117 protein-coding genes and 4 pseudogenes (1 of these 121 running past the window's edge) are annotated in these 110297 nt (G+C 62.4%); 48 read left to right on the top strand and 73 right to left on the bottom strand.

Features of this window, described 5'->3' with window-relative positions; translation table 11 throughout:
* Together AC0L3D_RS02895 and AC0L3D_RS02890 are read right to left on the bottom strand one after the other, a co-directional pair.
* Window positions 1-803: the 5' portion of an oxygenase MpaB family protein gene (locus tag AC0L3D_RS02895; RefSeq protein WP_473643025.1), read on the bottom strand. Its footprint begins 220 nt before the window's first position; 803 of the gene's 1023 nt are visible here — the first part of the coding sequence; its start codon is at window positions 801-803; the stop codon falls past the left edge of the window.
* Between the two features lie 147 nt (window positions 804-950).
* Window positions 951-1214 (bottom strand): DUF4242 domain-containing protein, encoded by a 264-nt coding sequence (locus AC0L3D_RS02890; RefSeq protein WP_128245646.1) that lies wholly within the window; start codon window positions 1212-1214, stop codon window positions 951-953.
* A 149-nt stretch (window positions 1215-1363) separates the two neighbouring features.
* Here AC0L3D_RS02890 and AC0L3D_RS02885 point away from each other — a divergent pair, with 149 nt between their 5' ends.
* Complete coding sequence (locus tag AC0L3D_RS02885) at window positions 1364-2242, top strand: LysR family transcriptional regulator (RefSeq protein WP_287049776.1); 879 nt, start codon at window positions 1364-1366, stop codon at window positions 2240-2242.
* Window positions 2243-2282: 40 nt separating this feature from the next.
* Here the strand turns inward: AC0L3D_RS02885 and AC0L3D_RS02880 are convergent.
* Window positions 2283-2378: pseudogene (locus AC0L3D_RS02880) on the bottom strand (LysR family transcriptional regulator); the annotation flags it as partial.
* Between the two features lie 217 nt (window positions 2379-2595).
* Here AC0L3D_RS02880 and AC0L3D_RS02875 point away from each other — a divergent pair.
* The 3 genes from AC0L3D_RS02875 to AC0L3D_RS02865 all read left to right on the top strand — a co-directional run bounded on the left by AC0L3D_RS02875 (window position 2596) and on the right by AC0L3D_RS02865 (window position 5740).
* The gene (locus tag AC0L3D_RS02875; RefSeq protein WP_473626421.1) at window positions 2596-3039 is read left to right on the top strand and encodes a nuclear transport factor 2 family protein; all 444 of its coding nucleotides are present in this window, start codon (window positions 2596-2598) and stop codon (window positions 3037-3039) included.
* A 424-nt stretch (window positions 3040-3463) separates the two neighbouring features.
* Window positions 3464-4273 (top strand): class I SAM-dependent methyltransferase, encoded by an 810-nt coding sequence (locus AC0L3D_RS02870; RefSeq protein ID WP_473643023.1) that lies wholly within the window; start codon window positions 3464-3466, stop codon window positions 4271-4273.
* 453 nt (window positions 4274-4726) lie between these two features.
* Entirely contained in the window at window positions 4727-5740 is a 1014-nt protein-coding gene (locus AC0L3D_RS02865; RefSeq protein ID WP_473643021.1) for a transglycosylase SLT domain-containing protein, read from the top strand.
* A gap of 127 nt (window positions 5741-5867) precedes the next feature.
* Here the strand turns inward: AC0L3D_RS02865 and AC0L3D_RS02860 are convergent, their stop codons facing one another.
* Entirely contained in the window at window positions 5868-6476 is a 609-nt protein-coding gene (locus tag AC0L3D_RS02860; protein ID WP_023799312.1) for a YqgE/AlgH family protein, read from the bottom strand.
* A gap of 168 nt (window positions 6477-6644) precedes the next feature.
* On the opposite strand from AC0L3D_RS02860, the gene AC0L3D_RS02855 reads away from it, so the two are divergent.
* From AC0L3D_RS02855 to AC0L3D_RS02845, 3 genes are all read left to right on the top strand, one after another.
* The gene (locus AC0L3D_RS02855) at window positions 6645-7451 is read left to right on the top strand and encodes a protein-disulfide reductase DsbD domain-containing protein (RefSeq protein WP_473626416.1); all 807 of its coding nucleotides are present in this window, start codon (window positions 6645-6647) and stop codon (window positions 7449-7451) included.
* A 120-nt stretch (window positions 7452-7571) separates the two neighbouring features.
* On the top strand, window positions 7572-8072 hold the full coding sequence (locus tag AC0L3D_RS02850; protein ID WP_027152367.1) for a peroxiredoxin: 501 nt from the start codon (window positions 7572-7574) through the stop codon (window positions 8070-8072).
* Window positions 8073-8188: 116 nt separating this feature from the next.
* Entirely contained in the window at window positions 8189-8668 is a 480-nt protein-coding gene (locus AC0L3D_RS02845) for a DUF2938 domain-containing protein (RefSeq protein WP_473626620.1), read from the top strand.
* 53 nt (window positions 8669-8721) lie between these two features.
* Here the strand turns inward: AC0L3D_RS02845 and rnhA are convergent, their stop codons facing one another.
* The 11 genes from rnhA to coxB all read right to left on the bottom strand — a co-directional run bounded on the left by rnhA (window position 8722) and on the right by coxB (window position 17830).
* On the bottom strand, window positions 8722-9255 hold the full coding sequence (rnhA, locus tag AC0L3D_RS02840) for a ribonuclease HI (protein ID WP_023799316.1): 534 nt from the start codon (window positions 9253-9255) through the stop codon (window positions 8722-8724).
* Window positions 9252-10214, bottom strand: a complete 963-nt coding sequence (locus tag AC0L3D_RS02835; protein ID WP_473626415.1) for a homoserine kinase — start codon at window positions 10212-10214, stop codon at window positions 9252-9254. Before AC0L3D_RS02835 ends, rnhA begins: the two co-directional genes overlap by 4 nt.
* 5 nt (window positions 10215-10219) lie before the next feature.
* The gene (gene ispH / locus AC0L3D_RS02830; RefSeq protein ID WP_027152363.1) at window positions 10220-11230 is read right to left on the bottom strand and encodes a 4-hydroxy-3-methylbut-2-enyl diphosphate reductase; all 1011 of its coding nucleotides are present in this window, start codon (window positions 11228-11230) and stop codon (window positions 10220-10222) included.
* 97 nt (window positions 11231-11327) lie between these two features.
* A complete protein-coding gene (locus tag AC0L3D_RS02825; RefSeq protein ID WP_473626414.1) occupies window positions 11328-12080 on the bottom strand; it encodes an SURF1 family protein in 753 nt (250 codons plus the stop codon).
* A complete protein-coding gene (locus AC0L3D_RS02820) occupies window positions 12077-12463 on the bottom strand; it encodes a DUF983 domain-containing protein (RefSeq protein ID WP_473626412.1) in 387 nt (128 codons plus the stop codon). The genes AC0L3D_RS02825 and AC0L3D_RS02820 overlap by 4 nt, the downstream gene beginning before the upstream one ends.
* 82 nt (window positions 12464-12545) lie before the next feature.
* Entirely contained in the window at window positions 12546-13427 is an 882-nt protein-coding gene (locus tag AC0L3D_RS02815; RefSeq protein ID WP_473626411.1) for a cytochrome c oxidase subunit 3, read from the bottom strand.
* A 1-nt stretch (window position 13428) separates the two neighbouring features.
* Complete coding sequence (locus tag AC0L3D_RS02810; protein WP_031254967.1) at window positions 13429-14070, bottom strand: cytochrome c oxidase assembly protein; 642 nt, start codon at window positions 14068-14070, stop codon at window positions 13429-13431.
* 8 nt (window positions 14071-14078) lie between these two features.
* Window positions 14079-14240: a hypothetical protein gene (locus AC0L3D_RS02805; RefSeq protein WP_077381685.1), complete on the bottom strand. Its 162-nt coding sequence runs from the start codon at window positions 14238-14240 to the stop codon at window positions 14079-14081.
* 2 nt (window positions 14241-14242) lie between these two features.
* Window positions 14243-15187 carry a heme o synthase gene (locus tag AC0L3D_RS02800; protein WP_473626409.1) on the bottom strand — a complete coding sequence of 315 codons (945 nt, stop codon included), beginning with the start codon at window positions 15185-15187 and terminating at the stop codon, window positions 14243-14245.
* 77 nt (window positions 15188-15264) lie between these two features.
* Entirely contained in the window at window positions 15265-16914 is a 1650-nt protein-coding gene (gene ctaD, locus AC0L3D_RS02795; protein ID WP_023799325.1) for a cytochrome c oxidase subunit I, read from the bottom strand.
* A 37-nt stretch (window positions 16915-16951) separates the two neighbouring features.
* Window positions 16952-17830 carry a cytochrome c oxidase subunit II gene (gene coxB, locus AC0L3D_RS02790; protein WP_236387989.1) on the bottom strand — a complete coding sequence of 293 codons (879 nt, stop codon included), beginning with the start codon at window positions 17828-17830 and terminating at the stop codon, window positions 16952-16954.
* 375 nt (window positions 17831-18205) lie between these two features.
* Here coxB and AC0L3D_RS02785 point away from each other — a divergent pair, with 375 nt between their 5' ends.
* The 3 genes and pseudogenes from AC0L3D_RS02785 (at window position 18206) to AC0L3D_RS02775 (ending at window position 20775) form a co-directional block, all read left to right on the top strand.
* Window positions 18206-18796: an invasion associated locus B family protein gene (locus AC0L3D_RS02785; RefSeq protein WP_473533882.1), complete on the top strand. Its 591-nt coding sequence runs from the start codon at window positions 18206-18208 to the stop codon at window positions 18794-18796.
* Window positions 18797-19038: 242 nt separating this feature from the next.
* The gene (gene tldD, locus AC0L3D_RS02780; RefSeq protein WP_473643019.1) at window positions 19039-20451 is read left to right on the top strand and encodes a metalloprotease TldD; all 1413 of its coding nucleotides are present in this window, start codon (window positions 19039-19041) and stop codon (window positions 20449-20451) included.
* A gap of 43 nt (window positions 20452-20494) precedes the next feature.
* Window positions 20495-20775: pseudogene (locus tag AC0L3D_RS02775) on the top strand (AbrB/MazE/SpoVT family DNA-binding domain-containing protein).
* 99 nt (window positions 20776-20874) lie between these two features.
* On the opposite strand, the gene AC0L3D_RS02770 reads toward AC0L3D_RS02775, so the two are convergent.
* From AC0L3D_RS02770 to AC0L3D_RS02755, 4 genes are all read right to left on the bottom strand, one after another.
* The gene (locus AC0L3D_RS02770; RefSeq protein ID WP_419696994.1) at window positions 20875-21408 is read right to left on the bottom strand and encodes an RES family NAD+ phosphorylase; all 534 of its coding nucleotides are present in this window, start codon (window positions 21406-21408) and stop codon (window positions 20875-20877) included.
* Window positions 21374-21745 carry an antitoxin Xre/MbcA/ParS toxin-binding domain-containing protein gene (locus tag AC0L3D_RS02765; protein WP_027152353.1) on the bottom strand — a complete coding sequence of 124 codons (372 nt, stop codon included), beginning with the start codon at window positions 21743-21745 and terminating at the stop codon, window positions 21374-21376. Before AC0L3D_RS02765 ends, AC0L3D_RS02770 begins: the two co-directional genes overlap by 35 nt.
* Window positions 21746-21830: 85 nt before the next feature.
* Window positions 21831-23072 carry a class I SAM-dependent RNA methyltransferase gene (locus AC0L3D_RS02760; protein ID WP_473643017.1) on the bottom strand — a complete coding sequence of 414 codons (1242 nt, stop codon included), beginning with the start codon at window positions 23070-23072 and terminating at the stop codon, window positions 21831-21833.
* A complete protein-coding gene (locus AC0L3D_RS02755; RefSeq protein WP_287049752.1) occupies window positions 23069-23863 on the bottom strand; it encodes a TlyA family RNA methyltransferase in 795 nt (264 codons plus the stop codon). Before AC0L3D_RS02755 ends, AC0L3D_RS02760 begins: the two co-directional genes overlap by 4 nt.
* A gap of 172 nt (window positions 23864-24035) precedes the next feature.
* On the opposite strand from AC0L3D_RS02755, the gene AC0L3D_RS02750 reads away from it, so the two are divergent.
* Window positions 24036-24437, top strand: coding sequence for a GFA family protein (locus AC0L3D_RS02750; protein WP_287245058.1), 402 nt, complete (start codon window positions 24036-24038; stop codon window positions 24435-24437).
* Between the two features lie 120 nt (window positions 24438-24557).
* On the opposite strand, the gene AC0L3D_RS02745 is transcribed toward AC0L3D_RS02750, so the two are convergent.
* Window positions 24558-25220, bottom strand: a complete 663-nt coding sequence (locus AC0L3D_RS02745) for an FMN-dependent NADH-azoreductase (RefSeq protein WP_473643014.1) — start codon at window positions 25218-25220, stop codon at window positions 24558-24560.
* 98 nt (window positions 25221-25318) lie between these two features.
* On the opposite strand from AC0L3D_RS02745, the gene AC0L3D_RS02740 reads away from it, so the two are divergent.
* Window positions 25319-26182, top strand: a complete 864-nt coding sequence (locus tag AC0L3D_RS02740) for a LysR family transcriptional regulator (RefSeq protein ID WP_473643012.1) — start codon at window positions 25319-25321, stop codon at window positions 26180-26182.
* Window positions 26183-26443: 261 nt separating this feature from the next.
* Here the strand turns inward: AC0L3D_RS02740 and AC0L3D_RS02735 are convergent, their stop codons facing one another.
* From AC0L3D_RS02735 to AC0L3D_RS02720, 4 genes are all read right to left on the bottom strand, one after another.
* Window positions 26444-26929, bottom strand: a complete 486-nt coding sequence (locus AC0L3D_RS02735) for a DUF302 domain-containing protein (RefSeq protein ID WP_287341561.1) — start codon at window positions 26927-26929, stop codon at window positions 26444-26446.
* Window positions 26930-27107: 178 nt separating this feature from the next.
* Complete coding sequence (locus tag AC0L3D_RS02730; protein ID WP_128172264.1) at window positions 27108-28310, bottom strand: MFS transporter; 1203 nt, start codon at window positions 28308-28310, stop codon at window positions 27108-27110.
* Between the two features lie 92 nt (window positions 28311-28402).
* On the bottom strand, window positions 28403-28903 hold the full coding sequence (locus AC0L3D_RS02725; protein WP_473643010.1) for a cupin domain-containing protein: 501 nt from the start codon (window positions 28901-28903) through the stop codon (window positions 28403-28405).
* Window positions 28904-29105: 202 nt separating this feature from the next.
* Window positions 29106-30020: a LysR family transcriptional regulator gene (locus AC0L3D_RS02720; RefSeq protein ID WP_128172043.1), complete on the bottom strand. Its 915-nt coding sequence runs from the start codon at window positions 30018-30020 to the stop codon at window positions 29106-29108.
* A 147-nt stretch (window positions 30021-30167) separates the two neighbouring features.
* On the opposite strand from AC0L3D_RS02720, the gene AC0L3D_RS02715 reads away from it, so the two are divergent.
* From AC0L3D_RS02715 to AC0L3D_RS02675, 9 genes are all read left to right on the top strand, one after another.
* Complete coding sequence (locus AC0L3D_RS02715; protein WP_473643008.1) at window positions 30168-30998, top strand: 3-hydroxybutyrate dehydrogenase; 831 nt, start codon at window positions 30168-30170, stop codon at window positions 30996-30998.
* Window positions 30999-31049: 51 nt separating this feature from the next.
* Window positions 31050-32135 (top strand): patatin-like phospholipase family protein, encoded by a 1086-nt coding sequence (locus AC0L3D_RS02710; RefSeq protein ID WP_473643006.1) that lies wholly within the window; start codon window positions 31050-31052, stop codon window positions 32133-32135.
* 217 nt (window positions 32136-32352) lie between these two features.
* On the top strand, window positions 32353-32622 hold the full coding sequence (locus AC0L3D_RS02705) for a BufA1 family periplasmic bufferin-type metallophore (RefSeq protein ID WP_091595987.1): 270 nt from the start codon (window positions 32353-32355) through the stop codon (window positions 32620-32622).
* 32 nt (window positions 32623-32654) lie between these two features.
* On the top strand, window positions 32655-33683 hold the full coding sequence (gene bufB / locus AC0L3D_RS02700) for an MNIO family bufferin maturase (protein WP_473643004.1): 1029 nt from the start codon (window positions 32655-32657) through the stop codon (window positions 33681-33683).
* Entirely contained in the window at window positions 33670-34446 is a 777-nt protein-coding gene (locus AC0L3D_RS02695) for an HvfC/BufC family peptide modification chaperone (protein ID WP_473643002.1), read from the top strand. The genes bufB and AC0L3D_RS02695 overlap by 14 nt, the downstream gene beginning before the upstream one ends.
* Before the next feature lie 36 nt (window positions 34447-34482).
* Entirely contained in the window at window positions 34483-34938 is a 456-nt protein-coding gene (locus AC0L3D_RS02690) for a DoxX family protein (protein ID WP_473643107.1), read from the top strand.
* A gap of 30 nt (window positions 34939-34968) precedes the next feature.
* Complete coding sequence (locus AC0L3D_RS02685) at window positions 34969-36270, top strand: NAD(P)/FAD-dependent oxidoreductase (RefSeq protein ID WP_473643105.1); 1302 nt, start codon at window positions 34969-34971, stop codon at window positions 36268-36270.
* The gene (locus tag AC0L3D_RS02680; RefSeq protein ID WP_473643000.1) at window positions 36218-38110 is read left to right on the top strand and encodes an adenylate/guanylate cyclase domain-containing protein; all 1893 of its coding nucleotides are present in this window, start codon (window positions 36218-36220) and stop codon (window positions 38108-38110) included. Before AC0L3D_RS02685 ends, AC0L3D_RS02680 begins: the two co-directional genes overlap by 53 nt.
* 28 nt (window positions 38111-38138) lie before the next feature.
* On the top strand, window positions 38139-38516 hold the full coding sequence (locus AC0L3D_RS02675) for a DUF3307 domain-containing protein (protein WP_473642998.1): 378 nt from the start codon (window positions 38139-38141) through the stop codon (window positions 38514-38516).
* A gap of 270 nt (window positions 38517-38786) precedes the next feature.
* Here the strand turns inward: AC0L3D_RS02675 and dxs are convergent, their stop codons facing one another.
* The 6 genes from dxs to AC0L3D_RS02645 all read right to left on the bottom strand — a co-directional run bounded on the left by dxs (window position 38787) and on the right by AC0L3D_RS02645 (window position 44305).
* Window positions 38787-40727 (bottom strand): 1-deoxy-D-xylulose-5-phosphate synthase, encoded by a 1941-nt coding sequence (dxs, locus tag AC0L3D_RS02670; protein ID WP_287341552.1) that lies wholly within the window; start codon window positions 40725-40727, stop codon window positions 38787-38789.
* A gap of 209 nt (window positions 40728-40936) precedes the next feature.
* Window positions 40937-41857, bottom strand: a complete 921-nt coding sequence (locus AC0L3D_RS02665; protein WP_023799338.1) for a pirin family protein — start codon at window positions 41855-41857, stop codon at window positions 40937-40939.
* A gap of 10 nt (window positions 41858-41867) precedes the next feature.
* A complete protein-coding gene (locus tag AC0L3D_RS02660; RefSeq protein ID WP_023799339.1) occupies window positions 41868-42134 on the bottom strand; it encodes a DUF2277 domain-containing protein in 267 nt (88 codons plus the stop codon).
* A 131-nt stretch (window positions 42135-42265) separates the two neighbouring features.
* Window positions 42266-42517: an exodeoxyribonuclease VII small subunit gene (locus tag AC0L3D_RS02655; RefSeq protein WP_023799340.1), complete on the bottom strand. Its 252-nt coding sequence runs from the start codon at window positions 42515-42517 to the stop codon at window positions 42266-42268.
* 3 nt (window positions 42518-42520) lie between these two features.
* Window positions 42521-43447 (bottom strand): histone deacetylase family protein, encoded by a 927-nt coding sequence (locus AC0L3D_RS02650; RefSeq protein WP_473643103.1) that lies wholly within the window; start codon window positions 43445-43447, stop codon window positions 42521-42523.
* A gap of 213 nt (window positions 43448-43660) precedes the next feature.
* Window positions 43661-44305, bottom strand: coding sequence for a TetR/AcrR family transcriptional regulator (locus tag AC0L3D_RS02645; protein ID WP_473642996.1), 645 nt, complete (start codon window positions 44303-44305; stop codon window positions 43661-43663).
* Between the two features lie 119 nt (window positions 44306-44424).
* Here AC0L3D_RS02645 and AC0L3D_RS02640 point away from each other — a divergent pair, with 119 nt between their 5' ends.
* The gene (locus AC0L3D_RS02640; RefSeq protein ID WP_287341548.1) at window positions 44425-45648 is read left to right on the top strand and encodes an MFS transporter; all 1224 of its coding nucleotides are present in this window, start codon (window positions 44425-44427) and stop codon (window positions 45646-45648) included.
* 60 nt (window positions 45649-45708) lie between these two features.
* Here AC0L3D_RS02640 and ribB read toward each other — a convergent pair whose 3' ends face one another.
* Both ribB and aroC read right to left on the bottom strand, forming a co-directional pair.
* Complete coding sequence (ribB, locus tag AC0L3D_RS02635; RefSeq protein WP_287061487.1) at window positions 45709-46809, bottom strand: 3,4-dihydroxy-2-butanone-4-phosphate synthase; 1101 nt, start codon at window positions 46807-46809, stop codon at window positions 45709-45711.
* 106 nt (window positions 46810-46915) lie between these two features.
* Complete coding sequence (gene aroC, locus AC0L3D_RS02630; RefSeq protein WP_128167680.1) at window positions 46916-48040, bottom strand: chorismate synthase; 1125 nt, start codon at window positions 48038-48040, stop codon at window positions 46916-46918.
* A 291-nt stretch (window positions 48041-48331) separates the two neighbouring features.
* On the opposite strand from aroC, the gene AC0L3D_RS02625 reads away from it, so the two are divergent.
* The 5 genes from AC0L3D_RS02625 (at window position 48332) to AC0L3D_RS02605 (ending at window position 53052) form a co-directional block, all read left to right on the top strand.
* Complete coding sequence (locus tag AC0L3D_RS02625) at window positions 48332-48595, top strand: DUF1344 domain-containing protein (protein WP_031254973.1); 264 nt, start codon at window positions 48332-48334, stop codon at window positions 48593-48595.
* A 506-nt stretch (window positions 48596-49101) separates the two neighbouring features.
* The gene (locus AC0L3D_RS02620) at window positions 49102-50706 is read left to right on the top strand and encodes a sensor histidine kinase (RefSeq protein ID WP_287341546.1); all 1605 of its coding nucleotides are present in this window, start codon (window positions 49102-49104) and stop codon (window positions 50704-50706) included.
* 127 nt (window positions 50707-50833) lie between these two features.
* Window positions 50834-51508: a response regulator transcription factor gene (locus AC0L3D_RS02615; protein WP_473642993.1), complete on the top strand. Its 675-nt coding sequence runs from the start codon at window positions 50834-50836 to the stop codon at window positions 51506-51508.
* 223 nt (window positions 51509-51731) lie between these two features.
* Window positions 51732-52292 carry an RNA polymerase sigma factor gene (locus AC0L3D_RS02610; protein WP_287258752.1) on the top strand — a complete coding sequence of 187 codons (561 nt, stop codon included), beginning with the start codon at window positions 51732-51734 and terminating at the stop codon, window positions 52290-52292.
* Complete coding sequence (locus tag AC0L3D_RS02605) at window positions 52270-53052, top strand: anti-sigma factor family protein (protein WP_473642991.1); 783 nt, start codon at window positions 52270-52272, stop codon at window positions 53050-53052. The genes AC0L3D_RS02610 and AC0L3D_RS02605 overlap by 23 nt, the downstream gene beginning before the upstream one ends.
* 39 nt (window positions 53053-53091) lie before the next feature.
* On the opposite strand, the gene AC0L3D_RS02600 is transcribed toward AC0L3D_RS02605, so the two are convergent.
* The 7 genes from AC0L3D_RS02600 to AC0L3D_RS02570 all read right to left on the bottom strand — a co-directional run bounded on the left by AC0L3D_RS02600 (window position 53092) and on the right by AC0L3D_RS02570 (window position 58321).
* Window positions 53092-53679 (bottom strand): histidine phosphatase family protein, encoded by a 588-nt coding sequence (locus tag AC0L3D_RS02600; RefSeq protein WP_128172028.1) that lies wholly within the window; start codon window positions 53677-53679, stop codon window positions 53092-53094.
* A gap of 52 nt (window positions 53680-53731) precedes the next feature.
* The gene (fabI, locus tag AC0L3D_RS02595; RefSeq protein WP_091596015.1) at window positions 53732-54550 is read right to left on the bottom strand and encodes an enoyl-ACP reductase FabI; all 819 of its coding nucleotides are present in this window, start codon (window positions 54548-54550) and stop codon (window positions 53732-53734) included.
* 221 nt (window positions 54551-54771) lie between these two features.
* Entirely contained in the window at window positions 54772-55263 is a 492-nt protein-coding gene (locus tag AC0L3D_RS02590) for a DUF1194 domain-containing protein (protein WP_473642989.1), read from the bottom strand.
* Window positions 55197-55505, bottom strand: a complete 309-nt coding sequence (locus AC0L3D_RS02585; RefSeq protein WP_473643101.1) for a DUF1194 domain-containing protein — start codon at window positions 55503-55505, stop codon at window positions 55197-55199. Before AC0L3D_RS02585 ends, AC0L3D_RS02590 begins: the two co-directional genes overlap by 67 nt.
* 215 nt (window positions 55506-55720) lie before the next feature.
* The gene (locus tag AC0L3D_RS02580; RefSeq protein ID WP_473642987.1) at window positions 55721-56176 is read right to left on the bottom strand and encodes a hypothetical protein; all 456 of its coding nucleotides are present in this window, start codon (window positions 56174-56176) and stop codon (window positions 55721-55723) included.
* Between the two features lie 648 nt (window positions 56177-56824).
* Window positions 56825-57745 (bottom strand): DnaJ C-terminal domain-containing protein, encoded by a 921-nt coding sequence (locus AC0L3D_RS02575; protein WP_027152335.1) that lies wholly within the window; start codon window positions 57743-57745, stop codon window positions 56825-56827.
* Between the two features lie 99 nt (window positions 57746-57844).
* Window positions 57845-58321 (bottom strand): RT0821/Lpp0805 family surface protein, encoded by a 477-nt coding sequence (locus AC0L3D_RS02570; protein ID WP_473642985.1) that lies wholly within the window; start codon window positions 58319-58321, stop codon window positions 57845-57847.
* Window positions 58322-58362: 41 nt separating this feature from the next.
* Here AC0L3D_RS02570 and pdxH point away from each other — a divergent pair, with 41 nt between their 5' ends.
* Together pdxH and AC0L3D_RS02560 are read left to right on the top strand one after the other, a co-directional pair.
* Window positions 58363-58980: a pyridoxamine 5'-phosphate oxidase gene (gene pdxH / locus AC0L3D_RS02565; RefSeq protein WP_419696235.1), complete on the top strand. Its 618-nt coding sequence runs from the start codon at window positions 58363-58365 to the stop codon at window positions 58978-58980.
* A 102-nt stretch (window positions 58981-59082) separates the two neighbouring features.
* Window positions 59083-59322: a CopG family ribbon-helix-helix protein gene (locus tag AC0L3D_RS02560; protein WP_128172024.1), complete on the top strand. Its 240-nt coding sequence runs from the start codon at window positions 59083-59085 to the stop codon at window positions 59320-59322.
* A 119-nt stretch (window positions 59323-59441) separates the two neighbouring features.
* On the opposite strand, the pseudogene AC0L3D_RS02555 reads toward AC0L3D_RS02560, so the two are convergent.
* From AC0L3D_RS02555 to AC0L3D_RS02540, 4 genes and pseudogenes are all read right to left on the bottom strand, one after another.
* A pseudogene (locus AC0L3D_RS02555) lies at window positions 59442-59652 on the bottom strand (type II toxin-antitoxin system RelE/ParE family toxin); the annotation flags it as partial.
* Complete coding sequence (locus tag AC0L3D_RS02550) at window positions 59649-59957, bottom strand: type II toxin-antitoxin system RelB/DinJ family antitoxin (RefSeq protein ID WP_128167692.1); 309 nt, start codon at window positions 59955-59957, stop codon at window positions 59649-59651. The pseudogene AC0L3D_RS02555 and the gene AC0L3D_RS02550, both read right to left, overlap by 4 nt.
* A gap of 69 nt (window positions 59958-60026) precedes the next feature.
* A complete protein-coding gene (locus AC0L3D_RS02545) occupies window positions 60027-60779 on the bottom strand; it encodes a crotonase/enoyl-CoA hydratase family protein (RefSeq protein WP_473642983.1) in 753 nt (250 codons plus the stop codon).
* A gap of 53 nt (window positions 60780-60832) precedes the next feature.
* On the bottom strand, window positions 60833-62602 hold the full coding sequence (locus tag AC0L3D_RS02540; protein WP_473642981.1) for an acyl-CoA dehydrogenase: 1770 nt from the start codon (window positions 62600-62602) through the stop codon (window positions 60833-60835).
* A 206-nt stretch (window positions 62603-62808) separates the two neighbouring features.
* Here AC0L3D_RS02540 and AC0L3D_RS02535 point away from each other — a divergent pair, with 206 nt between their 5' ends.
* Both AC0L3D_RS02535 and AC0L3D_RS02530 read left to right on the top strand, forming a co-directional pair.
* On the top strand, window positions 62809-63039 hold the full coding sequence (locus AC0L3D_RS02535) for a hypothetical protein (RefSeq protein ID WP_473642979.1): 231 nt from the start codon (window positions 62809-62811) through the stop codon (window positions 63037-63039).
* Between the two features lie 175 nt (window positions 63040-63214).
* Window positions 63215-64312 carry a glycoside hydrolase family 25 protein gene (locus tag AC0L3D_RS02530; RefSeq protein ID WP_473642977.1) on the top strand — a complete coding sequence of 366 codons (1098 nt, stop codon included), beginning with the start codon at window positions 63215-63217 and terminating at the stop codon, window positions 64310-64312.
* Window positions 64313-64336: 24 nt separating this feature from the next.
* On the opposite strand, the gene purD is transcribed toward AC0L3D_RS02530, so the two are convergent.
* Window positions 64337-65614: a phosphoribosylamine--glycine ligase gene (purD, locus tag AC0L3D_RS02525; RefSeq protein WP_473642975.1), complete on the bottom strand. Its 1278-nt coding sequence runs from the start codon at window positions 65612-65614 to the stop codon at window positions 64337-64339.
* A 162-nt stretch (window positions 65615-65776) separates the two neighbouring features.
* Here purD and ubiA point away from each other — a divergent pair, with 162 nt between their 5' ends.
* Window positions 65777-66760, top strand: a complete 984-nt coding sequence (gene ubiA, locus AC0L3D_RS02520; protein ID WP_473643099.1) for a 4-hydroxybenzoate octaprenyltransferase — start codon at window positions 65777-65779, stop codon at window positions 66758-66760.
* Window positions 66761-66806: 46 nt separating this feature from the next.
* On the opposite strand, the gene AC0L3D_RS02515 is transcribed toward ubiA, so the two are convergent.
* The 3 genes from AC0L3D_RS02515 to AC0L3D_RS02505 all read right to left on the bottom strand — a co-directional run bounded on the left by AC0L3D_RS02515 (window position 66807) and on the right by AC0L3D_RS02505 (window position 69973).
* Window positions 66807-67376, bottom strand: coding sequence for a DUF6101 family protein (locus AC0L3D_RS02515; protein WP_023799370.1), 570 nt, complete (start codon window positions 67374-67376; stop codon window positions 66807-66809).
* 184 nt (window positions 67377-67560) lie between these two features.
* Window positions 67561-68991 carry an FAD-binding oxidoreductase gene (locus AC0L3D_RS02510; protein ID WP_473642973.1) on the bottom strand — a complete coding sequence of 477 codons (1431 nt, stop codon included), beginning with the start codon at window positions 68989-68991 and terminating at the stop codon, window positions 67561-67563.
* A gap of 10 nt (window positions 68992-69001) precedes the next feature.
* Window positions 69002-69973, bottom strand: coding sequence for an L-threonylcarbamoyladenylate synthase (locus AC0L3D_RS02505; protein ID WP_473642971.1), 972 nt, complete (start codon window positions 69971-69973; stop codon window positions 69002-69004).
* A gap of 158 nt (window positions 69974-70131) precedes the next feature.
* On the opposite strand from AC0L3D_RS02505, the gene AC0L3D_RS02500 reads away from it, so the two are divergent.
* The gene (locus AC0L3D_RS02500; protein WP_473642969.1) at window positions 70132-70590 is read left to right on the top strand and encodes a hypothetical protein; all 459 of its coding nucleotides are present in this window, start codon (window positions 70132-70134) and stop codon (window positions 70588-70590) included.
* Window positions 70591-70631: 41 nt separating this feature from the next.
* Here the strand turns inward: AC0L3D_RS02500 and glyS are convergent, their stop codons facing one another.
* Both glyS and AC0L3D_RS02490 read right to left on the bottom strand, forming a co-directional pair.
* A complete protein-coding gene (gene glyS / locus AC0L3D_RS02495) occupies window positions 70632-73001 on the bottom strand; it encodes a glycine--tRNA ligase subunit beta (protein WP_473642967.1) in 2370 nt (789 codons plus the stop codon).
* 387 nt (window positions 73002-73388) lie between these two features.
* Window positions 73389-74432, bottom strand: coding sequence for a glycine--tRNA ligase subunit alpha (locus tag AC0L3D_RS02490; protein ID WP_473642965.1), 1044 nt, complete (start codon window positions 74430-74432; stop codon window positions 73389-73391).
* Window positions 74433-74724: 292 nt separating this feature from the next.
* On the opposite strand from AC0L3D_RS02490, the gene AC0L3D_RS02485 reads away from it, so the two are divergent.
* Window positions 74725-76575: a patatin-like phospholipase family protein gene (locus AC0L3D_RS02485; RefSeq protein WP_473642963.1), complete on the top strand. Its 1851-nt coding sequence runs from the start codon at window positions 74725-74727 to the stop codon at window positions 76573-76575.
* A 67-nt stretch (window positions 76576-76642) separates the two neighbouring features.
* Here the strand turns inward: AC0L3D_RS02485 and AC0L3D_RS02480 are convergent, their stop codons facing one another.
* Window positions 76643-78418 (bottom strand): tetratricopeptide repeat protein, encoded by a 1776-nt coding sequence (locus tag AC0L3D_RS02480; RefSeq protein ID WP_473643097.1) that lies wholly within the window; start codon window positions 78416-78418, stop codon window positions 76643-76645.
* A gap of 331 nt (window positions 78419-78749) precedes the next feature.
* Here AC0L3D_RS02480 and AC0L3D_RS02475 point away from each other — a divergent pair, with 331 nt between their 5' ends.
* Window positions 78750-79850 (top strand): helix-turn-helix transcriptional regulator, encoded by a 1101-nt coding sequence (locus tag AC0L3D_RS02475; protein ID WP_473642961.1) that lies wholly within the window; start codon window positions 78750-78752, stop codon window positions 79848-79850.
* Window positions 79851-80002: 152 nt separating this feature from the next.
* On the opposite strand, the gene AC0L3D_RS02470 is transcribed toward AC0L3D_RS02475, so the two are convergent.
* On the bottom strand, window positions 80003-81019 hold the full coding sequence (locus AC0L3D_RS02470; RefSeq protein ID WP_473642959.1) for a polyprenyl synthetase family protein: 1017 nt from the start codon (window positions 81017-81019) through the stop codon (window positions 80003-80005).
* A gap of 162 nt (window positions 81020-81181) precedes the next feature.
* Between AC0L3D_RS02470 and AC0L3D_RS02465 the strand changes: the two genes are divergently transcribed.
* From AC0L3D_RS02465 to moaB, 6 genes are all read left to right on the top strand, one after another.
* The gene (locus AC0L3D_RS02465; RefSeq protein ID WP_027152315.1) at window positions 81182-81406 is read left to right on the top strand and encodes a putative signal transducing protein; all 225 of its coding nucleotides are present in this window, start codon (window positions 81182-81184) and stop codon (window positions 81404-81406) included.
* Window positions 81406-82206, top strand: a complete 801-nt coding sequence (locus AC0L3D_RS02460; protein ID WP_027152314.1) for a tRNA1(Val) (adenine(37)-N6)-methyltransferase — start codon at window positions 81406-81408, stop codon at window positions 82204-82206. The genes AC0L3D_RS02465 and AC0L3D_RS02460 overlap by 1 nt, the downstream gene beginning before the upstream one ends.
* An 85-nt stretch (window positions 82207-82291) precedes the next feature.
* The gene (locus AC0L3D_RS02455) at window positions 82292-83158 is read left to right on the top strand and encodes a S49 family peptidase (protein WP_473614819.1); all 867 of its coding nucleotides are present in this window, start codon (window positions 82292-82294) and stop codon (window positions 83156-83158) included.
* An 80-nt stretch (window positions 83159-83238) separates the two neighbouring features.
* Complete coding sequence (locus AC0L3D_RS02450) at window positions 83239-83424, top strand: hypothetical protein (RefSeq protein ID WP_077381693.1); 186 nt, start codon at window positions 83239-83241, stop codon at window positions 83422-83424.
* 13 nt (window positions 83425-83437) lie between these two features.
* Entirely contained in the window at window positions 83438-84352 is a 915-nt protein-coding gene (locus tag AC0L3D_RS02445) for a 4-(cytidine 5'-diphospho)-2-C-methyl-D-erythritol kinase (RefSeq protein WP_473642957.1), read from the top strand.
* On the top strand, window positions 84339-84896 hold the full coding sequence (gene moaB / locus AC0L3D_RS02440) for a molybdenum cofactor biosynthesis protein B (protein WP_128172011.1): 558 nt from the start codon (window positions 84339-84341) through the stop codon (window positions 84894-84896). The genes AC0L3D_RS02445 and moaB overlap by 14 nt, the downstream gene beginning before the upstream one ends.
* A 46-nt stretch (window positions 84897-84942) precedes the next feature.
* On the opposite strand, the gene AC0L3D_RS02435 is transcribed toward moaB, so the two are convergent.
* From AC0L3D_RS02435 to AC0L3D_RS02415, 5 genes and pseudogenes are all read right to left on the bottom strand, one after another.
* On the bottom strand, window positions 84943-85908 hold the full coding sequence (locus AC0L3D_RS02435) for a phytanoyl-CoA dioxygenase family protein (protein WP_473642955.1): 966 nt from the start codon (window positions 85906-85908) through the stop codon (window positions 84943-84945).
* 258 nt (window positions 85909-86166) lie between these two features.
* Window positions 86167-86994, bottom strand: coding sequence for an MBL fold metallo-hydrolase (locus AC0L3D_RS02430; protein ID WP_473626386.1), 828 nt, complete (start codon window positions 86992-86994; stop codon window positions 86167-86169).
* Between the two features lie 191 nt (window positions 86995-87185).
* Complete coding sequence (locus AC0L3D_RS02425) at window positions 87186-88121, bottom strand: cyclase family protein (RefSeq protein WP_473626384.1); 936 nt, start codon at window positions 88119-88121, stop codon at window positions 87186-87188.
* A gap of 153 nt (window positions 88122-88274) precedes the next feature.
* Window positions 88275-88561, bottom strand: a pseudogene (locus AC0L3D_RS02420) (type II toxin-antitoxin system Phd/YefM family antitoxin).
* Window positions 88562-88762: 201 nt separating this feature from the next.
* Window positions 88763-89269 carry a glycosyltransferase gene (locus AC0L3D_RS02415; protein ID WP_128172258.1) on the bottom strand — a complete coding sequence of 169 codons (507 nt, stop codon included), beginning with the start codon at window positions 89267-89269 and terminating at the stop codon, window positions 88763-88765.
* A 151-nt stretch (window positions 89270-89420) separates the two neighbouring features.
* On the opposite strand from AC0L3D_RS02415, the gene AC0L3D_RS02410 reads away from it, so the two are divergent.
* The gene (locus AC0L3D_RS02410) at window positions 89421-90575 is read left to right on the top strand and encodes a PA0069 family radical SAM protein (protein ID WP_027152303.1); all 1155 of its coding nucleotides are present in this window, start codon (window positions 89421-89423) and stop codon (window positions 90573-90575) included.
* A 155-nt stretch (window positions 90576-90730) separates the two neighbouring features.
* Entirely contained in the window at window positions 90731-91426 is a 696-nt protein-coding gene (locus tag AC0L3D_RS02405; protein WP_128167708.1) for a ribonuclease HII, read from the top strand.
* A gap of 161 nt (window positions 91427-91587) precedes the next feature.
* Here AC0L3D_RS02405 and AC0L3D_RS02400 read toward each other — a convergent pair whose 3' ends face one another.
* From AC0L3D_RS02400 to AC0L3D_RS02345, 12 genes are all read right to left on the bottom strand, one after another.
* Window positions 91588-92079 (bottom strand): F0F1 ATP synthase subunit B, encoded by a 492-nt coding sequence (locus AC0L3D_RS02400; RefSeq protein WP_023799395.1) that lies wholly within the window; start codon window positions 92077-92079, stop codon window positions 91588-91590.
* 10 nt (window positions 92080-92089) lie between these two features.
* Window positions 92090-92689 carry a F0F1 ATP synthase subunit B gene (locus AC0L3D_RS02395; RefSeq protein ID WP_128245596.1) on the bottom strand — a complete coding sequence of 200 codons (600 nt, stop codon included), beginning with the start codon at window positions 92687-92689 and terminating at the stop codon, window positions 92090-92092.
* Window positions 92690-92766: 77 nt separating this feature from the next.
* Entirely contained in the window at window positions 92767-92991 is a 225-nt protein-coding gene (locus AC0L3D_RS02390; protein ID WP_023799397.1) for a F0F1 ATP synthase subunit C, read from the bottom strand.
* A gap of 81 nt (window positions 92992-93072) precedes the next feature.
* On the bottom strand, window positions 93073-93831 hold the full coding sequence (locus tag AC0L3D_RS02385; protein WP_077381387.1) for a F0F1 ATP synthase subunit A: 759 nt from the start codon (window positions 93829-93831) through the stop codon (window positions 93073-93075).
* A 70-nt stretch (window positions 93832-93901) separates the two neighbouring features.
* Window positions 93902-94300 carry an AtpZ/AtpI family protein gene (locus AC0L3D_RS02380; protein WP_023799399.1) on the bottom strand — a complete coding sequence of 133 codons (399 nt, stop codon included), beginning with the start codon at window positions 94298-94300 and terminating at the stop codon, window positions 93902-93904.
* 242 nt (window positions 94301-94542) lie between these two features.
* A complete protein-coding gene (locus AC0L3D_RS02375; RefSeq protein WP_287172039.1) occupies window positions 94543-95727 on the bottom strand; it encodes a cell wall hydrolase in 1185 nt (394 codons plus the stop codon).
* A 284-nt stretch (window positions 95728-96011) separates the two neighbouring features.
* Window positions 96012-96884, bottom strand: coding sequence for an SDR family NAD(P)-dependent oxidoreductase (locus tag AC0L3D_RS02370; RefSeq protein WP_373420414.1), 873 nt, complete (start codon window positions 96882-96884; stop codon window positions 96012-96014).
* A gap of 14 nt (window positions 96885-96898) precedes the next feature.
* A complete protein-coding gene (locus AC0L3D_RS02365) occupies window positions 96899-97678 on the bottom strand; it encodes a hypothetical protein (protein WP_023799402.1) in 780 nt (259 codons plus the stop codon).
* A 10-nt stretch (window positions 97679-97688) separates the two neighbouring features.
* Entirely contained in the window at window positions 97689-98276 is a 588-nt protein-coding gene (locus tag AC0L3D_RS02360; RefSeq protein WP_031254999.1) for a protein-S-isoprenylcysteine O-methyltransferase, read from the bottom strand.
* Between the two features lie 157 nt (window positions 98277-98433).
* Window positions 98434-99018 (bottom strand): hypothetical protein, encoded by a 585-nt coding sequence (locus AC0L3D_RS02355; RefSeq protein ID WP_031255001.1) that lies wholly within the window; start codon window positions 99016-99018, stop codon window positions 98434-98436.
* Between the two features lie 138 nt (window positions 99019-99156).
* The gene (locus AC0L3D_RS02350) at window positions 99157-99294 is read right to left on the bottom strand and encodes an ABC transporter (RefSeq protein ID WP_084646669.1); all 138 of its coding nucleotides are present in this window, start codon (window positions 99292-99294) and stop codon (window positions 99157-99159) included.
* Between the two features lie 199 nt (window positions 99295-99493).
* Window positions 99494-100090 (bottom strand): L,D-transpeptidase, encoded by a 597-nt coding sequence (locus AC0L3D_RS02345; RefSeq protein WP_023799405.1) that lies wholly within the window; start codon window positions 100088-100090, stop codon window positions 99494-99496.
* A 190-nt stretch (window positions 100091-100280) separates the two neighbouring features.
* Between AC0L3D_RS02345 and AC0L3D_RS02340 the strand changes: the two genes are divergently transcribed.
* A complete protein-coding gene (locus tag AC0L3D_RS02340; protein ID WP_023799406.1) occupies window positions 100281-101039 on the top strand; it encodes an SDR family NAD(P)-dependent oxidoreductase in 759 nt (252 codons plus the stop codon).
* A gap of 39 nt (window positions 101040-101078) precedes the next feature.
* On the opposite strand, the gene der is transcribed toward AC0L3D_RS02340, so the two are convergent.
* Both der and AC0L3D_RS02330 read right to left on the bottom strand, forming a co-directional pair.
* Entirely contained in the window at window positions 101079-102509 is a 1431-nt protein-coding gene (gene der / locus AC0L3D_RS02335) for a ribosome biogenesis GTPase Der (RefSeq protein ID WP_128167715.1), read from the bottom strand.
* Between the two features lie 3 nt (window positions 102510-102512).
* Complete coding sequence (locus tag AC0L3D_RS02330) at window positions 102513-103178, bottom strand: tetratricopeptide repeat protein (RefSeq protein ID WP_419696208.1); 666 nt, start codon at window positions 103176-103178, stop codon at window positions 102513-102515.
* 299 nt (window positions 103179-103477) lie between these two features.
* Between AC0L3D_RS02330 and AC0L3D_RS02325 the strand changes: the two genes are divergently transcribed.
* Window positions 103478-104470, top strand: coding sequence for a polysaccharide deacetylase family protein (locus AC0L3D_RS02325; RefSeq protein WP_473642953.1), 993 nt, complete (start codon window positions 103478-103480; stop codon window positions 104468-104470).
* Window positions 104471-104498: 28 nt separating this feature from the next.
* Here AC0L3D_RS02325 and sbmA read toward each other — a convergent pair whose 3' ends face one another.
* The 3 genes from sbmA to AC0L3D_RS02310 all read right to left on the bottom strand — a co-directional run bounded on the left by sbmA (window position 104499) and on the right by AC0L3D_RS02310 (window position 107631).
* Window positions 104499-105776: a peptide antibiotic transporter SbmA gene (gene sbmA, locus AC0L3D_RS02320; protein WP_027152287.1), complete on the bottom strand. Its 1278-nt coding sequence runs from the start codon at window positions 105774-105776 to the stop codon at window positions 104499-104501.
* Between the two features lie 122 nt (window positions 105777-105898).
* Window positions 105899-107059 carry a YbfB/YjiJ family MFS transporter gene (locus tag AC0L3D_RS02315; protein WP_473642951.1) on the bottom strand — a complete coding sequence of 387 codons (1161 nt, stop codon included), beginning with the start codon at window positions 107057-107059 and terminating at the stop codon, window positions 105899-105901.
* Between the two features lie 359 nt (window positions 107060-107418).
* Window positions 107419-107631: a hypothetical protein gene (locus AC0L3D_RS02310; protein ID WP_023799412.1), complete on the bottom strand. Its 213-nt coding sequence runs from the start codon at window positions 107629-107631 to the stop codon at window positions 107419-107421.
* A gap of 97 nt (window positions 107632-107728) precedes the next feature.
* Between AC0L3D_RS02310 and AC0L3D_RS02305 the strand changes: the two genes are divergently transcribed.
* From AC0L3D_RS02305 to AC0L3D_RS02295, 3 genes are all read left to right on the top strand, one after another.
* Window positions 107729-108643: a LysR substrate-binding domain-containing protein gene (locus AC0L3D_RS02305; protein ID WP_473642949.1), complete on the top strand. Its 915-nt coding sequence runs from the start codon at window positions 107729-107731 to the stop codon at window positions 108641-108643.
* Between the two features lie 83 nt (window positions 108644-108726).
* Window positions 108727-109983, top strand: a complete 1257-nt coding sequence (locus AC0L3D_RS02300; protein WP_473642947.1) for an aminopeptidase — start codon at window positions 108727-108729, stop codon at window positions 109981-109983.
* Between the two features lie 53 nt (window positions 109984-110036).
* The coding region (locus tag AC0L3D_RS02295) for a DUF488 family protein, N3 subclade (protein ID WP_473642945.1) at window positions 110037-110297 on the top strand (261 nt) is incomplete at its 3' end.

Raw genomic sequence — 110297 nt, 5'->3', positions numbered from 1 at the left:
CACGGATTCAACGTCCAGTGGTCGCCGAGTGCCAACCGCTTGCGGACCCAGCGGGGCAGGATCTCGACAGCCGCCTTCAGAAATGGCCGCTGAAGCGGTTGAGCCACCCCCGGCAAGACGGGAACGTCTTCCATGATCTGCAGGAATTCCAGGACGATCGGCGATGCGACGAGTCTTTGCCTCATCACGTCGAACAGCGCGTAAAGCTCGGCCTGCGACGTGGGCGCGTCAACCGCACCATAGAGAAGCGCGACGGGGCGAGCCTCGGCAAACATCGCATCCCGTTCGAAAAAACGCAGTCGATGCACATAGACGTGATAGGCCTCCATGAAGCCAAACCCGGCCGTCGCTTGCACCCAGTCCAGCAACTCCGGGTCGGTGGCGTGGTATGGCTCACCTTCGCTGGTTCGGCCTGAAACGCGCCCATGCCTCCTGACGACACCTTCAATCATGGCCTTGGCCTTGGTCCGGGGACCGTAGACCGTGACCAAGGCGGCGAGGCCGGTGCGCCGTAATCGTCGGAGCGCGTCGGAGCGGAATGTGCTGTGCTGCCAAATGGCGTCGCGAACCCGCGGCTCTGCCAATTCGAGCAGCACCGCCGTAACCCCGCCGATGAACAGCGCAACCGGGTTCTTGAAAATACGCCACGACACCGAGCTGGGCGGCAACAGCGCCGGCTCGCCCTGCGGGGTCGAGAAGTCCATCTGCGATCCGAGCCGCTGGCGCATGAACGACTGCGCAAGGGTGTCCACACGACGCTCAAGCAGGCGAGGCAGAGGAAGGGTGCCCGAATTGCCAAACATGCTCCGACTCTCCTGGCAACGCGTGTGGCTGGCGATGCAGCACGAACGACTTGGCCCTTCCGTCGTTCCAAAGATTCAAACTGGCGCGCTGCATAACTCCGCAAGAACACCGCCCGGACAGTCATCACGAGCCCGATCGCGCCGGCCCTATGGGGTGAGATCGAGCGCCGGCACGATTCTGTGATAGGGCAGCCCCGCCTCGTCGTTTAGACGCTTCACGTCGACATCGGAGGCAGCGTCAAACAGGCACATGCAGCGCCCGTCCTCCGGTGCGAAGGTCGAGCGCAGGTAGCTGATGTCGGTCCCGTTGGAGGCCATCTCGGCGGCTTTGCTGATCGCCGCCTTCTGCGCATCTCCCAGCGCTTCCATGCTGATGCCCTTGAGATCGCGTTCCACCATGTAGACAGTCATTTCCTTCTCCTCCTGTGAACAGTGACCCCAAGAGTTGAATGCAGCGGCGGGCGAAAGAGAACGACATTTTTTCTATCGATCGATAGCCGACAGTTATCGATGAAAGGATTACAATGTCGTTTCGTGGAACCGCCTCGGGAGGGCTCGCCATGGAGATGTTTCAGGTCCGCTACGTGCTTGCCGCCGCGAAGATGCTGAACTTCACCAAGGCCGCCACTGATTGCAACGTGTCTCAGCCGGCGCTCACCAAAGCGGTCAAGACGCTCGAGGATGAGCTTGGCGCGCCCTTGTTCCACCGCGAAGGAAGGCGCGTCCTCCTGAGTGAGTTCGGACGCTCCATTCTGCCGCATCTTCAGCAGATCATGCAGGAGGCCCACGCAACCAGAACGCTTGCCGACAATTTCAGGCTGCTCAACCAGGTGCCGATCCGCCTCGGCGTCATGTCGACCATCGGCCATGTGAAACTCGCCCGGTTCCTCGCAAAGTTCCAGCGCGACTATCATGGCGTCGAGCTTGAAGTGAGCGAGGCGAGCGTTCAGGAACTGAAAAACAGGCTTGAGCAAGGCGATCTCGATCTTGCCGTTCTCAATCCGCTGGAGGGATTGGGAGCGGCGTTCCGCGTCCATGATCTCTACAGTGAGCGTTACGTCGTCGTATTCGCGCCGGATCACCGGCTTGCGAGCCTCAATGCAATCAAGTTGGTCGATCTCTCTCAAGAACCGTATGTCGATCGTCTGTCCTGCGAAATGCGGGACCTGGTGATGGGTGCGTGCCGGGAAAGAAACGTCAGCCTTTATGCCCGTTTTCGTTCCGAACGCGAGGATTGGATCCAATCAATGGTGCTGGCGCGGATCGGCTTCGCCTTCATGCCTGAATATTCGGTGACATCGCCTGAACTTTTGCAGCGTCCGCTGATCGAACCCGCGGTGGCACGCACGGTGTCCCTGGCTAGCGTTCCGGGCCGGCCCTATAGCCCGGCGACGGCGGCAATGGTCCGAGCTGCCCAGACGTTCGATTGGCCAGGCTAGGTGATTATTGCTGAGGCGTGAGCTTTGCTGATTTGAGATGCGTCAGATTCAACTTCTCGGCCGCTCGGCCCACGTGGCACTCGTCGGGCACGATCTCAAACAGAACGAGGAGGTTGAGATCAATTCTGTTCAGCATGTCGATGAAATCGTATCACTGGATTCAGCATCATCGAAGTGCGATCTCCTGAGCAAGCGGAGCAGCGCAAGGCGCGCTTCGCATCGGAAACAGCTGCAGGAGCACCCGCATGCCAGTATCACGACGTTCCCTTCTCGCCGCAGCAAGCGCTGGCGTGGCATTGTCACAAACTGCAAGATTAACGAACGCCTCGGCACAGGCTCTTGCGGAGCCTGCCATGGACCAGACGGTTGCCGATCTCGTCGAGCGGTCTGCGGAAGCAAATTCGGCGCTGATGCGCGGGGAGATAACGAAGTACTACGAGGTGACCCCACATACCGGGGACTTCCTGCTGATGTCTCCATTCGGCGGAAAGCCCACGCGGGCTGCTGAACTGACTGCGGAGCGGATCGAGGCGATGGGCCGCTTTTTCAAGAACGGCACCTTCGAGCACGAACTTCTTCAAGCCTATGGTTCCGCCGACATGGTGGTCCTCGCGATCATTGAACGCCCGCATGTCGAGGTCGGCGGTCTGCCAGCCCAGGATTGGCCGCTGCGGGTTACCTTGGTCTATCGCCGCGAAGAGGCGGAATGGCGCTTGGTGCATCGGCACGCTGACCCCCTGGTCAAGGGCGTGAGCCTGGAGCAGGCGGCGGCCCTTGCACGCGGCGAAGCCGCGTGATGCGAAGAGTGTTGCCATCCCGACGGAGCGCTCTGGCTGCTGGTCCAAAGCCCGCTGAAGGTTTTCGCTTCTCGTCGATGCAAAACGTCATTCTATGGCGCCAAATGTGGCCCGACGCGCCTTGCGGGCACCTGCTGGTGCCGGTGAAGTAGATCTGCCACAGTCATGCGCCCTGCTCGCTACAGACGGTTGAAAACGGCTGAAAGCAACGCCTGAAGTCAGGGCCACGTTGCCGAGCCTGATCGCGCCTTGCGGATCCTCGAAACGCCAGGCGCGGACTCTCATTCTCCGGCCGCTTCACCTATGCGAGCCTGACTGCCCGAAAGCCGCATAGATTGTTCACGTGCGATGGGTAGTTGTCCTGTTGGATCTAGCGCGGGTGAAGGGTCACAATGGTCGGATGGAAATTTGAGGGAGGACGATCATGACCTTGCCCAGCTACGCAATGAACCAGGTAAGTTTCCCGGAGATGTACGAGCGGTGGCTCGTCGGCCCTCTCTTCCGTCCATGGGCCGAGATGGCTCTTGACGAGTTGGAATTGTCTTCGGGCGATCGCGTACTCGATATCGCTTGTGGAACGGGAATAGTGGCGCGCGTTGCAAGAGAGCGGCTCGGTGGAGCCGGATTTATCGTCGGTATCGACGTCAGCGCGGACATGCTTGCCGTGGCGCGGGCTGTAGAACTAGCCATCGACTGGCGCCAGGGCAATGCCGGCGAGTTGCCTCTGCGTAGTGGTGAGACGTTCGACGTGGTCGTCTGCCAGCAAGGACTGCAGTTCTTTCCTGACAAACCCGCGGCGGCGGCGCAGATGCGTCGCGCGCTGACGAAGGGCGGCAGGCTGGCGATCGCCACGTGGCGCCCGGACGACGAAATCCCGTTCTTTCGCGAACTGCGCCGCGTCGCGGAGCGCCATCTGGGCGCCATCGCCGATCAACGGTACAGCTTCGGGGAAGCGGCTCCACTTGAGGCGCTGCTGCGAGACGCCGGCTTCCACGAGGTCCGATCGAGGATTGTTTCGCGCACCATCCATTTCGGGGAAGGCGTGCCTTTCCTGCATTTGAATACGATGGCGCTGGTCGGGATGAGTTCCTTAGCCAAGGATTTGGGTGATCAGGAACGCAAGCGCGTCGTGGAGGCGATCGTGAGCGAGAGTGCGCCCGTGCTGCAACCATACACCATCGGGTCGGGACTGGCCTTCGAGCTCAGCACCAATCTGGCGACAGCCAAAGGCTAAATGATCTCTCACCAACGGAGATCTGGTTCGATCGAGTATTGTGACGAGAATGGCTGCTCATTCACAATCTGCCGTTCGAGAACCGAAAGGATTGCCCGGCTGCGGTCGAGGGCAGACCACCTCAGGGAAATTTCTGCTCGCCAATCGAGGGGCTTCACAAGCAACGCATCGGCTACGCAGCCCTCGATTAAACCAGCTTGTTTTACATTTCGAATTATTTTGCCGCACTGTGGCCATTGTGCCGCCATTATCCATGACTAGTTGAATGAAGCACTGACCGTTCTTCTTGTCTTTTTCGACGTTGACGGCTCAACGTTGGAAATAGACCTGCCCCAAAATATCTGGGCGGCTAGACAAGGAACGGAGGGGGACCTGGCGTCACTCCAAAGAAGATTTGAATTCTTTGCTTGCGGAGCCTTCGTCCTTTCGGGCGGACGGCCTTTCTCGAAAAGGATGGCGGGGCTTGGCCTGGCGGCGACCGTGGCAGCCATGCCATGGCCGGTCTATTCGGGAGTCCTGGTCAACGGCGTGACCGAAGCCGCGGTTGCCACTGCTGTTCCGTTCTCGGCTCTGAGTTTCCCCTCGGCCGCGCCCGAGTTCGACATCATCGATCCAGACACCATATCGACCTCTGGACGCGAGGGAGAACGCACGCTGGCCGAGGCATTGAAGGGCACCGTCTCCATCCTTTCCGAAGGCGCGGAACAGATCGTCATCGGCATGTCGATCCACGAGTTCGGCGAGTATAAGGTGTCGCAGCACATCGCCAGCGAAATCCTTCGTGCAGCCAAGGACACCCAATTTCCTGCCGATACGCTTTTTGCGATCGCCGAAAAGGAATCCTCCTTCGACATCAACAATCGCCCGTCTAAAGGGTCGGCGCTTGGTCTTATGCAATTCCTCGACCAGACATGGCTCGAGGCGGTGAAGAAGCACGGTGCAGAATTCGGCCTGGGCGACGAAGCGGAACTGATACGGACCCGCCCCGAGGGCAAACGCGAATACCATTTCGTCGAGGACAAGGCCGAAGAACAGCGCATCCTTGAATTCAGGCGCGATCCCTATCTGTCGGCGGCACTTGCGGCCAAGAACCTTCTTGCGGCCAAGCAACGCATCGAAGCTCGTCTTGAGAAGGCCATGGATGAAAGGGATCTCTACCTCCCCCATTTCCTTGGCACCAACGGGGCAGCAGCGCTCCTGTCGAATGCCGATGAGAAGCCCAATGCCACGGCCAGCACAATCTTCCCCAAGGCGGCACGCTTCAATATTGCGATCTTCAAGGCCGAGGGAAAACAGCTCACCGTCGGCCAGTTTCACCAGCGCCTGCGCTCCTTCCTGGAAGCCCGCATCGGCAAATACAGCGATGTCGAAACGCGCGTGAAACAGGCTGACCTGTCCTGGACGTCGGGTTTCGAGAATCTCGTCTACGATCTGGGCAAACGGCTGGCGATGGCAATGCGGCGGTAACCAGCCAGGTATCGGGTTTTCACTTCTAAAGCGCGTCGCGTTGATCGGCCTCACGCGACGCGCTTTAGGTTGTCGTTTTATGCATGTCGCTATCGCAAAACCGCTACACACTTTTGCGCGACATGCATTAGGCGTGACCGGCGGCCAGGCTGAGATGCGCGAGGTCGATACCGATCGAAGCGAGTATCCGGTCGTATTTGCGCTCGATGTCAGTATCGAACAGAAGCTCCGCATTTGCCGGGCAGGTCAGCCAACCGTTCTCGGCGATTTCGCTTTCCAGCTGACCGGCGCCCCAGCCCGAATAGCCGAGCGCCATCAGCGCGTGCCGAGGCCCGCGGCCCGACGAAATGGCGCGCAATATGTCGACGGTCGCGGTCAGGCAAATGTCGTCGGAGACGGCCAGCGACGATTCCACCCGGTAGTCGCCCGAATGCAGGACGAAGCCGCGGCTGCGGTCCACCGGTCCGCCGTTGCGGACGACGAAGTCGCGGGCCTGCGCGGGCAAGCGGATCGCCTCCTGTTCGTTCATGATGCCGAGTTGCACGAGCAGATCCGGAAACAGCATCTGCTGTGTCTGGTTGATGACCAGGCCCATCGCGCCTTCGTCGCTGTGCGCGCAAATATAGATGACGGAGCGCGTGAAGCGGTCGTCCTTCATGCCGGGCATGGCAATCAGGAACTGGTCGTCGAGAAAGCCGCGTCCCGCAGCCATCTTCTTGTGGCGCAACAAGTCCATGAGGGGAGCGTAACGCGTTTCTGGAGCGCCGAAAAGATGCGCCGCGCGCGATTTGGTCGCAGATGTGCATCCAAGGCACGCAAAGCTGTGCCCGAGGTCACGCAAATATGATAGCAGCGACGCCATGAAGTCATTGCGCAGCCATGAACGGACGCTCAAATCACCGCCATGCAAAGCTTGAAGGTCCTGTTGCTCAGCGCCGCTGTCGGATGTGGAACCGGTCTTCCCGCCGCAGCCTCCTCGTCGATCTGGTATGAAAGCGAAGGCGGCAAAGTACGCCTTGTGACCAGCGGCAAGCCCGACACAGCCGGACGCATCCATGGCGTCCTCGATATTTCGCTCAAGCCTGGCTGGAAAACCTACTGGCGCGATCCGGGCGACGCGGGCGTGCCGCCGCAAATCGATATCTCGGCCAGCACCAACATTGCCAACGCGACGTTTTCGTTTCCACCACCCCAGCGCCACGACGACGGCTCCGGCAAATGGGCCGGCTACGACCATCCGGTTTCGCTGCCGGTAACGTTCACGCTGTCGGCGCCGAACGAGCCGGCCGTCATCGTTGCCGATATCTTTCTCGGAATTTGTGAGACGATCTGCATCCCGGTGCAAACAAAGCTGACCATCGATCCGGGCTCCGATCCGGACAATGTCGAAGACGCCGCTTTGGTGAAGGCGGCGCTTGCAACGCTGCCTGCTCCCGCAAGACCCGATTTCGGCGTCAATATCCTGCCGGGCGACCGCGCGACACTGATTGTCGAGGCGAGCTTTCCGGGCAATCCCAGAGCAGCGGATTTCTTCGTCGCCGGCGAGCGGGACTACATGTTCGGCGTGCCGGCCCGCAGCGAAAAGGACGGCAAGCTGGTGTTTACCGTGCCGATCCTCGACAGACCGACGACGACGCCGACGGATGGCGGACTTTACTACACGCTGACAACTGCGGCCGGCGCCGTCGAAGGCCTGCTGCCGTTCCCTTGATCCCCAGCAAGGGATGTTCGATCGAACATCCCTTGCTCCGGCCACCCCGACAGTTGCGGGAAACGGCTGAATTCGCTATCGCAAGGACACTCCCTTCCATTTGTCAAAACGAGGACCACGATGATGATTGCCGTTGGCGACAAGCTGCCCCAAGCGACCTTCAAGACGATGACTGCCGACAGCGCAAAAGCGATCACGACGGCCGAGATTTTCTCGGGAAAGAAGGTGGTGCTGTTCGCTGTTCCCGGCGCTTTCACGCCGACCTGCTCCAACAACCATCTGCCCGGCTTTCTGGATAATTACGACGCCATCCTGGCGCGCGGCGTCGACACCATCGCCGTCGTCGCCGTCAACGATGTTCACGTAATGGGCGCCTGGGCCCGCTTCAGCGGCGGTGAAGGCAAGATCCTCTATCTTGCCGACGGCAATGGCGATTTCGTCAAGTCGATCGGTCTCGACGCCGACCTTTCCGGCGGTGGCATGGGGCTGCGCTCGAAGCGGTTTTCGATGATCGTCGACGACGGCAAGGTCGCCGCGCTCAATGTCGAGACAAAGCCTGGCGTTGATGAATCCGGTGCTGCTCACATTCTCGGACAGCTTTCCGTTTTGGCGACAGCATAGGCCGAGGTTGCCGCGGTCCTTGGCCTGACGATCGCGCTCGTTTCGGCAGCCGCGCGTCCAATTGGGCGTGCAAAGAACGCTGTTCGGGAATTGCCTGCTTTTAGGAGACCTCAATGATGTTTGACCACTTCTGGCGCGCTGTGGCGATCGGCATCGGCGCCACGGCGCTCATGGACCTCTGGGCGATTTTCCTGAACACGGTGTTTGCTCAGCCACGGCCGAACTGGGGACTGGTTGGTCGCTGGGTCTGGCACCTGAGGGACGGCAAGGTCTTCCATGACGATATCGGCGAGGCAGCACCCTATGCACATGAATCGGCGCTGGGCTGGGCCTTCCACTATTTTGTGGGCATCGTCTACGGCATCGTTCTGGCCGTTTTGGCGGGAGCGGCGTGGCTGGCCGCGCCGACCTTCCTGCCGGCCTTCATCCTCGGCATCGTCACCGTAGGCGCCGGCTGGTTCCTGCTGGCGCCCGGCATGGGCGCCGGCTGGGCCGCGTCAAAGCGCCCCAACCCGATGCAGATCCGCGCCCTCAACCTCGTATCGCATTCTGTGTTCGCGCTCGGACTTTTCGGCACAGCGCTGCTGATCCGCTGAATATGGCGGACCAGACTGGTCAGTAGTCCAGACTGGTCAGTAGCCCAGACTGGTCAGTAGCTTTGGGTCGAGCGGCGCAATTTCCTGGCTGCCGGCTGTTTGGCTTGGGTGTTTTCCCCAGCCGAAACGGGCGCGGGCCTGGCCGTCTTGTTCTTGAACGGCGCCATGCCGAGCCGCGCCAATTCGTCGGCACGCTCGTTCTCCGGATGGCCGGCATGGCCCTTGACCCAATGCCAGATCACCTGATGACGGTTGCGCGCCTCGTCGAGCGCCTGCCACAGTTCGGCATTCTTCACCGGTTGCCTGGCAGCGGTCTTCCAGCCGTTGCGCTTCCAGCCGTCGATCCAGCTGAAAATGCCGTCCTTGACATAGTTGCTGTCGGTATAAAGATCGACCGCACAGGGTTCTTTCAGCGCATTGAGCGCCGAGATGGCGGCCAAAAGTTCCATGCGGTTGTTGGTGGTAGCAGCCTCGCCGCCCGACAGTTCCTTCGTGACGCCCTTGAAGCGCAGGACAGCCCCCCAGCCGCCAGGCCCCGGATTGCCCGAACAGGCACCATCGGTAAAGATTTCGACACGCTTGGTCATGTCAGTCCGTATTCGGAAGGAGATTTGATCGCCCGGTGGAAACGCATACGCCTGATATATTCGGTCGGATCGCGTTTCACGACCAGCCCGCCGTTGGCAATGATCAGCCAGTCGTAAAGCCGGGTCAGCATGAAGCGCAGTGCCGAGCCGCGCGCCAGCATCGGCAGCGCAGTTTTCTCTTCGCCGCTCAAGGACCGCACGCTTTGGTAGCCGGCAAGCAGCGCCGTGCCCTTGGTCAGGTTGAAGGAAAAATCCTTCTCGAAGCACCAGGCATTGAGGCAGGTAGCGACATCATAGGCGTAGAGATCGTTGCAGGCGAAATAGAAGTCGATCAGCCCCGACAGTTTCTCGCCGAGGAAGAAGACGTTGTCGGGGAAAAGATCGGCATGGATGATGCCTTCCGGCAGGCCGTTCGGCCAGTTCCTCTCGAAATCAGCGAAGTCGGCATCGACCTCGGCCGCCAGTCCCGGCTCGACCTCGTCGGCGCGAGGGCGAGAGGCGCTCCACAGCTTGCGCCAGCCATCGATGGCAAGGGCATTCGGACGGGTCATCGGAAAGTCGGCGCCGGCCAGATGCAGCGCCGCCAGCGCCTTGCCGACCTCGCCGCAGTGCGCTGATGTCGGCCGCCGCAGCGAAACGCCTTCGAGGAAGGTGATGATGACCGCCGGCCGGCCGGCAAGCGTTCCGATGACGTCGCCATCATGCGCGGTCACCGGAAGCGGGCAGGAAATGCCCTTCCTGGCGAGATGGCTCATGAGGCCGAGGAAGAACGGCAGGTCGGCCTTGTCGACGCGCTTTTCGTAGAGCGTCAGGATGTAGGAGCCGCTGGTCGTGTGCAGCAGGAAGTTCGAGTTCTCGGTGCCTTCGGCTATGCCCTTGTAGGACAGGAGATCGCCGACTGGATAGGCCTTCAGGAACGCGCCGAGCTCGCCTTCGTTGACGTCGGTGTAGACCGCCATGAACCTTACGCGGCCCCGTTGACGAAAGCCATGTCGGCGGCCGTCAGCTCGACGTCGCGCAGCACCCGCATCACCGGAAAATCCTCGGTTTCCGTCGCCGTCACCGCCAGCTCGATGGTTACGTCGAAGCGCTGCCGGAACGCATCGATGATCTCGTCGACGATGATTTCCGGCGCCGATGCACCTGCCGACAGGCCGAGCGTCGAGATGCCGGCAATCTCGGTCCATGGAATCTCGGAGGCGCGCTGCACCAGAAGCGACATCGAGGCGCCAGCGCGTTCGGCCACTTCGACGAGACGCCGCGAATTTGAGGAGTTGGGAGCACCGACGATCAGGAAGAGATCGGCACCCGCGGCGGTCTCCTTTACCGCTTCCTGGCGATTGGTGGTGGCATAGCAAATCGATTCCGCTGCCGCCGCATGCAAATCGGGAAAACGATCCTTAAGCACCCGAATGATGCCGGCGGTGTCCTCGACCGACAGCGTCGTCTGGGTGACGAACCCGAGCGCCTGCGGGTCGGCGGGCACCAAATTCGCGGCATCGGCTTCGGTCTCGATCAAGGTGACGGCGCCGTCCGGCAACTGCCCCATCGTGCCGATCACTTCCGGGTGGCCGGCATGGCCGATCAGAAGCACGTGACGGCCGAGCCGCTGATGGCGCATTGCCTGCTTGTGGACCTTCGACACCAGCGGGCAGGTGGCGTCGAGATAGAAGAGGTTGCGCGCCTGGGCGTCCGCCGGCACCGACTTCGGCACGCCATGCGCCGAAAAGACGACCGGGCTCTGGCGATGCTCAGCCGGTATCTCGGAGAGCTCCTCGATGAACACCGCACCGAGGCTTTGCAGCCCCTCGACGACGTAGCGATTATGCACGATCTCGTGGCGAACATAGACCGGCGCGCCGTATTTCTTCAGCGCCAGGACGACGATCTGGATGGCGCGGTCGACGCCGGCGCAGAAGCCGCGCGGCTGGCAGAGCCTTATCGTCAGCGGTGGCTTTGTCGTCGTGTGAAGCATGATTCCCGGCCGGTTGGTCGTAGCGTGAACTGAAGTCTTGAACTCAAGGCGCGAAATGAGGTGCGCACCCCTGCCCTGTCAAGGGCACCAGTGCTGATCATTCTTTCGCCGGGCGGCGAAGCCTGAAGATGAGGACGCCGGCAAGGGCAGCGGCAAGGCCGTACCAGGTTACGGCGTATTGCAGATGGCTGTTCGGCAGCTCGATGATTGTAACGCCGCCGACCGGCAGCCCGCCCGGGTTCGGCGTGGCGTCCGCGTCGATAAAGAATGGCACCAGCCCCGCACCTGCCGGCAGACCGGCGCTGGCCGCCATGGCGTCGCGATCCTTCCAGTAGAAGATGTTTTTCTGCGGATCATTGTCGGGAAGCATCATCGAGGGCTTTGCCGGCAGCGGATTGCGGGCGAGCCCCGTCACCGTCACCTGGCCCGCACCCTGGCTTTGCGGACGCTTGGCTGCGTCCTTGAGATCGTACGGCACGAAGCCGCGATTGATCAGAACGAAGCGCCCGTCCTCCAGATGCAAGGGCGTGAAGACATCGAAACCGGACTGGCCTTCCCAGGTCGCGAAGAAATGTCGCTCGCCTTGATGCAGGAAGGTGCCTGATGCCGTCACCGGCGTGTAATCCACATCGCCGCTGGCGGCAAACCGCTTTTCGACCTCGGCCAACGGCACGGGCGCTGAGTGCGTGCGCTGGTCGATGGTCTGGAGAAGACCCTCTTTCCAGTACAGGCGCTGGAGCTGCCAGGTGCCGAGCGCCAGCAGGATGAAGAACAGCACGAGGCCAAGCCCAAGCAGCAATGCCGTCTTCGGCCGCGAACGGCCCGCAATCGAAGCGGATGTCGTGCTCATTCGCCGAGGTCCAGCCTGCCCTCTGCCGCCTTGTTGCGGTATTGCAGCGTCAGGAGCACGCCCTTGATCAGCCTGAGCGCGCCCAGGCAAAGCACCAGCGTCAGCGGTATCCACAGCAGGAAATGCAGCCAGAGCGGCGGGCTGAGCGTCACCTCCATCCACAGCGCCAGCCCGACGACGATGAAGCCGATGATCAGGATGACGAACACCGCCGGACCGTCGCCGGCATCGGCGTAGGAATAGTCGAGGCCGCAATTGGCGCAGCGTCCGCCGACGGTGAGGAAGCCGGAAAACAGCCGGCCCTCGCCGCAGCGCGGGCAGCGGCCGTGCAGGCCAGCCGAAATCGGATCGATTGCTGGCCAGATCGCCTTGTCGTCGCTCATTGCGATACTTTAGTGCCCTTCACTCCAAAAGGTAAGGCGGCCACGTCGCCGCAGCCGCCTCATCGATTTCCTCAGGAAGATTTCAGTGGCCTTCGATGACCGCGCCGCTCGAGGCCCAGACATAGATCGACGCGAACAGGAACAGCCAGACTACGTCGACGAAGTGCCAGTACCAGGCGGCGGCCTCGAAGCCGAAATGGTGCTTGGGCGTGAAGTCGCCCTTCATCGCGCGGACCAGGCAGACCAGCAGGAAGATGGTGCCGATGATGACGTGGAAGCCGTGGAAGCCGGTCGCCATGAAGAAAGTGGCGCCGTAGATCGAATCCCTGAAGCCGAACGGCGCGTGCATGTATTCGTAAGCCTGCACCATGGTGAACAGGATGCCGAGACCGACGGTCAGCACCAGGCCGTTGATGAGCCCCTTGCGGTCGCCATGAAGCAGCGCGTGGTGCGCCCAGGTCACCGTAGTGCCCGACAGAAGCAGGATGACGGTGTTGTAGAGCGGCAGGTGGAAGGGGTCGAGGACCTCAACGCCCTTCGGCGGCCAGACACCGCCGGTGAAGGTGGCGCGGGCATATTGCTGTGCCTCGCCGGGAAACAGGCTGGCGTCGAAGAAAGCCCAGAACCAGGCGACGAAGAACATCACCTCGGAAGCGATGAACATCATCATGCCGTAGCGCAGATGCAGCGACACAACACGCGTGTGGTGGCCTTCATGCGCTTCCCTGATGGTATCCGACCACCAGGCGTACATGGTGTAGATGACGATCAAGAGGCCGATGAAGAACAGCCACGGATTGGCGATGTTGAAGCCGAAGATCGGGAAATCGCCGCCCTTGAGATACTGCATGTAACAGACGCCGCCGATCGCGGTGACCAACGCGCCGACCGAGCCGAGGAATGGCCACGGGCTCGGGTCGACGAGGTGGTAGTCATGTTGTGGTTTTGCGTGCGCGTCTGCCATATCAACCCCCGAGGCTTCGTTCGGTATGTGAAACTTTGTTGCTTGTGCCTTCGGCCGGCACTGTCGACGCCACCGGCTTGGTCTTCTCGTTCTTCTCGACCGGGAACATCGTGTAGGACAGGGTAATCGTCTTCAGGTCCTTCAATTCCGGCGCATTGACGATGTCGGGATCTACATAGAACACGACCGGCATGTCCAGCGTCTCGCCAGGCTTCAGCGTCGTATCGGTAAAGCAGAAACACTCAACCTTGTTGAAGTAAGACCCCGCAAATTCCGGCTGCACATTAAAGGTCGCGCGGGCCGTCGTGGCGCGGACGAACTTGTTGGTCGCGCTATAATGCGCCTGCGCCGTCTCGCCTATCTTGATGGTGACGGAGCGGGCGACCGGCTCGAACTGCCAGGGCACGCCGGCCGTGTTGGCGTCGAAACGGATGGTGATATCGCGGTCGAGCACCCGGTCGGCATATTGCTGCGTTGCGCGTTTCACAGTGCCGCCGTAACCGGTCGCCTGGCAGAACATCGCGTAGAGCGGCACCGCGGCATAGGCCATCCCGATCATGCCGCCGAAAAAGGCGATGCAGACGCCGGCGACGACGCGGTTGGTGTTCTTCTTTTGAGGATTGGTCACTGTTTGGCGGTTCATCTTGAGCCTCACATCGTTCCGGTGAGGTTGTGACCGAATTTCACGACGGTCGCGATGTAGAAGATGACGACAAGCACCGCCAGCGCCAGGCCGATGGCTACCGAGCGGTTGCGCCGGGCCTTCTGTTGGCGCTCCGTCAGCGTGACGAGTTCAAGCTTCTTGTCGGCCATGGTCATGCTCCGCCCGTGGCCAGCGCGCGCCCGACAACGCAGTCGGCAAGGTAGATGGCGAAGATGGCGAAGAGGTAGAGCAGCGAGTAGCCGAACAATGCCTTGGCTGGCTTCATCACATGGTCGTCATCCGCCATCCGCAGCACCTGCCACGCATACCAGACGAAGCCGGCGCCAAGCAGCACCGCAAGGACGCCATAGACGGGTGTGGTGAAGCCGAGCGCCCATGGCAGCACGCCAACCGGCGCAAGGATCAGCGCATAGGCGAAGATCTGGCGTCGGGTCGAAGCCTGGCCGGCGACATTCGGCATCATCGGGATGCCGGCCCTGGCATAGTCCTCGGACTTGAAGAGGGCGAGCGCCCAGAAATGCGGCGGCGTCCACAGGAAGATGATCAGGAACAGGACGACGCTTTCCAGGCTGACGGTTCCGGTCACCGCGGCCCAGCCGATCACCGGCGGAATGGCGCCGGCAGCACCGCCGATGACGATGTTCTGCGGGGTCCAGCGCTTCAGCCACATCGTGTAGACGACGGCATAGAAGAAGATGGTGAAGGCCAGGAGCGTCGCCGACAACCAATTGACCAGCACGCCGAGCGTCATCACCGACAGCACCGCCAGCACCAGGCCGAAACTCAGCGCCTCGCCTGGCCGGATGCGGCCGGCCGGCACCGGACGGCTGGCGGTCCTGGTCATCACCGCATCGATATCGGCGTCATACCACATGTTGAGCGCGCCGGACGCGCCAGCACCAATGGCAATAGCCAGGATCGCGATCACCGCCAGAAGCGGATTGATGGCCACAGGTGCCGCGACCAGGCCGACAAAGGCGGTGAACACCACCAGCGACATGACGCGCGGCTTCAACAGTGCGAAGAAATCGCCCGCCGTCGCTTCCGACATGCGAAAGCCCGGTTCGTCAGTCAAGGTGTCGTCGACAAGCGCCATGCGTACTTAAAGTCCATCATTCCGTTGGCCAAAACCGCCGGGCGAACCGGCGATTCAGTATTCGCCCAGGCAGAAGCCTATTTGATCTTCGGCAGCTGTTCCCACTGGTGGAAGGGCGGCGGCGAAGGCAGCTGCCATTCAAGCGTCGTCGCACCCTCGCCCCATGGATTGGCGCCGGCCACCCGCTTCTTCTGGAAGGCCTCGAACACGCCATAGAGGAAGATGACCACGCCGACGGCCGAAATATACGAGCCGTAGGACGACACCATGTTCCAGCCGGCAAACGCATCCGGATAGTCGATGTAGCGGCGCGGCATGCCTGAAAGTCCGAGGAAATGCTGCGGGAAGAAGACGAGGTTGACGCCGACGAAGGTAACCCAGAAGTGGGTATTGGCGATGACAGGCGAATACATGTAGCCGGTCATCTTCGGGAACCAGTAGTACCAGCCGGCGAAGATGGCAAAGACCGCGCCCAGCGACAGCACATAATGGAAATGCGCGACCACGTAATAGGTGTCGTGCAGCGGGCGGTCGAGACCGGCATTGGCAAGCTGGACGCCGGTAACGCCGCCGACGGTGAACAGGAAGATGAAGCCAATCGCCCACAGCATCGGGGTCTTGAGCGAAATCGACCCGCCCCACATGGTGGCGATCCACGAGAATATCTTCACGCCCGTCGGCACCGCGATAACCATCGTGGCGAAGACGAAATAGCGCTGCGTGTCGAGCGACAGGCCGGTCGTGTACATGTGGTGCGCCCAGACGATGAAGCCGACCGCCCCGATCGCGACCATGGCATAGGCCATGCCGAGATAGCCGAAGATAGGCTTCCTGGAGAAGGTCGAGACGATGTGGCTGACGATGCCGAAGCCCGGCAGGATCAGGATGTAGACTTCCGGGTGCCCGAAAAACCAGAACAGGTGCTGGAACAGGATCGGGTCGCCGCCGCCGTCGGGCGCGAAGAAGGTGGTGCCAAAATTGCGATCGGTCAAAAGCATGGTGATGCCGCCGGCCAGAACCGGAAGCGACAGCAGCAGCAGGAAAGCGGTGATCAGCACCGACCAGGCGAACAGCGGCATCTTGTGCAGCGTCATGCCAGGCGCGCGCATGTTGAAGATGGTGGTGATGAAATTGATGGCGCCGAGGATCGATGAGGCGCCGGCGATGTGCAGCGACAGGATCGCAAGATCCATCGCCGGTCCGGGCTGGCCCGAGGTCGATAGCGGCGGATAGATCGTCCAGCCGCCGCCGACGCCGTAGGCGCCAGGCGCGCTCGGCACGAAGGCCGAGATGATCAGAAGGATGAAAGCCGGTGGCAGCAACCAGAACGAGACGTTATTCATGCGCGGGAATGCCATGTCCGGCGCGCCGATCATGATCGGCACCATCCAGTTGGCGAAGCCGCCGATCAACGCCGGCATGACCATGAAGAAGATCATGATCAGCGCATGGGCGGTGGTGAAGGCATTGTACATGTTCTTGCCGCCGTCGAGCGCAGCGTCGGCGTTCAAGCCGTAGACCATCTGCGCCAGGCCGGTGAAAATCTGGATCCCAGGCTCCTGCAGTTCCATACGCATGACGACCGAAAGGGCACCGCCGACGCAGCCCGCCATGATCGCGAAGATCAGGTAGAGTGTGCCGATATCCTTGTGGTTGGTCGAATACACCCACCGCACCCAGCCATGATACGGCTTGTGGTCGTGGTCGTGAGCTGCAGCGTCTGCCATGTTCGGCTCCGTTCCCTGATCTTTTCTGGTCGCGGCATCAGTTGCCGGCGGCCGCTACCTTGTCTTTGCCGTCGACCTCGGCCATCAGCGCCTTGTTGGCGCCGGGAAGGTCGGTGCCGGCTGCTGCCAGCCAGGTCTTGTACTGGGCGTCGGAGACGACGCGGATCGCGATCGGCATGAAGGCGTGGTCCTTACCGCAGAGCTCCGAGCACTGGCCGTAATAGAGGCCTTCCTTTTCCGCCTTGAACCAGACCTCGTTGATGCGACCCGGAACCGCGTCGGTCTTGATGCCGAAGGACGGCATGGCAAAGGCGTGGATCACGTCTGCCGCCGTCACCAGCACCCGGGTCATGGTGTTGACCGGCACCACCATCTCGTTGTCGACGGCGAGCAGGCGCGGATAAGCGCCGCGGTCCTCCTTGCCGGCCGCGGCGCGGTCAGAATCCGCCAGGATCGCCGAGTTGAAGGAAAGCGTGTTTTCGGTCTGGTATTCGTAATCCCAGTTCCACTGGTTTCCCGTCGCCTTGACGGTCAGCTTGGCTTCCTCCGGCGGCGTGTATTGCGCAGTCAAGAGCTGGAACGAGGGGATGGCGAGCAAGAGCAGGACGACGACCGGCCCGACCGTCCAGATTACCTCAATCAGCGTGTTGTGGCTGGTGCGCGACGGGGTCGGGTTGACGCTCGCGCGAAACTTCAGGATGCAATAGGCGATGAGAAAGAGCACGAAGAGGGTGATCGGCACGATGAACCACAGCGTATAGTGCTCGAACCGGGCGATCTGCCGCATCATGTCGGTGGCTGCGGGCTGGAAGGTCATCTCCCACGGCGCAGGCTGGGCCGCATGGGCGGATGCACCGGTGAACAGTGTGGCGGCAGCGCTTGCCAGGAGTTTGGCGCCTGCTAGGAATTTTCTCATTGCCGTCATCATCTCCCAGTTCCTCGCGATCGGACCGCAAGAATATCGAACAACGCCGGGACGGGAATCCCGGATAGTCCCGAGGCTGGTTCAAACCATACTCTATTTGCCTCTGCAAGAAAGGAGCGGGGGAAACCGTGCGGCATTTTTGCGCGCAAGCGCGGCTGCGCCTTGTGGCGGCGGCCGCGGCGGTGTCGGACCCGCGAACGCCCGAGCGGCGGAGTGTCCCGGCAAAATGCGCCGGGCCGTCGCAATTCGGGCGAATTTGGCACGGAAAAGCGCACAATTGCCTTGGTCGAGGCAGGCCGGCAGTGGTCTCATCCTTTACTTGCCCTTGGCGCGGCTTAAAGTGCCGTGATTCGCAATGGAGCCGTCATGAACTCTTGGCTTTGGGGACTTGGGCTTTCGAGACTTGGGCTTTCGAGAAGCTTGTCGAACGTCATCCTTCTCGCTGCCGTGTCTTGCGTTGGCCTTGCTGGGATCGGCCTGTCCTATGTTGGCTCGTTTGGCCTCAGCCAGGCCAATGCCGCGCAGCCAAGCGGCAAGGTGCGGACGACGCATGGCGCATGGTCGATCATCTGCGACACGCCGGCTGGCGCCACATCGGAACAATGCGTGATGATGCAGAACGTCGTCGCCGAAGACCGTCCCGAGATGGGGCTTTCCGTCGTCGTGCTGCGCACCGCCGACAACAAGGCCGAAATCCTGCGCGTGCTGGCGCCGCTCGGCGTGCTGCTGCCCAACGGGCTCGGCCTCAATGTCGACGGCAAAGATATCGGCCGGGCCTATTTCGTGCGCTGCTTCCAGGACGGCTGCTATGCCGAGGTCATTCTCGAAAAGCCACTGCTCGATACGCTGAAGACCGGAACGTCAGCCACCTTCATCGTCTTCCAGACGCCGGAGGAAGGCATTGGCATCCCGGTCGAGCTCAAGGGTTTCGCCGACGGTTTCGCCGCGCTGCCTTGAGACGGCGCGAGAGGCCCAAAACCCTGCTGACGAAAATGGGATTGTGACCGCCTTTGGCTACAGCGCCGCGCATCCAAGGACGCGCAAAGAACGCTGTAGCGCTTCGATTTTGCGCATGATCCTTTCCGAAAATCGATTCCGATTTTCGGGGTCATGTACAGACAATGGTCATTGCCGATTGTCTGGGCGCACCTTCGCGCCTACATCGTGAGGACAATCTCTTTCCACGGACGGACCGCGCCATGAACAGCCTGATCGACCAATTCGACATTTCCGACGATCGCATCAAGCAGATCGTCGCCGAGACCATCAACGGCGCCGACGACGGCGAGCTGTTCCTCGAATACAGCGAGAGCGAAGCGCTGATGTTTGACAATGGCCGGCTGAAGACCGCCAATTTCAACACAGACCAAGGCTTTGGCCTGCGCGCGGTCGCCGGCGAAGCGAGCGGCTACGCGCATTCCAGCGATCTTTCGGAAGCATCGCTGCTGCGCGCGGCCGACGCTGTGTCAACCGTCAAGAGCGGCTATTCCGGCACGCTTGCTGCGGCTCCCGCCCGCACCAACCGCCATCTCTATGGCGACGACAACCCGATCCCCTCGCCCTCCTTCGAGGCCAAGGCCAAGCTCCTTCAGGAAATCGATGCGTGGCTGCGAGCCGAGGATCCGCGCGTGCGGCAGGTGACGGCGTCGCTCGCCGCCTCCTGGCAGCATGTCGAGATCGTGCGTGCCGACGGCCAGATGGTGCGCGACATCCGCCCGCTGGTCAGGATCAACGTGTCGGTGGTGGTCGGCAACGGCGACCGCCAGGAGAGCGGCTCCTTCGGCATGGGCGGACGCAAAGGGTTTGGCGAATTCCTGGTCGAGGACAGCTGGAAACACGCCGCCAAGGAGGCGCTGCGGCAAGCGCTGGTCAACCTCGAGGCCATTCCGGCCCCCGCCGGCACCTTTGACATCGTGCTGTCCAGCGGCTGGCCGGGCGTCATGCTGCACGAGGCCGTCGGCCACGGGCTGGAAGGCGACTTCAACCGCAAGAAGACATCGGCCTTCGCCGGGCTGATGGGCCAGCAGGTGGCAGCAAAAGGTGTCACCGTCGTCGACGACGGCACCATGGCCGAGCGGCGCGGCTCGCTGACCGTCGACGATGAAGGCACGCCGTCGGCCCGCAATGTGCTGATCGACGACGGCAAGCTTGTCGGCTATATGCAGGATCGCCAGAACGCCCGGCTGATGGGCATGAACGCCACCGGCAACGGACGGCGCGAAGGCTACGCGCACCAGCCGATGCCGCGCATGACCAACACCTATATGACTTCAGGAGACATGGAGCCGGACGAAATCATCGCCTCGGTCAAGAACGGCATCTATGCCGTCTCCTTCGGCGGCGGCCAAGTCGACATCACCTCGGGAAAATTCGTGTTCGGCTGCACCGAGGCCTACATGATCGAGAACGGCAAGGTGACGCAGCCGATCAAGGGCGCCATGCTGATCGGCAATGGGCCGGATGCCATGCATCGGGTTGCGATGATCGGCAACGACATGAAGCTCGACACCGGCATCGGCATGTGCGGCAAGGCCGGCCAGGGCGTGCCGGTCGGCGTCGGCCAGCCGCACCTCAGGATGAACCAGATGACGGTTGGCGGAACGCGGGTTTGATAGAAGCTGCGGTTTTTGTCTTACATTCAGAGGATGCGCCGCGATGGCCAACCCGGAAAGACTCGTAACCACTGTCTCGACCAAGGGGCAGGTCACCCTGCCCAGCGCGATCCGCAAGCGGAGGGAATGGGACGCCGGCACACGTCTTCTGGTCGAAGATACTCCGGAGGGCGTGCTACTGAATCCTGCGCCAGTCTTCGCCGAGACACGGCCAGAAGACGTGTTTGGATGCCTGCCCATAGAGACAGGCCGAAGACGTTGGAAGAAATGGACGCGGGTGTGCTGGCCGAAGCGCGGCGGCGCGGCCGGCTCGAACTGCCCTAAAGCGCGTCGCGTTTGACCGGCCTCATGCGACGCGCTTTAGGTTGTTGTTTTATGCATGTCGTTATCGCAAAACCGCTGCACACTTTTGCGCGACATGCATTAAAGCCATGAAGCCGGCGTTTTCGGCAAGCGATGGTCGGGATCGATGACCTTCAGACGGGGTGTGTTGCTCTCGTTCCATCGCCACAGCGCGACGCATGTGCCGCCGGGCGACATGAAGGAGGGGTAGATCACGCCATGCTGCCCATCGGCAATCAGGCGATCTCTCAGCGTATGCGTCTCAGGCACAAGGCCTTGATCCATGATGTCGCGCCATTCACATCGGTGAATGTCCGCCGTCACGCCGAGCCTGGTCAGCACATCAGCGTCCGTAAGGTCGGCCAGGCGCGCGCCTGAAAGTGCGAGTTGCGCAATCAGCGCCGGATGCTGGACAAAGCCCTGATTGTACTCCGCCCAAGCAGTGGACAATTCGCCCGCGGCATAGATCGTCGTGGCGCCCACTGGATTCCAGCGACCGCCAAAGCGGGCTGCTCCTTCGCCGGAAAGCGGCAGATGCGCCCAACGCGGCACGAAGGCGCGCCATAGGCTCAGTCTGTTTTCAGGCATAGATGCCGGAGCGGACTGCCTCCAGATAGGCAAGCACCTTGTCCGTCTTGCCCTCTCGAACGAGATCGTAGGCGGTCTTTCCCGCCCAGCCGGGGATCGGCTGATGCTTGAACCAGATTGCCGCACGCTGTTCATCGCCGGCCATCTCGCCTGCCATCGCAAGGATACGGACGATCGGACTCAATGCGGCGTCGACCTTGCGCGCGCCGGTCTTGGCGGCAAGCGTGTTGCGCGCGACGCCGATCAGGCCCGCCAGTTCGGTCAGATTGACGCCCAGCAGTTCAGCCACCCGTCTTGCCGAAAGAAATGGCGTCCGCTCGTCGCCAAAGCGCGATGCTCTGATATCGAGAGCTGCGGTATTCATAACAGGCTCCTAGCGTATTTTGAACAGAGCACGCTCAAAATACGCTCATTTTACGCGAAATTCAAGCTCAACAAGTGCGGACCCGCTACCGCCTTCGCTTCGGCTTCTCCAGAAGCGCGACGGCCTCGACATGCGGCGACCACAGGAACTGGTCGATCGGCGTCACGCTTTTCAGGGCGTAGCCGCCATCGACGAGGATGCGCAAGTCGCGCGCCAGCGTCACCGGATTGCAGGAAACCGCGGCGACCAGCGGCACGTCGGAACGGGCGATCTGCTTCGACTGGTCTTCGGCGCCGGCGCGGGGCGGATCGAAGACGACGCCGTCGAAGGCATTCAGTTCCCTCGAAGTGAGCGGCCGCCGGAACAGGTCGCGGCGTTCGCTGGTCACGCGCTTCAGACCGCTGGCGAAACGGAATGCCCGGTCGAGCGCCGAAAGCGCTGCCGCATCCCCCTCCACCGCATGGACCTCCGACCTGGCGGCCAGGCGCAGCGCAAAGCTGCCGCAGCCGGCGAAGAGATCGGCTATCTTCCTGGCACGCGCGAGGTGCCGGCCGACGATGTCGGCCATCGCCTGCTCGGCGGCCTCGGTCGCCTGCAGGAAGGCGCCCGGCGGCACCGCGACGGCGACGCAGCCGAACAGCACCACCGGCTTTTTGGGCTCGATGATGATCTCGCCATCGATCGAAAGCCTGGCCAATCCCTGAGCGATGGCGAAATTGGAGGCGACGCGGCGCTGGTTCTCGCCGAGCTTGCCGGACTCGTGAACCGCGACATCGAGGCCGGAACCGGTCGCCGTGACCGTCATGCGGAACGATTTCGTCGTGGCGCAAACCAATTCGGCGAGTGCTCTCAGACGGTCGAGCATAGCGACGATCTCGGGCAGCGAGATCGGGCATTCCTCAATGGAAATGATCTCGGACGACAACGCCCGAACGAAGCCAAGCAGCATGCCGGCCTCGCTGCGCCTGGCGGTGAACACGACGCGCCGACGCGTCTGCGGCGCGCACGGCACCAGCGCGTCAATGTCGCAACTGATGCCCTTGCTGTTGAGCGCATGCGCAACCTTGTCGTGCTTCCACCGATGATAGGCTTCGGCCTCGAGATGCTGGATGGCGCAGCCGCCGCATTCGGTGAAATGCCGACAGGCAGGGTCGATGCGAAGCGGCGAAGCCGCCAGCACCGACATCAGCGTGGCGCGGTCCTTTTCGCGCGCGGCGGTGACGGTTTCACCGGGCAGCGTGAACGGAATGAAAAGCTCGCCGGTTTCGGTTTCGGCGACGCCGTCGCCCTGGGAGCCCAGCCGTGTGATCGTGAAGCGCGCGTTCATCGGCCTCCGATCCCCCTGTTCTCGATGCCGGCGTCCTTGATCCCGGCGAGCAGGAACTCGCGGTTGCCGTCGCCGCCTTCGATCGGCGACAGATGCAGTCCGAGCGAGCGCCAGCCGGGGACGCCGTCCAACCAATCCTGCAGCAGGCCGGCAACCCGCGCGGCATCGTATGGATCTTTCAGCAAGCCGCCCTTGCCGATCGCCTCGCGGCCCGCCTCGAATTGCGGCTTGACCAGAAATATTGCTTTGGCGCCGCTCCTGGCAATGGCGAGCGCCGGCGGCAGCGCCAGTTTCAACGAGATGAAGCTGACGTCGGAGACGATAAAATCTGGAATGCGATCGGCAAGATCGGCGGTCGAAAGATCACGGGCGTTCAATCCCTCGATGACCGTCACACGCGGATCGCCGGCGATATCCGGATGTATCTGGCCATGCCCGACATCGATCGCCGTGACATGCGCCGCGCCGCGTCCGAGCAGCACTTGAGTGAAGCCTCCGGTCGAGGCGCCGACGTCGAGCGCTTCGCTGCCGGCTGGATCGAGGCCGAAATAGTCGAGCCCGGCGATCAGCTTCAGCGCAGCACGCGACACATAGCCCTGTGCCGGATCATCGACTTCTATGAGGCAATCAGCCCGGACCGTCTGGCCGGGCTTGCGGGCGATGACGCCGTCAACCGTCACGGTGCCGCGCTCGATCGCGTCGCGGGCGCGAGAGCGGCTGGGGAACAGGCCCCGCGCGACGAGGAGTTCGTCGAGCCGCTTGCGTGTGCTGGCTGGCAAAGGCGAGTTCATCGGCCTTCATGGCGAAAGCCTGTCACGAAGGCAAGGATATTGGGCAAGACAACGAACATCTTGCGAAAGCGGCGAGCGCGTCAGGCCGCACCACAACCTGTTGAAATCGCACTGGGTCCGGCACAATGTTGGGAACAATGCTCGTGTTGCTGCCAGAAGGTGAGGAGGACGAATGCTGACCGGAACCTGCCATTGCGGCGCGGCCCACTGGACTTTGGAGGGCGATCCCGGCTCGATCACAGCCTGCAACTGCACGCTTTGCCGCCGCTATGGCGCGCTGTGGGCTTACGATTATGTTGACGAACGCATCCGTCTTGCCGGACCGACAAGTGCTTACACGCGCTCCGGAAAGGATGCCCCGTCGCTCGAGATTCTGTTCTGTCCAACATGCGCCTCTGTGCTGGCCTGGCGTGGTTTGCGCGCCAGTGCCGCCGGTCGCACTCGGATCGCCGTCAATGTGAGGCTTGCGCCGCCTGACACCGTCGCCGACTTGCCAATCGATCATTTCGATGGTCTCCACGCGTTCGAGGACCTGCCGCGCGATGGTCGCTGCGTGCGCGATATGTGGTTCTGATGCATGTCGCGCAAAAACATGCCCTCGGGCTTGAACCGAGGGTGCTCCGTCGCACCATAAGGCGACCTTCCCCGCCAGTCTCCAGAGCCGCCCTTCTTGTCCGCAGCGGGCGCTTCGTAATCATGCAATCGCCTCTGTTGTCTGCGACAGCAGATCTTCCGCCAGCTGTAACGCGGCCTCCCGTGCATCCTGGCGAGCCGCATGGTCAATATCGGGTCCAAAGAGGGTTTTCTGGATGATTAGACTGCGGACATCTTCGATACCGATGAAGCGCAACCACGCTTCTACATAGGGTTTTTGAAAGTCGAAGCGCTGCGCCGGCGTGATGGATTGCGCCGCATAGTCGAGACCTCGCGCATGGACGACCACGGCGGTCTTATCCCGGAGCAGTCCTGCGAACCCGTGTTCAGGGTCGAACGAGAAAAGGATGTCCTTCTGCGATACCAGGTCGATGAAGTGCTTGAGTTTGTAGGGAATGCTGAAATTCCACAGGGGCGTCGACAGCAGGACAATATCCGCCCAGTGCAGTTGTTGCGCCAATTCTTGCAATGTGGCCCATGCCTGCTGTTGAGAAGGGGTAAGCGGCGTGCCGCTGAGCCCCGCATATTTGGCCAACATCGCGTCCTCACTGAATTCGGGGAGGTCGACATCCCATAGGTCGAGCGTTGAGATCGCCAAGTCGGGTCGCCGAGCACGACAGCTTTGAACAAAGGCCTCGGCGACCTCACGCGAGGCGGAACGCTCTTTGCGGGGCGAGGAAACGATATGCAGCAGCTTGGTCATGGATCATCCTTGCTCATTGTGATGAACCGTATTGCGTCATATTTTAATTCGATATAAAAATTGAGATTATCGACAATATTCATCATGGATCAGAATATATGCTGGAATTGGTCCTGCTCAGGACGTTCGTCGCCGTGTTCGACGAAGGCGGCTTCAGTCGGGCAGCGGCGCGACTGAACCTTACGCAGTCGGCCGTCAGTGGGCACCTGCGTCGTCTCGAAGAGCAGGTCGGAAAGCCGTTACTCAAAAGGACGACGCGCTCGCTGGAGATGACACAAGATGGCGAGCGCCTGCTCGCCTATGCCCGGGCGATGCTCGCCCTTAACCGGGATGCTTTGGCCGATCTGGCGCAGGCACCCTTTCACGGCAGAGTTCGCGTCGGCCTCTCGGAAGACTTCGCACAGGTCCCCATCCTTCGCGCCTTGCAGGCATTCGGCGCCGATCGCCGCGGATTGCAGATCGAGGTGCAAGTCGGGATTCCGGGTGCGCTGCTCTCGAAAATGAAGGAGGGCAATATCGAACTGGTGCTCGGATCCCAGTGTGAGGGTGAGGAGATGGGGCGCCTCCTGTGGCGCGAGCCTCTTGTCTGGGCATGGGCGGATCATACCGGCGTGGAACTTCCGGACCCGCTGCCATTGGCCGTGTTGCCGGAACCTTGCCCCTACAGGGAAGTTGCTCTTGAACGGCTTGCCAAGGCCGGGATCAGCCAGCGCATGGTGATGATCTGCACCAGCAACGCCAGCCTGAGGGCGGCTGCCCTCTCAGGCTTCGCTGTAGCGCCGATGATCGTCAGTCAGCTGAGAAACGGCCTGGTCAGTGTACCCGAAAGCTACGGCCTGCCAGAGTTGCCAGAAGCGCAGTTCAGGCTATTTGCCGCATCGAAAGGCGATACTTCCGTCCTCGAAGAACTGGCGGAGGCCATCATGAACGCCGTTCCTCGAAGGCACGCTGGCGAGGAGTGACCATGACCTCGCACCGACGCGGATCCGTTGCATGCGGTGGGAAAACCCCAAAGCACACGGATGGGTTCGTCCAAGATTCAGGCGTCCTTTAATTCACCGCAGCAATATGGACCCTCATCGCCAACCGCGAGTTGGCTACGCCGCGGGCACGCCAACGTCACCGCTGAATGCCACGCCGTTTTGCAGAACTTGACACACACACAACTGGCGCAAAACTTTCGGGGCCGGACGTCTAGCCGGCAGCCGGCCCCGCTTCAAGGGTCATTTCTCGATGCTGGAGGTGACGGACTGGATCACTTCGGTCGCCATCTTGAATTCCCTGGTGCGGCTTTCGATGCCGTGGCGCCTGGCGATGTAGTCGAAGTCGGTGTAGGCCGCGTAGACCGAGCCATCAGCCGTCTGGTAAACGACGACGCGCACCGGCCAGTCGAGGCCGGCTTTCGGGTTCGCGGTGATGAAGGTCGTGCCGAGTGCCGGGTTGCCGAACATGATGAGCCGCGACGGCCTGACGACGTTGCCGGCGGCGTTGCCGAGCTTGGCCTGGTCGATGACACCGAACAACGTGATGCCCTTGTCGGCGACATCCTTCTTGATCCGCGACACGGTCTCTGCAACCGAATAGCCGCTCTTGACTGTAACGACGCCGTCGGACGCCGTCTCAGCATTGGCCTGGGCCAGAAGCCCCGGGGTGGCAAGCGTCAGGACAAGCGCCGTCGACGCGAGGGTCGATTTGACTGAATTGATCATTTTTCTTTCTCCGTGAGTGAAGCCGGTCCGATGACAGGCTGGAAGAAAGGATGCGGAAAGGCTCGGCGGATTGATAATGCCGTTTGCTGCCTGAATTGATGAGTGCGGCGTATGGCTGGCAGGTTCCATGGAAATGCCGCCGCTCATTAGCGGCGGTAAACGTCGAGGTGAAGCGGGATCAGACGCGTGGCGCCGTCAGCGGGCGGGCGATTATCGTTGCCGCGATCAGGGCGGCGACGAGAACAACAACACAAGTGGTCCAGCCGAGCCGGTCATAGACCTGGCCGAGGACAAAGCTGCCGACCAATCCGCCGGAATAGTATGAAGCAAGGTAGATACCGCTCGCAGCGGCCTTGTCGCGGGCGGCGACGCGGCTGACATGGCCGGTCGTGATCGCCTGCGCCAAGAATGTTCCGATGGCAATCAGCGCCATGCCCGCAAGAACGATCGGCAGATTTGGAGTGAGCAGCGCCAGAAGGCCGGCGATGGCAATCCCGAGCGTCAGGACGATGCCGCTGGCCGGGCCGAACCGCCTTGCCACGCGGCCGGCGAGCGGGGTTGTCAGCATCGACGGCAGAAATACGAAATAAACAAGACCGAGCGCCATCGGCGACAGGGCCAGCGGTGCTGCGGCCAGTTGGAAATTCACATAGGTAAACGTGCCGATGAAGACGAACAGGATCAGGAAGCCGATCGCGAAGCTGCCGCGCAGTTCTCGGTTCTTAAAGTGGGCTTTCCAGGCGCCACCTACGGGAGGGTGGTCGGCGTCGATTCGCATCATGCGGTCGGTCTTCTTCAGAGTCAGCCAGACCAGCAACGCGCCGGCAATATTTAGGGCAGCGAAGGTCAGGAAGTTGATGGAGATGCCAAAGCCGTCCGCAACAGCCGCCGAAAGGATGCGGCCGAAGAAGTTGCTGGCGACGTTTCCGGTGACGTAGGCGGCGAGCGCGCCTGCCGCCTGGCCGGGTGAGAAATGCTCGGCGAGGTAGGCGATCGTCAACGTGAAGGCCGCCGACATGCACAGGCCCTGCAGGACGCGCAGGAGGGCAAACATTGCGATGCTGTTGGTCATCGAAAGTAGCGCGGTCGGTATGGCGAGCACGACAAGGCTGAACCATATCCCGTTGCGCCGGTCGATGTTGCGGCCGAGCAGCGCCACCGCGACGCCGGCGATCGCCATTCCAAAGGTGCTGGCATTCACCGCGAAACCCATCGTCGCGCGGCTGACGCTGAATTTGACGACGAGCGAGGGAAGGATCGCCTGCGCGGCGAAAAGGTCGACGAGCGTCAGAAATGCGATCAAGGCAATGATGCCGAAGCGCAGGCTGTCCGTCGACACCCTGCGGAGCTTCGAGGCAACGGCTTCGTCATAGCTGGCCATCGGAATTTTTCCGTGCATGGTTCGACGCTCCCGAAGGGGACCGGGAACGCCGATGGAGGTTGAGGGTCAATAAGCGGGACGCTGAGGTCCGGTTACATCGCGTCGTGGGCGTCCATGTCCGGCGGCAGGATGTCGGCCGAATAGAGCACGGCAGGAACCGAACCGTTGTTCTTCCACCAATGCGCGAGCTGGCCGAACTCGGCGGTGGCTTCGCCGGCCTTGTGCTCGATCGCCACCTTGCAGGTGTTGCTATATTCGCTGATCGCGCCCTCAGCGACCAGGATATTTGCCGGACGCGTGGAGTGGTCGTGCCACGGCACGACGCCGCCGGGCTGCACGACGAGCTTGCGCAGACGGAACCTATTGCCCTTCCAGGCGTCGCCCTTCGTGCTGAGGTCGATCGTGCTGATGACCTCGTCGGTGACACCTTCCGGCGCGCTCGGCATCGACTGAACGGCATTGGTGGCGACCTGGCCGACCGGGCATTCGCCGGCGTGGGCAGGTGCTACAGCGAAAGCCGCGGCCGAAGCGAGCAGGCCGAACGCAAGAACAAGTTTGATCGGGTTGCGAGGTGCTATGACTTTCAAAAACATTTTGCGGTTCTCCTTTTATCGAGCCCGGCAATGGGAATTCATGCGGGGCGTGATGTGGAGATTGGGCGAGCACGGCTGCGAAGAGAAATGCCGGGTACTTCTGAATTCCATAGCCTGAAGCTATCGCGTGAGCCTGGGCGCAGTCGTACCGGCTCGCACCCGAACACGCAGGCGTAATCCTGCGTAGTCGACGGAGTTTCGATTACGCGGCGGTACGGCGCATCGAAACCGGTGATGCGCCCTCTGCCCAGCCATAGGATTTGACCGCACCGACAAATGTCGACACCGCGGGCGAGAAGCGGCGGCCGGCGACGGTGACGAGGCACACATCGCGGGTCACCTCCGGCTCTGTCACCGGCCGCACCTGCAGCCCTGGAATCACGGCGGTGTATTCGGGGAGGAAACAGATGCCGAGCCCTCCGGCAACCATGTTCTGGATCCAGTCCTCTCGCTCGCTGGAATAGGAGATGCGAAGCTTCACTCCGCGCTCGACGCAAAGATGAGACAGATGGTCCCAATACTCGCAGTTGACGCGTCTCAGATAGATCTCGCCATCGATCGCGCTGATTGGCACGGTCTCGTGCTGCGTCAGCCGATGGCCGGTCGGGAACGCCAGCATGAAGCGTTCGCGAAAGAGTGGCGTCACGTCGAAGCGTTCCGGGAACTTTTCGCTCGATGACATGATTGCGACGTCGATGTCGCCCGCCTCGAGCAGTTGTGAGAGCCGGCTTGGTACCCCTTCAACCAACTGCAACTGAATTCCCTTGTGGCGCATGTTGAAATCGGTGAGCAAACCGGTGAAGCGGCGCGGGCCGATCGTGCACATGATGCCGACCTTCAGATTCGCGTCCTTGAGACAAAGGAAGCGCGAGGCTTCCTGACGCACGCCGCTCAGTTCATCTGATATCTGTTGGAAACGCGGCCGAAGCAGCGCGCCAAGATCGGTGATGTGGGTCAGATTGCGCTCGCGCCGGAACAAAAGGCCGCCGACCTCGTCCTCGAGCTGCTGGATCGCGCGGCTGAGCGCCGGCTGGGTGACGTTGCATTTCTCGGCGGCGCGCGTGAAGTTCCGCGTATCGCAGACGGCGAGGAAATATCGGATGTGGTGGATGTCCATGCCAATCCCCTAGCGCGCCCGAGCCTTCTCCAGCCAATGCAATGGACGCATGGATTTGATAGCACAGCGGCATTTTATTGTTGAGCGCGCATCGCTCAAGGTCCCGCAGAACAGCCGCAGCGTTGCGGCACATCAACGGAGACCGAAATGCTCAACGTCAGCAAACCTGAAACCGATACGCTTGCGATGCGCCGCCCCCTGGAAGGCCGGACCGCGATCGTGACCGGCTCGACCAGCGGCATCGGCCTCGGCATCGCCCGCGCCCTGGCGCAGAACGGTGCTGCCGTCATGCTGAACGGGTTCGGGGATCCGGTGGAAATCGAAACGCAGCGTGCCGCCTTGGCCGAGGAAAATGACGTCGACATCGCTTACGACAACGCCGACATGTCGAACCGCGACGCTATCCACATGATGGTGGAACGGGCCGTTGCGCGCTTCGGCCAGATCGACATCGTGATCAACAACGCGGGCATACAGCATGTTGCGCCAGTCAGCGAATTTCCCGTCGCCAAATGGGACTCGATCCTGGCGATCAACCTGAGTTCGGCTTTCCATCTGATCCAGGCGACCTTCGAGCCGATGAAGGGTCGCGGCTATGGCCGCATCATCAACATCGCTTCCGCCCATGGGCTGATCGCCTCGCCGTTCAAATCAGCCTATGTCGCCGCCAAGCACGGCATGGTCGGGTTGACGAAGGTGGTCGCACTCGAGGGCGCCGAGTACGGCGTGACTTCGAACGCGATCTGTCCAGGCTATGTCTGGACGCCGCTCGTCGAGAAACAAATCGAGGATCAGGCGAAGTCGCACAACATCGCCCGCGACGCCGTTATCCGCGATATCTTTCTGAAGAACCAGCCGACCAGACGCTTTGCGACTGTGGAAGAGATGGGAGCGCTTGCGGTGTTTCTCTGCAGCGGCTGCGCAGCTTCGATCACCGGCACAGCCTTGCCGATCGACGGCGGCTGGACTGCGCACTGAGCGCACCGTCATCGTCAAAACGTCTGCAATTTTACGCGAGGAGGATACCCGATGAACACTCATGCCGAGGTTGTGAAGCTTGCCTCCAGCCAATCGGAACCGGCCGCGCCCAGCGTGGTCCGCGGGAAGCGGACGATCAACCTCGCGCTTCAGGGCGGAGGCGCGCACGGCGCCTTCACATGGGGTGTCATCGATCGCCTCCTTGACGAGGAGAACTTGTCCCTCGAAGGGGCAGTCGCCACCAGCGCCGGGGCCATGAACGCGGCGGTGCTTGCCTACGGGCTCGCCGAAGGCGGACGGCGCGGCGCGCAGAAGGCGCTTGCGAATTTCTGGCGCCGCGTCAGCCACGCGGCGGCCTTCAGCCCTCTGCAGCCGAGCCTGCTTGACAAGATGACCGGGTCGCGTTCGCTCGAATACTCCCCGGCCTTCCTGATGCTCGATATGGTGACGCGGTTGATGTCGCCCTATCAGTTCAATCCCTTGAATTTCAATCCGCTGAAAAAGGTTCTCGAGCAGTCTCTCGATCTCGATGCCGTCCGCATGTCGCGCTGTCCTTTGAAACTCAACATCTGCGCGACCAATGTGCGGACCGGGAAGGTCAAGGTTTTCTCCAATGACGAGCTGTCGATCGACGCCATCATGGCGTCGGCATGCCTGCCGTTCCTGTTCCAGGCAGTCGAGATCGACGGCGAGGCCTATTGGGACGGCGGTTATATGGGAAATCCGGCAATCTTCCCGCTGATCTATTCCTGCGACACGCCGGACGTGCTGATCGTACACATCAATCCTATAGAACGCGCCGAACTGCCGCGCTCGGCGACGGATATCCTTAATCGCATCAATGAGATAAGCTTCAACTCTTCGCTTTTGCGGGAAATGCGGGCGATCGCCTTCGTCACGCAACTGATCGACTCGGAGGCCGGCCAGACGCTCGACCTCAAGCGCATCTTCGTCCACGGCATTTCGGATGACGAGACCATGAAAAAGCTTGGCGTCTCCAGCAAGCTCAATGCCGATTGGGGCCTGCTTACGGATCTTCGCGACCGCGGCCGTGAACGCGCCGAGGAATGGCTCGAAGCCAACTATAACCATATCGGACAGCGTTCGACGGTGGACATCCACGAACGCTATCTCTGACAACAACTCCCGGCCGGCATTATCCCCTCTGGATGCCGGTTTGCTGAGCCCTCCGGCAACCCTCCCGGAGGGCTCTTTTCATGCCGCCGGCGCATACAGCGCGTCTATCGAAACCATGCAAAGACAGCATTTCAGTTGATGGCTGCGATCGAAGAGAGTGGCTTCAGACGGGCTGATCGCCGGTCTGAACCAAACACAAACCCAGGAGACGGAAATCATGATCAATACCAAATCGCTCATCGGCTCGGCTTTGGCCGCGGCTACCACGCTCGCCGCCAGCGCTGCCTTCGCCGGTCCGGCCGCTCAGCCGGAGTTCTCGTTCGAAAAGTGCTACGGCGTCGTCAAGGCCGGCCAGAACGATTGCCAGACCGCCACGCATTCTTGCGCCGGGACCTCTACGGCCGACAACCAGTCCGACGCATGGATCTACGTGCCGGCCGGCACTTGCGGAAAGCTTGCCAGCGGCAGCACCGAACCCAAGGCCTGATCCACCCCCACGCAACCCAATGGAGACGACTGATGCCCAATAAGCTTCCCACCCTCCCAATTCCGCAAGCCGCGGGCATCGGTCTTCGCTCGCCGCACATTGCTGAAATGCTTAGCCGCCGCCCGTCGGCGGGTTGGCTGGAGGTTCATGCCGAAAACTACATGGGCGGTTCTGCTGCCGTCGCCGCGCTCGAAAAACTGCGTGAGACCTACCCCCTTTCTGTTCACGGCGTAGGGCTGTCTCTCGGCAGCGCTTCCGGCGTCGACCGCGACCATCTGGAACGCATGCGCAAGGTATGCGTGCGCTTCGAACCCGATCTTGTTTCCGAACACCTCGCCTGGAGCGGCGCCGATGGCGCCTACCTCAACGACCTTTTGCCACTCCGTTACGACGAAGCAGCGCTCGCGATCGTCGCCAACAATATCAAGCTCGTTCAGGACACTCTGAAACGCCGCATCCTGATTGAAAATCTCTCTGCCTATATCGAGTTCAGCGGTTCGACGATGACGGAGGCCGAGTTCTTGGCCGAACTTGTGAAGCGCACGGGATGCGGCCTGCTTCTCGACGTGAACAACGTCTACGTTTCCGCCCACAATCTCGGCTTCGACGCGGCTGCGTTCATCGAAGTGCTGCCTGCCGAGGCGATCGGCGAGATCCATCTGGCAGGCCATGCCGTCAACGACGTTGGCGATGACACGGTCCTGATCGACGACCACGGCTCGCGCGTGCCGCCTGCCGTGTGGTCACTCTATGCCGGCGCGATCGAGAAATTCGGCCCACGCCCCACCCTGATCGAATGGGATACCGACGTGCCCGTGCTCGACGTGCTGCTGGGCGAGGCAATGTGGGCGGATATGCTTGCCGCTTCGATCGCCTTCCGCAAGCGGCAGGATTCCCTTCCTGTTTCCGCGCCGAAGCAGTCCGCTCCAGGCATTGTCGTTCCGTTCGAACGCGATGCACCGCGCGGGCAGATGCCGGTGCTTGCCGCTTTCGATGCGATCAAGCCCGCGCGCCTCGCTGCAGACCGTGACGCCAGGAGTATCCGCCATGCTGCCGCTTGAGCATCTGCAGAACATCATAGCGCAGTCCGTGCTTGGCAACCCGCAATTCGGCCTTTCGTCGCTCGTTTCAGCGGGCCGCGCCGATCCATGCCGACGGCTGCGCATCTATGAGAACAATACCCGCGCCTCGCTGACAGCGACGCTGATGGCCGTATTCCCAGTCGTCGTTCGCATGGTCGACGAGCGGTTCTTCCGCTATGCCGCAAGCGAGTTCATTCGTCAGCATCCCCCCGGCGAGCCAAGGCTGGTGCGCTACGGCTCCGACTTCCCGCGCTTCCTCGGGACCTTCGAAGGTCTGGCTAAAATGCCCTTCGTCGCGGAAACGGCGCGGCTTGAATGGGCGATCGCCGAGGCGCTTGATGCGGCATCACTGCCGGCCCTGAACCTGGCGGCACTGGATGGCGAAGCCTCAAGCTCGACCCCCGAACTGATGCTCCAGCCATCCTTGCGCCTCGTTATGTCGCATTGGCCGGTACTATCGATCTGGTCGGCGCATCAGAACGGAGGCGTTCCGGATCAAGCTGATGTCCGGCAGCGAAAAGCCGAGCGCATCGCGCTCTGGAGGCACGGCGACAATGTGCGCTTCGCGCGCCTCACGAGCGCCCAGTTCTCGTTCCGCCATTCCCTGAAAAAGGGCCTCGGCCTGGAGAGGGCCGTTTCACGCGCCCTCACGCACGAACCAACGTTCGAAGTCCTCGGCGCCCTCGTCAGCCTGTTCGGCGAAGGCTTGGTGACCGGCATCGGCTTCGACCACCCGCAGTAATCGAAAATGGAGAGACCAATGAGCGTGACCCGCGAAATGCCTTCAACCAGTGGCCGCAGCCTAACCGCCGCCTACCGCAGGGCTCTGAACCTGGCGGGCAGCATACCCCTTTCTCTCGTTCAGTTGGCGGCTCGCGTCGCGGTCGCCCACGTGTTCTGGCAATCGGCGCAGACCAAGCTCGCTTCCTGGCCGGTAACGCTACAGCTTTTCGCGTTTGAATATAATCTGCCGCTGATCGACCCGGCGCTGGCGGCCCCGCTCGCGACAGCCGCCGAAATCATCGGCGCCGCATTGCTTTTCCTCGGCCTGTTCTCGCGCCTCGGCGCGCTGATGCTGCTCGGGGTAGTCGCGGTGATCCAGATCTTCGTCTATCCGGTACACTGGGGCGAACACCTCATGTGGAGTTCGCTGCTGCTGCTCATTTTGGCTCGCGGCGCAGGCGTCGTATCGTTGGACTATCTGGTCGACGGCTATTTCCGTCGCGGAGCGTGAACAATGCTGCGGCAATCGAGCGAAGAAGTGATGAACTTGGCAGAGTTGGAAGCGACGCCGGCCAAAACAGATGCGCTTCCACCGCGCCGGCCGCGGGTCGTCATTCTCGGCGCGGGCTTCGGCGGCCTCAACGCAGCGCTAGGGTTGCGCAACGCGCCGGTCGATATCACGGTCGTCGACCGCCGCAATTATCATCTGTTCCAGCCGCTGCTTTATCAGGTGGCGACGGCCGGCCTATCTCCGGCGCAGATCGCCACGCCGATCCGCCGCGTCCTCGCCAGCCAGAAGAATGCAACCGTCCTGATGGAAAAGGTGGAGGGCGTCGACACCGCTGCGCGGACTGTGCTGACCGGCAGCAGGCGAATTCCCTACGATTACCTGATCATCGCCACCGGCGCCCGCCACGCCTATTTCGGTCACGACGCCTGGGAAACAAATGCTCCCGGCCTCAAGACCATAGGCGACGCCACCGAAATTCGCGCCCGCATATTGACCGCGTTCGAAAAGGCAGAAGTGACCGACGATCCGGCTCTTCGTGAAAAACTCCTTACCTTTGTGGTGGTCGGCGGCGGACCCACCGGCGTCGAACTCGCGGGCGCTATCATCGAACTCGCGCGCAAAGCGATCGTTCGCGATTTCCGCAACATCGATTCCTCGACCGCAAGGGTTGTACTTGTCGAGGCCGACGAACGGCTGCTCACCGCATTTCCGGAGAAGCTCTCGCAATCGGCCGAATCACAGCTCGAAAAGCTTGGCGTCGAGGTCAAGCTCGGCGCCGCGGTTACGGAGTGCGACGACAATGGCGTCGCGCTCGCGGATGGGCAATGCGTCGCTTCAGCCTGTGTGCTCTGGGCTGCCGGCGTCATGGCCTCGAGGGCGGCGAAATGGCTGGACGTCGCGGCCGATCGCGCCGGCCGCGTCGTTGTCGACGGACATCTGCATGTACCTGGCCGCGAAGGCGTCTATGTCATCGGTGATACCGCTTCGGTAAGGGGCAAGGACGACCGTCCGGTTCCGGGCGTCGCCCCTGCCGCGAAGCAAATGGGCCGCTATGTGGCAGACCTCATCAAGGCGCGACTTGCCGGGCGGACGGCAGAACCTTTCCGCTACACCGACTACGGAAATCTCGCCACCATCGGCCGCAAGGCCGCCGTCGCCGATTTGGGACCCATCCAACTGAGCGGTTTCCTGGCCTGGCTGCTCTGGAGCTTCGCGCATCTGTGGTTCCTTGTCGGTTTCCGCAACCGCACCGTTGTCTTCCTCGATTGGGCTTGGGCCTATGCAACATTTGACCGCAGCGCGCGCCTCATCACCGAACGCCGCGACCGGTAGGTGCCGCCTGCCGCGCATAGCGCTTGGGCGGGCGATGACGGCGCTGCTGCTCATGGCGGTCATGTCGACGGCTGCATCGGTGCATATCATCTGGGAGCGCACGGCAACCCGCAATGTCGAGAAGATCGTCGCGAGCCTTGGCGCCCAGAGCGCCGATTCTGTCCGCGGCGAATTGACATCAACGCTGGCCGTCGTGGCAGGCACGGCCGAGATCATCCGCTCGATCCTGTTCCAAGGCACGATCAAGGCCGATGACGAGGTCAGACGCGAGTTCCTGTTCCTGTCGCTGCTGCGTGAACAGCGCGCGATCGGCTGGATCGGATTTGGCTTCCCCGACGGACGGTTTTTCGGCTCGCACGCAGCGGCCGGCGGCAAGATCGAGATGGTTGAAATCGGCCCCGGCATGCCGGGAAAGCCGCGCCCGTTGCGTCGTGATATCTATCATCCCATCCCCGGTGATGTGATGTTCGAACAACGCATCCATGGCGAGACCGCTTACCTAGCGCTCGGTGCGCCCTGGTATCGCCGGGCGATGGACTCGACGGAACCTGTCTGGAGCGTGATCGACGTCCTGCCCAATGGCTTCGAGCCCTCGGTGGTTGTTTCAAAGCGGGTCGAGCTCTATGGCAGGTACCAAGGCGTGGTCATGGTGGCCGTGAGTTTCGCCAATTTGTCGCAGGCGCTGAGTGGTCTGCAAGTATCAGGTCACGGCAAGACGTTCGTGCTGGGCGGCAGCGACAAAGTACTGGCTGCATCGGATGCGCCCGGCGGTCCTATGCCTGCTCATCTTCGCGATTTTCCAAAGAGCGATGCGCTTGCCGCCGCGGTGGGCGACGCCATTTCGATGATGAAAGGGAACGAATTTCGAACGCTGGTTGATGGTGGCGAGATCGGCCCGGTCTACGTCTCGTCGTTTGCGCTCCCTTTCGAACAATGGCGGCTCCTGACCGCGATACCGCGCTCCTCCTTCGCGGAAGAGATCGACCGTAACACGCGTCGGGTGCTGCTGGTGGTCGCCGGGCTCGTCGTGCTGGCAGCGGCCACTGCCGTGCTCTTTTCGAACCTGCTTTTCGCCAGGCCAATCCGCCAGCTTGCCGCGCAGCTCCGTGAGATCGAACGGTTCTCGCTCGACCAGGTGCGGCATGTTCCGACATTCCTGGCCGAACTCAATGATTTCTCGGAAGCGCTGAAGCGCATGGCGGGCGGCCTGTCGGCTTTCGCCAAATACATGCCCCTCGACGTCGTCCGGCCCCTCGTCGCGGGCGGGCTTGAGCCTGCGCCCGGCGGCAGGCTCGTGGAAGTGACCGTGATGTTTGCCGATCTGCCGGGCTTCACCGAACTCACCGAGCGGCTCGGGCCCGATGTCCAGCCGCATCTCACCAATTTTCTCACGCTCGCAGTCGAAGCCATTCATTCCGAAGGAGGCACCGTCGACAAGTTCATTGGCGACGCCGTTATGGCCATCTGGAACGCACCGACAGCCGTGCCGGATCACGCACGCCGCGCATGCAGCGCTGCAGCCGCGATCCGGGCCGCGATGCATGCGCTGCCCGCCGTTTCGCCGGACCACAGCGACATACGGGTGCGAATTGGCATCAATACCGGCGCCGCGATCGTCGGCAATGTCGGATCGGCCGAGCGGCTGAGCTATACGGCCATCGGCGATACGGTCAACCTGGCAAGCCGTCTCGTTGGCGTCGCCAAGGAACACGGCGTCGAAATCGTGCTCAGCGACATGACGCTTGCGCAGACAAGCGGCCAGATCGCCGCGCAGCCACTTGGCATCACGAATGTTCGCGGGAAGGCAGTCCCGGTCCTGATACACACGCTCGCAACCTGAACAACCGCTGCGGCCATGGAGTATGGTCATGGAAATGATGACTTTGACGCTCGCAATGCTTTTCTGCCTCCAGCTAAAGCACTTCATTGCCGACTATCTGCTCCAGCCCGGCTGGATGTTGGGCGGAAAGGGCGATCTGCGCCGCGTCGGCGGCTATGTCCACGCGGGCTTGCATGCGCTAGGCTCCTTGCCGGCCCTTCTCATCGCCGGGCTCGAACCCACCGCAATCGTCCTGCTTTGTGCCGCGGAATTCACGGTCCACTACGCGACAGACTACACCAAAGCCGGGCTGTCCGGGCGCAGCCATGCTGGCCCCGACACACGGACATACTGGGCCCTGCATGGGGCTGACCAGTTCTTGCACCAGCTCACCTATGTCGGCCTGATCGTCGCTGCGCTCGCTTAGAGAGAGGAATTTGAGGCAGGACAACGAGGCATGCCTCGGAGATACTGAGACGCCCAACATTGATGCGGCGGCACGAGCTTTCGACGAGCGATGAAAGTTATTGCGGCACGCTGCGCATCGACGTGGAAAAGTCCGCCTCTCCATCATATTCGTAGACAATGTCCGGAAGTTTGGGGGACAGGACCACCGTAGGCGAATGCCAAATGACAACGCAAACAGTCAGTTACGACCGTCGGTCGGCAAACTGATGCAAGCCGTTGAGACTTTGATTCAGGCGCTTTGCGCGCTGGCGGTGTGTCCCAGCGCCGCGAAGACGGTGCGCACGATACCGGCGGCATCAAGGCCGGCGTCGGCATACATCTTTTCGGGCTTGGCGTGATCGACAAAAGTGTCGGGCAACACAAGCGGGCGTACCTTCAGGCCGTTTTCCAGCAGCCCTTCATGGGCGAGGAATTGCAGCACATGGCTGGCGAAGCCACCGACCGCGCCCTCTTCGACTGTTACCAGCACTTCGTGCGAGCGCGCCAGCCGCCGGATCAAATCCTCGTCGAGCGGCTTGGCGAAACGAGCATCGGCGACCGTGGTGGAAAGCCCTGCCGCGCCGAGCTCCTCGGCCGCAGCCAGGCAATCCTGCAGCCGCGTGCCGAACGAAAGCAGTGCAACCTTGGTGCCTTCCCTGACGATACGGCCCTTGCCGATTTCGAGAACCGAGCCACGCTCCGGCAGGTCGACGCCGACGCCGTTGCCGCGCGGGTAACGAAAGGCGATGGGGCCTTCATCGTAGCTTGCCGCCGTGCGCACCATGTGTCGCAGTTCCGCCTCATCCGCCGCGGCCATGACGACGAAACCGGGCAGCGTCGCCAAAAAAGTCGTGTCGAAGGCGCCGCAATGGGTCGCCCCGTCGGCCCCGACGAAGCCGGCGCGATCGATCGGGAAGCGCACCGGCAGTTTCTGGATCGCCACGTCGTGGACGACCTGGTCGTAGGCACGCTGCAGGAAGGTCGAATAGATCGCCGCGAAAGGTTTGAAGCCTTCCGTGGCAAGGCCGGCGGCAAAAGTCACCGCGTGCTGCTCGGCGATACCGACATCGAAGGTCCTCGACGGGAACGCCTCGCCGAAGAGGTCGAGGCCGGTGCCGTTCGGCATGGCGGCAGTGATGGCGACGATGCGATCATCTTCGCGGCCTTCCTGGATCAGGCTTTCGGCAAAGACTTTCGTGTAGCTCGGCGCGTTGGCCGGCGCCTTGGCCTGCGCGCCGGTGATGACGTCGAATTTGTTGACGCCATGATATTTGTCGGCGGCCGCCTCGGCCGGTCCATAGCCCTTGCCCTTCTGGGTCACGACGTGGATCAGCACCGGACCGTCGGCATTGTCGCGGACGTTCTTCAGCACCGGGATCAGGTGCTCGAGATTGTGACCGTCGATCGGGCCGATGTGATAAAAACCCATTTCCTCGAACAGCGTGCCGCCGGTGACGTAACCGCGCGCATGCTCGACCGCCCGCTTGATGGCGCGATCGGCGCGCTCGCCGAGATAGGAGGTCAGCTTCTTGCCGAAATCGCGCAAGCCCAGATAGGCCTTGCCCGACGCCAGGCGGGCCAGATAGGCGCTCATCGCCCCGGTCGGCGGAGCGATCGACATGTCGTTGTCGTTGAGGATGACGATCAGCCGGGCATCGAGCGCGCCGGCATTGTTCATCGCCTCATAGGCCATGCCGGCCGACATGGCGCCGTCGCCGATAACGGCAATGACATTGTTGCGGCCCCCGGAGAGATCGCGTGCCATTGCCATGCCGAGGCCGGCGGAGATCGAGGTCGAGGAGTGGGCGGCGCCGAACGGATCGTATTCGCTCTCGGCGCGCTGGGTGAAACCGGACAGGCCGCCCTCTTGCCGCAGCGTGCGGATACGGTCGCGGCGGCCGGTCAGGATCTTGTGCGGATAGGCCTGGTGACCGACATCCCAGATCAGCCGGTCGTCTGGCGTGTTGAAGACATAGTGCAATGCCACCGTCAGTTCGACCACGCCAAGCCCGGCACCGAGATGTCCGCCGGTATGCGACACGGCATCGATCAACTCGGTGCGAAGCTCCGATGCCAATTGCGGCAGATGACGTTCGTCAAGCGTCCTGAGGTCGGCCGGGATGCGGACCTTGTCGAGAAGTGGCGTATGGAGCTTTGCGTTCACTGGTGCTGGGGCCTGCTTTTTATTCATCTGCGAAATAGGCTGCTGGCCGGCGAATGTAAATGCGTGCGAGTGACGCGGCATAGCTTCAAACTGTTAGGGTTTCGTTTACGCGTCAAAAAGGACGCGCGGCGCTCTAAAGCGCGTCGCGTTCGACCGACCTGACGCGACGCGCTTTAGGTTGTTGTTTTATGCATGTCGTTATCGCAAAACCGCTGCACACTTTTGCGCGACACGCATTAATTGTCCGGCAGCGGAATGAACTCTTCTTCATCCCCCGGAACGATATCGAAACGGCCTGTCTTCCATTCTTCTTTCGCCTGTTCGATGCGTTCCTTCGACGATGACACGAAATTCCACCAGATGTAGCGCTTGGAGCCGAGCGAGGCGCCGCCGAACAGCATGAAATGCGCTCCACCCTCCGACGACACGACGATCTCGTCGCCGGGCCGGAACACCAGCAGCCGCTCTGCCGGGAAGCGGTCACCGGAGATCGAAACCTCGCCTTCCAACGTATAGATGGCGCGCTCCTCGGCATCGGCAGGGATTTTCACGCTGGCGCCGGGCGCCAGGCTGAGGTCTGCATAGAGCGTGTCCGAAGCGGTCACGACCGGTGACCGCAACCCGGAAAACGCGCCAATGACAACGCGTCCGCTGACGCCTTCAGCGTCGATTTCGGGCAGACGCATGGCCGCCGTATTCTCGAAGATCGGGTCGACCTCCTCTTTATCGTCCGGCAGCGCCAGCCATGTCTGCAGGCCGGAAACCGACATCGGCGCACCGCGCAGCTCCTGCGGCGTACGCTCGGAATGGACGATGCCGCGACCGGCGGTCATCAAATTTACGTCGCCGGGCTGGATGACCATTTCGGTGCCGAGCGAATCGCGATGCCTGATCTTGCCGTCGAACAGGTAAGTGACCGTCGACAGGCCGATATGGGGATGCGGGCGGACATCGAGCGCCTGGCCGGCCCGCAAAATCGCCGGTCCCATGCGATCGAAGAAGATGAAGGGACCGACCAGCCGACGCCTGGCGGTCGGCAAGGCACGGCGAACCTGAAAGCCGCCAATGTCCTTGGCGTTCGGAATAACCATCAGTTCGATCTGGTCGCTGGCGAAGGCGTCACCGGGCAGAGGGTCGTTTCCGGGGAAGAAGCTCATGCGGTCTTCCTCAGGCGAAGCGGAGTGCAGACCTGGCTTTCGCCTTGGCCGCCACCTCGTCGCGATTGCGCGGATGCTGTGTCGTCTCAAGGCTGTCCAGCAGTTCGCGCGCAGACGCGGCTATGGCCTCGACGGCGTGGTCGAACGCATGCTGGTTCTGTTTCGACGGCCGTGTCGTTCCGCTCAGCTTGCGGACAAACTGAAGTGCGGCATCGCGGACCTCGTCATCGGTTGCCGGCGGATCGAAATTGAACAGTGTCTTGATGTTTCTGCACATCGTTCGCAATCTCCTCTCGTCGTGGAGCCGTTTCAAGCGGGATGAGTATTATCCTCAATCATGATCATGTCGAAAAGCCGCATGATCATGTCCAAAAGCCGCATGGCGAAATTGTCGTTCGGGACCGTGTCTTACTCCGCGTCCAGAGGCTCTGTCCCCACCGGCTTGCCGTCGCGCGAAAGCCTGATCTTCTCGACCTTGTCCTCGGCCGCCTTGAGCAGCCGGTCGCAATGGAGTTTTAGCGCCTCGCCGCGCTCATAGATGCGGATCGACTGGTCGAGCGGCACGTCGCCGCGCTCCAGATCATCGACGATTTTCTCCAGCGCGTCGAGCGCCTGCTCGAAGCTCATCGCCTTAACGTCTTCGTTGCTCTCACCAGCCATCGTCTATCCTTTCATCAGTCGCCCGACATGGGCGGCGACCGAAAATGCCAATCCCTGCAGATCGTAGCCGCCCTCGAGCAGGCTGACGAGCCGGTTGTCGCTGTGGCGACCGGCGCGCTGCATCAACTGGCCGGTTGCCCAGTCGAAATCGCCCTCGGTCAGGTTGATCTCGGCCAGCGGATCGCGGTGGTGCGCGTCGAAGCCGGCGGAAATGATGATGAGGTCGGGCGCGAAATTGTCGAGCGCCGGCAAGATCCGCGACAGGAAAGCGTCGCGGAAAACCTCGCTGCCGGTCTGCGGCGCCAGCGGCGCGTTGACGATGTTGCGGGCGCCGGTTTCGCTCACCGCCCCGGTCCCTGGGTAAAGCGGCATCTGGTGCGTCGAGCAATAGAGCACCGACGGATCGTCCCAGAAAATATCCTGCGTGCCATTGCCGTGGTGGACGTCCCAGTCGACGATGGCAACGCGCTCGGCCTGGTGCTGCCGTTGCGCGTAGCGTGCCGCGATCGCCGCGGTGTTGAACAGGCAGAAGCCCATGGACGTGGTCTTTTCGGCGTGGTGGCCGGGCGGCCGGGCGGCGACAAAGACATTGGCCACGTCGCCCCGAAAGACATCGTCGACGGCGGCGTTGGCAGCGCCGATCGCCGTGACGGCCGCCTGCCAGCTTTTCGGGCTGGCGGTGGTGTCGGCGTCGACACGAGCGATACCGGTGTCCGGTATCACAGCGCGGACCCGTTCGACGAATTCCTGCGGGTGTGCGTAGAGGATGGTGGCCTCGTCGCCTTCCGGCGCCTCGGCACGATCAAGGGCCGCAAAGGCCTCGTCGTCGAGCACGCGCTCGATGGCGCGCAGGCGGTCCGGCCGCTCCGGATGACCGGGCGGCGTTATATGCTCGAGAAAGATCGGGTGGGTATAAAGCCTTGTAACCATGCCCCCGATATAGGCGCGCCCGGCGGCTTTGACCATGTTTTGCAACCGCCAAAGGCAGACGTTCAACAGGGTTTAGGCGTTGGGTGCTGGTTGGGTCCGGCGCGAGCCACCGACCGAGACCAGCGCCTTCTCCTTGAGCTGCCCGAATTTTGAGGCGCGCTTCGGCCGTCCCATTCGAGGTCTCGCCTTGCCTTTGGTGGGCTTGATACGGGCTCAGGCCGGCGATTTGTCCACCTCAGCCGGTGCTTGTGGACGGCCAATCCCGCGACCTTGCCTGAGCAGTCCCTCCAAAAGCACGTTGAACGCCTTCACCGCCTTTTTCGACGTCGCTTCTGGATTTTCCGAATTTGCGATCCACTGCGCGGCATGTAGCGAGGCGCCGCTGACCAGCCTTGCTGCGGCTTCGGGATCAACGGCAACGATGGTTCCCTCGTCCCTCAGCTTTTGAAGGTTCTCGCTCATCGAGCGGATGCATTCATTCTGGCTCGGCCATTGCGAAGGATCGCCGAGCACCGCCGGTCCGTCGCGAAGGACAATACGCTGGATCTCGGGCTCCAGCGCCATCTCGATATAGGCGGTGCATTCGTCGACAAAACCCTGCCAGAGAGTGTCCGCCCTGGCCGAAACGATCTTCAACCGGGCCAACATCTCCGCGTCGATCTCGGCGATAACCGCCTGGAGAAGGCCCTTCTTGTCGCCGAAGTGATGATAAAGCGCGCCGCGCGTCAGCCCGGCCGACGCGGTGAAGTCGTCCATCGAGGCCTCGGCATAGCCGACAGTGCCAAAGGCATGGCGCGCCGCCGCGACCAGTTTGGTGCGGGTTTCGGCGATCATCTCCTTGCGAGGTTTGTGCCCCATTCGCCCATTCCTTCACATACGTCTCGTATATTAATTGACATACGCTACGTATGTCATTATCTGATTTGCATACGCCACGTATATAAGTGGCTGGGCCTCAAAAATCCAGGAGTGTTCTCATGCCCAATCCCTATCGCGAAATCTTCAAGGCAAGGGGAGCCAAGGGCTTCGCCGCAGCCGGCTTCGTCGCCCGGATGCCGATGGCCATGGCTCCGATCGGAATCGTCGCGATGCTATCGCAGACGCATGGCGAGTACTGGCTGGCCGGCGCCGTCTCCGCGACATATGCGCTGGCCAATGCTTTTGTCGCGCCGCAGATATCGCGGCTGGTGGACCGCCTCGGCCAGACGCGGATTGTGACGCCCACCACCGTTATTTCCGTGCTCGCCTTCGTAGTGCTGATTACGGCGGCCAATCAGGACTTGCCGATATGGACACTGTTCGTGTCAGCGCTGCTGGCCGCTGCAATGCCCAGCATCCCAGCGATGGTGCGCGCGCGCTGGACAGAGCTCTTCCGGGATCGCCCCGAGATGAACACGGCGTTCGCCTTCGAATCGGCGGCGGACGAGCTGGTCTACATCGCCGGGGCTTCGCTGTCGGTTGGCCTGAGCGTCGCGCTTTTCCCGGAAGCGGGAATGCTGGCGAGCACATTGTTCCTCGCCTTCGGCTCGACAGCCCTCATCCTGCAGCGCTCGACCGAGCCGCGCGTGCGACCGGTCGACCAGGGTTCGCGCGGATCGGCAATTCGCCTGCGGCCGGTCCAAATCATCACCTTGGCCCTGATCTTCATCGGCGCGACCTTCGCAACCACGGAGGTGAGCACCGTGGCGATCACCAAGGAGCTCGGCCAGCCGGGCGCCGCCAGCCTCGTCATCGGCGTCTATGCCCTCGGATCGTTCGTCGTCGGCATCGTCCTCGGCGCTCTGAACCTGAAAACACCGCTGCAAATTCAGCTTGCCATCGCGATCGCCATCATCGCGCTCACCACGCTGCCGTTGCTTGTCGCAGACACGGTGCCGCTTCTGGCGCTGGCTGTCTTCGTTAGCGGTGTGGCGATCTCGCCCACCTTCATCACGGCATTCGGCCTGATCGAGCGGCGCGTGCCGGAGGCGATGCTGACCGAGGGCGTGACCTGGGTCATGACCGGCATTGGCATCGGCATGGCGCTCGGCTCCTTCGCCGCCGGATGGGTGGTGGACGCCTTCGGTGCACAGAGCGGCTTCCTGGTGTCGGTGGCGGCGGGCACTGTCGCGCTGGTCACCGTGCTCGCCGGCCAGCGCAGCCTTGCCACGGGCGATAGTGACATCTCCGCGCGCGAAACAGCCGCGGTTCCTGCCGAATAGACTCCATGCGTCCGGTGCCAAGCGGGACCGGACGCATGCCGGCGATCCGCTAAACCAGTCCTAGAGAATCTCGGTCTTGGCGATGTGGATGCCGAAACCTTCAAGGCCGACATAGTGGCGTTCGCGCGAGGCGATCAGGTTGATCGAGGAAATGCCCAGATCCTTCAAGATTTGCGCGCCCAGGCCGATCTCGCGCCATTCGCTTTCGCGGCGGCGCGCCTCTTCATGGTCCTCGCGGTCGCCGGCAGCCGGCCGGTTGCGCTCCTGATGGGCGACGCCGACGGAACCTTCGCGCAGATAGACGATGACGCCGCGCCGACGCTCGCCCATCGATTTCATGATGCCGTCCAGCCTGTGGCCGGTGCCGAAAACGTCCGTCACAACATCCTCGGAATGCAGTCGCACCGGCACCTCCTCGCCGTCGCGGATGTCGCCGAAGACGATCGCCACATGGTGCATCGAGTCCCAGGGCAGCGTGTAGGTGAAGACCTGCGCCTTGCCGCCGGGCGTGTCGATCTCCGAACAGGCGACACGCTCGACCAGCGTTTCCTTACGCTGGCGATAGGCGATGAGGTCGGCGACCGAAATCTGCTTCAAAACGTTCTTTTCGGCGAAGGCCTGCACCTGCGGGCCGCGCATGACGGTGCCGTCATCATTGACCAGCTCGGAAATGACACCGACCGGCGGCAGGCCGGCAAGCTTGCACAAATCGACCGCGGCTTCGGTATGGCCCGAACGCATCAGCACACCGCCTTCGCGCGCAATCAGCGGAAAGATGTGGCCGGGGCGGACGAAATCGGAGGCGCCGACATTGCCGTTGGCAAGATTGCGCACGGTCAATGTGCGGTCGTCGGCCGAAATGCCGGTCGTGGTGCCGTGCTTGAAATCGACGCTGACGGTGAAGGCGGTGGTGTGGGCCGAGTCGTTGTCGGCGACCATCGGCGACAGGTTGAGGCGCTTGGCCTCCTCGCGCGGCATCGGCGTGCAGACGATACCAGAGGTATTGCGGACGATGAACGCCATCTTTTCCGGCGTGCAATGGACGGCGGCGACGATCAGGTCGCCCTCGTTCTCGCGCCCGTCATCGTCCATGACGACGACAATCTCGCCGCGTTCGAAGGCGCGCAGGGCTTCGACGATCTTCTTCTGGTCGTAAGGCATGGACGCTCGCTTCGCTCTCGCAGGGGATAGGGCAGTAAGGCAGTAGGGCAGTAAGGGATTAGGGAAAAGGAAAAAATTGGCTGCTTCGGCGGGATAACATACTGCCCTACTGCCCTACTGCCCTACTGCCCTCTCCTCTCCCTGTCTGTCCCCGATGACGCAGATAGTGATCGGCGATCGCGCAGGCAACCATCGCCTCGCCGATCGGCACGGCGCGGATGCCGACGCACGGATCGTGCCGGCCCTTGGTCATGATCTCGACGTCGTTGCCGTCCTTGTCGATCGACTTTCGCGGGGTCAGGATCGACGAGGTCGGCTTGACGGCGAAGCGCGCGACGATCGCCTGGCCGGTGGAGATGCCGCCGAGGATGCCGCCGGCATTGTTGGACAGGAAGACCGGCTTGCCGTCATTGCCGATACGCATCTCGTCGGCATTTTCTTCGCCGGCGATGCGGGCGGCCTCGAAGCCGTTGCCGATCTCGACACCCTTGACGGCATTGATCGACATCAGGCCCGAGGCAATGTCTTGGTCGAGCTTGGCGTAGATCGGTGCGCCCAGGCCTGCCGGAACGCCGTCGGCGACGATCTCGATTACCGCGCCGACCGAGGAACCCGCCTTGCGGATGCCGTCAAGATACGCGGTGAAGACGGCGACCGATGCCGGATCGGGCGTGAAGAATGGATTTTCGGCGTCGCCAACGAAATTCCAGTTCCAGTTGGCGCGGTCGATCGATTTTTCCCCCATCGAGACCAGTGCGCCGCGCACGATCATGCCGGGCACGACCTTGCGGGCCAAGGCTCCGGCCGCCACCCGCGCCGCTGTCTCGCGGGCCGAAGAACGGCCACCACCGCGATAGTCGCGCAGGCCGTATTTGGTGTCGTAGGTATAATCGGCATGACCCGGCCGGTACTGGCGGGCGATCTCGCCATAGTCCTTGGAGCGCTGGTCGACGTTCTCGATCACCATCGACACCGGCGTGCCGGTGGTGATCATGGTCTCGCCGTCGTCATCCAGGATGAAGCCGGACAGGATCTTGACCTCGTCTGGTTCGCGACGCTGCGTCACAAAACGCGATTGACCCGGGCGGCGCTTGTCGAGTTCGGCCTGGACCTCGGCGCGCGTGAAGCGGAGGCCGGGCGGACAGCCGTCGACGACGCAGCCGAGCGCTGGGCCATGGCTTTCGCCCCAGGTGGTGACGCGGAAAAGATGGCCAAACGTATTGTGAGACATGAAAACCAGCCCTGCCGGCACCGAGCCGGCTTAGCGCATGACCCCGAAAATCGGAGCGATTTTCGGGAAGGATCATGCGCAAAATCAAAAGTGCCACAGCGTCGTTTCTGCGTCAGGACGCGCGGCGCCGTAGCTGCGTTCTATTGGCGTTTTCCGCAGCGGTCAAACTGTGATCTGGCGGATTTAGTTTTGACACATTCGGTTGGTTTCTGCTTCCCTCGACCCGTCTGTTGAACACCGTCTGTTGAACACCCGCCGCCACTGTGCCGGCGCAATGATAAGAGGACGATGATGCGTATCCCGATCGGCGCCGTTGCCGCCATGTTGCTGATTTCCACCGCCGCCTTTGCCGGCCAGACCGAAGGCCTGATCAAAGAGATCGACAAGGAGACGTTGACGCTGACACTCGACGACGGCAAATCCTACAAGCTGAACGCCGAAACCGATCTCGAAGCGCTGAAACCCGGCATGGACATCGTGATCGCCTACGACGAGACAAACGGCGAGAACATCATCACCGACATGCAATTGCCGGATAGCGATTCAACCGAATAGACTCATTCAGTCTGGGCGGTGCTGGCTATTCTCGCGAGCAACGCGACCAGTTCCGGCTGCGATGGGTCTCGGTTTTGGCGAAGACGGCTTTCAGGTGATTCCTGGCGGTTTCGTAAGTGACTCCCAAATCATCCGCGACGGTCTTCAACTCTGCGCCCGATCAAACCCGGCAAGCCAGTCTTGCCTCGGCTTGCGGCGTTCGGCTGGACTTAGCCTCTCACGGGGTGAAGCCGCTAAATTCGGACGGCAGGACTGCATTCTCACCAATTTCTAACCTGAATCTCTCGTATCCTAAATAGCGGGTCCTCTATGGTTGCTCCGTGCTGAAACGGCGTCGCGGAAATGTTGCGCCGATCTGCGCGAGCCATCCTGCACGGTGGCCTTCTCTGCCGCGAGGGGGGCATTCTTGAATCCGATCGGTTTCGGGTTCTCAACGCCGATGGACACCGATGGGCATCAGGTCTCGCATTCTTGTATTTCAGCTCATTGTCGTGGGGGCAGTCGTGATGATGGCGGCTATCGTCTACATCACCATTCGCTCGACAACCTACTACACGCAGCGCGTGCAATGGGCCAACAACCAGGTCGAAGCCGTCACCGCACTTACGGTGAACGCCAACCGATATTCCGAGCAGATCGCCGAGTTCCTGTTAATTGGCGAACCGGAGCGTCCCGACTACGAGAGCGCCCGCGCCGAGCTTGAGGCAGGCTTCGAAAAGCTCGCGGAACTGACCAGGGGAGAAGCCGAGTTTCTCGGGGGCAGCAGCGAACAGGAGGACGGCGGTGACGAGATCTTCCGCGTCACGCGGATGCGCACGCTCTACGGAGAAATCGCCAAAGCCACCTCTGACGCAATCAATCTTCGCAACCAGGGGCGCCAGGAGGACGCGGTCAGCGTTTTTCGCCGGGACATCGAGAATCGTTTCGATGCCGAGTTCGAAAACATCCTGGAAGCCGCGCGGCGCGACGAAGAGGAAGAGGTCGTGCGAACCGAGCTGCAGGCAGAAGCACTGTGGCGACGCCTGACCTGGATGACGGCCGCGCTTGCGTTGGCTGCTGTGGTTCTCTGCTTTGTTGCTGCTTTCCTTCTCGCCCGATCATTGATGCGCCCGATCAGCCTTCTGACCGAAGGCACAGAGGCGATCAGTCGTGGTGATCTCGACCACCGGATCGCCTTTGATGGCCGCGACGAACTTGGTGCGCTCGCCAGGCGGTTCAACGAAATGGCCGCACGCCAGCAAGACCAGCGCGACCGGTTGCTCAACGCCAAGGCAGAACTCGAGCAGCAAGTTGCCGCACGGACCGCAGAGCTTGCCGCGGCGAACCAGCGGTTGACGGAGCTCGACCGGTTGCGCGTCCAGTTCCTCGCCGACATCAGCCATGAACTGCGCACTCCACTGACGGCGCTTCGCGGTGAAGCGGAAATTCCGCTGCGCCATGGCTCAAAGCCAGAGGCAGTGTACCGCGATGCGCTCGAACGGATTGTCACTCAGAGCCTGGAGATGGGACGCCTCGTCGACGACCTCGTTTTTCTGTCTCGTTCGGAAACCGATACAATACGCTTCGAGCCCCGCCGAACGGACCTCGTGAGCATCGTCGCCGATGCGGTCCACGAGGGCGAAATTCTGGGGCGCGCCAAGGGCATCTCGATCAAGGCGGCCTACAGCACCCGTCCGGTCTGGATCACTGCCGACGCGCAGCGGCTCAAACAGGCTCTCGTGATCATTCTGGATAATGCCATAAAATACTCTCCGCGCGATCGCTCGGTGAACCTGAATATCACCGTTGTGGACGGGCATGCAGAGATTGCGATACGCGACAAGGGTTTGGGCATTCCAGCCGAGGAAATACCCAAGGTGTTCGAGCGATTTTACCGTGGCCGAAGCCCAAGGGCGTCGCGCCAACTTGGCAGTGGTCTCGGTCTGGCGATCGCGAAATGGCTCATCGAAAAGCATCGTGGCGAGATTGCGCTCACGAGCGAGGTCGGGTCTTTTACTGAGGTCGTGGTCCGGCTTCCACACGCTGACGCAACCGCGTCTGCGGATGCGAACGCAGGTGCCGCCGTAGTCGTTCTGAAAAAGAGGCTGCGTGCAAAAACCGGCTCGGAATAAACAACGACCTCCTTCGTTTCATGGATTACGATTGTTGAGGCGGGAGCTTGGCGGAATGACCACGCCCACCGCGAGGCGGGGAATTCTCTGACTCCCCGCAATACGACCCGGGGAGAAGGTGGTGTAAATGTCAAGGATTCTGCTGGTAGAGGACGACGATCGCATCGTCGGCTTCATCAAGCGAGGGCTCGAAGCCGAGGGTTACGTTGTCGACGTGACCGACAGTGGCGGGGATGCGCTGGCGATGGTACGGGAGACGCCATATGCGCTGATCGTTCTCGACCGAATGCTTCCAGGAATCGACGGCCTCGAAGTATGTCGCATGTTGCGGCGCGAGCAGCACCAGCATCTTGTCCTGATGCTCACGGCCAGAGACAGCCTGCAGGACAAGGTCGAAGGGCTGAAGGGGGGAGCCGACGACTACCTGACCAAACCTTTCGCCGTCGACGAGCTGATCGCGCGCATGGAGGCGCTGCTTCGCCGCGGCTCCAGCACAGGCACGGACCCGGTCCTCAGGGTTGGCGATCTGGCGCTTGATCCGGTCGGCAAGAAGGTCTGGCGCGGCGAACGCGAGATCAGCCTGACGGCCAAGGAATTCAGGCTTCTCGCGTATCTGATGTCGCACTCTGGCGCTGTGATCAGCAGAACCCGGCTGCTCAACAATGTTTGGGATCTGAGTTTCGACCCGGAAACGAAGGTGGTCTATGTCTACATCCGCTACCTTCGTAGCAAGATCGAAAGCGTGGACGAAAAGCCGCTCATAAAAACCGTGCGGGGCTTCGGCTACGTGATATCGGCTTGAAGCCAGCGGGTCACCCACGTTTTCAGGAAATGGGCAGTTCTCTCACCAAGCTCTAACCTGATGCTTGCCATAGTCTAATCCTGGCCTTTCCGAAATCTAGCCGGACTCCCACGCTGGTTTAGCCGCCGTGGTCATATGCTGCCACATGAAGATACCGACCCACCCCGAATGCGTGCGGAGGCGGCTGACTTCGCTCGGTCCTCAAGAAACCGGAAACTTCGACGTGATTGAGACTGATCAATTCGGAAAGCAGCTTGTTGCATTTCTTCCGAACCTGCGCCGTTTTGCGATTTCCCTTTGCCGTTCCCGCGATCTTGCCGACGATCTGGTGCAGGCGGCCTGCGAACGCGCGCTTGCCAACACCGGGCGCTTTGAACCTGGAACCCGTTTTGATGCGTGGTTGTTCCAGATCCTGCGAAATCTGTGGATCGACCACATCAGAAGGCAGCGCACGGCCGGCCCGCAGGAGGACATCGAGCAACGGCAGGACCTTGTCGGCGCCTGTGGCGAGCGAGATGTCGAAGCACGCTTTACCCTGAATAGCGTTGCCCAGGCGATCACCGATCTGCCGGACGATCAGCGCGAAATCATTCTCCTGGTCTGCGTCGAGGACCTTTCCTACAGGGAGGCGGCCGGCGTACTCGACATACCGATCGGAACGGTGATGAGCCGGCTGGCGCGTGCCAGAAAAAATCTCGCCGAGGCAGTCGGAATAAATCCCGGCTTGCCACGTTTACCGGTCATGAAGGGCGAGAACAGAAATGATCAGACGCGAGTTTGCTGACGAAACGCTCATGGCCTTTGCAGACGGCGAACTTGACGACGCGACTGCCGCAGCCATCGAGAAAGCCATGCAGCCGGATATCGCCAGCCGGGTCGCCCTGTTCCTGGAAACCCGCATTCAGGTCAAAGAGGCACTGATGCCGGTTCTCGATGAACCCGTTCCCGACCGACTCAGCCAGTCGGTGCAGCGAATGATCGACGAGGCCGAGCGGCGCAGCGTTCCATCGCACGCCAGCGAGGGCGCGCGTGTCGTTGCCTTCAGGGCGAGGGACAATCAGGCGATGCGGCGCCCCCAGGCATCCTGGATCATGCCGCTGGCTGCTTCGCTGGTTGCAGTCGTTTTTGGGTTCGGCGGATATTTTTTTGGGTTTGCCAGCCAAAACCAGCCGCATGGACTTGAGGTGGCAGGGCAGGACAGCCCTCTTTCAGAGGCGCTCGGGCAGGTGGCGTCCGGCGAAGAAGCCGTGCTGGCAGGCTCCACCGACAGGATCCGTGCCGTAGCCACGTTTCGCGATGGAACCGGTTCCTTGTGCCGCGAATTCGAAATCGATTCTGCCAACCGCTCGACCGTCATATCCGTGGCGTGCCACTCGGATCATGGTTGGACGGTGAATTTTGCCGTCGTTGCGCCCGCGCGCGATGGCGGATATGCACCGGCCTCGTCTTCGGAAGCGCTCGATTCCTATCTCGCGGCAACCGGAGCGCATGAGCCTCTGTCACGGGAAGACGAGGCAGCGGCATTGAGATCGTTGGGCCAGTAGAAGGGCGGGCCCGGTGGGCATGCTTTTGGGCGATGTGCATTAGAGCCACTCCAGGCGTCGGCCCTCCAGCCTGAGCAACCGATCGTGCGGCACATTCAGCCTTGCGGCTTCTTTCTCGGGCATTCCCAGCACCATGCGGAACAGGACGCGCACGACGCCGCCATGCGTCACGCAGACCGTCCGGCGGTCCAGCGCGTCGAACCACGGCTTTACCCGTTCGAGCAGCATTTGATAGCTTTCGGCGCCCTCGCCGGGCGGCAGGAAATTCCACTTGTCGAGGCGCCTCTCCCTGGCCGAGCCGAGATGCCGGGCCTCAAGTTCGGGAAAGGTGAAACCCTGCCAGTCGCCGAAACTCATTTCGACAAGGCGGGGATCGGTGCGGTAAGCTTGGGGATCGAGCCCCATCGCCATGCGAATGCGTTCCATGGTCTCACGCGTTCGCCGCATCGGGCTGGCGACAAAATCGAAATCTTCGGGGTTTTGAACGAGTTCCGCCAGCCGATGGCCATTGCCGGTCGCCTGCTCGCGGCCGAGCGGGTTGAGATCGGTGTCGGCCTGTCCTTGCAGCCGGGACTCGGCGTTCCACACCGTCTGGCCATGGCGCGCGATGTAGACGAGCGGATACATCAGGTCATCCGGAGAGCGGTCGAGAACAGGCGAGAGGGTATTCGAGGCGGGTCTATTCCTTGACGGTCGAAATATCAGGCGCGTCGACCGCCTTCATGCCGACGACATGGTAGCCGGAATCGACATGGTGGACCTCGCCGGTGACGCCGCGTGAAAGGTTTGAAAGGAAATAGACCGCTGAATCGCCGACCTCCTCTTGCGTCACCGTCTGCTTTAGCGGCGAATTGTATTCGTTCCACTTCAGGATGTAGCGAAAATCGCCGATGCCGGAGGCTGCCAGCGTCTTGATCGGACCGGCGGAGATGGCGTTGACGCGGATTTTCTTGGCGCCGAGGTCGACGGCCAGATAGCGCACGCTGGCTTCGAGCGCTGCCTTGGCAACACCCATGACGTTGTAGTGCGGCATCACTTTTTCCGCACCGTAATAAGTCAACGTCAGCAGCGAGCCGCCATCGGTCATCAGCGCCTCGGCCCGCTTGGCGATGGTGGTGAAGGAAAACACCGAGATGTCCATCGTGCGCAGGAAATTGTCGCGCGTCGTCTCGACATAGCGGCCTGTCAGCTCGTCCTTGTCGGAAAAGGCGATGGCGTGGACGAGGAAATCGAGCTTGCCCCAACGCTTGGCGATGTCGTCGAATACCGCATCGAGCGTTGTCGGATCGGTCACATCGCAATGGCCGGCGACATGGGCGTTGAGTTCCGCCGCCAGCGGCTCGACGCGCTTCTTGAACGCCTCGCCCTGGTAGGTCAGCGCGATCTCGGCGCCATGGTCGACGCAGGCCTTGGCGATGCCATAGGCGATCGACCGATTGTTCGCGACGCCCAGGACAAGCCCGCGCTTGCCGGCCATAATGCCTTGTCCACCCGCCATGTGAGCGCTCTCCGCAAGATTTGCTGCTTCGTGAGTGGCTATCGCACAGGCACAGAGCCCCTTCAAGCGCTCAAAACGGACAGTGCCCGCCGGCTGACCTTCCGACCTGAGTATCGATTGCCTGGGCGAAGCGCTTGTGGCACGCTCAAGCGAGAATTGACGAAAAGACGCCACGCCATGTCGTGCAGCAGTTCTGCAAGAGTAGTTGTGCATCGAAGCGGTCACTCGATCCTGAAACGAGGCGCATCTGCCGGCGCGGACGCCAACAGGTCGCGAACAAGTTTCCTGGTCATGAATTCACCGGCGTCTTTCGCATCCGAGATGTCCATGGCGAACGCTCCCGGACCGCCGATCACGCTGGAGCGGAAATATTGCGCATCCTGCCCCAGGACCAATCCGTTGATCGTGAAGCCTTGCGCCAGCGCCGCGTCTCGTGAGGATTCTGTTCCGCCCGCGAAATTGTCGGTTCCGTTGGCGCAGATGTTCATGACAGCGCGCTCCGTCGCGTGCGGCGATGACGTCAACAGGAGCGAAGCAAAGTCGATCGCCTCCGACATGTCTGTCAGACGATCGTGCATCGCCGCGGGATCAGCGTCGCCGTCCTGCTCCATATCGCCGCCTCCGTAATGGGTTCGGTCGATGAGCGTCACCGAAGCGAGCGCCTGAGACACGCGCGCGGCGTCCTCGGCCGAGCCGATGACGGTCCAGGGCACCAACAGGTCGAACTTGCCATCGCTCGACCATGTGAAGACGGCGAACCGATCCGACGCCGCGGGCCGGCGGTGGCGGCGCGCAGGAAGTCGGGGTGGACGAGCGCCCGCACGAGCCCGGCCTGCTGGAGCCATTCCTCATATCGGCCGATCGAGTCCGAGACGTCGATTGCTGTGACGACATTGGCGTCGGTGCCCGGCACGACCGCGTTGGCCGCTGGCGAAGCGCCGCACAGGAAGACCATCAGTGGCAGGGCGAGGTGAAGGGCGCGCCAGCGGCAAGGTTTCGCCGGCATGGCAGGCTTCGACGTCACCCCCTGGTGTTCTGAACGACGCCAGAACCTGCGCGTTGGAACGGGCGGAAACGACTGCATTGGCTCCTCCAGGGTTGGTCCCCGGGAGGTAACGGCTCGGAGCCAAACTTATTCCTTCTGTTCGCGCGGCCGTTTCAGCAATTCGGTTATGTCCGCTTCGAGAACGGCAGGCTCGGATCCAATGCCTGAAGATCCGCATAACGCCCCAGCCCGCGATAGAGGATGAACGCACTGCAACAGGCGACGGCAATCGACAGCATCTCGCCGCCGTCTTCCGCGTAGCCAACGAGCTTCGAGCCCGTCAGGAAGTGCAGCATGTCAACCACCACGGCAAAACCCACAAGACACGCGAACAGCAGCAAAAACACCGATCCGAGGGCTTGTTGCCTCGGTCTGCTTTGCCAGAATGACCACAACAGCGGCGCCAGCAGGCCGAGCGCGACCGCCGACCAGGTGATGATCTCCCCGGTGTCGCGAGCCCGCATGCCCGGCAGCGAAACGAGGTCGAATGTCGCTGCCAGCAGCAGGCCGCCGCGCTCATGGAAACGGGTGGCGTCGTCGAGCGTCACAAAACTGAAAATCAGCGACCAGGCAAGAAACATATGCTCCCTGGTTCGAAACCAGACGCCGAACAGAAACAGGGCGCAAAGCGCGGCCTGCCCATAGTTGAACATCTCGGGCAGAGATCCATCCCTGCTGATGTTGAGATGCGCAGGCAAATCGTAGCGTGAAATTCCGACCGATCGAAGCGCCTCGATCGCGAATGGAACGGTGATGATGAGGATATTCAGGCATATTATTGTCAGCGCGAACATCCTGCTGAGCCTGTCGTTTCGATACATCGCCCGGATTTCTCCGAATGTATTTTGCAAAATCGATAAAGCATGACCCAGCAATCCGACGCGCTCCTTCGTTGCTCTTCGTTTGACGGACAATTTCGTTAGTCAACCAAGAGGTCCAGATTGGGGCAAAGACGTGCTCCTGGACCGCCCGTCGACGTTCAGCCCGCCCGGCTGAGTTCGGTCCGGCATGGTCTGGAAACGGGGCGGCCGCGGGTTTATTCCGCTCGCGCAAAAGAAAAACGCTCTCGGCGACGAGCGTCTGACCCGCCTGGCGCGACCCGGCCATGTTCCGGGCGGGCGTTCGCCATCGAGCGATGTCGCGGAATGCGGCTGAGCCCTGCAATCGATCAAAACGGACAGGTGAGAGGCAGGAGCGTTTGCGGCGCAGCGCGCCTTTGACGCGCCAGGCTAACGTTTGCGGTTGCGCATCAACGCTTCGAGATCGCTGTCGCCACCCTCAGGCAGCATCAGCCGCACATGCGCGTAGAGATCGCCGTGACCGCCGACTTTTTCCGGCAGGCCCCTGCCCTTCAGCCGCAGAACCTTGTCCGAGCTCGACCAGGCGGGAACATTGACTGCAACCTTGCCGGTCGGCGTTTCGACCGCCACTTTGGCACCCAGCACGGCATCCGCCAGCGCAACCGGCAGGTCGGCGTGGAGGTCGCGGCCTTCGACACGATAGCGCGGATGCCGCCGGAAGCGGATCTTGACCAGCGCATCGCCCGGTTGCCCCGGCCCTTGCTCGCCCTGGCCTTTCAGCCGGATGGTCTGGCCATCCTCGACATAGGCTGGCAGCTTGACGGCGACCTTGCGCCCGTCGGGGAACATCGCCGTTACCTTCTCGGCAGTCGCCGCTTCTTCGATGGTGATGTCGAGCGTCACGTTCAGGTCGGCGCCGGACGGCGCCTGCCGGCCGGCGCCCATGCCGGCGCCGCGAGAGAAGGTCTCGCCGAAAATCTGGCTGAAGATGTCGCTGCTGCCGTCGAACGGATCGCCGCTCGGACGACCTGAGCGAAACTCGAAACGCGAGCCGCCCGGCCCTTGCTGCCGGCGAAAACCGGCGAACGGATCGGCGCCGCCGGCGGCACCCTCGAAACCTTGAAAGCGCGGCTTGCCCTCGGCATCGATCTCGCCGCGATCGAAAGCCGCACGGTTCTTCTCGTCGCCGACGATCTCGTAAGCCTGGTTGGCCGCAGCAAACCGCTCCTTCGCCTTGGGATCCGGATTCTGGTCCGGATGATACTCCTTGGCGAGTTTGCGGTATGCCGATTTTATATCCTGGGCCGATGCGTTCTTGGCAACGCCCAGCACCTCATAGGGGTCGCGCATGCTTCCTGCCCTGGAGAAGGAGTGAGTCCATGATTGCCATCTATATGCGCTCGCATAGGAAGAAATTCCAGTAGCTTACGGTCATATGATGGCGGAAAATCAGAGCGCCTTGAAGTCCTGCATCTGCCAGGCGCCGGCGCCGGCCAGGCACACCTCGCCCTTGAACAGGGCGACGCCGTCGAAGCTTTCGCGTGAGGCGGTGAAGCGGCGGCAAAGCTGGCCGTTGTCCCTGGACTCCGCCAGTTCGGTGATCGAGCCGCGCGAACCGGTATCGGAATTCGCCCAGGGAACGGCCTGACCGGCAAGTTCCTGGATATCGGCTGAAGACACCGCGTTGCGGATCGTCGCCTGGTCCGAGGCGCGATCCTGGTCGATCAGCAAGGCAGAAGCGGGCGTGCTGCTGGTGAGGATCGTACGGTCGACCTCCGCCTGCTCCAAACTGAAGCCGCCGGCACCGCAGGCGGCAAGCGGCAAGGCGACCAGCACAATCGCGGCCGCCTTGACCGCACCTTGCGCGTTGGCCGAAGCAATAAGGCCCCATTGCCTGCTGTCAAAAAGTTGCGCGATGCGCGACAATCGGCAATCTCCCCCGGCCGGCAATAAAATTTGGAAAAACTATGAGCGAAACTGAGTTAACAAGCGGTGACTTTGCCGAGGCTGCGGAGCCATTCCGCCTGTTTGCCGCATGGCTTGACGACGCGACGAAGAGTGAGATCAACGATCCCAACGGCGTGGCGCTGGCGACCGTCGATGCCGAGGGCATGCCGAATGTGCGGATGGTGCTGCTCAAGGGGTTCGATGAAAGCGGATTTGTGTTCTACACGAATTTCGAGAGCGCCAAAGGCCGCGAGATTCTTGGCAGCATGAAGGCGGCGATGTGCTTTCACTGGAAATCGCTGCGCCGGCAGGTGCGTGCACGGGGGCCGGTGGAGATCGTTACCGAGGCGGAAGCGGACGCGTATTACGCGACACGTCCGCGCGGCAGCCGCATCGGGGCATGGGCGTCGAAACAGTCGCGGCCGCTGGAGAGCCGCTTCGCACTGGAAAAGGCCGTTGCCGAATACACGGCGCGCCATGCGATCGGCGAGATCCCACGGCCGAAACACTGGTCAGGCTTCCGCATCGTGCCGCAGACGATCGAGTTCTGGCACGACCGGCCTTTCCGGCTGCACGACCGCATTGTCTTCTCGCGCAGCGCTGAGGGCGGCTGGGACAAGACAAGGCTTTATCCCTGAGCGGCTGGCCCTTAAGCAGCTTCACCAGGAGCCTAGGGCAATCTTGCCGAACCACCTTGGTTCACCAATAGTCATAGTGAACCAACATGAAAGGTTCTTCCTATGACGGCTTTTACCGTGCGTGTCCCGGACGAAACCGCAAAGAGGCTTGACCAGCTTGCCGAAAAGCTCGACCGCTCGCGCTCCTATGTAGCCGCGCAGGCTATTGAGGACTTCGTGGCCCGTGAGGAATGGCAACTCGCCGAGATAGAAGCCGGATTGGCCGACGTCGAGCGCGGCGACTTTGCCAGTGACCGTGATGTAGCCGCTGTTGTCGGAAAATACGTCAAGTCGAGGAAATGATCGTCCGCTGGCGCGTTCCTGATCTTCAACGGAGACTACTCCGTCGCTATTTCGTCCGGCCACATCTGGGCGCCATGCAGGATGCGGAGGATGCGAACCGTGTCGGCCACTACGGCATAAGCGGCGATGTAGGGCGTGCGCGCGACGACAAGTTCGCGCGTGCCGGCGATCCGGCCGGGGTCGCCCGCTTTCCGGAAAGTCGATGAGACGGTGAGTCGCAAAAACGATCTGCTGGTCGACGTGAACGGCGGCTCTGGGGTTTTCGGCTTCGATATACGTGAAGATGTCGTCGCGATCGGAGAGCGCAAACCGCGCCCAGACCAGCCTCAAGACTCACCTGCCTCCGCCTTGCGAAGCGCTGCCGCCCGCCGTCCAGCAAAATGGGTTTCGGCGTCGGCGTCTTCAACGTCCGGCCGGGTATCCTCGATCGCCTGCAGAACTTTCGCCCGGAACCAGGCATCGTGGGCGTCACTGTTGCTGACGAGTTCGAGCGGCAAGGCGCCCTCATTCGCGGTGCGCGTCAACAAGATGCGGACGGCATCGGAAACCGTGAGCCCCATGTTTTCCAGAACCGCCGTGGCGCGTTCCTTCACCTCAGCGTCAATTCGGGTCTGGACCAGTGCGTTCGACGGCATGGCAGTCTCCTTCGCCAGCAGACAATGTAATGCATGTGCATGACATATGCTAGACTCTAGTAGCGCCAGCTAGCCCTTCTTCCTGGTCATGAAGGCCATCAAGGCGGCGCGGGCCTCGTCGGATGTGAGCCGCGCCCGAAAATGCTCACTTTCCTGGCCGATGCGGGCGACGAGGTCTTCACGCGAACCGCGCATCAGGTCACGCGCGATCTTCAGCGCTTGCGGCGGCTTGGCCGCGATCTGCCCGGCAGCGGCAAGCACGGCGGATTCGAGCTCGTTCTCCTCGACCACCGCGTAGATCAGCCCGGCCGCTTTCGCCCGCTCGGCCGAAAAGCCTTCGCCGAGGCCAAGCAGCGCGAAGGCGCCTTGCCGGCCGAGAATCTGCGGCGCAAGCAGGCTCGACCCCGCCTCGGGGACCAGGCCGAGATCGACGAACGGCGTGCGGAATAGTGTGCGCGGCGTGGCGAAGGTCAGGTCGCAATGCAGGTTGAGCGTTGTGCCGATGCCGACCGCAATGCCGTCGACGCCGGAGATCATCGGCTTTTCCGTCCTGGCCAGCGCCATCAGGAAATCCCAGACTTCGGTGCCGCCCTCGCCGCCGGTGGCGACGACCATGAAATCGGCAAGATCATTGCCCGACGAGAAGGCGCCTGGAACACCGAGGAAGACATGGACGCGGATCGCCGGATCGGCGTCGCCCTCGGCAAGGGCTTTGGACATTTTTGCATACATGGCCCGCGTCAAGGCGTTCTTCTTGTCCGGACGGTTCATGCGGATGATCTGGATGGCGCCCTGGCGCTCGACGAGGATGTGGTCTGTCACGGGTGATCCTTTGTGAAACGCTGGGCTTTTGTGAAACGTCAACCTGGTGGCTGTCAGGCAGAAATCAGTGTCTGGACGGCAGTGGCAAGGCTGTCGGCGCCGCCGATGACACGCTCCTTCAGCGCGCTCGCCTCGCCAAGCAGGTTCTCGGCATAAAAACGGCAAACGGCGATGCGGCTTTGGTCGGCAAGCGCGCCGCGCGCCAGATAGGCGCCGCCCGCCGCCAGCGAGATCAGCCGCAGATACGGCGTCGCGCCGGCCAGCGCCGCGTCCGAGCGGCCGTCTGCGAGCAGCCCTTGCAGGAAGCGCGTCGCCTGGCTGAGATCGTCGAGCGCCTGGTCGAGGCCATCGGCGGTGCGGCCAAAACCTTGAAGGTTCGAGGTCCGCGCTTGATTGGCGACGGCTTTCAGTTCGGCGATGTAGCCATGCACATGCTCGCCGCCGCCAAGCGGCAGCTTGCGCGCCACCAGGTCTATCGCCTGGATGCCGTTGGTGCCTTCGTAGATCGGCGCGATGCGCGCGTCGCGATAAAGTGCTGCCGCACCGGTCGCCTCGATGTATCCCATGCCGCCATGAACCTGCAGCCCGAGCGAGGCGACCTCGACGCCGACATCGGTGGAAAAGGCCTTGGCCAGCGGCGTCAGCAGATTGGCGCGCTCCTGCCAATGGATGGCTTCATCGCCGACGGATACGCGCGCGTGGTCAATGGCGTGCGCGCAGCAATAGCTGATGGCGCGCGCAATCTGGGTCAGCGCCTTCATGGTCAGGAGATTGCGCTGCACGTCGGGGTGATGGACGATCGGCGTCATGGCGTTGCCATCATAGCTCGCGGCCTTGCCTTGCCGGCGTTCATTGGCGTAGGCGAGCGCCTTCTGCGTGGCCGTTTCGGCGACCGCAACGCCCTGCATGCCGACGGCGAGCCGCGCATTGTTCATCATGGTGAACATGCAGGCGAGGCCCCTGTTTTCCTCGCCGATCAGCCAGCCGATCGCGCCGGGGGCGGTCCCTTCGAAACCGTCGCCATAGATCATGGTGCAGGTCGGCGAGGCGTGGATGCCCAATTTGTGCTCCAGCCCGGAGCAGAAGACGTCGTTGCGTGCGCCAAGCGCGCCATCATCGCCGACCAGGAATTTCGGCACCAGGAACAGCGAAAGGCCGCGCGTGCCGGCCGGCGCGTCCGGCAGCCGCGCCAGCACCAGATGGATGATGTTGTCGGTAAGATCGTGCTCGCCATAGGTGATGAAAATCTTCTGGCCGAAGATGCGGTAGGTGCCGTCGCCGGCCGGCTCGGCGCGGGCGCGCAAGGCATTCAGATCCGAGCCCGCCTGCGACTCGGTCAGGTTCATCGTGCCCATCCATTCGCCTGAGACGAGCTTTTCCAGGTATTTGGCCTTCAGCGCCGGTGAAGCATGCTTGTCGAGCGCCTCGACCGCGCCCATGGTCAGCGTCGGGCCGATGCCGAAGGCCATGGCGGCGGAGTTCCACATTTCGAGCGCGGCGACGCCCAGCATGGTCGGCAGCGCCTGGCCGCCGAACTCCTCCGGCGCTGACAGCGCGTTCCAGCCGCCGTCGATCCAGCGGCGATAAAGTTCCTTCCAGCCGGGCGGCATGGTGACGGCAGCGCCGCTCAGCACCGCGCCTTGTTCATCGCCGATCTTGTAGAGCGGCGCGACCTCTTCGCTGGCAAAGCGGCCGGCTTCCACCAGAATGGCGTCGACGAGGTCTTCGCCAAGGTCGCCAAAGGTGCCGGCGTCAAGCGCCGGCTTCAGGCCCGCCACATGCTTCAGCGTGAAGGCGATTTCCTCTACTGGTGCCCGGTACATGCCGCTCCTCCTCGGTCCGGCAGGGAAACTTAATATCCGTGCCGACACAAAACCATTCGCTTTTGGGTCGCCTCCCCCGCCTTCTTTTTACGTAAACGTCAAATTTTGTCACGCAGATTTTGCAATTGGAACTGTTCACGCTAAAATCGGCAAAAAGCCGGACAAGTCGACCGGCGACAGCTCAAGAATACCGGATCGGACCGCCCGTGCTCGCCAGACCTGACGCTTATCGCTGCATCGAGTGCGGCCTGCCCTATCGAGCGACAGGTTTTTGGCACCATCGGGGCAAGATCGAGGACGGCGCCGCCTATTGGTCGGATCGCGGCATCCTGTGTTCGCCGCAATGCTCGCTGGCCCATCACCGCAAGCGCCAGGCTGAGGGGACGCTGCCGCAAGCGCCCGCGCCCGACCCGTTCCACCCGCTCGCCCTCCGTTGATGACCAGCAAAGCCATCCCCGGCACGATTGCGGCGGTCGCCGCGGGCCGCCGAAAGTATTTCCTTAACCATGGCGGTTCAGGATCAAGCTTTGGCCAGCAAGGATCTGCTGTTTGAAGCCGCCGGCGCACCCTCTTCGCCGCCCAGGACTCCTCGCCGTCGCGACCGCGACGGCAATGGCGTTGGCGCCGGCACAAGCCTCGGACTTCTCCGCGCCCTGGAAGAAGACCGACCGGGCGCTGGTGATCGACGCCTACGAATACAATCCCATCGATTGGACCGAGCTTGCCACCGACAAGCGCATCGTCGGCTTCATCAACAAGGCGTCCGACGGGATGCCGCCAGCGTATTTCTGTTTCGGCGACGAGACCGCGACGCGGCTCTGCAAGGCGCTGTGGAAGCGCCATGCGGTAGCACAGGAACTGTTCCAGACGCGCAAGGTGGTGGCCAAGGCGCTCGGCCTGAAATGGGGCGCTTATCACCTCGCCCGACCCGGCAACCCAGTGGGACAGGCCAATAATTTCATCAATTTCGCGAAACCTGGTCCGGACGACCTGCTCGCCCTCGACATCGAGGATGACGACCCGACGAAATGGATGTCGCTCGAGGATGCAGAGGAATTCGTGCGCCATGTGCATCGGCGGATTGGCCGTTTTCCAGTGCTCTATACCAACGGCAAAACCGCCAAGCACATCGCCGACAACAAGTACAAATATCGGCTGCTGTCGCGGCTGCCGCTCTGGTATGCGCGCTACAAGCCCGATATCGGCGTGCATTTTCCGATGGGCAACTGGCAAGGCTACGCACTCTGGCAGTTTTCGGCAAAAGCCAATTGCGGCCGGTTCCGCTGCCCCTATCGGGTGGCTGGCACGCCGAACGACATCGACGTCAATGTCGCACCGATGGATGCCGCCGCGTTGCGCGCGCAATGGCCGTTCGGCGGCCTGATCGACGCGCAGCCGGATTACCTCGCCTCGATACCGCTGCCTCTCTCGCGGGCGGCCGGCCTTGCCGGCAATGTCACCCTTACCTATGCGACCGTGTCGCCACCGCCGAGCTTCACCGAAATGGTCGCCATGTTCAGCGCGGGCTGGTCCAAGTTCCGCGGCAGCTTGCAAATGCCTGCCGTAGGGACAGCGCTGCGTCTTCCGCGCCGGATCGCCGACTATCTGGGGTGGCTGCGAAAGGAAAAGCCCTCCGCATCGGCCGTTGAAGCCGCACCTACCGATCCGGTCAGCACTGCGTCGACCGAGTTGGATCGCCGCCCCCGCTAATCTTGCCCCCGCTAATCTTGTACGTCAGCGCGCCTGCTCGCGGGCAACGGCCTGCCAGCCGATGTCGCGGCGGCAAAAACCTTGCGGCCAATCGATCCGGTCGACCGCGGCGTAGGCTCGTCGCTGCGCCTCGCCGACCGTGCCGCCGGTCGCCGTGACACCGAGCACACGGCCGCCATTGGCGACCAGCCCGCCGCTGTCGATGGCGGTGCCGGCATGAAAGATCTCGACGCCATCGTCCGCGGCCTGTTCGACGCCTTGGATGACTGAGCCCTTTTCCGGCGTGCCGGGGTAACCCCTTGCCGCCATCACCACGGTGAGCGCCGCCTCGTTGCGCCAGCGCACCGAGGTATGTGCAAGCTGGCCGTCGGCGGCAGCGTTGAGCAGGACCAGCAGATCGTCCTTCAGCCGCATCATCAGCACCTGGCATTCCGGGTCGCCGAAGCGGGTGTTGTATTCGATCAGCTTCGGCCCCTCGCCTGATATCATCAGCCCGGCAAACAGCACGCCCGATAACGGCGCGCCAAGCTCGGCCATGCCGCGCATGGTCGGCTCGACGATCTCGCGCATGGTGCGGTCGATCATCTCCGGCGTCATCACCGGGGCCGGCGAATAGGCCCCCATGCCGCCGGTGTTCGGGCCGACGTCGCCGTCACTGAGGCGCTTGTGGTCCTGCGCGGTGCCGAATGGCAGCGCGGTGGCGCCGTCGCACAGGCAAAAGAAGCTCGCCTCCTCGCCGGTGAGAAACTCCTCGACCACCACCTCCGCGCCGGCCTGTCCGAAGGACCCGTCGAAACAGGCATCGAGCGCTGCCAGCGCCTCGGCCAAATTCATGGCGACGGTAACGCCCTTGCCGGCGGCGAGGCCGTCGGCCTTGATGACGATCGGCGCGCCCATCTTTTCGACATAGGCCCTGGCCGACGCCAGGTCGCCGAAACGGCCATAGGCGGCGGTCGGGATGTCGTATTTCGCGCAAAGATCCTTGGTGAAACCCTTCGAGCCTTCCAGCCGCGCCGCCGCCCTGGACGGGCCGAAGACGCGAATGTTTTCAGCGCGGAGGTCGTCTGCAATGCCGGCGACCAGCGGCCCTTCCGGCCCGACCACGACGAGGTCGACCTTCTTCTCCGTGCAGAACCGGGCCACCGCCGCATGATCGGCAATGTCGAGCGTCACCAGTTCGGCTTCGCGGCCGATGCCGGGGTTGCCGGGCGCCGCGTAGAGCTTGGTCAGCAGCGGCGAGGCCGCGATCTTCCAGGCCAAGGCATGTTCGCGGCCGCCGGAGCCGATCAACAATACGCGCATGCCCAGGTCCCTTGCCATTCCACGATCAGGACTGCGCTATTGCGCCCCGTACGATGGGTCAAGACATTTGGCAGACTTTGAGCGCAATTCCACACGGGAACGGGGAATGGTTCGGCCCGCTTGACGCTTGACGGCGTTCGCCGCTGCTGCCACTTCAGCACGATGGAACCCATCCAGTCGAAAGCAGCCCAGGGCCGCGTCGCCGATGCGCCGAGCGGCCACTGGGTCTACCGCATTCTGCCACGCTGGCTGTGGCCTCATGCGCAGCTTGCCCGGTGGGACCGGCCGATCGGCTGGCAGTTGCTGCTGTGGCCGTGCTGGTGGTCGGCAGCCCTTGCCGCGAGTGCCCATCCACGCCCTGCTGATCCCCTGCTCTCGCTGCTGCCGGCGCCATGGTATCTCGTGCTGTTCCTGATCGGCGCCGTCGCCATGCGCGGCGCCGGCTGCACCTACAACGACCTGGTCGACCAGGACATCGACAACCAGGTGGAACGCACGCGCTCGCGGCCGCTGCCGGCGGGAAAGGTCACGCGCCGGCAGGCCTGGGCGTTTCTCGTAGTCCAGGCACTGGTTGGACTCGCTGTGCTTCTGCAGTTCAACAGCTTTGCCGTCCTGCTCGGCATCGGCTCGCTCGCCGTCGTCGCCATCTACCCGTTCATGAAGCGATTCACCAATTGGCCGCAACTGGTTCTCGGCCTTGCCTTTTCCTGGGGTGCGCTGATGGGATGGGCGGTCGAGTTCGGCAATCTCGATGGCCCGGCCGTCATGCTCTATATCGGCTCGATCCTGTGGGTGATCGGCTACGACACGATCTATGCGCATCAGGACAAGGAAGACGACGCCATCGTCGGCGTGCGCTCGACTGCACGACTGTTCGGCGACAACACCAAGACCTGGCTCGTCGGGTTTTATAGCGGAGCGCTGGTCTGCTTCGCCATCGCCTTCGCGGCGGCGCAGGCGCCGGTGCCGGCGCTGGCCGGGTTGGTCGCGGCCGGCGCCCATATGGCGCGGCAGATCACCGTGCTCGACATCGACGATCCCGACCAGTGCATGCTTCTGTTCAGGTCGAACAACCAGGTCGGCTGGCTGGTCTTCCTCGGCCTGATCGGCGGTGCGCTATGGGTGGCGCTGAAGCCGCTGGTGTAGCGGCTTTTTTCCTTCTCCCCTTGTGGGAGAAGGGAAAGCGCTCGCTCTATTCGTCGCGCGAAATAATCTCCTGGCCGCCGATCACCAGCCTGAGGCCGAGGGCGCCGGCCCTGCGGCGGGCGAGGAAGCGCGGACGACGCATGGTCGAAAGCCGACCCCTGCGGCGGTCCTGCGCTGGCAATGTCTTGATGGCGACGCCAAGCGATTCCTCCAGGGTGCGGGCGATGCCGTCGGATTCGATCAGAAGCATCGGCAGACGGTAGGCATCGGCCCAGGCGCGCCAGTCGGCGGCGACATCCTCGAGATCGTCGGCCACCAGCAGCGGCACCGACAGCATCGGATCATTGTGCAGAAGCTCCAGCGTCACCGTGACATTGCCGTCCGGGTCCTCCATTGCGCGGGCTGCCACGCCACGAAACGCATTGGCGGGCAGAGCGATGAACGCCGGCAGGCCGCTCATCTCCAGCACGCGGCGAATGACGGCGCCACGATGGTCGATGGTGAAGGTAACGTCGCCATAGTCGTCGCGCGTCGCGTAGCTCACCACCTGCGGCAGGCGGAGTGGGTCGAGGCGCATATTGCGCCCAGCCCAGACTGGCTTCAGTCCAGTGTTCATATCGTGCCTTTCCTGTCTCTCCTGAGAGCCGGTCTTCCGGTTCTCCGGGCCGGTTTTTCCAGCCTCGTTGTGGGGAAACATTAGCGCGGGCTTCTTATCGCAGCGCTTAAGAAAGTCGGTTAAATTTTGCTGATCTCGAGGCGATGGTTATCGGAATGCAACCATTCACAAGACGGCGAAAGGATCAGATAACCTTACCGGGATTCATGATGCCGGCCGGGTCGAAGGCCGTCTTCACCCTGCGCATCAGCTCGATCGCCATCGGCGGCGCCGTCGCGATCAATTCATCCCGCTTCAGCTGGCCGATGCCGTGCTCGGCCGAGATCGAGCCGTGAAGGCTGCGCACGACATCGTGCACGGCCTTGTTCATGGCGTGATAGAGCCGGAGAAACGCTTCGTCATCGCCACCGATCGGCCGGGAGATGTTGTAGTGGAGATTGCCGTCGCCCATGTGGCCGAAACACACCTCGCGCGCACCGGGGCTGACCGCTTGAACGGCGCCGGCTGCCTTTTCGATGAATTGCGGGATGGCCGCCACCGGCACAGAAATGTCGTGCTTGATCGAGGCGCCTTCGGGCTTCTGCGCCTCGGGCAGCAGCTCGCGGAAACTCCAGAAGGCATCGCCCTGCGCGATGCTCGCCGCAATCACCGCATCGCTGACGATCTCCTGCTCGAGGCCGGCTGAGAGCACCTCCTCGATGAGGGCCCTCGCATCCTCAGCCGAGCGACTCGAAGAGATCTGCATCAGCACATACCATGGCCAATCGCCGGACAGCGGCCGCACGACGCCTGGCGCGTGCAGCAGCGTAAAATCGTAGGGCCTCTGGCCGATCAGCTCGAAAGCAGTGAGCGCCGCACCGGCGCGATCCATCGCCAGGCTGAACAGCGACAGTGCCGCCTCAGGTGACGACAGGCCTGCAAAGGCCACCTCGCGCCCCTTGGGCTTTGGGAAAAGCTTGAGCACGGCGGCGGTGATGACGCCGAGCGTGCCTTCCGCACCGATGAACAGGTTTTTTAGATCGTAACCGGTGTTGTCCTTCTTCAGCTTGCGCAGATCGTCGAACACCTCGCCGGTCGGCAGCACCACCTCGACGCCGAGGCACAGCTCGCGCGCATTGCCATAAGCGAGAACGCCGGTGCCGCCGGCATTGGAAGAGAGATTGCCGCCGATCTGGCAGGAGCCTTGCGCGGCAAGCGACAGCGGAAACAGCCGGTCGGCGGCATCGGCCGCTTCCTGCAGCGTCTGCAGGATGACCCCGGCCTCGACGGTGACCGTGTTGGACAGGACGTCGATCTCGCGGATGCGGTTCAGCCGCGACAGCGACAGCACGATCTGGCGGCCGGTCGTGTCCGGGACCTGCGCGCCGACCAGCCCGGTGTTGCCGCTTTGCGGCACGACCGGCGTTCCCGTCTCGGTTGCCAGCTGCATGATGCGGCTGACCTCGTCGACGCTGCCGGGCCTCAGCACCAGCGCCGTCCGGCCATGCCACAGGCCGCGTCTCTCCGTGAGGTAAGGCGCGATATCCTGCTGGTCGCGAAGCGCATATTTATCGCCGACGATTGCCGCAAAGCGGTCGATGAGGGCGGGGTCGATATCCCGGGAGATGTCGTTCATGGATGGGAAACTATGGTGCTCCATCGATCTTGTCACGAGGGGCGGCGGCGCGCGAAAGCCGGTCGTTGATCGCCTCGCCCAGCCCGTCGGAGGGGATCGGCTCGACGGCGATTGTCTTGGCGCCGCTGCGATCGAGATCCTGCATGTGGGCAAAGAGGTTGGCCGCGGCCTCGCGCAGGTCGCCGGTTGCGGACAGGTTGCGCAAGGCGGCGGCGCCCTGCCAGCCTTCTGCGCGACGCGGGCCGAACGCCAGCAAGGCTTCGCCGTTTGCGACTTTTGCGGCGTTGACCCGCACCGCAGCAACCGGCGCGTAATGCGAGGCGAGCATGCCCGGCGCCTCGATGCCCGCCGCGCCGCGCCGCAGCTTCATGCCGGCGGCCGCTTCGATCTCTTCGGCGGCAATGCCGCCCGGCCGCAGCAGCTGCAGCTTTTCGCCCTCTATCTTCACGATTGTCGATTCGACCCCGACCGACGTCGCGCCGCCATCGATCACCAGCTTGATTTTTGGACCGAGATCGGCGGCCACGGCCTCCGCCGTCGTCGGGCTGATCCTGCCTGAGGAATTGGCGCTGGGCGCTGCAAGCGGGCGTCCGATCCTGGCGATCAGTTGGCCGCCAAAGCCTTTCGGCATGCGCAGCGCGATGGTATCGAGCCCGGCGGTGACCAGCGGATGAATGCCGTTGCCGGGCCGCTGCGGCAGCACCAGCGTCAGCGGTCCCGGCCAGAATGTCTGCGCCAGCCTTTTCGACACGGGATCGAACAGCGCGATGCGCTCAGCCATCGCCAGATCGGCGACATGGGCGATCAGCGGATTGAAGCGCGGCCGGCCCTTCACCTCGAAGATGCGCGCCACGCCAACGCCATTGGTGGCGTCGGCGGCCAGCCCGTAGACGGTTTCGGTCGGAATGGCGACGACATCGCCGCCTTCGAGCAGCGCCAGCGCCCGCTCCATCGCCTCGCCGGCGGCAAGTATCTTAGCCACTCTCATCACCTCACAGATGTGGGTGCGTAATACGGTGACGTTCACGGGGCAAGTCCGGCGGAAGCGAATTGCCAATCGCTAAAATGCTGGCTTTCCTGGCAAGCCCGCATCAATTTCCGGACGCTATGGTGCCGGCTTGTTGGGCAAGGGGAACTATCATGGTCTGGGTGCGTATTTTGGGGGCGCTTGGCCTCACTCTGGCGGCGGGCACAGCACAGGCTTCGTCCTTCGTTGTTCCCGGTGCACCATCCTCGACGCCGTCCGTCATCAGCCTCGGTGCGCCTGAACCGGCGAAGGTGGCTGGCAACTCCTCGACGCCATCGATCGTGGCGCTCGGCGAACCAGTGCCCGATGTCACCTATGAAAAAGTTTCTGCGATCCCGAGCCAGCCCAAGCCCAAGCATGATTTCACGCAAAGCCCGATGATCATTCGCGGCGGCATCGTTGGTGACGCCTTCACAAAGCCGGCGCCCAGCCCCGCACCTGCTGCGGCAACTGCTGCCGCAGCGCCCCGGGCAGCTACAAAATCCGACAAAAAAACAACGGCAACGAACAGCCCGCCTGAGCCCGCAGCGCCGCAACCAACGCCCATCCCCGAGATCGACCAGGCCAGATAGCCGTTCGCAGCCAGGACGACGCTCGCCTGAACTGCCAAGCCTCAGCCGGCGATCTTCGAGAAATCCGCGACCTGGTCGGTCGCTGCCCGGATGCGCGCCAGCAACGCCAGGCGGTTGGCGCGCACGGCCTGGTCCTCATCATTCACAAGAACGCGTTCGAAGAATGAATCAACCGGTTCACGCAACGCGCTAAGCGCCAGCATGGCGGCGGAAAAGTCTTCGTTGTGAATCGCTTGGCCGGCTTCCTTCTCGGCCTGATTCACCGCGGCAAACAGCGATTTCTCGGCATCTTCCCTGAACAGAGCCGGCTCAACATGTTCGGCGATCGTCGTTTTCTTCTTCTCCTCGGCGGCCAGAATGTTGGCCGCGCGCTTGGTGCCGGCAAGCAGGTTCTTGCCGTCCTCGGTGTCTAGGAAAGAGCCTAGGGCTTTGACACGACGGACGATTTGCAGGAGATCGTCGTTGGACGATTGGCCAATCTCCCCCCTTGAGGGGGAGATGCCCGGCAGGGCAGAGGGGGGTGCCTCGCGCTGAGATGTCGGCGGGACAGCGCCCCCCTCTGTCGCCTTCAGCGACATCTCCCCCTCAAGGGGGGAGATCGGGCGCGAGCCCGCTGCCAACACCGCATCGATCAGATCATGCCGCGCGCCCTGGTCGCGGAGATAGACCTTTAGGCGGTCGTGGAAGAAGGACAGGAGGTCGGCGCTAAAGGGCCGTCCGGACGCAAGATAGTTCGCCATCTGGTAAGCGCGGTCGAAGAGAGATGTCAGCACAAGCCGGACACGATTCTCGACCAAAATCCTGATCACTCCCAGCGCCGCCCTCCTCAGCGCATAGGGGTCTTTCGACCCGGTCGGCTTTTCGTCGATCGCCCAGAACCCGACCAGCATGTCGAGCTTGTCGGCGAGCGCTACGGCCACCGATACCGGATCGGTCGGCACGCGGTCCGACGGGCCCTGCGGCTTATAGTGCTCCTCGACGGCGGCGGCGACCGAGGGATGCTCTCCCTGCAGCAGCGCATATTTGCTGCCCATGGCGCCCTGCAATTCCGGGAACTCGCCGACCACCTCGGTGGTGAGGTCGGCCTTGGCCAGGACGGCAGCACGCTCGGCGCGCTCGCGGAGATATTTCTGCTCGACGTTCAGATCGTCGGCGGACAGAAGCTTGCCATCAAAGAAATTCGGCTGCTTCGACAACGTGTCAGCGATCTCGCCAGCCAGCCTCTTGATCCGCTCCAACCGCTCACCCTGCGTGCCGAGCTTGGCGTGGAAGGTGACGCCGAGATGGTCGAGGCGGGCCATGCGCTGGTCGAGCGGCTTCTTGAGATCGAGCCCGAACTTTTCCGCCGATGCCTGCAACTGGTCGAGGTCGGGCAAATCGCCCTGGTCGGTCTTCCAGAAATAGAGCGCGTCGGAAAGGCGGGCGCGTACCACCTTGCCGTTGCCGTGGGCGATCTCCTTGCCGCCGTCGCTGGCCTCGATGTTGGCGGTCAGGACGAAGCGGTTGGAAAGCTCCTCGCCGGCGCCCTGCGGCCGCGTCACAAAACACTTCTGGTTGGCGCGGATCGTCAGCCGGATCACCTCGGCCGGAATGGCGAGAAAGTCCTGCTCGAATTCGCCCATCAGCACGACCGGCCATTCGACCAGGCCTGACACTTCCTCAAGCAGCCCCTCGTCCTCGACAAGGTTGAGCCCGTTGGCGAAAGCGAGATTCCTTGCGTCGGCAAGGATGATCTGCTTGCGCCGGTCGGCGTCGAGCACAACCTTCGCCGCCTGCAGCTTGGCGGCATAGTCGTCAAAACGGCGCACGCCGATGGCGCCCGGCGCATGAAAACGATGGCCGTAGGTGATGTTGCCCGAGCGGATGCCGTCGATCTCGAAATCGACGACCACCGGCTCCTCGGTCTCCGGGCCGAAGGTGCAGAGGATGGACTGCAGCGGCCGCACCCAGCGCAACGATCCCGGTTTCGCCGAGGCCGGCCCCCAGCGCATCGATTTCGCCCATGGAAAGTCGCGGATGATGCCCGGCACCAGTTCGCCGATTATCGTCTCGGCCGCCCGGCCCGGCTTCGAGATATGGGCGACATAGAAGTCGCCCTTCTTCGGATCGGCGTGGACATGCGCCTCGGCGATCGAGGAAAGACCGGCCTTGCGCAGAAAACCCTGGACCGCCTGTTCAGGCGCCTTGGTCGAGGGTCCCTTGATCTCCTCGCTTATGTCCTTCGAGCGCGCGGTCACGCCGCGAATGTCGAGCGCCAGCCGGCGCGGCGTCCAATATTCGCGCGCCGCCTCATAGGTCAGCCCGGCCTCGACCAAACCGTCCGTCATCATCTTCTTCAGGTCGCCCGCCGCCTTGCGCTGCATGCGCGCGGGGATCTCTTCCGAACGGAGTTCTAAAAGCAGGTCGGGCATAAATTGTGCTCACGCGGCGAAATGGTCCAGGCGGCATAGCAACTCGGCTGGCCCCATGCAATCGGCGCATCCACGGACGTTTGCCAAAATATTCCGCTGTCTGTCGGGTCGAAGCGGGGTCGCCCGTCCTTGGGTCAAAGATCTCCATGAACCGAACGCAGCGCTGAAGCGACCAACGCTCAGGCAGAGAACTATTGGTTGAACGACCATGAAGACGGCATCGACATTCCTGCAGATCCTCGCGCTCAGCGCCTGCTTTGCGGCGCAGGCTCATGGCACGTTCACGATGCCTGGCGTTAGACAAGCGCTGCGGACAATGGCTGGCTCCAGCGGCCAAGGCGTATTGCCAATCAGCGCGTCAGTCGAAGTCGCGAATAGCCTCTGGGCCTAAGCCGCCAGCCCGCCCGCCTGCGTCAGCAAAAACGCCTCGCCGCAGGCTTTCGCCAGATTGCGCACCCGCAAGATGTAGCTCTGCCGCTCGGTGACCGAAATCACGCCGCGTGCGTCGAGCAGGTTGAAGACGTGGCTGGCCTTGATGCACTGGTCGTAGGCGGGAAATACCAGACGGTGGTTCCCCTCCCCCTTGAGGGGGTGGCCAGACGCGGGAGGAGTCGCTGGGGCCTTACTTGCGGTGCCTTCTGTGGCGACCCCCTCTGCCCGCTTGGCGGACATCTCCCCCTTGAGGGGGGAGATGGGCGCGCCGGCATCGAGCAGCGCCTTGCACTCGGCTTCGGCGTCCTCGAAATGCCGAAGCAGCATCGCGGTATTGGCGAATTCGAAATTGTGCCGCGAATACTCCTGCTCGGCCTGCAGGAAGACCTCGCCATAGGTCACCTTATCGGCGCCGTCGCGGCCGTTGAAGTTGAGGTGGTAGACATTGTCGACGCCCTGCACATACATGGCCAGCCGCTCCAGCCCGTAGGTGAGCTCGCCCGCCACCGGCGCGCATTCGATGCCGCAGACCTGCTGGAAATAGGTGAACTGCGACACTTCCATGCCGTCGCACCAGCACTCCCAGCCCAGCCCCCAGGCGCCGAGCGTCGGGCTTTCCCAGTCGTCCTCGACGAAGCGGATGTCATGCAGAAGCGGATCGACGCCGATGGCCGCCAGCGAGCCGAGATAAAGTTCCTGCAGATTGGGCGGGTTCGGCTTCAGGATCACCTGGTACTGGTAATAGTGCTGCAGCCGGTTCGGGTTCTCGCCGTAGCGCCCGTCCTTGGGCCGGCGCGAAGGCTGCACATAGGCCGCGTTCCAGCGCTTTGGCCCGAGCGCGCGCAGCGTCGTCGCCGGGTGGAACGTGCCGGCGCCGACTTCCATGTCATAGGGCTGGAGAACGACGCAGCCATAATCCGCCCAGTAGTTATGCAAAGTCAGGATCAGCCCCTGGAACGAGCGGCTGGGATGCATATGGGCTGGGATATCAACTGTCACGGCGGCCTCGACGGGAAAGGCGGGGATGCGGCCCTCCCTAGAGCGCCCACCGGCAAGCGTCAAGGCAAGGGGCCGGCCGCAGCCAGGGCAATCGGGTGAGTTAACGCGTGACATACGGCGCAAGTGAAATCGTCGACACGCCGAAACGGCAGGGACGTGGCGGCCTGATCGTGGCCCTTCCTGGGAGCCAGAGATGAGAGCGCCCAGCGATCAGTCCCGCGCCTCAGCCGTCGGCGGCTCTCTTGTGTGGTATCATTCGGCAGGGCGTCCAGCACCCTGAGGAGACAAAGTCATGGATTCCCAAGGGATGGCTCAGATGTCCTCCGTCGATTCTCTTGCAGCGAGTTTATTGTCGGCAACATTGATGTTCGATCGGGCGTCGTTGCTGGCGCTCGAGGCTTTAGCTGCCGAATCCGACCGTCGGGTCCTGAGACGCGGTGAGGTTCTGGTTCGCGAAGGCGATGCGTCGGACAGGTTTTTCATCGTGCTGTCTGGACGCTTTACGGTACACAAAGGAGATTCGACTGGCTCGGTCGCCGAGATCGCGCAGGGTGAACTCATCGGTGAAATCGGTTTCTTCGCGGGACTACCCCGCATGGCCACTGTCCTTGCAGCGCGCGATTCGATCGTCCTTGAAATCGGTCGCAATCATTTCGAGAAGGCGGCCGAGACTTTGCCGAGCCTGAGAGAGGCGGTCACGGTATTTCTGGCGCGCCGGTTTGCCACCCAATCTCCCAGTTCGTCGCGTCTCAAGGAACCTGCCAAGATCCGAACGCTTGCGATCATTGCAGCCGGCGGAAGTCGCATCTCACCGGTGTTCATCCAGCACCTGCGGCAAGCGTTCGGCGCGGCCACGCGCGCTCGGTTCGTTTCCCGGCTTGACATCCAAGCGAAGTTCCCAGGTTTTCCGATCGACGACCAGCCGATCCTTAACTGGTTGAACGAACTCGAGGCGGAAGCCCAATTCATCGTCTATGTTGCCGATGAGGAACCTAATGAATGGACCCAAGTCTGCATTCGCCAGGCCGATACCGTCTTGTTGCTGGCCAACGCATCCTGCTCGCCTCGTCTGAACCCATCTGAGGAACTGACGCTATCGATCCATCCGCCATCGACCAGTCGGCTTGTCCTAATTCACGACACTCGCTCGGCTGCGGTCTCCGGTACCTCTGCATGGCTCGATGAGCGACCCTATGTTGACCAGCATCATCATGTTGCGCTGGACGACGCGTCTGATTTCCAGCGCCTGGTCCGATTTATTTCGGGCAAGGCACTGGGCTTCGTGGCGGCAGGGGGTGGGTCCCTCGGCAGCGCTCATTTGGGCGTCTACAAGGCTTTCGTTGAGGCGGGCGCTTGCTTCGACTATCTCGGCGGGACAAGTTCCGGCGCGGCGATGATGGCCGGCTTCGCAAGAGGCTTGGATGCCGACCAGATCGACCGAGGCACCCACAACATATTTATCAAGAGCCGGGCGTTTCGCCGTCCCACCTTGCCGCATTTCGCGCTTCTGGATCACAAAGCGTTTGATCGGGCCCTTCGGCTGGAATACGGCGACGTTCTGATCGAGGATCTTTGGCTTCCGTTCTTTGCGCTTTCGACCAATCTGAGCAGCCGTCAGCCCCATGTCCACCGTCGTGGAAAGCTTTGGCACGCCGTTCGGGCGTCCGGCTCCATCCCGGGCGTCCTGCCGCCGTTCTTTACGGATGACGGCGATATGCTGGTGGACGGCGCTATCATGAACAATTTGCCGCTGGAGCAGATGAAGGAGCTCAAGACCGGACCCAATGTCATCGTTACCTTCGGGTCGAGTGCACCGCAGAAATACGACATAGACTATGACCGTATCCCCGGAGCTTCCGAACTGGCAATGGCCTTGCTGAACCCTTTCGGTCGTGCCCGCTTGCCTCGGGTTCCCAGCATCCTTCAGGTCATTGACATGAGCATGCTGGCACACCGGCCACAGGACATTGCCGTCGGCGAAGAGGATATCCTGGTCTGTCCGGAGGTTCCGAACACGATCAGCTTCATGGATTGGAGTCGGCATTCCGAGTTGTTTTCGGATGCCTACGACCGTACGACCCGATGGATCGAGGAACAGAACGACTCAGGGCTCCGAGCGGTGCTCGGCACCGCGCACGATTAGCATGGCTTATAGTCCAGACCCTTAGCGACAGCGGCGACGAGCCCCGCATAATCGAATTCAGAAGTATTCAGCCCTTTGGCGCAGTCGTCGGTTCGGGCTTGACCTTCGGGGTTTCCTGCGCCGTGTTGGATTCGATCGGCGGCAGGCCCTTCAGCAGTTTCTGCTGCAAGGCGGCGAGCACGCCGGGATCCGGCTTGAGGTCGCGAGCCTGGTTCCACTGGAAGGTGGCTTCCAATTTGCGGCCGACGCGCCAATAGGCATCGCCAAGGTGATCGTTGAGCACCGGATCTTCCGGCTTCAACGAAACGGCACGTTCCAATTCGCGCACGGCATCGTCGAATCGGCCAAGGCGGAAATAGGCCCAGCCCAGCGAATCGACGATGTAGCCGTCGCTCGGCCTGAGCTCGACGGCCTTCTGGATCATCTGAAGGCCTTCCTCGAGGTTGGTGTTCATGTCCACCCAGGAATAGCCAAGATAGTTCAGAACCTGCGGCTGGTCGGGGAACAATTCCAGCGCCTTGCGGAAATTCGGCTCGGCCTTCGGCCACTCCTTCAGTCGCTCATAGGCGATGCCGCGCTGGTAGAAAATGTTCCAATCGGCGCGGGTCGGGGCCTTCAGCATCGCCACCGCCTTGTCATAGAGACCGGCCGCGGAGCGGAAATCCTCCTTCGAGGCATAGACGCCACCGAGCGCCTGATAGGCGCGCATGTCGTCGGGACGCGCTTCGACGAGGGCCTTCAGATGGGCGATGGCCTCGTCATAGCGGTCGAGATCTGCAAGGTTGAGGCCGAGCTGCAGTTCCGACAGCGTCTTCAGCGGCGAACCGGCCGGGATGCGGCGATAGAAGGCGATGGCGCCCTCGCCGTCCTTCAACTGCTCGGAGACGGCGGCGAGTTGGACGAGGGCCGCGTCGCTGTCGGGCCTTAGTGCCAGGGCGTATTGCAGATAGAGGCGGACGAACGGCTCACCACCGCCGCGATTGAGCGCGGTGGCGAGATCGAGCAGAATTTCCGAGGCGCCGTCGGACGGGCCGGCAACGAAGGGTTCGATCTTCTCGCCCTTGGCGATCCTGTCGCGAAGCGCCGATATCTCGACCTTGCCAGGTGCAAATGCCTCGGCCTGATCGAGCACGGACAGCGCCTTGTCCTTGTCACCCTTGCGGGCAAGGAAGGAGGCATAGGCCTGCGAGTTGCGCATCCAGGTTTCGGGCGCGGCGGCGCCGGTCGCGGTGTCCTGCAAGGTGGCGGCGTAGATCGCATCCGCCTTTTCGGGCAGGCCCGAGGCATCGGCGATAAGCCCGCGATGGAAGGATTTGAACAGGCCGAACCAGTCCGGGCCCTGCAGCTTTTCGATCGAGGCCATGGCCTCGCCGGGGTCGCCGGCGCCCTGCTTGGCCCAGCCGGTCATGACGCCGGAGATCAGCCGGTCGAGATCGGATTCGAGCGAAAGCTTGAGCCAGTATTCGGCCTTGGAAAAGTCCTTCTTGTGAAAGGAACCGACGGCCAGCGCCAGGCGCGAGAACCGCTCGACGTCGGGAACCGTTTTGAGCTTGTCGGCATAGACCAAGGATTCTTCGAAGCGCCCCTGGGCGATCAGCGACAGCATCAGGCTTTGCTGCAACGAGGTGTCACCGGGAGCGAAGGCGAGCGCCTGCTTGTAGTAGGCGATGGCGCTGTCGAGATCATTGTCGCCTTCGGCGACCCGCGCGGCAAGATAGGCCCCCGAGAACGACGTGATATTGACTGGCTCGGTGGTCTCTTTGGCATAGGCGGGCAGACCGGAGACCGCCATGCCCGTCACAATTGCCAGCCCTGTCAGCCAGCGCGCACATCCTTGCCGCATCATATCCCTTTCAGTCGAAGCCATACCCGCGTCAGCGGGATCGCCGTTGACTCGATCTTTTCCACGTTAAGCATGGCCTTTTTGGGGTGAGGCTTCAACCCGGCCCGAATTCACAATCGGGTAATGCTATCAAAAACAACGCGGAAAGGCGCCAAATTGCGACCGTCGACCGCGATTTGCCGGCCTGACGCGCTGCCGGCCTGTCCTGCTGCAGCATCGGCGCCGCGATGCCGTAAGCGATCCGTAAGCGGCGGGCGTCGATAGTTTCCGCAGCGGAATGATGCGTGGAACCGTGCAGATGGATGCCGTTGCTTCGCCCAGGAAGATGCCGATGCTGGAAATGCCGCAGGGCCAGCAGGCCTTCGCCATTGTCGATCGAATCTACGAAGCGTCGTTCGCGGCCGAGCTGTGGCCGGAGGTATTGGCGGCGGCAAGCGCGATCTCCCGCTCGGCAAACGGCGCGATCTTTGTAGTCAGCGATCATTCGCCGGTCCGCGCCATCACCGAAACGCATCTCCAGCCCTTGCTCGATGAGTTCACGAAGGGGGATACTTGGCGGTTTTCCGAGAGCGTGAAGCGCTTGTGCGCCGCGCAGCCAGCAAGCTTTGTGCGGGTCGACAATTTCATCACCTGCGAGGAGATCGAGCGCGATCCCGTTCGCAAAAGTGCCACCGCGTTCGGCATCGGGCCGCATCTATGCACAGCCATTCCCATGCCTGGCGGCGAGCTTGTCCTTTTTGTCTTCCAGCGGTGGCTGAAGGACGGGAGTTATGACCAGGCCGCAATCGATCTGTTGAACGGACTGCGTCCGCACCTCGCACGGGCCGGCCTCGTCGCCGGGCGCCTGGGTCTGGAACGGGCCAGGACCGCCGTATCCATTCTCCGGGAAATCGGGCTGCCGGCCGCAATCATGAGTGGATCGGGCCGTGTGCTGACGGCCAATCCGCTTTTCGAAGGCATGGCGGACGTCTTCCTTCCCACAGCCCATGGTGGCATGGCGATTGCCGATCAAACTGCAAACGCGCTTTTCCAGCAGGCCATCGCGCAGAACCGGGATAACCGCGTCGTGCGGTCCATCCCGGTTGCGGCCATCAAAGGGCGGCCCGCGCTGGTCATTCAGCTGTTGCCGCTGCGCCGCGCCGCGCACGACATTTTTTCGGGTGCGGATGTATTGGTTGTCGCAACCACGGTCGGTACCGGCGCAACTGTTCCGTCGCCCAATGTGCTTTCAGGCCTCTTCGACCTGACGCCGGCGGAAGCCCGGCTCGCCGTCGAGCTGGCCTCCGGCCATTCGGTGCAGGAGGCGGCCATGGAAATCGGCATCGCCGTCAAATCGGCCCGCACCTATCTCGAGCGAATCTTCCGGAAAACCGAAACCAGCCGTCAGAGCGAGCTCGTGGCGTTGCTGAAGAGCGCGTGGTCATTTTCATGACCCCGACAGTTTGCCGGGCGCGCTGACCGTCACGGAGCCCTGCCCTGCTTGCTAACCATGCTGCTGCGGAACGAGCATGATTTCACCGCCGCAATTCCGGGAAGACCAAAACACGGGCCGGCGCCGTGCCGGCCAAATGTCGGCGATGTCTTTCAGTTCACCCGGCTGATGCAGAAATCGATGACGTCGAGCAGCGCCGATTTCTGCGACGTCGCTTCAAGCGGCGCCAGCGCGTCGCGGGCGATCTCGCCGAAATGGCCGGCGCGCCCGATGGTGTCGGCGATAGCGCCGTGTCGGGTCATCAACCCGATTGCCTTTTCCAGCCCGGCGTCATCGGTGACATTGTCCTCGATGGCGCGCTTCCAGAAGCTGCGTTCGGCCTTGGTGCCGCGCCGGTAGGCGAGGATCACCGGCAGCGTCACCTTGCCTTCGCGAAAGTCGTCGCCGACATTCTTGCCCAGATCCTTGCTGGTGCCGCCATAATCCAGCGCATCGTCGATCAGCTGGAAGGCAAGGCCGAGATTCATGCCATAGGAGCGCAGCGCCGCGCGATCGTTTCGCGTCGCCTGGGCGATGACCGGACCGACCTCGGCGGCGGCCGAGAACAGGGCAGCGGTCTTGGCCTTGATCACCGCGAAATGCTCATCCTCCGTGGTTTCGAGGTTCTTGGCGGCGGCGAGCTGCATCACCTCGCCCTCGGCAATGATCGAGGCAGCGCTGGACAGGATGTCGAGCGCTTCCAGCGAACCGACATCGACCATCATGCGGAAAGCCTGGCCGAGCAGGAAATCGCCGACCAGCACACTCGCCTGGTTGCCCCAGATCATGCGGGCGGTCTTCTTGCCGCGCCGCATGCCGCTCTCGTCGACGACATCGTCGTGGAGGAGCGTGGCGGTGTGCATGAACTCGACTGATGTGGCGAGCTTGACATGGCCCTCGCCGGAATAGCCGAACATCTGCGCTGAGGCGAGCGTCAGCATCGGCCTCAGCCGCTTGCCACCCGAAGAGATCAGGTGGTTGGCAATCTCCGGGATCATCTCGACGTCGGAACCGGCCTTCGACAGGATCAATTTGTTGACGCGCCCCATATCGGCCGAAGTCAGGTCGATGAGATCCTTAATTGAGGCGGCTTCCCGCTTCCCGTTTTCGATGTTGAGAACGACACCCACGACAAACTCCCGTCTTATGTCACGCGCACGACGGCACCCCGATACCGCAGCAGACTCTAGGGCGCTACCCACAGGCACGGCAAGAGGCGATTTGGCGCGGTCGAGGTGGCGACGGAAGCCACCCACGTTTACATAGACGCTGCAACCTGCGAGTTTCGTCCTATGATAGAGCTTATCCGCACCAACGACGCCGTGATCATCTCCTTTGTCGAATCGCTGATGCGCGATGCCGGCATCGGCTGTTTCGTCGCCGACCAGAACATGAGCGTGCTCGACGGTTCGATCGGCATCCTGCCCAGGCGCATCATGGTCGACGCCGACCAGGCCGATGCGGCGCGGCGCATCCTGACGGATGCCGGCATCGCCAACGAGATGCGCCAGAAGTAATGCCCGCGGTGCGCGTCACCCTTGTCCAGGATACGCCGGCCCATACGGTCGATGCTTTTCATCGCGGGCGGTTCTGGCTGGTGCAGCCGAAACAGGCAGGCCATCGCGCCGGCATGGACGCCATGATGCTGGCGGCTGCGGTGCCGTCCTCCTTCGCCGGGCGCCTTGCCGATTTCGGCGCGGGTGCTGGCGCCGCAGGCCTGGCCGTGCTGTCGCGCTGTCCTGATGCCGAGGCCGTGCTCATCGAACGGTCTCCGGAAATGGCGGCCTTCGCCGCAACGACGCTTGCCCACCCCGGCAATGCACATCTCAACGACCGCGCCTCGGTGCTCGCCGCCGACGTCGCGCTGTCGGGCCAGGCGCGAACCGCCACTGGGCTTGCCGACAACTCCTTCGATTTCGTCATCATGAACCCGCCCTTCAACGCCGCCGAGGATCGCGCCACGCCCGACCCGCTCAGGAAGGCGGCGCATGTGATGGAGGACGGGCTGTTCGACAGCTGGATCCGAAGCGCGGCTGCTGTGGTCAGGCCGCGCGGCGGTCTTGCCGCGATTGCGAGGCCCGATCAGCTCGGCGCCATCCTCGATGCGATATCAGGCCGCTTCGGCGACGCCGAGATGCTGGCCGTCCACCCCCGCCCCGAGGCAGCGGCGATCCGCATCGTCGTGAGGGCAATCCTCGGCGCACGCGGAAAGCTGTCGATCCGCCCGCCGCTGATGCTGCACGCGCAATCCGGTGACGGCCCCACGGAGCGGACCGAGATGATCAATAACGGGATGGCTTCGCTGTTCGGCGACTGATCCTTTTTGGCCGGCCGGGCGTCGCGGCATTGCCGTTGGCCGGCGAATCCCTACATGCCTTCAAGCCAATTTGACCGGAGACCCCGTGAAACGCTTCCTGAACCGCCTGCTGCCGAAATCCTGGCGCTCCGACGTCGTCACCATTCCCGTCATCCGGCTGCACGGCACCATCATGCCCGGCGGCGGCCCGTTCCGGCCGAGCCTGTCGCTGGCATCTACCGCCGGCCCCATCGAGAAGGCGTTCTCCTTCGACGCGCCCGCGGTCGCCATTTCGATCAATTCGCCGGGCGGCTCGCCGGTGCAGTCGCGGCTGATCTTCAGACGCATCCGCGACCTGGCGAGCGAGAAGAACAAAAAAGTCCTGGTCTTCGTCGAGGACGTGGCGGCGTCGGGCGGCTACATGATCGCGGTCGCGGGCGACGAGATCATTGCCGATCCGTCGTCTATCGTCGGTTCGATCGGCGTGGTGTCGGCCTCGTTCGGCTTTCCCGAGCTGTTGAAGAAGATCGGCGTCGAGCGCCGCGTCCATACGGCCGGCCAGAACAAGGCGGTGCTCGATCCGTTCAAGCCAGAGAAGAAGGAAGATATCGAGCGGCTGAAGGCGCTGCAGCTCGAGGTCCACGAGACCTTCATCGACCTCGTCAAGGACCGGCGCGGGGCCAAGCTCAAGGACGACCCGGACCTGTTCACCGGACTGTTCTGGACAGGCAAGAAGGGACTGGAACTCGGCCTTGTCGATGCGCTCGGCGATATGCGCAGCGTGCTGAGGGCCCGTTTCGGGCCAAAAACCCAGCTCAAGCTGATCACGGCGCCGCGCGGCCTGTTCGGCCGCTTCGGCTGGTTCGGCTCAAGCAGAGGCGGCTTTTCGGCGCCCGAGATCGCCGCTGCTGCCGCAAGCGGCGTGATCGATGCGGCGGAAGAGCGCGCACTATGGGCGCGCTTCGGGCTTTGAAAAACCGGCGAAAGCGTTTAACTTAAAGCTTGACCGGCCCGACGGGCGCCGCAGTCGGCCTTGCGAGGGAGGAGTTTGACATGCCACAGATCATTTTCTTTATCGCAGTCGGCCTGCTCGCCTATTTCGGCTATCGCTCCTTCGTCAGGGAAGCCGAGCGGGTGACGGCCAAGATTCGGCGCACCGAAAAGCAGGCTACCAACGGCACAATGGGCACGCTGGTCAGGGACCCGAAGACCGGCGAATACCGCCTGGCCAAGGACTGACATCATCCCCCTCGTGACTGACACTGTGGCTTCCGGCAATAGGGTCCGGGCATTGCATGCGCATGCCAAGATAAATCTCGCGCTGCATGTCACCGGCAGGCGCGCCGACGGCTATCACACGATCGAGAGCCTGGCGGTGTTCACGCGCTTCGGCGACCGGGTTGACATCGAGCTCGCCGACAGCGACGGGTTTTTCGTGTCGGGCCGATATGCCTCCGCAGTCCCGCTCGACGACAGCAATCTGGTCGTGAAAGCGCGCGATGCGCTGCGAAAACAGGCTGGTGCGCGGTATACGCCGCCGGTCGCAATCAGGCTCGAAAAGAACCTGCCGGTCGCATCCGGCGTCGGCGGCGGGTCGAGCGACGCCGGAACGGCGCTGCGCGGGCTGGTTGAGATATGGAGGCTGGACCTCGACGACGCCGACCTGGCGCGGGTCGGCCTCTCGCTGGGCGCCGACGTTCCCATGTGCCTTATGGCAAAGCCGCTGATCGCGCGCGGCGTCGGTGACGAATTGTCGGCCGTGCCGGGCTTTCCCGCGCTCGGGCTGGTTCTCGTCAATCCCGGCACCACCATCGCCACGGCCGAGGTGTTCAACGCGCTTTCCGATCGCGACAATGAGGGACTGCCGCCGCTGCCGCGCAGCCTCGACTTCCACAGCATCCGCAATTGGCTGGAGATCACCCGCAACGATCTCGAGCCTGCGGCACGGGCGATCCAACCTGCCATCGGCAAGGCGCTTTCGGTGCTCAACAAGGCCGGAGCGGGGTTCGCGCGAATGTCCGGTTCCGGTGCGACCTGTTTTGGGCTGTTCGAGACCGGCAATGTCGCCAAGCGCGCCGCCGTCGAAATCCGCAGCCGCCATCCCGACTGGTTCGTCGCCGCGACGCGAAGCATGACATCGGAGCCTGACGCATATGGCCAGGATTGACGAAAGCCGTTCCTTCATTCCCGTGCGCATCGCGGTGCTGACCGTTTCCGATACGCGCAGCCCTGCCGACGACAAATCCGGCCAGGTGCTGGCCGACCGCATCGTCGAGGCCGGCCATATTCTCGCCGGCCGCGACATCGTCACCGACGACCGCGAGAAAATCCGTGACAAGGTTCAGAACTGGTCGCGGGACGAAGCGATCGATGTCGTCATCACCACCGGCGGCACCGGTTTTACCGGCCGCGACGTAACGCCGGAGGCGCTGGAGCCGATCTTCGAAAAACGCATGGACGGCTTTTCCGAAGTGTTCCACCGCATTTCCTACGACAAGATCGGCACTTCGACGATCCAGAGCCGGGCGACTGGCGGCGTCGTCAACGCGACCTTCGTCTTCGTGCTGCCGGGTTCGCCTGGCGCCTGCAAGGACGCCTGGGACGGCATTTTGAAGCCGCAGCTCGACTACCGGCACATGCCCTGCAACTTCGTCGAGATCATGCCGCGCCTGGACGAACATCTGCGGCGCGGCGGCACCAAGACAAGTTAGACCAGGTTCTCAAAAGGCTGTTTCGGGACCAGAATCAGCGCCGAAATCACCGAATGACCGGCTCGCCGTGGAACCGCCGGCGCGAGGGCGACGATACGCCGAAGCCGACTTCCATCATCAGCCGCGGCTTGCGCGTCGGCACGGTGCCCATGTGGAAGCCGAAGGGATCCTCGACGAAGCCCGATCCCGCCTCTCCGGTCAGCGTAATCGGACTCTGCGCGCCGTAGACATTCAGAACCTCTTCCGCGGGATGGCCGACGAGGAGCGTCAACTGGTGCTTGAGGGTGCGGCGGTTGTGGCTGCCGCGGACATAGACATGCGGGCCAGTCTCGGCATCGACCGGATTGAGATAGAAGAAGAATTTCAGCATCCGCCAATCGTCGAGATCGAAATGGTACTTGCCAAGCGACGCCAGGTTCTTCTCGGCGTCGGAGGCGGAGCTCGTCGGAAAGCTCCACCAGACGCGCGTGGTGATCAGCTTCGCCTGGCTGCCGAGATAATGGGCGGCGATGTCGAGAAGCAGCGGATCGCGCTGCACGGTAAGCGCAGCGTTACAGTCGAGGATCCGCTCGAAAAAGTGGCCGCTGAGCAAGGGACGGCCGAAGCGCTTCTCGGCCTCTGCGTGCTTTGCCGGCAGGAACTCCAGCCGACGGTCGAAATTACCGGAGCAAGGCGTGCGCTGCGCGAAGCTGGCGATCTCCTCGTGAATCGACTGCGGCAGCGCAAGTCCGGAAAAGAGCCCGTCCGAGCGGAGCGCGCCGACCACCGCATCACGGTCGATGCCAGTGAACACCGTTTCCTGGACTTCTTGTGCCGGTCGAACCGGTTTTGCGCCACGCCAATGCAACCGCCGCGCCGGCATGGTACGCGCCAGCATGAACATCGGCAGCCATGCCGGGTTCTCGCGAAGGTCCGACAGATAGGTCGGAATCCGCACGGCAATGCGGCGCAGCAGGCTGCCGTTTCGAGCGATCGACTCGAGGCTTGCAGCACCGGATTTGTCAGGGGTCATAAGGATCCTCAGCTGTGAGGGCGGCGCCGACGAAACGTCGGCCGCTCAACGCTCAGGCGTTACCCAAACCCGTCCGCCCGCATCACAGGAATGGTAATCCCCGGCCAGGCCTTGTGCAATGCACAATAAAAGGATCGCCCGGAATCCTTCTGGCAAGCTTGACGGAGCATTAACGCTCGTTGAGTTCGCGACAGCGCGTGATTTGAGCGAGGTGGAGTAGTGAGGCCGCGCACAGCGGAGAAGGCCGCGACGAAGCGGTCAAACCCCGTCGAGGATGATGATCGTCGGCCGGTCGGGCAGCGTCTTCAGTGAGACCGTCAGCGATCGGCCGGAGAGGAATTCCACCGCGAAATCATCGCCCATCCTGCCTGTGAACTCACTGATCGGGGTCGCATGGCGATGCATCGGCAGGATCATCGATGAATAGAGTCGCGCGGTGATTTCGGTCATCCGGTCGAGCGACAGCGTCATGCCGCCGTCGATCGGCACCATGAGGATATCGAGCCGGCCGATGGCGCCGTAATGCGCATCCTCCAGCCGGTGGTGCAGATGGCCGAGATGGCCGATGCAGAGGCCAGCCACTTCGAAAATGAAGATGGAATTGCCGTCCTTGCCGAGATCGCCGCCATTGCGGATATCCGTCGGCACGTTGCGGATATAGACATCATCGACGACAAGCGCGTGGCGCGCCGGACCGCCGTCCGGATTCCAGCCGCGCAACACATATTCGATGCCGGGATCGACATGGTCCGAATAATGGGTGCGGTGGGCCTTGTTCATAGTCACGACGCGCGGCAGAGGTTCAGCGCCATAGACTCCAGAAAAGTCAGTGGCGATCCTGACGCCGGCGGGTGTCTCGATGACGTAGGTCGAATGGCCGGCATAGGTGATCGTAACGTCACCGTCGACGAAAGCCTGGGCCAGCCGAGACGTCTGCGCGTTTGGCGCCGTGAAGCTGGCAAATGTGGCCGACGGCAGCGCTTCAGCGATCGCAACGCATCTCGACGGCGGCGGCTCTTCCTGGGCCGAAGCGGCGAACGGCCAGAAAGCCACAGTCAGCAAAACGGCGGCGGACAGGCGGAGCAAGGCTGTCTCCCGTGGCAGGATTGGCGCTCATGCCACGATAGCGCTAGCAATTGTGATGGCTATCATCGGGACAGTCACGTTTTCGCGAGCGCCGGAGGGCTGGTCGTCTGAACCTTTTGTCCCGACTTGCGCCACAAATCGCGTGGAATGGGACGTGCCACGGCCTGCCGCCCCGATGATATCCTCTACTATCAGGGCGTCGGGCGGAAGACGCCGTTCTCGTCGCGCTTGAGCGGCGCGGTTTGCTGGGGGAGCGGCGCACCAGGCGCTTCGGTGACCGAGACGCCCTCCGTCCAGTCTGCGGGTGCAATCGCGATGTAACGCGCGTAGCCGCCTGACCCGCCGAGCGGCTTGGCAAAGCCGATTGTGACCAACGCACCGGCCTCTGGCACCTTGTCGAGATTTGCGACGCCTTCTGCCTGCGTGAAATCGTTGTGAAGCAGCCAGTGTTCGCCTTCGAGATTGGGCGTGGTGTCGGTGTCGAGCGGCTCATGACCATGGAACAGGATCTTCCGCTCCAGATGCAGGAATTTCAGTGCGTCCAAACTGACGCCTGGAAACGGTTTTTGGTTGAAGCGGGCGGCATCGGACCATTTCTTGTACCAATCCGAACGCACGAAGACGACTGAACCTTCCGGAATGCGGCCGTGCTGCTTTTCCCACTCCTCGATATCGGCGACCTGGAGGTGATAGCCTTCGTCAGTCCGCACCTTGCCGCTGATGTCGATGACGACGAGCGGCCGCACGGCATAGGTGGCCGGCAGGTCGCTGATCGTTGCGCCGAGCGGGTTCCAGTGGGAGGGCGGATCGAGCTGCGTGCCATATTGGTCCGTCGTCAACTCGTAGGCGCTCGCAACAAACCCATGCTTGTCGTAAGTGAACTCTTCGCCGGCCTTGACGTAGCCCTCGATGTCCTTCCCGGCGACAGCCGACTTGAACCTGGCGTTGGCGAAGCCCGGCCATACCGGCTGCACCGGCTCGAAGGCATGGGTCAGATCGATGTACTTGGCCGATTTGAGCGTGTTCTCATAAACCGACCAAAGCGACAACTCCTGCGCCACCGCGATCGTTGGCACTGAGCAAGCGGCTGCCAGCAAGGCGATACGAACGAATTTGGATACATTCATCTGCGATCTCCCCGAAATCTCGCCGAGTATCGCGAGTTTCCCGCAGGACGACAAGCATGTGCATCCCTCCCACGAATATCGCGCCAATGCGGCCCCTCGCGGTGTTGCCAATGCCAGAGATAAGAATAACGAAAGACGTGGCCGACTTTGATTTCAACCGGCAGCATTTTTTGCTGTCAGGCTTTTTGTCCCGTTGAGTTCCTCATTGAGATGGTCGAGACCCGGATCCATTTCGGAGGCTTCGACCGCGGCGATTTCGTCCGCGCTGAGTTCTGCTGTCAACTCGACCGCCGATCGCGCTTCGACAGCCGGACAAAATCTTCGTAAGCCAGCAACACGGTGCGCGGGCGGCCGTTCTTGGTGATGATGACCGGATCGCGGACCGCGGCATCTTGATAGGCTCCGAAGTTTTTCGAGACGGCGGTGACGGTGGTGGTCATCGGCGAGGCTCCTTTGTTCCGGAATATACGGGCTTTACGGGCTTTACGCAGTACACAGAGGTCGGCAACCCGATCCAAGCGTCACATCACCCCGCCTAGGCCCGGATAAACTGCGGTCTCGTAGAAGACGACCTCGGCGGAGAATTACCGCAGCGAACGACGCGACCGTCCCTCGCCCGCTTACCGGCAAAGAAACGACCGTCACTTCACCGGCGCCACCCAGATCTCGGCGTCGAGCCGCTTGGTCGCAAGGCCGCGGGCGATGGCTTCGGCGCTGCGGGCATTTTTCGATAGAGCCGCGGCCTGACGCTTGCTGATCACCAGCCCTTCGGCCAGTGCCCGGTTTCCCGAAAACACTCGCGACAGGAACGGCACGCGGCTGCCGCGCGCCCGCGAGAATCGCGCCGGCATGGTTTGCCTGGCGGTGTGGGCGACGACCTCGTCGATCCAGCCCTCGCCCAACCGCGCGCCCGGCTCCAGCAGCAGCAGCCAGTCGCCCTTGGCCTGCCTGATGCCGGCAGCAATGCCGCCGCTCGCCACATAGAGGCAGCCGGCATGTTCGGCAACGCGGTGCGTCTGGTCGGTCGAGCCGGTGTCGCAGACGATAACGTCGCGCACCACGCCCTCGACCGCGCCGCCGATCAGCGAGGCGAGCGTGCGGGCAAGTCTTTCCTCGTCATTCAGGGTCTGGATGAGAACGCTGAGCATCGTTAGCCGAATAGCGGAAAGCCGGGCACAGCGCCAGTTTTTGCGTCGCTCCATAAAAATGTTCTTGCTTTGTTCCATCGGATAAAATAGGATTATTTTCATGAACAGAGCGATTCGACAGCCAGCCGACAGTCCCTGGGAGAGGGCGAAAATGGAACAGATCGTGCGTGCCGACATTGCTGCCTTCGGGGCTGGAAGAGCCGAGATGGCCAATGCAATGATCGAGCAGAGTGGCGTCCGTATCCGTCCGGAGCGCAATCGCGGCCGGTCCGCCGGCATCAACCCGTCCGGCCGGTTCGAGCCGGTCAGCCGGCATGTGTTCGACGATGGCTGGAATTCGCTTGAGGAGCTGCCGCCGTTCAAGACCGAGGTGCAGGTCGAGAAGCCGCGCACCATCGTCACCCGCAACGAATCGCCCGACATTTCCTTCGACCGCTCGATCAATCCGTATCGCGGCTGCGAACATGGCTGCGTCTATTGCTTCGCGCGGCCGACGCACAGCTTCATGGGCCTGTCGCCGGGACTGGATTTCGAATCGAAGCTGTTCGCCAAGCCGGATGCGGCGCGGCTGCTCGACAAGGAATTGTCGAAGGACGGCTACCAGCCGCGCACCATTGCCATCGGCACCAACACCGATCCCTATCAGCCGATCGAGAAGCAGTACCGGATCATGCGCGAGATCCTCGAAGTGCTGGAGGCGCGTGGCCACCCGGTCGGCATCGTCACCAAATCCGCGCTGGTGACGCGCGACATCGACATTCTGTCGCGCATGGCCGAACGCGGGCTGGCCAAGGTGGCGCTGTCGGTGACGACGCTCGACCGTATGCTGGCCAGAACGATGGAGCCGCGCGCGTCGACGCCGACCAAGCGGCTGGAGGCGATCAGGCAGCTTTCGGATGCCGGCATTCCGGCCTCGGTCATGGTCGCTCCGATCATCCCCGGCCTGACCGATCAGGAGATGGAACGAATCCTCGATTCGGCACGTGCGGCAGGAGCGCGCGAGGCCGGCTACGTCCTGCTGCGCCTGCCGCTGGAGGTCGCGCCGATCTTCAAGGATTGGCTGCTGCGTCATTATCCGGACCGCTACCGTCACGTCATGTCGCTGATCCGCTCGATGCGCGACGGCAAGGATTACGATTCGGAATGGGGCAAGCGCATGAAAGGCTCCGGCCCCTATGCCTGGCAGATCGGCCGGCGCTTCGAGATTGCCGCCAAACGGCTTGGCCTCAACGCCGAGCGGCGGTCGCTCAGGACCGACCAGTTCGTCGCCGCAGCCAAGGCAACCGAGCAACTGATGCTGCTTTGAAGACATCGTCTGCCGCCGACGCCGGCGGCAGATGAAAAAATCCCGTCCGGCCTGTCCTGTCCCCGGGCTTGCAGACGGTGCCCTCCGGGTCCGGTGCCTCACCCGACCCGGAGGGGCTTGCGGAGAATCGGAGCCGATGCGAACCTCGCCGCAACATGGCTCGCGCGCGTTCTGATTCTCCGCTTCTCTTCGAAATCGTTGAGAGACCCGATTTCTCCTTCGAGACGAAGGCGATGGCCGAAGGCCTGTGGCCGGTGGCGGGAATGGACGAGGCCGGGCGCGGCCCACTGGCCGGGCCGGTCGTCGCGGCAGCGGTAGTCCTCGATCCCGCCAACATTCCCGACGGTCTCGACGATTCCAAGCGCCTCAGCCACCTGCAGCGCGAGGCGCTGTTCCTGAAAATCCTCGGCTCCGCTCTTGCCGTGTCGATGGCCTCGGTCAGCGCGGAAGGCATCGATGGCAGCAATATTCTCAAGGCCAGCCTCGAGGCGATGCGCCGCGCCTTGGTCGGGCTCTCGGTGCAGCCAAAGCTGGCCCTGGCCGACGGTCGCGACGTGCCGCCCGGACTGCCATGCGAAGGCAGAGCGCTGATCAAGGGCGACCAGCGCTCGCAGTCGATCGCCGCCGCCTCGATCGTCGCCAAGGTGATGCGCGACCGCATGATGTGCGGCTGCGGCAGCCATCACGCGGATTACGGTTTCGAGCTCCATATGGGCTACGCCACGGTCCGCCACCGCACGGCGATCGAGGTGCATGGACCGGTGGCGCGGCTGCACCGCGCGTCCTTCGCACCGTTCCGGCTTGGCGGAACCGAAGTGCTCGACGAAGAGAGTTTTTCCGGTCTGGATTGAGCACTTTCTCCCCCTTGAGGGGAGATGTCGCCGAAGGCGACAGAGGGGGTCGCCTGGGCTGGCGCGACGCCATCTTGGACGAAGGGGAAGGTTGGCGCTTCACGCGCGGCTACCCCCTCTCGCCTGCCGGCCATCTCCCCTTCAAGGGGGAGATTCTCTCCTTAATTCAGCCTGGACTTGACGTCCTGAAGCGAGGCCTGGAACAGATCGGCGCCCGCCTTGGCGTCAATCTTGGCGGCGAGCAGCGTGCGGGCGGCTTCGACGGCGATATCGACGGCACTGGCGCGCACTTCGCCGATCGCCTCGCGCTCTGCCTGACCGATCTTCTGTTCGGCAAGCGCGGTGCGCCGGGTGACATAGTCCTCGGTCTTCTTGTGCGCTTCGGCAGCCAGCATGTCGGCCTCGCGCTTGGCGGCGGCGACGATGTCGGCGGCCTCCTGCTCGGCTTCCTTGCGCTTGCGCTGGTATTGACCGAGCAGTTGCTGGGCCTCCTCGCGCAGCCGGCGCGCCTCTTCAAGCTCGTTGCTGATCTTGTCGGCGCGGGCGTCGAGCGCCTTGGCGATCAGCTTAGGCACCTTGACGTAGACGGCAATGGCCAGAAAAATGACGAGGGCAACGGTGGCCCAAAGCGTCGCGAGTGATGTGGCGTCCATGATGCGCTCCTCACCGGGCCACGGATTTGACGGCTGCCGCGATCTCGGCCTTGCTGGCCTTGCCGCCGACAAGCGCCTCGACGATAGCCGAAGCCGTGTCCTCGGCGATCGTACCGACTTCCTTCATGGCATTGGCCTTGATGGTCGAAATGCGAGCCTCGGCTTCGCCAAGCTTCTGGTCAAGCGCTGCCTCGACCTTCTTGCGGGCGGCCTCGGCTTCCGCCTTGGCGGCGTCGTTGGCCTGCTGGCCGATCGCATTGGCCTTGGTCTTGGCCTCCGCCAGTTCCTGCTCATAGGCGGCAACGGCGGCATCGGCCTCGCCCTTCAGCCTGGCGGCATGGTCGAGGTCCTGGGTGATGCGGTCGTTGCGGACATCGATGATGCCGGCAACACGCGGCATCACCACCTTCTTCAGGAACAGGTAGAACAGCCCGAAGGTGATCGCCAGCCACAGAAGCTGCGACGGGAATGTCGCCGGATCGAATGGCGGGAACACGCCGTGCGCCTCGGCAGGCACACCGGTGCCGGAATGCGTATCGCCTTCCGTGCCGGTATGGCCGCCTTCGACGGCGGGCGCGGACTCTTGCGCAAAGGCAGATGTCACGAACATGGACTATCCCCTGATGTCAGGCCTGCCGCCGATTTGCGGCCGGCCCTTCCAATTCCCAATGTTAGCCGAACAGGGGCTCAGCCGAACAGGGCCAAAAGCGCGATGAGCAGGGAGAAGATGCCCAGCGCTTCAGTCACGGCGAAGCCGAAGATCAGGCGGCCGAACTGGCCATCCGCGGCCGACGGGTTGCGCAGCGCGCCCGCCAGATAGCTGCCGAAGATGTTGCCAAGGCCAATACCGGCGCCACCCATGCCGAGGCATGCGATGCCGGCGCCGATGAACTTTGCTGCTTCTGCTTCCATGTGTTCAACTCCTTTGGATCTAAAAATTCCGTTGCGATTTCTATCCCGGCAGCAGGGCCGGAAACTCTTGGGTCAACTGGGTCAGTGCCCGGGATGCAGGGCGTCGTTCAGATACATGCAGGTCAGCACGGCAAAGACGTAGGCCTGCAGGAAGGCGACCAGCAGCTCCAGCGCCGTCAGCGCCACGGCCATCGCCAGCGGCAGGACCGATCCGGCAATGCCGAGCGTGCCAAGCGCGCTCAAGCTCACCACGAAGCCCGAGAACACCTTCAGCGTGATGTGGCCGGCCAGCATGTTGGCAAACAGACGAACCGAGAGGCTGACCGGGCGCGAAACGAAGGAAATCACCTCGATCAGCACCACCAGCGGCAGCAGGTAAACCGGCACGCCATGCGGCACGAACAGTTTCAGGAAACCAAGGCCATGCTTCATGAAGCCGTAGACGACGACGGTTCCGATCACCAGCGCGGCAAGGCCGAAGGTGACGATGATATGGCTTGTGACGGTGAAGAAATATGGAAAAAGACCGAGCAGATTGGCAACGAGCACGAACATGAACAGCGAAAATACCAAGGGAAAAAACTTCATGCCTTGGGTTCCGGCCGCGTCCCTCAGCATGTTGCCGACGAATTCGTAGGCCATTTCCGAGACCGACTGAAGACGGCTGGGAACGAGGCTGCGGCTCGAGGTGCTGAGATAGAGGAACGCCGAGGCGACGGCGACGGTCGCGACCATGAAGAGCGCCGAATTGGTGAACGACAGGTCGTAGCCGCCGATCTCGATCGGAATCAGCTTGTTGATATGGAACTGGTGGATCGGATCGACCTTGTCAGCAGCCACTTTATATCCCCATCAAAGCCGCGCGCGGCTTTAGTGTCCTGTTCACTGCGCCGGCAAGCGGCGCCTCAAGTCATTCTTTCGGATCGCGGGCTTTATCGCCCTGCCCGAATTCCGCCATAAGTCCCGCGGAGCGCAGGACATTGAGCACGCCGGCGCCAAAACCGAGCAGCAAAAAAACAATCAGACCCCATGGCGATGTCCCCGCCACACGGTCGATGATCCAGCCAAGACCCGCACCAACCACTATCCCGGCGATGAATTCGCTGGATAGCTTGAGCGCCTGGCCATATCCGGCCGCACTGCCCGCTTTCGCGTCGTCTTTCCCCTCGAGCCGGTCCGGCCGCCTTGTCGCAAGCGATGCTTCAAGGTCGCGCCGGCGGCGCTCAAGATCGTCGTCGCGGATATCGGCTTGACGCTGTTTGCCGCGGCCGGTTTCTCCGGTTCCGTCTGGCCCATTCTTGTCGGCCATCGCAACCCCCTTGCCCGGTCAGATCGTCACCGTCCGTCCGCTCTTAAGTCGCCGGCAACATAGTTAGAGGGTCCCCGCCCGTCAAGCCACGGGCAGGACTTCATCGTCAAGTATTTTTCCCATGAAAATCAATAACTTGCCAGGGTGCGACATCGTGCCCGCTACCGCCGCCGGCGTGTCGCGGCCGAATCCCTGCAGCGACGGGTCTTCGATCGGCCGCGCCCGGGGCCTTGCCGGAGCGCTCAGCTCCAGCCGCCGCCATAGGTGCGATAGAAAATGTGCAGGCCGATCCTGGTCATTTTTTTCATCGTCCGCGCCCAACCCGGGTTGACGTAGTTGGCGTAGTAATGCGTCGACGATCCGACTTCCGGGATGAAGATCTTGCCGGCAGTGACCGCCATGGCGATGTCTTGCGCGGTCTTGTAGTGGGCGGGACTCTGGATGCGCTTCTTCCTGCCGTCGCAAGCGAAGGAAAACTGGCAACGGTTGAACCATTTGTCATTTTGATAGACGACGCCGCAGATCGAGTTCGGATAGGCCGGATTGCGAACGCGATTGAGGATGACCTGGGCGACGGCGGCCTGGCCGCGCACCGATTCCCCGCGCGCCTCGAAATAGATGCCATTGGCGAGGCAAGCCTGTTCCGGCTTCGAGAAGACGCTCGCCGGCAGCGCGGTTTGCATCCACGAATGATCGCCCTTGGCCACCGGCGGAATGAAGCGGCCATCGTTCGGCTGCTCGTCTTGAAGCAAGGCCTCGAAGGGCGAAGCCTGGGCATAGTCAGGCGCGGCCGCTGCGTAGGCGGTCGCCAGGACGTCGGGGCGGTCGTTGTTGACCAGCGAGGCCAGCATGGCCGGCACGCCGGGATCCGGCTTCTTGTCGACGCGCCTATGGAACGCGGCGGCAATCTGGATCTCCTTGCCTTTGATCTCGGGCTTGGCGAATGCCATCTTCAGCCCGCTGTCCATGCTCGGGCGAAGCAGCGAGGAGGTGCGCTCAAACACCGAGCCGGCATTGAAGTTCTTCGGCGGCGCGACCGGCGAGACGATGATGATGCGGCCCTTCTTGTCGGCGCGCATGATGCGGTCCTCGTCGGGCGTCGTGCTGGCCACGCTGCCCTTGCCGCGAAACGACACGGCGCCGATGCCGGGCAACCGGACGCCGGAACCCGAGATCGAGCCGGTGGTGTCGGAATCGAGGAAAGGCATTTCGGCGGCATGGACCGAGCCGGCGACGGATTTCTCGACATAGGCGTTCCAGCGGGCGTTCGGCGCCTTGAGACCGGAAACCAGGCTCGTCATGTCCTGGTAGGCAATGACATTGGGAAAGCCGACCCAGATGCCAAGTCCAACGACCAGAGGAGACAGAAAGGAACGTCTTTTCTCACCGGCGAAAGCGACAAGCCGCTTCAAAACACGTCGATGCACGGAACTCTCCAGAAACGCAACGGACCCCACTGGAGAGGCACGATGATGCATTAACCTTGATGGGGCGTTAACGGAGCTCGACAGCGCCAATCATTTCAAAGGCTTTTGTTGGAAACGGCTCCAACGGTCGCAATACCCGCTCCGCAGAGCGCTGTTCAGAGATGGGGGAGCCTCCTCTCTGCCACCAACATGCTTAACGGCTATGCCACGAACATGCTTAACGGCCCGCCATCGGCGAGCGGTCTCTTGCTTCAATGAGGTTTTTCGGTGGCGAGCTGGTCCGGTCAGGGGATAATTCCCCGAGGGCCCCGGCGCAGCTGGATCTGGCGGGTACCGCAGCATTTCTTGAACTTCATACCTGAACCGCAAGGACATTGATCATTGCCGCCGCGTTGCAGCCGGCCGACCAGGGGCAGCAGCGCTGCGGAAGGCAGGAGCGATGCCGCCAGGGCAGCCAACTTGGCCGAGATTCCCGGCACGACGAGGCGACGACCGGATCTGAACCCTCGCCACGCACGTTCGGCCACATATTCCGCATCCACCTTGGGCAAGACGTTGAAGAGCACCGTCTGATTGGCGCCTGACCTTGCGAGAAACTCCGTCGACACCGGGCCCGGTGCCACGCATGTGACCGTCACACCGGTTCGACGCAATTCCTGGTGAAGCGCCTCTGAGAAGAAGCGCACGAAACCTTTGCTGGCGAAATACAGAGCCATATAAGGTCCGGGAAGGAACCCGGCCACGGAACTGAGATTGAGCACCCCGCCCCGTCGGCGCGCCACCATTCCGGGCAGAAAATGGAGGGTCAGTTCTGTGAGGGAATGTATGTTGAGATCGATGATGCCGAGTTGACCATCAACAGGCAGCGCCGTCGTCGCGCCCCGCAGGCCATAGCCGGCGCTGTTGACCAGGACATCACAGACCAGGCCGTGTGCGGACAGAAAGCCCTCCAGGCGAATTGGCGCATCGCCTGCCACGAGATCCAGCTCGAGCGTGAATACCTCGCCACCCGCCTCCCGAACCTCAGACGCCGCGGCGGCCAAACCCTCGGGCGAGCGGGCAACCAGCACAACCGCGCCGTGCTCCCGTGCAGCGACGCTCGCAATTGCCCGGCCAATTCCACCCGAGCCGCCAATCACGACGACGGCCGGCCGCAATCCACTGTGCGAAATCACGTCGCGTTCCTCTGTCTTGCAGGAGCGGAAACACCCTGACCGAGCAGCACCACTTCATTGGCGACAGTGCCGTTCAAAATCTTTTCGAATCGCTCCAGTGCTCGTGCAACGTTCGCTCCATCCATCACCCGGTGATCGTAGTGGATGCGGACATTCACCGATCCGTCGTTGCCGATCGGACCGTAGTTCAGAAGCGTGGTCAATGGTGTCAGCGGGTTGAGTGATTCCGCACCGAGACCAGAATAGACGGACAGTTGGAAGGTACCGAAGTAATTTGCCCTTTGCCGGGCGATGTTCAACCCTAGCCACATAAGCAGCCACCTGACAGGCGCGGGCGCAGCTGCCATGCGCAAGGCACGCCGGAACTCCGGGACCTCGAGGATCGGCCGTGATCGAGCCGCGTGGATGGACCCCTCAAGTTCCGTGATGGAGTAGCGTTCCGGGCATTTGATGCAGCTCAGCAGAACGGCCGGCTCGCCATCATATTCGCGCTCGTGGGCAATCGAGGCCACGCTTGCCGGATACTCGTAAAGCTGCGGCCAGGGCAATTTGACATAGGCGCGCCGCAGCTCCGGCATCTCCAGGGCGAGAAGCGCATAGCCTTTCAGGAAGATCGCGGTCCACGAGGGCCTGGTCTGCTGCGCCATTCTAGCCCTTACGAGTGGGCCGAGATTCATCTGACGCTGCACCGCGACCCGTGGCACGCCGATCGAAAACCTCATCAGATCGCCAACAAGGCGCCGGGGCGCCGAAAGCTTGATGGCTCGACCTCGCATCAAACGACCTCTAATAAAGATAAGGGACTATTCGCTTGGTCCTTTCCATATAGGCACGGTATTGCGGGCCTAAAGTCTCAAGCATCATACGCTCTTCCTTGTCCACTCTCAGCAGGAAAAGGACGGCGAAACCAATCAAACCGGATATGCCCGCAACCCAGTTCGGCAGCAGAAAGAGCTGGCCGAGCCCCATAAGCAGGAACGAGGTGTACATCGGGTGACGGACCAAGGCGTATGGCCCGGCGCTGACCAGTTCGTGCCGTTCGCGAATCTCGAGCGTGATCGACCAGTTACGGCCAAGTTCCTTGTGGGACATGCGAAAAATCCACAGCGCGGAGCAGAAGATGATGGTTCCGAGCGCCACCGACCACACGCTGGCCGGATGGTCAGCCGCTGCGGGGATGCCGGTGGCGACATAGAAGCCAGGCAGGATCGCCAGGCCAAGGAGAGCCGATGCAAGCCCGACGGTGTCGGAACGCGAGCGGCCGCCAGCTACAATTCGCACGCGCCTTGCCCGGCGCTCGAAGGGATACCGGATCACATACCAGGCAACGAGGCCGATCACCCATATGATCTCGCCAAGTGAAGCTACAGAAATGGTCACTTCAGGTCACCGGAGCCTTTTCTCGATCTGGGACCACGATAAACCGTCGCAACGATGTCAGCGTCCGAATTGTCGACCGAAGACATTCAGAGCGCGCTGCTTTCGGAGTTGACCGGGCGAATGAGGCGAGAGCGGGTTTGCAAATCGCATTTCAACCGCCGTTCATCTCCCGAAGCTTGGTTATGAATTGTTGCGGCCGGAGCCAGGTACCGGGGGTCTTATACCCCATCGATCTGGCGATGTCCGCTACGAATGCGTTGCAGTTGTAGAGTGAGGCGTGCCAAAGCGGAGAGCTGGCCTGCAGCTTTCGTATGCTCGCGACGACTTTCCTATATTCGGCTTCGGTAAGTAAAACGCGCCAGCTTGCCGACCGGTAGGCATCTTCCAGGTCGCCGTCCGTCCACCCGGTCGTGGCTGGCACGGGCGCCACATGGCCGAGAACATAGACATTGGGATCATCGGACTTCGGAGCGAGCCCCGCGACTTCGGGGTTGACCATCCGTCCCGCCTGGTTCAATCGTCCAAAAATCACGTAGGAATGGCCGTAGGTAAGGGCGTACCGGGAGCGGAACTCGATGAAATGCCGTTGGGCCGCGCGCGCCGGCATCGCCGCGGTACTCAGTGCCCGTTCATTGGACACAAAAGTCGGCTGGGGTTTGTTGTCCTGCGACTGACATGACGCCGCGACAAGCGCGAGCAGGGCCACAATTGTTGAACGGCCACTTACAAGCGTCATCTCATCCAGAACTCCGAGGCAGACCTGGTGCCAGCCTATGCCCGCCAACCGCATGTACGCTGCGAATCCGGCCTTGGCCCCTGCATATCGATGGGGAAGGGCCTGGCGGCCCTTCCCCAAATCTCCGAAAGCCGGTGCTTATTTAATCACGGGCTCTTCTACGGCAACGGGTTCCGGCGGAGGAGCCTTCCCCTTTCCTTTACCGATCCCGTTCGCGCAGCCACTCAGGCTGGTAACGGCGAGGGTAGCAACCATTACAATCAACATTCTGCTCATCAAGCAATCCTTTCCCCAGGGGCGGAACAGCCTATAGAATCGCCACAAATAAAAAGATATGCAGCCCAACCAAGTTAGCTGCGATCTACACCAAAGCCTAGTGCAGAAATGACACAGTCGGCATTCGGTTGCAGCCGAAATCCTTGCGGTGACGTGCCGGCAGGGCTCACCATGCAACGGAGATCAGGCCTGCCCACCATCAAACCACCACCACCGTCGTGCCCAAAGGAGTCCGTTCGTAGAGGTCGATGATGTCGTCATTTGTCAAACGGATGCACCCGTTCGATACCGCTGTGCCTATCGTCCATGGCTCGTTTGTACCATGTATCCGGAAGTAGGTGTCGCGCCCGTTGCGATAGAGATAAAGGGCACGCGCACCAAGCGGGTTGTTTGGTCCACCAGGGACCCCGCCTGCATACTTCACCAGGCGAGGCTTGCGCCTCATCATGTTGGTGGTGGGTGTCCACGACGGCCAGTCCGCCTTGCGGGCGACGGTCGCTGTACCCTTGAACGAAAGCCCCTGCTCGCCGACGCCGACGCCGTAGCGCGTCGCCCACCCGTCGCCCTCGACGGCATAGAGAAAACGTTGCGAAGTATCGACGACGATCGTTCCAGGCGGCTCGTTTCCGTCGTACCGCACTTGCTTCCGTCGGAAACGAGGATTGAGGCCATTCCTTGGTCCGAACGCGGATGAAATCGGCTCCGTCACCTGCTGTAACGTCGACGTACACCCGGAGAGCATCAGAGCCAGACTTCCCAGCACGAGCCCCCGGCGCGCAATGTTGTGTTCTTCCATTTCTACCTGCTAGGAAACTGGTCAATCTACCGCCCTTCCTCGTCTCTACCATTGCAAGGCCTGCGGGCCAAGTCTCGCTGTGGGGTGGCAAAATGAATTCACAGGATTGACGAGCGAATTGGAGCGAAACTTCTTGCGATAACCGTCCGCCTCTGTTCGGTTAGGCCACAATGGGCATAGGACAGAGACGATGAAGCCTGACTTCCATGGTAAAGTCGCGATTGTGACCGGCGCAGGCTCCGGAATAGGAGCGGCTGTGTCACGGCAACTCGCGCAAGAAGGAGCCGAAATTGTTGTCGCCGACCTTGATGCCGAGGCCGCGCGCTGCATGGCTGCCGAAATAAGCGCGCAAGGAGGCAGGGCCCACGATTTTGCGGTCGATGTCACGGATGCGGCAGCCGTCGAAAAGCTGATCGAGTTCACTGTCCAGAAATGCGGCGGACTGGATATGGCGGTAAACAATGCCGGCATCGACGGCGTTCGAAAAGCGACGGCAGACTATCCGCTCGACAACTGGCACAGGCTGATGAACGTCAATCTGAATGGCGTTTTCTACAGCATGAAGTACGAAATCGCCGCCATGCTGGATCGAGGCGGAGGCGCCATCGTGAACATGTCCTCAATTCTCGGTTCCGTCGGCTTGCCGACTGCGTCCGCATACACGGCAGCGAAACACGGGGTCGTTGGGCTGACCAAGGTTGCTGCGATTGAATATGCGAGGATGGGCATCCGGATCAATGTCGTTGGCCCCGGCTGGATCGAAACGCCTCTTCTATCGGAGCAAGCGGAGGCATTAGCCAATACCAGGCGCATGGCAGCCCTTCAACCGATGGGCAGGCGCGGCAAACCGGAAGAGGTAGCGGCTCTTGTGTGCTTCCTGTTGTCCGATCAGGCCAGCTTTATCACTGGCAGCTACCATCTGGTCGACGGAGCTTACACCGCCCATTAGCGCGTCGTGGCTGACGCTGGCGCCCAAAAGACGCGGCGCTCAGCGGCGTTTCTTCGCCTTGCCGGCGAACGGATTTTCCGAGGTCCGCAAGGCGATGCGGATCGGCACGCCGGGCATGTCGAAGGCTTCGCGCAGGCTGTTGGAGAGGTAGCGGACATAGGATTGCGGCATCGCGTCCGGCCGCGAGCAGGACACGACGAAGCCTGGCGGCCGCGTCTTGGCCTGGGTGACATATTTGATCTTCAGCCGGCGACCGGCGACGGCAGGCGGCGGATGGTGCGCCAGGATGCCTTCCAGCCAGCGGTTGAGCTTGCCGGTCGAGACGCGGCTGTTCCACACCCTGTGCGTCTTGATGACGGCATCCATCAGCTTGTCGAGGCCGCGCCCGGTCTCGGCCGAGACCGGCACCGCCTGGATGCCGCGCGCCTGCGGCAACAGCCGCTCGGTCTTCTCGCGCAGTTCCGCCAGGAGTTCCTGGGGGTGGTCGATCATATCCCATTTGTTGAAGGCGATCACCGGCGCGCGGCCCTCGCGGATGATCAGGTCGGCGATCTGCAGATCCTGCTTCTCGAAGGGAATGGTGGCGTCGAGCACGATGATGACGATCTCGGCAAAACGGATGGCGCGCAAGCCGTCCTGCACCGACATGACTTCCAGCTTTTCGTGGATCCGGGACTTGCGGCGCATGCCGGCGGTGTCGAACAGTTTCAGGCGGCGGCCATGCCAGTCCCAGTCGACGGAGATGGAATCGCGGGTGATGCCGGCTTCCGGACCGGTCAGGAGCCGCTCCTCGCCGATCAGCGCATTGATCAGCGTCGACTTGCCGGCGTTCGGACGGCCGACGACGGCGATGCGCAGCGGTTTGGTATCGTCATAGCTCGGCTCGGCATCCGGGTCGGTGATGTCCTCGCCGATCAGCACCTCGCTGGCCGCGGCCTCCTCGTCTGCATCTTCTTCTTCGCCGAAGGCGCGCGCCTCGCCCAGTGCTGATATCACCGCATCGCGCAAATCGGGCAGGCCCTGGCCGTGTTCGGCCGAGACCGGGATCGGCTCGCCAAGGCCGAGTTCCCAGGCCTCCAGCATGCCGCCCTGGGCGCCGCGCGCCTCGGCCTTGTTGGCGACGACGACAACCGGCTTGCCGGACTTGCGCACGATCTCGGCGAAGGTCTTGTCGTCAGGCATCAGCCCGGACTTGGCATCGATGGTGAAAAAGATCAGGTCGGCTTCGCGGATGGCGATCTCGGTCTGGGCGCGCATGCGGCCCGGCAGCGTCGAAGCAGCGGCATCTTCGAAGCCGGCAGTGTCGATGACGTCGAAATGCAGATCGTAGAGTTTGGCGGCATGGACGCGACGATCGCGGGTGACGCCCGGCGTATCATCGACAAGCGCCAGCTTCCTTCCCACCAGCCTGTTAAAAAGGGTCGATTTGCCGACGTTAGGCCGGCCAATGATGGCGACTTTGAACGTCATCTGTCACGACACGCCGCCCGACCCACGGATCAGCTCGGACATCAACGTGGCCCGCTCGCGCGCGTTGCGCGGGGCGCTGTCATCCGAGGCAATCTGGTCGAACAGTTTCAGTGCGTCCGTCGCCTTGCCTTCCTTCCAGGCGGCAAGGCCGAGCGCCTCGCGCGCCGTATGGCGCAGCGGATTGGTGTCGGCGGTGAGCGTCTCGACTCGGCTCGAAACATCGGCGAACGAACCGTGGTCGACGAGCAGCAGCGCTGCCCTGAGGCGCGCCATATCGCGGAGGCCCGATGGAATGTGCGCATCGGCGGCGACCTCGTCGAAATCCTTGACGGCGGCGGCGACGTCGCCCTTGTCCGCCTTGACTGTCGCCGCCCGCATGCGGGCGAGCAGCGGATAAGCGCCGTAGCCATCCTTCTCCAGCGCATCGAGGGCCGCCAGCGCTTCGTCGCTCTTGCCTTCATTGGCGAGCTTCAGCGCCTGCGAGAAGGCATCGCCCGAGCGATTGGCGCGGGTCTCGTCCCAATAGCGATAGCCGACGAAGGCGGCGGTGCCGACCACAACCAGTATCGCGAGCGCAAGCAAGGCAGGACCAAAACGGTCCCACAGCGCATGCGCCTGATCGCGACGCATCTCTTCATTGACTTCGCGGATAAAACTGTCGTCCGACATCTCAAAACCATCCTGCCCGCCTCAGGGCGGTTTAGAGCGACGTGCGTCCATGGAAAGTACGCTCTAACACTTTGAATTTGCGCATCGTGTTTCCTGAAAAAAAATCAATTCTGCACTTCAGGCCGATGCGGTAGCCCGCGTTTTAGCGAAATTTTGCCGGCATGGAAGGGGTTCGACCGGAAAATCGGCTAATCGCCGGACAACGATGTAAAGGATGACTGCAAAGGGCGACCGCACCCACGCCACATTTCGCCGATAGCCGGTGCGCGAACCCTCCTCAAAATCCAGATCAGACACTGATGCCTCGTTTGTCCCGCGCTGTTGCGTTATCGATCGCGTCGCTTGCCGCAGCGGGCGCTGCTGTCGCCGACCCGCCAGCGCCGGTAAAGCCGAAGCAGGCCGTCCTCATCTCGTTCGACAGCGCCCGCGATATTTTGCAATGGAAGCGCAGCCGGGCGCTGGCCCGGCGCACCGGCGCCCATTTCACCTACTTCGTGTCCTGCGTCTTCTTGCTCTCGCCAGAGACGCGCAAGCAATACACGGCGCCCGGCAAGGCATCAGGCAAATCCAATATCGGCTTCGCCGCCTCGAAACAGGAAATCGCTGACCGGCTCGAGCAGATAAACCTTGCCGCCTCGGAAGGCCATGACATCGGCAGCCACGCTTGCGGCCATTTCGACGGCAAGGACTGGAACAAGGCCGACTGGCTGAGCGAGTTCGGTTCGTTCAAGCGCATTCTCGAAAATGCCTATTCGATCAACGCTATTACCTCCGAACCCGCAGGCTGGCGCGAAATTGCACGTAAGGCGGTTGGCTTTCGCGCACCCTATCTGTCGGCAAACAAGGCGCTCTACGAGGCGCTGCCAAGGGCGGGCTATTGGTTCGACGCGAGCGGTGTGTCGCGCGGCCCTGCCCGGCCACCGACCAGCGACGGCATCACGCGCTTCTCACTGCCGAAGATTCCGGAAGGTCCTGACACAAGGCCGGTGATCGCGATGGACTACAATCTCTATGTCAGGCATTCCGGCGGCTTCGAGCGGCCGAGCCAGGCGGACGAATTCGCCAACCGGACCCATGACGCCTTTCGCGCCGCCTTCGAAGCGCAATATCAGGGCAAACGCATTCCGCTGGAACTCGGCTTCCATTTCACACTGATGAATGACGGCGCCTACTGGAAGGCGCTCGAGCGCTTTGCCGGCGAGGTCTGCACCAGGCCCGATGTCGAGTGCATCAGCTATCGCGACTATGTTTCGCGCCAACGCCGGCAAAAGTGGGCGTCGGTGGGCGGCTGAACCGAAAGCGCTCGCCGCCCCGTCACTCTCAACTTACTGGCTGATCCTCAGGGCGCAAGCCGGCTCGCTCTCGCTCCAGATAGGCCTGGTCGATTTCCGGCAGCGGCGCCCCTTCAAGTGTCGCCTCGAAGGCGCGCAGGCGCTTGTAGATGGATATCAGCTCGACGATGGTCGGCCAGGAATTCACGAGGTATTGGAACGAAGTGGCGACTTGTGAAAAGGCGGTGACAATCTGCTGGAAAACGCCAAATGTTATCTTGCCGATTGCCAAGGTCGGAACAAGAATAAGCGTGGCGAATACGTTGTCGACTTGAAGGTATAGATAGCGTACCATGTCGAAATAGACATAGTGTGCATAGAGAGTGAAATAGTTCTTGCGAACATTTCTGAAAAGCTCGGCCAGAGTTGGTGGCTGCGCTCGTGCCGTGTCGTCCTCGCCGAGGACAAGTTCCTTGCGCAGCGCGGCTTCAACCCGCTGATTGCGAAATTCCAACCCGGGCAGCCTGACGCCGACGACTGCCAACAAGCCGGTGCCAAACAGCGACCAGGCGATCGCCGCAATGACCAGCGGATAAGGGATTGCTCCGACGATTGGGAGCGTTGAGACATGGAGAGAAAGGGAGGCCAGCAAGGGCAGGAATGCAATCAGGGTCATGATGGAGTCGATAAAGTTCACGCCGAGCCCCTGCATTGTGCCGGAGAAGCGCATCGTGTCGTCCTGAACGCGCTGCGACGCCCCTTCGATATGGCGCAGCCGCGGCCAGTAAGCGGTAAAATAATCGTTCATCGCGGTGCGCCAGCGAAACACATAGTGCCTGACGAAAAAGACGTTCAGGACGGCAATGCTCATATAGACCAGCGCCAAGGACAGAAACTGCCATACTCCGTAGTACAGCTCGGCAGGGGTAACGGAGCCCGGCGTGGTCAGCGCCTTCTGCACCATGTCGTAAAACATGCCGCGCCAGTCATTGAGCGCCACGCTGATCTGCACGATGAAATTGGTGACGAAAATAATCAAACCAGAGCCAAGGATCGACCAGTTTTGCCAGCGATGCGGGGAATACAGCGCCCAGAAAAGGTAGAATACGCCCATACCGGCGAAGAAATATCCGTAAAACCAGAGGAATGCCGGCGTCAGGAATCTTATCGGGCTGATGACTGGTGCTGCCTGCGGGTCGACCGGCGGCATGCCGAGCATCGTGCCAAGGTGCTCGCCGCCGAAAAACCACAGGAGGACGAGCAGAAGGCTCCAGGCGACGGCCGAAGTGAAAAACAACTTCGGCTGCGGGAAGAAGGATACGAACACTGTTAGGAAATCCTCGGTCGATGCGCAAATCAGCGGCGTTGCTGTTCAGCGGGCATAAGGTCACACATCGATCGGAATGAAAATGGCCGGTGCGTGATGCCCGGCACCGAGCAAGACCACAATCATGGCGATTTTGGCGCAGCCGACCAGATGACCGCGCCGGAGACAAGCAGCACGGCGGCGGCCACGATCGATGCGAGGAAGAAGTCGCCCGAGGCTTCGGCAAGCAGGCCGGCGACGATCGGACCGATGATCTGACCGAGGCCGAAGGAGGCCGTCATCAACGCCAGGATCCGGCGTGGCGCTTGCGGGGCAAGCTGCCTTCCGGTCTGAAGGCCGAGCGCGGTGATGGCGATGAAGGTGCCGCCAAGCAGAAACCCGCCGAGCAGCGGCCCAATGTGTCCGCCCATGGTGACGCTCGCGCTGACGCCGACCACCTCGACGAGGCACCCCCAGGCATAAGCCCGGTAGAGCCCGATCTTTGCCGCGATCTTCTGCCACAGCCAGACCGAGGGAATTCCGGCAAGGCCGGTGACCATCCACACCACGGCCTCGAAGACGCGGCCGCCGCCGCCCTGCCGGACGATGGCGACCAGGAACGTCGCCGTCACGATATAGCCGAAGCCGAACAGCCCGTAGGCGACGATGATCTTCACCAGCGCGCGGTCCTTTGGCAGCGCCGGTTCGCGACCATCGGCGCCGTTGGCGGTCGCAGTGCTGCCGAGCAGCAGCATCACGACGGCAATGGCGCAGGCCGAGATCGCGGCGGACCAGAACCAGCCCGCCGGCCAACCGGCATGTCCGGTGACGAGTATTGCCATCAGCGCCGAGGACGCCGCTATGCCAAGGCCGACGCCGCCGAAATGCAGCGCCTGCAGGTCGTTTCGGCCGACCGCGGCCAAATGACCGAAAACGATGCTGGACATGAACACCAGGACGAAGGCGCTGGCCACACCGGCAAGAAAGCGGATGACGAGAAAGGCCGCCATCGTGTCGGCCAGGCCCATCAGCCCGGTGAGGACTGCGGTGGCGGCAAGACCGGCCAGCATCAGCAGGCGCTCGAGACCGTGCGCCCAGCCGCCGACGGCTGCGAGCGCGCCAACGAGATAGCCGAGATAGTTGGCGGACGCGATCCAGCCGGCATCGGCCGGCGTCAGGCCAAGTTCCTCCATCATGCCGGGCAGGATCGGCGTATAGACGAAGCGGCCGATGCCCATGGCGACGGCCAGGGCAATCATGCCGGCGAAGGCGAGGCGCAAAGGGGACGGCGAAGCGGCTTTCATTGCGGTGCACAATAGGTGCACGAGCGGGTGAGACAATCCGCCTTTTATTGGGCCAGGGCGGGTTGCAAGGACCGTATCCGAGCGCCGCGGCGGTACAGAACGAACGTCGGCGATGCTTCGCGCCCCCCTCTGCCCTGCCGGGCATACCCACGAGGGGGGAGATCGGCAGCTTCGGCGCCAGCTCTCCTTCTTCAACTTCTGGAGATTTGGCGAAAGCGGAGATGAAAGCCAATCTCCCCCCTCGTGGGGGAGATGTCCAGCAGGACAGAGGGGGCGCTGTCCCGCGAACGTTTCCGCAGCGACCGCCCGCAGTCCTTTTCGGGTCTAATTAAAGTCAAATCCTCTGTGTGCGGAGGATTTCAGCCGCAGCCGACCTGGCCAGTGCCCGTCTCGTAGGCCGTGCGCCGGGCTGTCATTCGGAATGGCAGGTCGCCGAGTTCGCGCTCCGACATGGTGTCGAGCACAGGATGCGACAGCGGATCGGTGGCCCATCGGGTGGCCTCGCTTTCATGCGACCGGCTTTGCCGCGCGCCGGCAGCGGAAAAGACCCCGAGCAGTGACAAAATCTTCATCGTATTTTTCCTCCACAGGTCTGCTTGTTCCTTAAAATTTGCCGTTCCTCCCCGCATTTCAATTGAGATTTCAACCGTGCCGGTTTAGAAAAACTGTATGGCCATGCTGAACCGCGTCCACCTCAACGGCCTGCGCGCCGTGGAAACCGTCGCCCGCCTGGGATCGCTTTCGGCTGCGGCGAGCGAACTCAACGTGTCCGCCAGCGCCGTCAGCCAGCAGGTCAAGCGGACGGAAGCGCAACTTGGCCAGGCGCTGTTCGAACGAACGGCAAGCGGTCTGGTGCCGACCGAATTCGGCACCGTCTTCACCGCCCGGCTCGGGGCAGGTTTCCGCGAGCTCGCCCAAGCCGTGGCGCTCGCCGATGAGGCCTCCGAATGCACGCTGGTGGTCTCGGTCGCGCCGGCCTTTGCCTCGAAGTGGCTGCTGCCTCGACTGTCACGTCATTTCGCCCGGCATCCGAATGTGCTTTTGCGCATCGACGCCTCGGTGCGGATTGCCGATCTCGATCGCTCGGACATCGACATCGCCATCCGGCTTGGCGACGGCAAATGGCCGGGCGTGCGCGCGCAACTGCTGCTGGCGCAGGAAGTCTTCCCGGTCTGCGCCCCGGCGATCGCCGACAAACTGAAATCGATCGAAGATCTTGCGTCGACCTGCGCGATCACCGACGAAAAAGCGATGATCAGCTGGGAAAGCTGGTTCGAGGCGGCCGGGGTGAAGCCGGTCAGCTTCCTCAAGGGCGCGCGCTTCACCGACCCGATGCTGTGCCTGGAATCGGCGATCGCCGGCCACGGCGTCATGCTCGGCTGGCAATTGCTGACGGCTGATGCTCTCGCCGACGGCCGGCTGGTCGCGCCGTTCGGCGTCCGCGCCGAGAGCGGGCTGGGCTACTGGCTGGTGACCTCGGCCAGCAAGAGCGAGAGCCGCAAGGTGCGCGATTTCAAGATCTGGATCCGCAAGGAGATCGAGGCGACGATGGCGCAGTTCGGCGCGCTCGCCGGCGCGGCCTGAGCAGGCCCGGTCGATCACGGTGGAAAGACCGATGGCACCGGTCTATGTAAGAACCAGGCTCCCACATCGCGACAGGCAGGATCATGACCACACATTCGCGCGGCGTTTCCGCAACGATCGACCCGGTGAAGCTCGACAGGCTGGCAGAAGTCGCCATCAAGGTCGGGCTGCAATTGCAACCGGGGCAGGACCTGGTGCTCACATCGTCGATCGCAGCGCTGCCTTTGACGCGGCGGATCGTCGAGCACGCCTACAAGGCCGGCGCCGGCCTGGTGACGCCGATCTTCAACGACGACGAGATGACGCTGGCACGCTTCCGCTACGGCGCCGATGCCGGTTTCGACCACGCCGCCGGCTGGCTTTACGAGGGCATGGCCAAGGCCTTCGCCAACAATGCGGCGCGGCTGGCCGTGCGCGGCGAGGATCCGTCGCTGCTGTCGGCGCAGGATCCGGCGAAAGTGGCGCGCGCCAACAAGGCGAACTCGATCGCCTACCAGCCGGCACTGGAAAAGATCACCGGCTTCGACATCAACTGGAACATCGTCGCCTACCCCGACCTGGCCTGGGCCAGGCAGGTGTTTCCGGGCGATAGCGACGACGTCGCGGTGGCGAAGCTCGCCGACGCGATCTTTGCCGCCTCACGGGTCGATGTGGACGACCCGATCGGCAACTGGAAGGCGCACAATGCGGCGCTTCGCAGCCGCACCGAATGGCTGAACGGCCATAATTTCCATGCGCTGCATTTCACCGGACCCTGCACCGACCTGACCGTCGGCCTGGCCGACGGCCATGAATGGATGGGCGGCGCCTCGACTGCCAGGAACGGCATCACCTGCAACCCGAACATCCCGACCGAGGAGGTTTTCACCACGCCGCATGCAAGGCGCGTCGAAGGCCATGTTACGAGCACCAAGCCGCTGTCGTATCAGGGCACGCTGATCGACGGCATTGCGGTGCGTTTCGAGGAGGGACGCATCGTCGGGGCCAGGGCCAGCCGCGGCGAGGGTGTGCTGAAGAAAGTGCTCGACACCGATGAAGGCTCGCGCCGGCTCGGCGAGGTCGCCCTGGTGCCGCATTCCTCGCCGATCGCGGCGAGCGGCCTGCTGTTCTTCAACACGCTGTTCGACGAGAATGCCGCCTGCCATATCGCGCTCGGCCAGTGCTATTCGAAGTGCTTTGTCGACGGCGCCTCGCTCACTCCCGACGAGATCGCGGCGCGCGGCGGCAACAAGAGCTTCATCCATATCGACTGGATGATCGGTTCGGACAAGGTCGACATCGACGGCGTCGGCAAGGACGGCAGCCGCGTGCCGGTGATGCGCAAGGGCGAGTGGGCTTAGGGGCGAGTGGGCGTAAGCAGCCGCCAGCAAGCCGTCATGGCCAGCAAGGCGACATGGCCAGCAAGACGACATGGCGGCCAACCCCGGAGTTGGCAATGAAACTCGATATCAGGGTCAAGCGCATCTACGAGCCGCCCTCGCCTGGCGATGGGCAGCGGGTGCTCATAGATCGCCTATGGCCGCGGGGGGGGCGCCACGAAGACCCCCCGCCGCCGCGATTGGGGGAGATAAAAGCGCCCAGCCCGGCATTTGGCCAAAGGTTGGGGCCCGCGCCCCCCCGCGGGCTGGGATTACACCCCCCCGATAGCCGCGGG

Source organism: Mesorhizobium sp. WSM4837 (assembly GCF_055811435.1).
Note: the sequence above shows the minus strand (reverse complement) of the source record. Positions and strands in the feature narration are given on the sequence as shown.

Coding starts and splice junctions, on each gene's coding strand:
- AC0L3D_RS02890 (WP_128245646.1), bottom strand. CDS start 1,214: ATGACTGTCTACATGGTGGAACGCGATCTCAAGGGCATCAGCATGGAA.
- AC0L3D_RS02885 (WP_287049776.1), top strand. CDS start 1,364: ATGGAGATGTTTCAGGTCCGCTACGTGCTTGCCGCCGCGAAGATGCTG.
- AC0L3D_RS02875 (WP_473626421.1), top strand. CDS start 2,596: ATGGACCAGACGGTTGCCGATCTCGTCGAGCGGTCTGCGGAAGCAAAT.
- AC0L3D_RS02870 (WP_473643023.1), top strand. CDS start 3,464: ATGACCTTGCCCAGCTACGCAATGAACCAGGTAAGTTTCCCGGAGATG.
- AC0L3D_RS02865 (WP_473643021.1), top strand. CDS start 4,727: ATGGCGGGGCTTGGCCTGGCGGCGACCGTGGCAGCCATGCCATGGCCG.
- AC0L3D_RS02860 (WP_023799312.1), bottom strand. CDS start 6,476: ATGGACTTGTTGCGCCACAAGAAGATGGCTGCGGGACGCGGCTTTCTC.
- AC0L3D_RS02855 (WP_473626416.1), top strand. CDS start 6,645: ATGCAAAGCTTGAAGGTCCTGTTGCTCAGCGCCGCTGTCGGATGTGGA.
- AC0L3D_RS02850 (WP_027152367.1), top strand. CDS start 7,572: ATGATGATTGCCGTTGGCGACAAGCTGCCCCAAGCGACCTTCAAGACG.
- AC0L3D_RS02845 (WP_473626620.1), top strand. CDS start 8,189: ATGTTTGACCACTTCTGGCGCGCTGTGGCGATCGGCATCGGCGCCACG.
- rnhA (WP_023799316.1), bottom strand. CDS start 9,255: ATGACCAAGCGTGTCGAAATCTTTACCGATGGTGCCTGTTCGGGCAAT.
- AC0L3D_RS02835 (WP_473626415.1), bottom strand. CDS start 10,214: ATGGCGGTCTACACCGACGTCAACGAAGGCGAGCTCGGCGCGTTCCTG.
- ispH (WP_027152363.1), bottom strand. CDS start 11,230: ATGCTTCACACGACGACAAAGCCACCGCTGACGATAAGGCTCTGCCAG.
- AC0L3D_RS02825 (WP_473626414.1), bottom strand. CDS start 12,080: ATGAGCACGACATCCGCTTCGATTGCGGGCCGTTCGCGGCCGAAGACG.
- AC0L3D_RS02820 (WP_473626412.1), bottom strand. CDS start 12,463: ATGAGCGACGACAAGGCGATCTGGCCAGCAATCGATCCGATTTCGGCT.
- AC0L3D_RS02815 (WP_473626411.1), bottom strand. CDS start 13,427: ATGGCAGACGCGCACGCAAAACCACAACATGACTACCACCTCGTCGAC.
- AC0L3D_RS02810 (WP_031254967.1), bottom strand. CDS start 14,070: ATGAACCGCCAAACAGTGACCAATCCTCAAAAGAAGAACACCAACCGC.
- AC0L3D_RS02805 (WP_077381685.1), bottom strand. CDS start 14,240: ATGGCCGACAAGAAGCTTGAACTCGTCACGCTGACGGAGCGCCAACAG.
- AC0L3D_RS02800 (WP_473626409.1), bottom strand. CDS start 15,187: ATGGCGCTTGTCGACGACACCTTGACTGACGAACCGGGCTTTCGCATG.
- ctaD (WP_023799325.1), bottom strand. CDS start 16,914: ATGGCAGACGCTGCAGCTCACGACCACGACCACAAGCCGTATCATGGC.
- coxB (WP_236387989.1), bottom strand. CDS start 17,830: ATGAGAAAATTCCTAGCAGGCGCCAAACTCCTGGCAAGCGCTGCCGCC.
- AC0L3D_RS02785 (WP_473533882.1), top strand. CDS start 18,206: ATGAACTCTTGGCTTTGGGGACTTGGGCTTTCGAGACTTGGGCTTTCG.
- tldD (WP_473643019.1), top strand. CDS start 19,039: ATGAACAGCCTGATCGACCAATTCGACATTTCCGACGATCGCATCAAG.
- AC0L3D_RS02765 (WP_027152353.1), bottom strand. CDS start 21,745: ATGAATACCGCAGCTCTCGATATCAGAGCATCGCGCTTTGGCGACGAG.
- AC0L3D_RS02760 (WP_473643017.1), bottom strand. CDS start 23,072: ATGAACGCGCGCTTCACGATCACACGGCTGGGCTCCCAGGGCGACGGC.
- AC0L3D_RS02755 (WP_287049752.1), bottom strand. CDS start 23,863: ATGAACTCGCCTTTGCCAGCCAGCACACGCAAGCGGCTCGACGAACTC.
- AC0L3D_RS02750 (WP_287245058.1), top strand. CDS start 24,036: ATGCTGACCGGAACCTGCCATTGCGGCGCGGCCCACTGGACTTTGGAG.
- AC0L3D_RS02745 (WP_473643014.1), bottom strand. CDS start 25,220: ATGACCAAGCTGCTGCATATCGTTTCCTCGCCCCGCAAAGAGCGTTCC.
- AC0L3D_RS02740 (WP_473643012.1), top strand. CDS start 25,319: ATGCTGGAATTGGTCCTGCTCAGGACGTTCGTCGCCGTGTTCGACGAA.
- AC0L3D_RS02735 (WP_287341561.1), bottom strand. CDS start 26,929: ATGATCAATTCAGTCAAATCGACCCTCGCGTCGACGGCGCTTGTCCTG.
- AC0L3D_RS02730 (WP_128172264.1), bottom strand. CDS start 28,310: ATGGCCAGCTATGACGAAGCCGTTGCCTCGAAGCTCCGCAGGGTGTCG.
- AC0L3D_RS02725 (WP_473643010.1), bottom strand. CDS start 28,903: ATGTTTTTGAAAGTCATAGCACCTCGCAACCCGATCAAACTTGTTCTT.
- AC0L3D_RS02720 (WP_128172043.1), bottom strand. CDS start 30,020: ATGGACATCCACCACATCCGATATTTCCTCGCCGTCTGCGATACGCGG.
- AC0L3D_RS02715 (WP_473643008.1), top strand. CDS start 30,168: ATGCTCAACGTCAGCAAACCTGAAACCGATACGCTTGCGATGCGCCGC.
- AC0L3D_RS02710 (WP_473643006.1), top strand. CDS start 31,050: ATGAACACTCATGCCGAGGTTGTGAAGCTTGCCTCCAGCCAATCGGAA.
- AC0L3D_RS02705 (WP_091595987.1), top strand. CDS start 32,353: ATGATCAATACCAAATCGCTCATCGGCTCGGCTTTGGCCGCGGCTACC.
- bufB (WP_473643004.1), top strand. CDS start 32,655: ATGCCCAATAAGCTTCCCACCCTCCCAATTCCGCAAGCCGCGGGCATC.
- AC0L3D_RS02695 (WP_473643002.1), top strand. CDS start 33,670: ATGCTGCCGCTTGAGCATCTGCAGAACATCATAGCGCAGTCCGTGCTT.
- AC0L3D_RS02690 (WP_473643107.1), top strand. CDS start 34,483: ATGCCTTCAACCAGTGGCCGCAGCCTAACCGCCGCCTACCGCAGGGCT.
- AC0L3D_RS02685 (WP_473643105.1), top strand. CDS start 34,969: ATGAACTTGGCAGAGTTGGAAGCGACGCCGGCCAAAACAGATGCGCTT.
- AC0L3D_RS02680 (WP_473643000.1), top strand. CDS start 36,218: ATGCAACATTTGACCGCAGCGCGCGCCTCATCACCGAACGCCGCGACC.
- AC0L3D_RS02675 (WP_473642998.1), top strand. CDS start 38,139: ATGGAAATGATGACTTTGACGCTCGCAATGCTTTTCTGCCTCCAGCTA.
- dxs (WP_287341552.1), bottom strand. CDS start 40,727: ATGAATAAAAAGCAGGCCCCAGCACCAGTGAACGCAAAGCTCCATACG.
- AC0L3D_RS02665 (WP_023799338.1), bottom strand. CDS start 41,857: ATGAGCTTCTTCCCCGGAAACGACCCTCTGCCCGGTGACGCCTTCGCC.
- AC0L3D_RS02660 (WP_023799339.1), bottom strand. CDS start 42,134: ATGTGCAGAAACATCAAGACACTGTTCAATTTCGATCCGCCGGCAACC.
- AC0L3D_RS02655 (WP_023799340.1), bottom strand. CDS start 42,517: ATGGCTGGTGAGAGCAACGAAGACGTTAAGGCGATGAGCTTCGAGCAG.
- AC0L3D_RS02650 (WP_473643103.1), bottom strand. CDS start 43,447: ATGGTTACAAGGCTTTATACCCACCCGATCTTTCTCGAGCATATAACG.
- AC0L3D_RS02645 (WP_473642996.1), bottom strand. CDS start 44,305: ATGGGGCACAAACCTCGCAAGGAGATGATCGCCGAAACCCGCACCAAA.
- AC0L3D_RS02640 (WP_287341548.1), top strand. CDS start 44,425: ATGCCCAATCCCTATCGCGAAATCTTCAAGGCAAGGGGAGCCAAGGGC.
- ribB (WP_287061487.1), bottom strand. CDS start 46,809: ATGCCTTACGACCAGAAGAAGATCGTCGAAGCCCTGCGCGCCTTCGAA.
- aroC (WP_128167680.1), bottom strand. CDS start 48,040: ATGTCTCACAATACGTTTGGCCATCTTTTCCGCGTCACCACCTGGGGC.
- AC0L3D_RS02625 (WP_031254973.1), top strand. CDS start 48,332: ATGCGTATCCCGATCGGCGCCGTTGCCGCCATGTTGCTGATTTCCACC.
- AC0L3D_RS02620 (WP_287341546.1), top strand. CDS start 49,102: ATGATGGCGGCTATCGTCTACATCACCATTCGCTCGACAACCTACTAC.
- AC0L3D_RS02615 (WP_473642993.1), top strand. CDS start 50,834: ATGTCAAGGATTCTGCTGGTAGAGGACGACGATCGCATCGTCGGCTTC.
- AC0L3D_RS02605 (WP_473642991.1), top strand. CDS start 52,270: ATGATCAGACGCGAGTTTGCTGACGAAACGCTCATGGCCTTTGCAGAC.
- AC0L3D_RS02600 (WP_128172028.1), bottom strand. CDS start 53,679: ATGTATCCGCTCGTCTACATCGCGCGCCATGGCCAGACGGTGTGGAAC.
- fabI (WP_091596015.1), bottom strand. CDS start 54,550: ATGGCGGGTGGACAAGGCATTATGGCCGGCAAGCGCGGGCTTGTCCTG.
- AC0L3D_RS02585 (WP_473643101.1), bottom strand. CDS start 55,505: ATGGTCTTCCTGTGCGGCGCTTCGCCAGCGGCCAACGCGGTCGTGCCG.
- AC0L3D_RS02580 (WP_473642987.1), bottom strand. CDS start 56,176: ATGTTTCTTGCCTGGTCGCTGATTTTCAGTTTTGTGACGCTCGACGAC.
- AC0L3D_RS02575 (WP_027152335.1), bottom strand. CDS start 57,745: ATGCGCGACCCCTATGAGGTGCTGGGCGTTGCCAAGAACGCATCGGCC.
- pdxH (WP_419696235.1), top strand. CDS start 58,363: ATGAGCGAAACTGAGTTAACAAGCGGTGACTTTGCCGAGGCTGCGGAG.
- AC0L3D_RS02560 (WP_128172024.1), top strand. CDS start 59,083: ATGACGGCTTTTACCGTGCGTGTCCCGGACGAAACCGCAAAGAGGCTT.
- AC0L3D_RS02550 (WP_128167692.1), bottom strand. CDS start 59,957: ATGCCGTCGAACGCACTGGTCCAGACCCGAATTGACGCTGAGGTGAAG.
- AC0L3D_RS02540 (WP_473642981.1), bottom strand. CDS start 62,602: ATGTACCGGGCACCAGTAGAGGAAATCGCCTTCACGCTGAAGCATGTG.
- AC0L3D_RS02530 (WP_473642977.1), top strand. CDS start 63,215: ATGGCGTTGGCGCCGGCACAAGCCTCGGACTTCTCCGCGCCCTGGAAG.
- purD (WP_473642975.1), bottom strand. CDS start 65,614: ATGCGCGTATTGTTGATCGGCTCCGGCGGCCGCGAACATGCCTTGGCC.
- ubiA (WP_473643099.1), top strand. CDS start 65,777: ATGGAACCCATCCAGTCGAAAGCAGCCCAGGGCCGCGTCGCCGATGCG.
- AC0L3D_RS02515 (WP_023799370.1), bottom strand. CDS start 67,376: ATGAACACTGGACTGAAGCCAGTCTGGGCTGGGCGCAATATGCGCCTC.
- AC0L3D_RS02510 (WP_473642973.1), bottom strand. CDS start 68,991: ATGAACGACATCTCCCGGGATATCGACCCCGCCCTCATCGACCGCTTT.
- AC0L3D_RS02500 (WP_473642969.1), top strand. CDS start 70,132: ATGGTCTGGGTGCGTATTTTGGGGGCGCTTGGCCTCACTCTGGCGGCG.
- glyS (WP_473642967.1), bottom strand. CDS start 73,001: ATGCCCGACCTGCTTTTAGAACTCCGTTCGGAAGAGATCCCCGCGCGC.
- AC0L3D_RS02485 (WP_473642963.1), top strand. CDS start 74,725: ATGGATTCCCAAGGGATGGCTCAGATGTCCTCCGTCGATTCTCTTGCA.
- AC0L3D_RS02480 (WP_473643097.1), bottom strand. CDS start 78,418: ATGCGGCAAGGATGTGCGCGCTGGCTGACAGGGCTGGCAATTGTGACG.
- AC0L3D_RS02475 (WP_473642961.1), top strand. CDS start 78,750: ATGCTGGAAATGCCGCAGGGCCAGCAGGCCTTCGCCATTGTCGATCGA.
- AC0L3D_RS02465 (WP_027152315.1), top strand. CDS start 81,182: ATGATAGAGCTTATCCGCACCAACGACGCCGTGATCATCTCCTTTGTC.
- AC0L3D_RS02460 (WP_027152314.1), top strand. CDS start 81,406: ATGCCCGCGGTGCGCGTCACCCTTGTCCAGGATACGCCGGCCCATACG.
- AC0L3D_RS02450 (WP_077381693.1), top strand. CDS start 83,239: ATGCCACAGATCATTTTCTTTATCGCAGTCGGCCTGCTCGCCTATTTC.
- moaB (WP_128172011.1), top strand. CDS start 84,339: ATGGCCAGGATTGACGAAAGCCGTTCCTTCATTCCCGTGCGCATCGCG.
- AC0L3D_RS02435 (WP_473642955.1), bottom strand. CDS start 85,908: ATGACCCCTGACAAATCCGGTGCTGCAAGCCTCGAGTCGATCGCTCGA.
- AC0L3D_RS02425 (WP_473626384.1), bottom strand. CDS start 88,121: ATGAATGTATCCAAATTCGTTCGTATCGCCTTGCTGGCAGCCGCTTGC.
- AC0L3D_RS02415 (WP_128172258.1), bottom strand. CDS start 89,269: ATGCTCAGCGTTCTCATCCAGACCCTGAATGACGAGGAAAGACTTGCC.
- AC0L3D_RS02410 (WP_027152303.1), top strand. CDS start 89,421: ATGGAACAGATCGTGCGTGCCGACATTGCTGCCTTCGGGGCTGGAAGA.
- AC0L3D_RS02405 (WP_128167708.1), top strand. CDS start 90,731: ATGGCTCGCGCGCGTTCTGATTCTCCGCTTCTCTTCGAAATCGTTGAG.
- AC0L3D_RS02400 (WP_023799395.1), bottom strand. CDS start 92,079: ATGGACGCCACATCACTCGCGACGCTTTGGGCCACCGTTGCCCTCGTC.
- AC0L3D_RS02395 (WP_128245596.1), bottom strand. CDS start 92,689: ATGTTCGTGACATCTGCCTTTGCGCAAGAGTCCGCGCCCGCCGTCGAA.
- AC0L3D_RS02390 (WP_023799397.1), bottom strand. CDS start 92,991: ATGGAAGCAGAAGCAGCAAAGTTCATCGGCGCCGGCATCGCATGCCTC.
- AC0L3D_RS02380 (WP_023799399.1), bottom strand. CDS start 94,300: ATGGCCGACAAGAATGGGCCAGACGGAACCGGAGAAACCGGCCGCGGC.
- AC0L3D_RS02365 (WP_023799402.1), bottom strand. CDS start 97,678: ATGCGAGGTCGAGCCATCAAGCTTTCGGCGCCCCGGCGCCTTGTTGGC.
- AC0L3D_RS02355 (WP_031255001.1), bottom strand. CDS start 99,018: ATGACGCTTGTAAGTGGCCGTTCAACAATTGTGGCCCTGCTCGCGCTT.
- AC0L3D_RS02350 (WP_084646669.1), bottom strand. CDS start 99,294: ATGAGCAGAATGTTGATTGTAATGGTTGCTACCCTCGCCGTTACCAGC.
- AC0L3D_RS02345 (WP_023799405.1), bottom strand. CDS start 100,090: ATGGAAGAACACAACATTGCGCGCCGGGGGCTCGTGCTGGGAAGTCTG.
- AC0L3D_RS02340 (WP_023799406.1), top strand. CDS start 100,281: ATGAAGCCTGACTTCCATGGTAAAGTCGCGATTGTGACCGGCGCAGGC.
- der (WP_128167715.1), bottom strand. CDS start 102,509: ATGACGTTCAAAGTCGCCATCATTGGCCGGCCTAACGTCGGCAAATCG.
- AC0L3D_RS02330 (WP_419696208.1), bottom strand. CDS start 103,178: ATGTCGGACGACAGTTTTATCCGCGAAGTCAATGAAGAGATGCGTCGC.
- AC0L3D_RS02325 (WP_473642953.1), top strand. CDS start 103,478: ATGCCTCGTTTGTCCCGCGCTGTTGCGTTATCGATCGCGTCGCTTGCC.
- AC0L3D_RS02315 (WP_473642951.1), bottom strand. CDS start 107,059: ATGAAAGCCGCTTCGCCGTCCCCTTTGCGCCTCGCCTTCGCCGGCATG.
- AC0L3D_RS02310 (WP_023799412.1), bottom strand. CDS start 107,631: ATGAAGATTTTGTCACTGCTCGGGGTCTTTTCCGCTGCCGGCGCGCGG.
- AC0L3D_RS02305 (WP_473642949.1), top strand. CDS start 107,729: ATGGCCATGCTGAACCGCGTCCACCTCAACGGCCTGCGCGCCGTGGAA.
- AC0L3D_RS02300 (WP_473642947.1), top strand. CDS start 108,727: ATGACCACACATTCGCGCGGCGTTTCCGCAACGATCGACCCGGTGAAG.